Source organism: Empedobacter sp. UBA6745 (assembly GCF_002453775.1).
In the GTDB taxonomy this organism is placed as follows: Bacteria; Bacteroidota; Bacteroidia; order Flavobacteriales; family Weeksellaceae; genus Empedobacter; species Empedobacter falsenii_C.
Genome location: NZ_DKHL01000004.1, coordinates 72,995 through 174,921, shown reverse-complemented (window position 1 = coordinate 174,921; position 101,927 = coordinate 72,995). Strand labels below are relative to the sequence as shown.

92 protein-coding genes and 2 tRNA genes are annotated in these 101,927 nt (G+C 31.0%); 35 read left to right on the top strand and 59 right to left on the bottom strand.

Features of this window, described 5'->3' with window-relative positions:
• Positions 1 to 352 precede the first annotated feature (352 nt).
• Complete coding sequence (locus B4H69_RS02310; RefSeq protein ID WP_221856736.1) at positions 353 to 1,282, top strand: glutaminase; 930 nt, start codon at positions 353 to 355, stop codon at positions 1,280 to 1,282.
• On the opposite strand, the gene cmk is transcribed toward B4H69_RS02310, so the two are convergent.
• Complete coding sequence (cmk, locus tag B4H69_RS02305) at positions 1,272 to 1,958, bottom strand: (d)CMP kinase (protein WP_280046535.1); 687 nt, start codon at positions 1,956 to 1,958, stop codon at positions 1,272 to 1,274. The genes B4H69_RS02310 and cmk overlap by 11 nt on opposite strands.
• Positions 1,959 to 2,009: 51 nt before the next feature.
• The gene (porQ, locus tag B4H69_RS02300) at positions 2,010 to 3,035 is read right to left on the bottom strand and encodes a type IX secretion system protein PorQ (RefSeq protein ID WP_291092583.1); all 1,026 of its coding nucleotides are present in this window, start codon (positions 3,033 to 3,035) and stop codon (positions 2,010 to 2,012) included.
• A gap of 117 nt (positions 3,036 to 3,152) precedes the next feature.
• Between porQ and B4H69_RS02295 the strand changes: the two genes are divergently transcribed.
• Positions 3,153 to 5,423 carry a DUF2339 domain-containing protein gene (locus tag B4H69_RS02295; protein WP_291092581.1) on the top strand — a complete coding sequence of 757 codons (2,271 nt, stop codon included), beginning with the start codon at positions 3,153 to 3,155 and terminating at the stop codon, positions 5,421 to 5,423.
• Between the two features lie 15 nt (positions 5,424 to 5,438).
• On the opposite strand, the gene B4H69_RS02290 is transcribed toward B4H69_RS02295, so the two are convergent.
• The gene (locus tag B4H69_RS02290; RefSeq protein ID WP_038333147.1) at positions 5,439 to 6,734 is read right to left on the bottom strand and encodes a mechanosensitive ion channel family protein; all 1,296 of its coding nucleotides are present in this window, start codon (positions 6,732 to 6,734) and stop codon (positions 5,439 to 5,441) included.
• Positions 6,735 to 6,893: 159 nt separating this feature from the next.
• On the opposite strand from B4H69_RS02290, the gene zupT reads away from it, so the two are divergent.
• The gene (gene zupT, locus B4H69_RS02285; RefSeq protein ID WP_291092578.1) at positions 6,894 to 7,676 is read left to right on the top strand and encodes a zinc transporter ZupT; all 783 of its coding nucleotides are present in this window, start codon (positions 6,894 to 6,896) and stop codon (positions 7,674 to 7,676) included.
• A 55-nt stretch (positions 7,677 to 7,731) separates the two neighbouring features.
• Here zupT and B4H69_RS02280 read toward each other — a convergent pair whose 3' ends face one another.
• A complete protein-coding gene (locus B4H69_RS02280; protein WP_280046529.1) occupies positions 7,732 to 9,210 on the bottom strand; it encodes a glycosyltransferase family 2 protein in 1,479 nt (492 codons plus the stop codon).
• A gap of 356 nt (positions 9,211 to 9,566) precedes the next feature.
• Here B4H69_RS02280 and B4H69_RS02275 point away from each other — a divergent pair, with 356 nt between their 5' ends.
• Positions 9,567 to 9,833 carry a hypothetical protein gene (locus B4H69_RS02275; RefSeq protein ID WP_280046528.1) on the top strand — a complete coding sequence of 89 codons (267 nt, stop codon included), beginning with the start codon at positions 9,567 to 9,569 and terminating at the stop codon, positions 9,831 to 9,833.
• A 97-nt stretch (positions 9,834 to 9,930) separates the two neighbouring features.
• Positions 9,931 to 10,407 (top strand): DUF6046 domain-containing protein, encoded by a 477-nt coding sequence (locus B4H69_RS02270; protein WP_291092575.1) that lies wholly within the window; start codon positions 9,931 to 9,933, stop codon positions 10,405 to 10,407.
• Between the two features lie 274 nt (positions 10,408 to 10,681).
• Here the strand turns inward: B4H69_RS02270 and B4H69_RS02265 are convergent, their stop codons facing one another.
• Entirely contained in the window at positions 10,682 to 11,086 is a 405-nt protein-coding gene (locus tag B4H69_RS02265; RefSeq protein ID WP_280046498.1) for a hypothetical protein, read from the bottom strand.
• 124 nt (positions 11,087 to 11,210) lie between these two features.
• Here B4H69_RS02265 and B4H69_RS02260 point away from each other — a divergent pair, with 124 nt between their 5' ends.
• The 6 genes from B4H69_RS02260 to B4H69_RS02235 all read left to right on the top strand — a co-directional run bounded on the left by B4H69_RS02260 (position 11,211) and on the right by B4H69_RS02235 (position 16,817).
• Positions 11,211 to 11,990, top strand: coding sequence for a site-specific integrase (locus tag B4H69_RS02260; RefSeq protein WP_280046497.1), 780 nt, complete (start codon positions 11,211 to 11,213; stop codon positions 11,988 to 11,990).
• A 2-nt stretch (positions 11,991 to 11,992) separates the two neighbouring features.
• Positions 11,993 to 13,165 carry a hypothetical protein gene (locus tag B4H69_RS02255; RefSeq protein ID WP_280046495.1) on the top strand — a complete coding sequence of 391 codons (1,173 nt, stop codon included), beginning with the start codon at positions 11,993 to 11,995 and terminating at the stop codon, positions 13,163 to 13,165.
• 105 nt (positions 13,166 to 13,270) lie between these two features.
• Positions 13,271 to 13,564: a helix-turn-helix domain-containing protein gene (locus B4H69_RS02250; RefSeq protein WP_280046494.1), complete on the top strand. Its 294-nt coding sequence runs from the start codon at positions 13,271 to 13,273 to the stop codon at positions 13,562 to 13,564.
• Between the two features lie 131 nt (positions 13,565 to 13,695).
• Positions 13,696 to 14,949 (top strand): primase-helicase family protein, encoded by a 1,254-nt coding sequence (locus B4H69_RS02245; protein WP_280046492.1) that lies wholly within the window; start codon positions 13,696 to 13,698, stop codon positions 14,947 to 14,949.
• Between the two features lie 197 nt (positions 14,950 to 15,146).
• Positions 15,147 to 15,992 (top strand): toprim domain-containing protein, encoded by an 846-nt coding sequence (locus tag B4H69_RS02240; protein WP_280046491.1) that lies wholly within the window; start codon positions 15,147 to 15,149, stop codon positions 15,990 to 15,992.
• Positions 15,993 to 16,241: 249 nt separating this feature from the next.
• Positions 16,242 to 16,817 (top strand): BfmA/BtgA family mobilization protein, encoded by a 576-nt coding sequence (locus B4H69_RS02235; RefSeq protein ID WP_280046489.1) that lies wholly within the window; start codon positions 16,242 to 16,244, stop codon positions 16,815 to 16,817.
• Here the strand turns inward: B4H69_RS02235 and B4H69_RS02230 are convergent.
• The 12 genes from B4H69_RS02230 to B4H69_RS02175 form a co-directional block, all read right to left on the bottom strand.
• The gene (locus B4H69_RS02230) at positions 16,814 to 17,308 is read right to left on the bottom strand and encodes a hypothetical protein (RefSeq protein WP_280046488.1); all 495 of its coding nucleotides are present in this window, start codon (positions 17,306 to 17,308) and stop codon (positions 16,814 to 16,816) included. The two genes, B4H69_RS02235 and B4H69_RS02230, sit on opposite strands and share 4 nt — an antisense overlap.
• A 598-nt stretch (positions 17,309 to 17,906) precedes the next feature.
• Positions 17,907 to 18,947 carry a phospholipase D-like domain-containing protein gene (locus B4H69_RS02225; protein ID WP_280046487.1) on the bottom strand — a complete coding sequence of 347 codons (1,041 nt, stop codon included), beginning with the start codon at positions 18,945 to 18,947 and terminating at the stop codon, positions 17,907 to 17,909.
• 194 nt (positions 18,948 to 19,141) lie between these two features.
• A complete protein-coding gene (locus tag B4H69_RS02220; RefSeq protein ID WP_280046486.1) occupies positions 19,142 to 20,431 on the bottom strand; it encodes an McrC family protein in 1,290 nt (429 codons plus the stop codon).
• Positions 20,428 to 20,814: a hypothetical protein gene (locus B4H69_RS02215; RefSeq protein WP_291092568.1), complete on the bottom strand. Its 387-nt coding sequence runs from the start codon at positions 20,812 to 20,814 to the stop codon at positions 20,428 to 20,430. Before B4H69_RS02215 ends, B4H69_RS02220 begins: the two co-directional genes overlap by 4 nt.
• 17 nt (positions 20,815 to 20,831) lie before the next feature.
• Positions 20,832 to 23,120 (bottom strand): McrB family protein, encoded by a 2,289-nt coding sequence (locus B4H69_RS02210; RefSeq protein WP_291092566.1) that lies wholly within the window; start codon positions 23,118 to 23,120, stop codon positions 20,832 to 20,834.
• 245 nt (positions 23,121 to 23,365) lie between these two features.
• Positions 23,366 to 23,791, bottom strand: coding sequence for a hypothetical protein (locus B4H69_RS02205; RefSeq protein ID WP_280046484.1), 426 nt, complete (start codon positions 23,789 to 23,791; stop codon positions 23,366 to 23,368).
• A gap of 1 nt (position 23,792) precedes the next feature.
• On the bottom strand, positions 23,793 to 24,497 hold the full coding sequence (locus B4H69_RS02200) for a hypothetical protein (protein ID WP_280046481.1): 705 nt from the start codon (positions 24,495 to 24,497) through the stop codon (positions 23,793 to 23,795).
• A 249-nt stretch (positions 24,498 to 24,746) separates the two neighbouring features.
• Positions 24,747 to 25,586, bottom strand: a complete 840-nt coding sequence (locus B4H69_RS02195; protein WP_291092562.1) for a hypothetical protein — start codon at positions 25,584 to 25,586, stop codon at positions 24,747 to 24,749.
• A gap of 144 nt (positions 25,587 to 25,730) precedes the next feature.
• Positions 25,731 to 26,459, bottom strand: coding sequence for a hypothetical protein (locus B4H69_RS02190; protein WP_280046174.1), 729 nt, complete (start codon positions 26,457 to 26,459; stop codon positions 25,731 to 25,733).
• A 141-nt stretch (positions 26,460 to 26,600) separates the two neighbouring features.
• Complete coding sequence (locus B4H69_RS02185) at positions 26,601 to 27,227, bottom strand: hypothetical protein (RefSeq protein WP_280046175.1); 627 nt, start codon at positions 27,225 to 27,227, stop codon at positions 26,601 to 26,603.
• 130 nt (positions 27,228 to 27,357) lie between these two features.
• Positions 27,358 to 27,438, bottom strand: a tRNA-Leu gene (locus B4H69_RS02180).
• Positions 27,439 to 27,513: 75 nt separating this feature from the next.
• Entirely contained in the window at positions 27,514 to 28,281 is a 768-nt protein-coding gene (locus B4H69_RS02175; RefSeq protein ID WP_291092559.1) for an MBL fold metallo-hydrolase, read from the bottom strand.
• A gap of 42 nt (positions 28,282 to 28,323) precedes the next feature.
• Between B4H69_RS02175 and B4H69_RS02170 the strand changes: the two genes are divergently transcribed.
• Positions 28,324 to 29,766 carry a TonB-dependent receptor gene (locus B4H69_RS02170; protein WP_291092558.1) on the top strand — a complete coding sequence of 481 codons (1,443 nt, stop codon included), beginning with the start codon at positions 28,324 to 28,326 and terminating at the stop codon, positions 29,764 to 29,766.
• A 120-nt stretch (positions 29,767 to 29,886) separates the two neighbouring features.
• Here the strand turns inward: B4H69_RS02170 and B4H69_RS02165 are convergent, their stop codons facing one another.
• The 4 genes from B4H69_RS02165 to B4H69_RS02150 all read right to left on the bottom strand — a co-directional run bounded on the left by B4H69_RS02165 (position 29,887) and on the right by B4H69_RS02150 (position 34,006).
• Entirely contained in the window at positions 29,887 to 30,471 is a 585-nt protein-coding gene (locus tag B4H69_RS02165) for a hypothetical protein (RefSeq protein ID WP_180905424.1), read from the bottom strand.
• A gap of 87 nt (positions 30,472 to 30,558) precedes the next feature.
• The gene (gene recA / locus B4H69_RS02160) at positions 30,559 to 31,620 is read right to left on the bottom strand and encodes a recombinase RecA (RefSeq protein WP_180905425.1); all 1,062 of its coding nucleotides are present in this window, start codon (positions 31,618 to 31,620) and stop codon (positions 30,559 to 30,561) included.
• An 11-nt stretch (positions 31,621 to 31,631) separates the two neighbouring features.
• Positions 31,632 to 32,087: a thioredoxin-dependent thiol peroxidase gene (gene bcp / locus B4H69_RS02155; protein ID WP_115002189.1), complete on the bottom strand. Its 456-nt coding sequence runs from the start codon at positions 32,085 to 32,087 to the stop codon at positions 31,632 to 31,634.
• 146 nt (positions 32,088 to 32,233) lie between these two features.
• The gene (locus B4H69_RS02150) at positions 32,234 to 34,006 is read right to left on the bottom strand and encodes a mechanosensitive ion channel family protein (protein WP_180905426.1); all 1,773 of its coding nucleotides are present in this window, start codon (positions 34,004 to 34,006) and stop codon (positions 32,234 to 32,236) included.
• Positions 34,007 to 34,121: 115 nt separating this feature from the next.
• On the opposite strand from B4H69_RS02150, the gene nth reads away from it, so the two are divergent.
• Positions 34,122 to 34,742, top strand: a complete 621-nt coding sequence (gene nth / locus B4H69_RS02145; RefSeq protein WP_180906877.1) for an endonuclease III — start codon at positions 34,122 to 34,124, stop codon at positions 34,740 to 34,742.
• Positions 34,743 to 34,778: 36 nt separating this feature from the next.
• Here nth and B4H69_RS02140 read toward each other — a convergent pair whose 3' ends face one another.
• Both B4H69_RS02140 and B4H69_RS02135 read right to left on the bottom strand, forming a co-directional pair.
• The gene (locus tag B4H69_RS02140; RefSeq protein WP_180905427.1) at positions 34,779 to 35,231 is read right to left on the bottom strand and encodes a lipocalin family protein; all 453 of its coding nucleotides are present in this window, start codon (positions 35,229 to 35,231) and stop codon (positions 34,779 to 34,781) included.
• 88 nt (positions 35,232 to 35,319) lie between these two features.
• Positions 35,320 to 35,766, bottom strand: a complete 447-nt coding sequence (locus tag B4H69_RS02135) for a lipocalin family protein (RefSeq protein ID WP_180905428.1) — start codon at positions 35,764 to 35,766, stop codon at positions 35,320 to 35,322.
• A gap of 51 nt (positions 35,767 to 35,817) precedes the next feature.
• Here B4H69_RS02135 and B4H69_RS02130 point away from each other — a divergent pair, with 51 nt between their 5' ends.
• Positions 35,818 to 36,663, top strand: coding sequence for an alpha/beta fold hydrolase (locus tag B4H69_RS02130; protein ID WP_180905429.1), 846 nt, complete (start codon positions 35,818 to 35,820; stop codon positions 36,661 to 36,663).
• Between the two features lie 34 nt (positions 36,664 to 36,697).
• Here B4H69_RS02130 and B4H69_RS02125 read toward each other — a convergent pair whose 3' ends face one another.
• The gene (locus B4H69_RS02125) at positions 36,698 to 38,836 is read right to left on the bottom strand and encodes a TonB-dependent receptor (RefSeq protein ID WP_180905430.1); all 2,139 of its coding nucleotides are present in this window, start codon (positions 38,834 to 38,836) and stop codon (positions 36,698 to 36,700) included.
• A 520-nt stretch (positions 38,837 to 39,356) separates the two neighbouring features.
• Here B4H69_RS02125 and B4H69_RS02120 point away from each other — a divergent pair.
• Together B4H69_RS02120 and B4H69_RS02115 are read left to right on the top strand one after the other, a co-directional pair.
• Positions 39,357 to 41,177, top strand: coding sequence for a hypothetical protein (locus B4H69_RS02120; protein ID WP_180905431.1), 1,821 nt, complete (start codon positions 39,357 to 39,359; stop codon positions 41,175 to 41,177).
• 24 nt (positions 41,178 to 41,201) lie between these two features.
• Positions 41,202 to 42,980: a tetratricopeptide repeat protein gene (locus B4H69_RS02115; protein ID WP_180905432.1), complete on the top strand. Its 1,779-nt coding sequence runs from the start codon at positions 41,202 to 41,204 to the stop codon at positions 42,978 to 42,980.
• A 38-nt stretch (positions 42,981 to 43,018) separates the two neighbouring features.
• On the opposite strand, the gene B4H69_RS02110 is transcribed toward B4H69_RS02115, so the two are convergent.
• Complete coding sequence (locus B4H69_RS02110; protein ID WP_180905433.1) at positions 43,019 to 43,960, bottom strand: endonuclease/exonuclease/phosphatase family protein; 942 nt, start codon at positions 43,958 to 43,960, stop codon at positions 43,019 to 43,021.
• A 62-nt stretch (positions 43,961 to 44,022) separates the two neighbouring features.
• On the opposite strand from B4H69_RS02110, the gene B4H69_RS02105 reads away from it, so the two are divergent.
• The 3 genes from B4H69_RS02105 to B4H69_RS02095 are packed head-to-tail and all read left to right on the top strand — an operon-like array spanning position 44,023 to position 45,964.
• Positions 44,023 to 45,153: a 5-(carboxyamino)imidazole ribonucleotide synthase gene (locus B4H69_RS02105; RefSeq protein ID WP_180905434.1), complete on the top strand. Its 1,131-nt coding sequence runs from the start codon at positions 44,023 to 44,025 to the stop codon at positions 45,151 to 45,153.
• 5 nt (positions 45,154 to 45,158) lie between these two features.
• On the top strand, positions 45,159 to 45,662 hold the full coding sequence (gene purE, locus B4H69_RS02100) for a 5-(carboxyamino)imidazole ribonucleotide mutase (RefSeq protein ID WP_180905435.1): 504 nt from the start codon (positions 45,159 to 45,161) through the stop codon (positions 45,660 to 45,662).
• Between the two features lie 14 nt (positions 45,663 to 45,676).
• Positions 45,677 to 45,964, top strand: a complete 288-nt coding sequence (locus B4H69_RS02095; RefSeq protein WP_180905436.1) for a hypothetical protein — start codon at positions 45,677 to 45,679, stop codon at positions 45,962 to 45,964.
• Between the two features lie 176 nt (positions 45,965 to 46,140).
• Here the strand turns inward: B4H69_RS02095 and B4H69_RS02090 are convergent, their stop codons facing one another.
• The 4 genes from B4H69_RS02090 to B4H69_RS02075 form a co-directional block, all read right to left on the bottom strand.
• Positions 46,141 to 46,914 (bottom strand): hypothetical protein, encoded by a 774-nt coding sequence (locus B4H69_RS02090; protein WP_180905437.1) that lies wholly within the window; start codon positions 46,912 to 46,914, stop codon positions 46,141 to 46,143.
• Between the two features lie 90 nt (positions 46,915 to 47,004).
• On the bottom strand, positions 47,005 to 49,164 hold the full coding sequence (locus B4H69_RS02085) for a SurA N-terminal domain-containing protein (RefSeq protein ID WP_180905438.1): 2,160 nt from the start codon (positions 49,162 to 49,164) through the stop codon (positions 47,005 to 47,007).
• 114 nt (positions 49,165 to 49,278) lie between these two features.
• On the bottom strand, positions 49,279 to 49,863 hold the full coding sequence (gene lptC, locus B4H69_RS02080; protein WP_280046180.1) for an LPS export ABC transporter periplasmic protein LptC: 585 nt from the start codon (positions 49,861 to 49,863) through the stop codon (positions 49,279 to 49,281).
• Between the two features lie 17 nt (positions 49,864 to 49,880).
• Positions 49,881 to 51,164: an OmpP1/FadL family transporter gene (locus B4H69_RS02075; RefSeq protein WP_221627921.1), complete on the bottom strand. Its 1,284-nt coding sequence runs from the start codon at positions 51,162 to 51,164 to the stop codon at positions 49,881 to 49,883.
• A 247-nt stretch (positions 51,165 to 51,411) separates the two neighbouring features.
• Here B4H69_RS02075 and B4H69_RS02070 point away from each other — a divergent pair.
• Positions 51,412 to 51,484 (top strand) — tRNA-Phe (locus tag B4H69_RS02070).
• Between the two features lie 134 nt (positions 51,485 to 51,618).
• Here the strand turns inward: B4H69_RS02070 and B4H69_RS02065 are convergent.
• Together B4H69_RS02065 and B4H69_RS02060 are read right to left on the bottom strand one after the other, a co-directional pair.
• Positions 51,619 to 53,454 (bottom strand): ABC transporter ATP-binding protein, encoded by a 1,836-nt coding sequence (locus B4H69_RS02065; protein WP_280046181.1) that lies wholly within the window; start codon positions 53,452 to 53,454, stop codon positions 51,619 to 51,621.
• A 151-nt stretch (positions 53,455 to 53,605) separates the two neighbouring features.
• Complete coding sequence (locus tag B4H69_RS02060; protein WP_038333244.1) at positions 53,606 to 54,031, bottom strand: DUF2147 domain-containing protein; 426 nt, start codon at positions 54,029 to 54,031, stop codon at positions 53,606 to 53,608.
• Between the two features lie 332 nt (positions 54,032 to 54,363).
• Between B4H69_RS02060 and epsC the strand changes: the two genes are divergently transcribed.
• The 3 genes from epsC (at position 54,364) to clpB (ending at position 58,828) form a co-directional block, all read left to right on the top strand.
• Positions 54,364 to 55,137 (top strand): serine O-acetyltransferase EpsC, encoded by a 774-nt coding sequence (epsC, locus tag B4H69_RS02055; RefSeq protein ID WP_125348924.1) that lies wholly within the window; start codon positions 54,364 to 54,366, stop codon positions 55,135 to 55,137.
• A 12-nt stretch (positions 55,138 to 55,149) separates the two neighbouring features.
• Positions 55,150 to 56,058, top strand: a complete 909-nt coding sequence (gene cysK / locus B4H69_RS02050; RefSeq protein WP_291092546.1) for a cysteine synthase A — start codon at positions 55,150 to 55,152, stop codon at positions 56,056 to 56,058.
• A 157-nt stretch (positions 56,059 to 56,215) separates the two neighbouring features.
• Positions 56,216 to 58,828, top strand: coding sequence for an ATP-dependent chaperone ClpB (gene clpB, locus B4H69_RS02045; protein ID WP_291092544.1), 2,613 nt, complete (start codon positions 56,216 to 56,218; stop codon positions 58,826 to 58,828).
• A 55-nt stretch (positions 58,829 to 58,883) separates the two neighbouring features.
• On the opposite strand, the gene B4H69_RS02040 is transcribed toward clpB, so the two are convergent.
• Positions 58,884 to 59,393 carry a DUF2480 family protein gene (locus B4H69_RS02040; protein ID WP_038333255.1) on the bottom strand — a complete coding sequence of 170 codons (510 nt, stop codon included), beginning with the start codon at positions 59,391 to 59,393 and terminating at the stop codon, positions 58,884 to 58,886.
• Between the two features lie 100 nt (positions 59,394 to 59,493).
• Between B4H69_RS02040 and lpxB the strand changes: the two genes are divergently transcribed.
• The 4 genes from lpxB to B4H69_RS02020 all read left to right on the top strand — a co-directional run bounded on the left by lpxB (position 59,494) and on the right by B4H69_RS02020 (position 63,200).
• On the top strand, positions 59,494 to 60,606 hold the full coding sequence (lpxB, locus tag B4H69_RS02035; protein WP_180905442.1) for a lipid-A-disaccharide synthase: 1,113 nt from the start codon (positions 59,494 to 59,496) through the stop codon (positions 60,604 to 60,606).
• A 246-nt stretch (positions 60,607 to 60,852) separates the two neighbouring features.
• A complete protein-coding gene (locus tag B4H69_RS02030; protein WP_125348920.1) occupies positions 60,853 to 61,293 on the top strand; it encodes a hypothetical protein in 441 nt (146 codons plus the stop codon).
• Between the two features lie 13 nt (positions 61,294 to 61,306).
• Positions 61,307 to 61,864: an RNA polymerase sigma factor gene (locus B4H69_RS02025; RefSeq protein ID WP_038333274.1), complete on the top strand. Its 558-nt coding sequence runs from the start codon at positions 61,307 to 61,309 to the stop codon at positions 61,862 to 61,864.
• Positions 61,851 to 63,200 carry a hypothetical protein gene (locus B4H69_RS02020; RefSeq protein ID WP_291092542.1) on the top strand — a complete coding sequence of 450 codons (1,350 nt, stop codon included), beginning with the start codon at positions 61,851 to 61,853 and terminating at the stop codon, positions 63,198 to 63,200. Before B4H69_RS02025 ends, B4H69_RS02020 begins: the two co-directional genes overlap by 14 nt.
• Before the next feature lie 16 nt (positions 63,201 to 63,216).
• On the opposite strand, the gene B4H69_RS02015 is transcribed toward B4H69_RS02020, so the two are convergent.
• Positions 63,217 to 63,654 (bottom strand): DUF2141 domain-containing protein, encoded by a 438-nt coding sequence (locus tag B4H69_RS02015; protein WP_260391932.1) that lies wholly within the window; start codon positions 63,652 to 63,654, stop codon positions 63,217 to 63,219.
• Positions 63,655 to 63,730: 76 nt separating this feature from the next.
• Between B4H69_RS02015 and B4H69_RS02010 the strand changes: the two genes are divergently transcribed.
• A complete protein-coding gene (locus B4H69_RS02010; RefSeq protein WP_291092541.1) occupies positions 63,731 to 65,695 on the top strand; it encodes a ComEC/Rec2 family competence protein in 1,965 nt (654 codons plus the stop codon).
• Here B4H69_RS02010 and B4H69_RS02005 read toward each other — a convergent pair.
• The 4 genes from B4H69_RS02005 to B4H69_RS01990 form a co-directional block, all read right to left on the bottom strand.
• Positions 65,685 to 66,128: a thioredoxin family protein gene (locus B4H69_RS02005; RefSeq protein WP_125348917.1), complete on the bottom strand. Its 444-nt coding sequence runs from the start codon at positions 66,126 to 66,128 to the stop codon at positions 65,685 to 65,687. The two genes, B4H69_RS02010 and B4H69_RS02005, sit on opposite strands and share 11 nt — an antisense overlap.
• A 15-nt stretch (positions 66,129 to 66,143) precedes the next feature.
• Entirely contained in the window at positions 66,144 to 68,228 is a 2,085-nt protein-coding gene (locus B4H69_RS02000) for a peptide MFS transporter (protein WP_180905446.1), read from the bottom strand.
• 29 nt (positions 68,229 to 68,257) lie between these two features.
• Positions 68,258 to 69,742 carry a peptide MFS transporter gene (locus B4H69_RS01995; protein WP_180905447.1) on the bottom strand — a complete coding sequence of 495 codons (1,485 nt, stop codon included), beginning with the start codon at positions 69,740 to 69,742 and terminating at the stop codon, positions 68,258 to 68,260.
• Positions 69,743 to 69,913: 171 nt separating this feature from the next.
• The gene (locus B4H69_RS01990; RefSeq protein WP_291092540.1) at positions 69,914 to 72,073 is read right to left on the bottom strand and encodes a S9 family peptidase; all 2,160 of its coding nucleotides are present in this window, start codon (positions 72,071 to 72,073) and stop codon (positions 69,914 to 69,916) included.
• A gap of 177 nt (positions 72,074 to 72,250) precedes the next feature.
• Here B4H69_RS01990 and B4H69_RS01985 point away from each other — a divergent pair, with 177 nt between their 5' ends.
• The 4 genes from B4H69_RS01985 to B4H69_RS01970 are packed head-to-tail and all read left to right on the top strand — an operon-like array spanning position 72,251 to position 74,813.
• On the top strand, positions 72,251 to 73,606 hold the full coding sequence (locus B4H69_RS01985; protein ID WP_180905449.1) for a hydroxymethylglutaryl-CoA reductase: 1,356 nt from the start codon (positions 72,251 to 72,253) through the stop codon (positions 73,604 to 73,606).
• Positions 73,607 to 73,614: 8 nt separating this feature from the next.
• The gene (locus tag B4H69_RS01980) at positions 73,615 to 74,046 is read left to right on the top strand and encodes a pyrimidine dimer DNA glycosylase/endonuclease V (RefSeq protein WP_180905450.1); all 432 of its coding nucleotides are present in this window, start codon (positions 73,615 to 73,617) and stop codon (positions 74,044 to 74,046) included.
• Entirely contained in the window at positions 74,028 to 74,525 is a 498-nt protein-coding gene (locus tag B4H69_RS01975; protein WP_180905451.1) for a YkgJ family cysteine cluster protein, read from the top strand. The genes B4H69_RS01980 and B4H69_RS01975 overlap by 19 nt, the downstream gene beginning before the upstream one ends.
• Positions 74,526 to 74,813 carry a hypothetical protein gene (locus tag B4H69_RS01970; protein ID WP_125348911.1) on the top strand — a complete coding sequence of 96 codons (288 nt, stop codon included), beginning with the start codon at positions 74,526 to 74,528 and terminating at the stop codon, positions 74,811 to 74,813.
• A 34-nt stretch (positions 74,814 to 74,847) separates the two neighbouring features.
• Here the strand turns inward: B4H69_RS01970 and B4H69_RS01965 are convergent, their stop codons facing one another.
• From B4H69_RS01965 to mfd, 22 genes are all read right to left on the bottom strand, one after another.
• Positions 74,848 to 75,297, bottom strand: coding sequence for a hypothetical protein (locus B4H69_RS01965; protein ID WP_147280029.1), 450 nt, complete (start codon positions 75,295 to 75,297; stop codon positions 74,848 to 74,850).
• Positions 75,298 to 75,451: 154 nt separating this feature from the next.
• Entirely contained in the window at positions 75,452 to 76,492 is a 1,041-nt protein-coding gene (locus tag B4H69_RS01960; RefSeq protein ID WP_115002306.1) for a PorT family protein, read from the bottom strand.
• 29 nt (positions 76,493 to 76,521) lie between these two features.
• Entirely contained in the window at positions 76,522 to 77,184 is a 663-nt protein-coding gene (locus B4H69_RS01955; RefSeq protein ID WP_115002304.1) for a hypothetical protein, read from the bottom strand.
• Positions 77,168 to 77,743 carry an RNA polymerase sigma factor gene (locus B4H69_RS01950; protein WP_180905452.1) on the bottom strand — a complete coding sequence of 192 codons (576 nt, stop codon included), beginning with the start codon at positions 77,741 to 77,743 and terminating at the stop codon, positions 77,168 to 77,170. The genes B4H69_RS01955 and B4H69_RS01950 overlap by 17 nt, the downstream gene beginning before the upstream one ends.
• A 144-nt stretch (positions 77,744 to 77,887) precedes the next feature.
• Complete coding sequence (locus B4H69_RS01945) at positions 77,888 to 78,661, bottom strand: type III pantothenate kinase (RefSeq protein ID WP_180905453.1); 774 nt, start codon at positions 78,659 to 78,661, stop codon at positions 77,888 to 77,890.
• Positions 78,661 to 80,514: a M1 family metallopeptidase gene (locus tag B4H69_RS01940; RefSeq protein WP_180905454.1), complete on the bottom strand. Its 1,854-nt coding sequence runs from the start codon at positions 80,512 to 80,514 to the stop codon at positions 78,661 to 78,663. Before B4H69_RS01940 ends, B4H69_RS01945 begins: the two co-directional genes overlap by 1 nt.
• Positions 80,515 to 80,593: 79 nt before the next feature.
• On the bottom strand, positions 80,594 to 81,193 hold the full coding sequence (locus B4H69_RS01935; RefSeq protein WP_180905455.1) for a hypothetical protein: 600 nt from the start codon (positions 81,191 to 81,193) through the stop codon (positions 80,594 to 80,596).
• Between the two features lie 113 nt (positions 81,194 to 81,306).
• Complete coding sequence (locus B4H69_RS01930) at positions 81,307 to 82,695, bottom strand: NADH-quinone oxidoreductase subunit N (protein ID WP_180905456.1); 1,389 nt, start codon at positions 82,693 to 82,695, stop codon at positions 81,307 to 81,309.
• A 20-nt stretch (positions 82,696 to 82,715) separates the two neighbouring features.
• A complete protein-coding gene (locus B4H69_RS01925) occupies positions 82,716 to 84,134 on the bottom strand; it encodes a complex I subunit 4 family protein (protein WP_038333343.1) in 1,419 nt (472 codons plus the stop codon).
• 7 nt (positions 84,135 to 84,141) lie between these two features.
• The gene (nuoL, locus tag B4H69_RS01920; RefSeq protein ID WP_180905457.1) at positions 84,142 to 86,034 is read right to left on the bottom strand and encodes an NADH-quinone oxidoreductase subunit L; all 1,893 of its coding nucleotides are present in this window, start codon (positions 86,032 to 86,034) and stop codon (positions 84,142 to 84,144) included.
• A 2-nt stretch (positions 86,035 to 86,036) separates the two neighbouring features.
• Positions 86,037 to 86,363, bottom strand: a complete 327-nt coding sequence (nuoK, locus tag B4H69_RS01915) for an NADH-quinone oxidoreductase subunit NuoK (protein WP_026357457.1) — start codon at positions 86,361 to 86,363, stop codon at positions 86,037 to 86,039.
• Positions 86,364 to 86,379: 16 nt separating this feature from the next.
• Positions 86,380 to 86,898, bottom strand: a complete 519-nt coding sequence (locus B4H69_RS01910) for an NADH-quinone oxidoreductase subunit J (protein ID WP_180905458.1) — start codon at positions 86,896 to 86,898, stop codon at positions 86,380 to 86,382.
• A complete protein-coding gene (gene nuoI, locus B4H69_RS01905) occupies positions 86,898 to 87,398 on the bottom strand; it encodes an NADH-quinone oxidoreductase subunit NuoI (RefSeq protein ID WP_038333352.1) in 501 nt (166 codons plus the stop codon). Before nuoI ends, B4H69_RS01910 begins: the two co-directional genes overlap by 1 nt.
• A 22-nt stretch (positions 87,399 to 87,420) precedes the next feature.
• Positions 87,421 to 88,470 carry an NADH-quinone oxidoreductase subunit NuoH gene (gene nuoH / locus B4H69_RS01900; protein ID WP_038333358.1) on the bottom strand — a complete coding sequence of 350 codons (1,050 nt, stop codon included), beginning with the start codon at positions 88,468 to 88,470 and terminating at the stop codon, positions 87,421 to 87,423.
• A 24-nt stretch (positions 88,471 to 88,494) separates the two neighbouring features.
• Entirely contained in the window at positions 88,495 to 89,577 is a 1,083-nt protein-coding gene (locus B4H69_RS01895) for a 2Fe-2S iron-sulfur cluster-binding protein (protein ID WP_038333449.1), read from the bottom strand.
• 7 nt (positions 89,578 to 89,584) lie between these two features.
• Positions 89,585 to 90,943 (bottom strand): NADH-quinone oxidoreductase subunit NuoF, encoded by a 1,359-nt coding sequence (nuoF, locus tag B4H69_RS01890; RefSeq protein ID WP_180905459.1) that lies wholly within the window; start codon positions 90,941 to 90,943, stop codon positions 89,585 to 89,587.
• Complete coding sequence (gene nuoE / locus B4H69_RS01885) at positions 90,943 to 91,434, bottom strand: complex I 24 kDa subunit family protein (RefSeq protein ID WP_038333366.1); 492 nt, start codon at positions 91,432 to 91,434, stop codon at positions 90,943 to 90,945. Before nuoE ends, nuoF begins: the two co-directional genes overlap by 1 nt.
• 15 nt (positions 91,435 to 91,449) lie before the next feature.
• The gene (locus tag B4H69_RS01880) at positions 91,450 to 92,691 is read right to left on the bottom strand and encodes an NADH-quinone oxidoreductase subunit D (RefSeq protein ID WP_038333370.1); all 1,242 of its coding nucleotides are present in this window, start codon (positions 92,689 to 92,691) and stop codon (positions 91,450 to 91,452) included.
• A gap of 2 nt (positions 92,692 to 92,693) precedes the next feature.
• Entirely contained in the window at positions 92,694 to 93,233 is a 540-nt protein-coding gene (locus tag B4H69_RS01875; protein WP_180905460.1) for an NADH-quinone oxidoreductase subunit C, read from the bottom strand.
• Between the two features lie 9 nt (positions 93,234 to 93,242).
• Complete coding sequence (locus B4H69_RS01870; RefSeq protein ID WP_038333376.1) at positions 93,243 to 93,815, bottom strand: NADH-quinone oxidoreductase subunit B; 573 nt, start codon at positions 93,813 to 93,815, stop codon at positions 93,243 to 93,245.
• A 29-nt stretch (positions 93,816 to 93,844) separates the two neighbouring features.
• A complete protein-coding gene (locus tag B4H69_RS01865) occupies positions 93,845 to 94,210 on the bottom strand; it encodes an NADH-quinone oxidoreductase subunit A (RefSeq protein ID WP_038333379.1) in 366 nt (121 codons plus the stop codon).
• Between the two features lie 227 nt (positions 94,211 to 94,437).
• Positions 94,438 to 97,806, bottom strand: a complete 3,369-nt coding sequence (gene mfd, locus B4H69_RS01860; protein ID WP_291092533.1) for a transcription-repair coupling factor — start codon at positions 97,804 to 97,806, stop codon at positions 94,438 to 94,440.
• A gap of 482 nt (positions 97,807 to 98,288) precedes the next feature.
• Between mfd and ilvD the strand changes: the two genes are divergently transcribed.
• From ilvD to ilvN, 3 genes are all read left to right on the top strand, one after another.
• The gene (gene ilvD / locus B4H69_RS01855) at positions 98,289 to 99,980 is read left to right on the top strand and encodes a dihydroxy-acid dehydratase (RefSeq protein WP_180905462.1); all 1,692 of its coding nucleotides are present in this window, start codon (positions 98,289 to 98,291) and stop codon (positions 99,978 to 99,980) included.
• The gene (ilvB, locus tag B4H69_RS01850) at positions 99,913 to 101,673 is read left to right on the top strand and encodes a biosynthetic-type acetolactate synthase large subunit (protein WP_180905463.1); all 1,761 of its coding nucleotides are present in this window, start codon (positions 99,913 to 99,915) and stop codon (positions 101,671 to 101,673) included. Before ilvD ends, ilvB begins: the two co-directional genes overlap by 68 nt.
• 6 nt (positions 101,674 to 101,679) lie before the next feature.
• A partial coding sequence (ilvN, locus tag B4H69_RS01845) for an acetolactate synthase small subunit (RefSeq protein ID WP_291092530.1) occupies positions 101,680 to 101,927 on the top strand: 248 nt, incomplete at its 3' end.

The window sequence follows — 101,927 nt, the reverse complement described above, 5'->3', positions numbered from 1 at the left end:
TATTGAGGTTGCAAATATACGTACCCTTTTTCTGCTTTTCCAAACATAATTTACATTTATTTTACATTCTTCTCTTAAGTTACTGGTATGATGAGAAATATTTTTTGATTTTTTTAGGTTTAAAACGAGAGATCGATAATTTTAGACGGGAAAAGCCCGTTTTTACCGCAGAAAATGATTAGACGTTTTGCTTTTCTTGAACAAAAGAAAAGTAAAAAGGACACTTTAGAAGGAGTGACTCGGGAGAAATTCCGTGAAACGGGATACATTTAATTAAAAAAATAAATAAACTTCTAATTTTGTTTAACGTGTAAAATAGATTTACATTCATACTATATATATAATATGCGCGATGATTTCGAAAGAAAAAGAATATTTTGAGATAATAAATAAGATTTACCTAAAAGTAATTGAAGAAGAGAATTTAGGTGAAACGGCTAACTATATACCAGAATTATCTAAAATAGATGGCGAGAAATTTGGAGTTTCTTTATTGTTTACGGATCAACTTCAATTTGGATTTGGTGATTGTGAAGAAAAATTCTCGATTCAAAGTATTTCAAAAGTGTTGCTTTTGGCTTTAGTTTATAGAGAAATTGGCGAGAAAATTTGGGAAAGAGTTGATGTAGAACCTTCGGGAACGCCTTTTAACTCATTGTTGCAATTAGAAACTGACAAAGGAATTCCTAGAAATCCATTTATTAATTCAGGTGCTTTAGTAGTTTGCGACATCTTAATTGATATTTGTGATGATCCGAAAGCATATTTTTTGGATTTTATTAAAAAGGTTTCTGGTAATTATTCTATTCAATATTCTGATAAAATTGCAAAAAGTGAATTTTCTACCGCTTATCGCAATGCAGCTTTGACAAATTTTATCAAATCCTTGGGCAACATTCATAATTCTCCTGATGAAGTTCTGGATTTGTATGTTTATATCTGTTCGATTGAAATGTCGTGTATGGAATTGAGTAAAACTTTCTCTTTTTTAGCAAATAAAGGAAAAAACTTGTTTGATGATTATCAAGTTTTGAACATTAGTCAAACAAAACGAATCAACGCTATTATGCAAACTTGCGGTTTCTATGATGAATCTGGCGAATTTGCTTTTCGAGTTGGATTACCAGGAAAAAGTGGTGTTGGCGGAGGAATTGTTGCAATTATGCCTAAATATTACATTGTTTCAGTTTGGAGTCCTAAACTAAACTTAAAAGGAAACTCTTATCGAGGAATGAAATTTCTGGAAGAATTTACAACCGCAACAGAGGATTCTATTTTTTAGAATTAATAATCTCCATCACTTTATTCACCGTTTCTTCCAAATTCATGTCCGAATTATCAACTTCGATTGCGTCATCAGCTTTACGAAGTGGAGAATATGCGCGATGAGAATCGATATAATCTCTTTCGTTCACATTTTTCAACACTTCATCCAAAGGAATATTTTTCCCTTGTTGTTGATATTCTAAAAAGCGACGTTGTGCACGAACTTCCGGTGAAGCTGTGACAAAAATTTTGATATCTGCATTAGGAAAAACAGTTGTCCCAATATCTCGACCGTCCATCACAATACCTCCTTTTTCTCCCATTTGCTGCTGAAGCGCTACACAATAATCGCGAACAGCAGGAATTTCAGAAATTGGACTAACCATTTTAGAAACTTCCATCGTACGAATATCTGCTTCCACATTTTCTCCATTCAAAAAGGTAAGATTCTTTTGAGTCGTAAGATCTTGTTGAAATTCTATCTTGATATCAGATAAGTTGGTTATTAATGCTTGCTCATCAATTTTATTATCGACAATATACTGATGTTGAAACGCATACAAAGTCACAGCGCGATACATTGCACCACTATCAATATGTGTATAACCAAGATTTTTTGCAATAATTTTTGACATCGAACTTTTTCCTGTAGAAGAATATCCGTCGATTGCAATAATTAAATTTTCTTTCATCTATATAGAATTGAAGACAAAGATAAGATTTTATAGTTGTTTGAAAAGTTTTTATAACCAAGGATTACTTCTCCAATAATCTCGACCTTGAATAATTCGGTCTAAATTGAGAATCAAACCAAAGTGATTAGAACCTCCAGATTTGTGGTAATTCGCATGACTAAACTCAAATCGGAACGCATTTATACGAATTCCAAAACCATACGTTAAGCCAGATAGAGAACGAATTCCTTCGGCTGCTAATTCATTTCCACGTTTGAAATTATATCCTAAACGCATATTAAAATCAGATTCGGGAAATAACTCTGCTCCAACCGAAAGGTGATCAATCATTTTTCTTCCAGCAGAAACTTCTTGTCCGTTTTTATTATAAGGTTGGGAAATATCAAACTTCTGTAAATCGTGCAAAGAAAACGTAAATTCTAACGGAACATGTTCTAATCGATGAGAAATTCCCAAATTAACTTGCGTTGGCATGTCTTCTTTTTTGCCATTATACGTTTGAATTTGTTGACCGATATTACGCACTACCAGCGAAACATTGATATTTTTATCGAAATCGTGATACGAAAGACCTACATCTCCAGCAATTGCTGAGGATTTATATGATTCGATAGTAGAATTAATGTATTTTATATTTGCTCCAACTGTCCAATAATCGCCCAAAACACGTGCATAACCAACTGTAATTGCGGCATCATTTGCTTTGAAATTCCCTGTTACATTTCCATTTTCGTCAGTTCCAATTAATTTTCCATAATCAACATATTGACCATGAACAGAAACAAAATTTTCTTGATCGATTTCATAAACCGTCGAAAATGTTCCGAAATCAACATCCGCAATATAATTGACATAATTGATTCCGAATTGACCATGCATTTCTCGGTTCATCAACGCAGGATTCCACAAAGAAGAATTGGGATCAGCATCCCACGAAGTTGCTGCATTTCCTCCCAAAGCCGCTTGACGTGGAGAAGTTGTAATGTTCAAAAACTCGTAAACACGCGTTCCATCTTGCGCAAGAATCGAAGTCGATAGCGCGATAAACAATAATGTACTTAGCTTTTTAAACATTTAGCAAAAATAAAGATTTTGTAGAATAACGAAAACAGAATGATTTTGGTATATGCAAAACAAAATTTTAGGCTTTCTGAAAAAAAGCTTAACTTCAATTTACCTAAAAAACACTTTATGGAATTTTTTATTGCCATTATTATATTCATATTGATTGTGATTTTGTTTAATAAAGTTTCGCAACTGAAAAAACAACTTGATTATCAAGAAACTAAACTAAAACATTTGCAAGAGCAATTAGATGCGAAAGAAATTAAAACTGAATCAAAACCAATTGTTGAGCAACCAAAAATAGTTGAAGAGAAAAAAAATGAACCTCAACCAGAAGTTGTTTCCTATCATAAAGTCGAAACGCCAAAACGTATTTTTGACGAAATTCCACCAAGACAAACAACTGAAAGCAGTTTTGATAAAAATCTCAACAATGCAATTGCATTTATCAAAGACAATTTCTTGACGATTTTCGGAATTGTAACCTTAGTTCTAGGAATCGCTTATTTCGTAAAATATGCAATTGATCAAAATTGGATCAACGAAACTTTCCGCGTGATGATTGGAATTGGAGTTGGTTTAGGAATTATTGGAATTGCTCATTTTATTCGGAAAAATTTTGAAATCTTTTCTTCCATCTTAATTGGAGGTGGATTAACCGTTTTATATTTCACCTTAACCATCGCCTTCCGAGAATATCATTTACTTTCTCAGAATACCACTTTTGGATTATTAACAATTGTGACGATTTTTTCTATCGTGATGGCGATGTTATATAATCGACAAGTTTTAGCCATTTTCTCGATTATTGGTGGTTTTACCGCTCCATTGATGATTAGTACAGGCGAAAGCAATTTTGTATTTCTATTTGGTTATTTGACGATTTTGAATCTAAGTATGCTTTACATGGCTTGGCGAAAAAACTGGCAAATCATTTCATTTATCGCGTTTGCTTTTACCTTTATATATAGTATTGCGTGGATTGACGATTCCAAAACCTCAACGCAATATCTTTTCTTTGGCTTGCTTTACGTTATTTTTACGGCAACAAGTCTGTTGAATTATTTCAAAAAAGGAGAATTTTCGGTTTGGAATTGCCTTTTACTTATTTTCAATACCATTTTATCAACCGTTTTAATTTCTTCGGTTTATTATTTTATTATTGGAAATAATAATGGTTTGATGGCTTTCTTATTTGCATTGATAAATACTTTCGGTGCATTTTACATCTACAAAACATCTAAAAATAATTTATTACAAAATACCTTAATCGGTTTGAGTATTGCGCTTATCACAACTGCAATTGCCTTACAATTTAAAGCAAATGTCGTTTCGATTTGTTTCGCGATTGAATCAACTTTATTACTATTTCTTTGGAAAAAAAGTAAAGAAAACATTTTCAAAGTCTTTTTCATTGCGATGTTTCCATTTTTATTGATTGCTTTATGCGTCAATTGGTTTGATTATATTGATACTAAAAAACATTTAGCCGTAATTTTTAATCACGTTTTCATCACAAGTTTTATTGCATTAATTTGTTCTATTGCGAATATATATTTGATGAAAGATTTCGAAACCGAAGAACAATTTTTAGGTTTTAAGCTCAATCATTCCAAATTTATTTTCATCTCAACATCACTTTTATTGATGTACACAGGAATTTTGTTCGAATTAATTTACCAAATCGAACCTTATTTCAACTTTATGATGATTGTAAGTTATGTATTGATTTATACATTATTCTTTATTGCATTTGTTTTAGCGCTGCGCGAAAAACTAAATTTAGGAAATACCTTGCAACTTGTTTTACAAATTTCTGCAGCTTTCTGCATTCTATTTTTACCAATGTTTGCCGAAATTCCGTTGTTACCAAGCAAAATAAATTACAACATCGGTAGTTATTTTCTTTATTTGAGTTATCTCATTCCGACAGCTTACATTATTTATTTAGTTGTAAAAAGTAGCGATTTCCAAAGCTCCAAAGCAAAACAAATCATCAGCATGCTTGTCTTAGTTTATGTGATTAGTTTCGAGAAATACAATGGCTTTATGTTGATAACACTTGACGAAACTTCTTCTAATTTTTCGCATCAAGCTGATATTTTCCGAATGATATTATTACCAATTATTTGGGCAGTTTTAGGATTTGTATTGATTTATTTCGGATTGAGAAAACAACTGAAAGGTTTTCCTATTGTTGGAATTATATTATTTGGATTGATTATTCTAAAATTATATTTTGTTGATGTTTGGGAAATGAGCAATATTTTCAGAATAATATCTTTTATTGTTTTAGGAATTTTAACCTTATTAACTTCTTTTATGTATCAAAAACTAAAAAATTTGATGGTTAATTTGATGGAAAAACCGAGCGAAAACAAAGAAGCTGAACAATAATGTTCAGCTTCTTTGTTAATTATTTCTTTGCAATGCTTCAGCAATTACACGCATATCATCCGAAGAAGGCGACTCGAAAATCTCTAAATGGAAATATGGAACAACCGCAATAATATGATCGAAAATATCAGCCATAATCACTTCATATTCGTTCCAAACTGTTGTATTTGTAAACATAAATAACTCAATTGGCAAACCGTGTTCGGTTGGTTGAAGTTGCCGAACCTCGAACATCAAATCTGTTCTAATTTTTGGACTATTATAGGTATATGTCTTGATATATTGTCGAAAAAGACCAATATTCGTCATTCGTCTTCCATTCGCCAAAATCGTTGGATCAACTTTATTCGAGACATTATATTGATTGATTTCATTCGTTCTATCTACAATAAAATCGTGTAACATTCGAATTTTTTTCAATTCTTCAATTTCTTCTTCTGTCAAAAATCGAATCGAATTCATTTTAATATTTATCGAACGTTTTATTCGTCGTCCACCAGCATTTTGCATACCGCGATAATTACGAAACGAATCTGAAACTAAGGCATACGTCGGAATTGTTGTAATTGTTTTATCAAAATTCTGAACTTTTACCGTTCCTAAATTAATTTCGGTAACCGTTCCATCAGCGCCATATTTCGTCATTTCAATCCAATCTCCCACGCGCACCATATCATTCATTGAAACCTGAATACTCGCCACAAAACCTAATATCGAATCTTTAAAAACCAACATCAAAACCGCCGAAGCCGCTCCCAAAGAAACCAAAAAGGTAATAGGCGATTTCCCTGTCGCAATCGAAAAAATTAGGATTCCGCAAACAAAGAAAACCAAAATATTCATCACTTGCAGATAACTATCAATTGGTTTATCCGAAAAAGATTTATTACCTCGAAGAAAATCTCTGAACGATTTAAAAATTGCATTAAACAACAACCCAACAGCAATTACCAATGCAACATCTGTAATTTGCATCGCAATTTTGATCCAATTCGGAAATCCTTTGAAGATAAGTGGAATCGCTTCTTTGGCGACAATTACAGGAACAATGTGTGTTGCGAATTGTAAAACCCTGTTCTTAATCAATAAATCGTCAATCTTGGTTTTACTTTTTGCAATAAAGTTGGTTAAAACGAGTAGTAACACTTTTCGTAATAAAAAATCGATCGCATACAATATAATAACTAACAAAATTGATAGAATAATTGTTGTCATTATTGTAGTAGAATAACTCGATAATCCCAATTTGGCAATCATTTCGAGCATTGAGCGATACACATCGCTTTGAATATTTTCGTCTAAAAGTTCCATTTGAATAAAAACTAATGCAACAAAAATAAGTTTATCCTTTTCATAATTTACAACAACTGATAAATTACATTGAAATTTGTTGGTTTCTTAATTTATCTTGGTTCAAAACAATGAAAAGATTATATTTGTTAGATTAATCTAACTTATTTATTAAAATTAATGTTTTCAAACCCGTTGATATTTGCTTTTAGTTTAACCTTTCTTGCCGGAATTAGCACTGGAATTGGAAGTCTTTTGTGTTTATTATACAAAAAATTCAATCCAAAATTCTTAGGTTTAATGTTAGGAATTTCTGCTGGCGTAATGCTTTATGTCTCATTTGTAGAAATTCTGACCAAAGCAAAATTTTCTTTATCAACAGTTTTTGGAGAAAAATTAGGTTACACATATTCTTTATTGGGATTTTTTGCTGGAATTTTAATCATTATTTTGATCGATAAACTATTACCTCATCATCATTGCGAAGAAAATAAAACAGAAACAAACGATCAGAAATTATTACGTTTGGGATTATTTTCAGCTTTAGCTTTATCAATTCATAATTTTCCTGAAGGATTAGCAACTTTTTTGTCCGCTTTAGAAAATCCAACTTACGGAATTTCTATTGCATCAGCTATTGCTATTCATAATATTCCAGAAGGAATTGCCGTTGCTATTCCAATCTATTACGCTACAAAGAATAGAAAAAAAGCATTTCTATACTCTTTTTTATCAGGATTAACAGAACCTATTGGCGCATTAATTGGCTATTTTGTATTGTTACAATTTTTTGATGAATCAATTTTCGGAGCAATCTTCGCGAGTGTCGCAGGTATGATGGTTTATATTTCGATTAATGAATTAATTCCGACCGCTAATGAATACGCTGGAAAAAAATTATCAACTTACGGAATTGTAATCGGAATGTTTGTAATGGCGGTTAGTCTTGTACTTTTTATGTAAAAACAAAAAAACTTCCCAATGAGAGAAGTTTTTGTATGAATTAATATTTAAAATTTTAAGTTGTCTGAGGTAATTCTCTCGTTAGCCAACCACTTCTTCCTGCTGTTACAATAGCATAAGGCGTAATCCAAAAAAGCGTGAACATATAGAAAATACTGTAAACGTATGCTAATAAAGCTTCGTTAAAATTATATTTTTTCGCATAAAAAATCATCTGAATACTTGAAAAAACTAAAACACCAGACAATGTACTTGTGATGAATAAAATTGGATGTGTTGCAACAAAAAAGATTAAAATTAAAAATAATGGAATTGCCATGATTAATTTTATCCATTGCATCATCAGAATTATACGAGTTCCTGCTGTAGAACCTTCTCTAAAGTTGGTGAAAGCAAATTTTGTCATCATAATATTCTCACGAACATTACTTCTCTCCCAACGAATAAACATTTTGTATAAATTCTTATAACGCTCTGGAGTATTGGTATAAACCATTGCATTTTTCTGAAAATAGACATGTTTACCTTGCTTCAAAATCATATTTGTCAAAGCTCTATCCTCACCGATTGTACTTGGTTGCCCTAAAAAAGATTGATTTATCCATTCTTCCAAACAATTATGTACAACATCTTTTCTGTAAGCCGCTAACGCTCCAGGTGTACAAAACACAGAACCTAACGCACTTTGAGCAGATCGAACAAACTCAAAACTGAATGTAAAACTAACACTCAACATTTTTGGAATCAAACCTTTTTCTTTATTCAATACACGAACATTACCAGCGACAGCACCACAATTTTCGTTCACTACAAAAGGACTTACCAAGTTTCTAAGCGTAGATTCATCAACAATAGAATCACTATCAACCGTCACAAAAACATCACCTTTTCCAATTTTGAAACCTTTATATAATGCATGACGTTTTCCCATATTTTTTAGCTGTTGAAAAAGTGTAACGCGATCGCCTAAAACTTTCTTCGCTTCAAGAAGCCATTTCCATGTATCATCTTTACTCCCATCATCAACGGCTAAAATCTCTAATTTTTCGGGTGGATAATTACTATCAGCCAAACTCAACAAAGTATCATATACTAATTTTCCTTCATTATATGCCGGAACAATAATGGTACAAGTTGGTAAATCTGCATCAGCAACATTTTTGACCGGTTTATATTTTATGAATAAATAGCCTAAATAAAAAAGAAAGGAAGTTTTAACAATAAGAAGTGCCAATCCAAGGCTATAAATAATAACACCCCACCAGGTAGATAATTTTGTGCTGTGCCATTGTAGAAATTCATTTTGGTAAATAAACAAAAAAAGAATAGAAGTTAGCATAATCACAAAAGTTGTAGCAATAACTAGATAATCTTTCTTTGTAAGGCAGTTTTTAGAAATTCTCTCTATGAATTTATTTCGTAAAGACTTTTTTTCTTGTTCATCCGATCGAATAACCTTTAACACTGTCTTATGCTCCGTGGTGGATAACAAAGTCGTGTTTGCCAGATTGTTTTTTGAATCTATAGTAGTCATCTGAGTAATTTTAAAGTTTTAATTAAAAACTGAGTAAAATGACAACTACTATGCCACCTAACGTTAATATAAAACTCAAGAAGTTAAATCTTTATTAAAAATTAAATACTTATAAACGACTGATTCTTAATAAAATTTCAATATGTATTCTAATTAAAAATTAGACGTATAGTATGTTACATTTTAATCTGATTTCTTAATAAAAACAAAAAAACTTCCCGAAAAGAGAAGTAATTTTGAGAAATGATATAAATTAACACATGAGGATTTTGTTACTGCAAATGTATGCAGCAAATAAAACTCAAAGCTTAACAGAATATCAATAGATTGTTAAGCGAAGATTAAATAGAAAGATTATGAAAAATATAGTTTTACTTTTTTGCTTTACTATAATTTATAGTTGTTCGTCGTCTTCAGATTTTCACAACATAAATGATCTTATTGAAGATGGAAAGTATTGTGCAAATATCAAGGTTAAAACGAATAAGTCAACAAAGACATATCAATTAACCATAACAACGAAGAATAATTATTTGCATAAAATTGATTGGTCAAATGGTGGATGGCTGGATAATACACATTACAAACTTCCTGAGTTTTATGAAAACGAAGCTACTTTTTAACAAAATTAATCAACTCAATTTTAATTAAATTATGGAATTTCCAATAAAAATACAGACATCAAACAGCGAACAATTCGCCCGTACTAATGCCGTAAATATGGCATTCCGATTTGGTGTAAATACAAATAAGCCCCTTTCTGTTTCCGAAGTTGTAGGACAAAACGGAAACCCCGATTTTAATTCTAAAGCCTATTACGGAACTCCTATAAGAGATAATATATTATTAAAATGCACCGAAACGCAAAAAGATAAATCTAATAAAACAATCGAGTTTGAACTAAAGGACTGTATTTTGACAGTAAACCGCCCTAAAGTAATTGTAACAACCCCTATTACTGGAATGGACGGCACAGTAAAAGAAATGGTTTCACACGATGATTTTCAAATTACTTTAGATGTTGGTTTAGATAATTATTTAGGGAATGAAGATAATGAGAGTAGATTTGTTTACCCTAAAGATAAAGTAGAAAAATTTATAGAACTTTTAGAAATGAAAGAATCTATAAATATAGCGTCTGACTTTTTGCAAATGTTTAAAATTAGTTCAGTTGTTGTAAAAGAATACAGACGATAAAGAAAAGTTTATAGTACCTATTGAGTTTGATAGCTATTCCGATTTAAGTTGGACAATTAAAAACATTACAAATGTTTGTATGAATTACCTTTATGCAAAAGAGGAAAATATGTTATTAACAGATGATTTATTCGATGTTATTAAATTACTGGAAATCCAAAGACAATTAATACCAGTTGCAGAAATGGAACTATTAGACAAATTGCGAGAAAAAATATAATTTCAAAAACAAACCTCATCTTTCAAATCGAAATGATGAGGTTTATTTTAGTTTTTAATCTTTTATCGAAATATCATTGCCGTATTTTTCAACTACTTTATTAACTGAATCTTCATTAAGGTTTCCGTTTTCGTCAACAATATTGTTTATATAAAATATTTTAACTAAATCTTTTCTTGATTCCCTACTTTCAATTGTTTTATCAAATCCTAAAAATTTAACCTTATCATAGGTATACCTCGTGTCTCTTGGGACTTTATAAACAGTAATAAAAATAATTTCCTCATTATTCAAATTTTTTATTGAACAAGTATCACTAAACGCACCGCAATTCTCGAATTTCAAATATTCTTTATCATTAACATAGGCTATATCTTTTTTAATTTTTACATTTTGTCCATATGAGTTTATAGAAATGATTAAGAAAAAAAAGATTGTTTTAATTAAATTATTATTCATATTAAAAGTTTTATTATTAACTCAAGTTTTATTAAAATATTATTTAAATAAATTTATTTATCAAAAATAATAAAATTTAAAATTGTTTGATGTTTAAACCTTTTTTTAAAAAACGGTTTAAAATATGAGTTTTGAAACTATTGATATTCATTTTTTCGAACGAATTAGGGATTATGCTTTTGAAATAAAGAAAAGTCTAAACAATACTTTCAGTAAACATATTGATATTTTCAAAACCTTTATGCGTTGGGCAGAAGAAAGAGATTATCATAAAAATACCTCTTTCAAAAAGTTCAAAACAACAGAAAATGAAATCGAGGTAATTTATCTAACGAAAGACGAACTATTTCATTTATTAAATTTCGAATTTGAAAAAACAAAGCATTCTCATGTAAGAGATGTTTATTGTTTTTCTTGCTTCACAGGTTTGAGATTCTCTGATGCTTATAATTTAAATAGGGCTAACATTCTTGAAGACCATATTAAATTGAACATTCAAAAAACAAAAACAATCGATCACATTGTTCCATTGAATCAATTTGCAAAACAAATTTTAGAGCGATACGAAAACACCATTTATTACCCGTTACCTGTAATATCATCTCAAAAATTCAATGAATACATTAAGGAAGCTTGTGAAATTGCACAAATTAACACACCTGTTTCTATTACAAGATATTCTGGTCAAAAAAGGATTGATGATATTGTCCCAAAACATAAATTAATCACAAGTCATACTGCACGAAAAACCTTTGTTACCAATTCTGTAATTATGGGAATGAACATTTCTGTATTGAAAAAAATAACAGGACATAAAAAAGAAGAAAGCTTTAGAAAATATGTAAATATTTCTGAGGAATTAAAGAAAAACGAAATGGAGAACACTTGGGATAAAATAAAATAATTATGGCTACATTTTACTACAAACTAATCACAAACTCCCTTTTCTGCAATAAGAAAAGATTAATCATTGCATATATTTTATTTTTCATAGCATTCTTGATTTTGCTATTTATTGGCGGAAAAGAGATAGAGAACAAAATTGTTTTACTAATTTTTATGTCCACTTGCATATTTGGGGCTTATAAAACATATAAAATAAATGATTTTAATTATTTGACTTACAATTTAGATTCAAAATCATATGATTACTATTCGTTGGAGAAGAATAAAATCTGTTATCACGAAACGTTTAACAAACTAATATCAGACAAAATCAATAGCAATGAATTAGAAATCGAATCAAATAAAAAAATTGATAACTTTCTATTGAGCTTCAATAATGAATTCATTTCAAAATTAAAAGAGAACATTACTTTTGAAAGGTTTAATGATTATTTTATTAACTCGAAAGGGAACAGAACTACAGGACAATTATTCTATACAATATATAGAAGTAGTTTAATTAAAATCGTAAAAGATTTCCTTATCAACACTAATAAACTTGAAGATGTTTCAAATGAAACTATATCAAGATTCATTCACGAACTTACAAACCTAGAGAACTTAAATTTTGATTCAGATAAAGGCTTACATTATGACGATAAATTTGTTATTAATTTTTTAGAAGATATTAAAAAACAAGAGTCAATAAATGAAATAGAACATCAAAAATCAATATTAAAGGAGATAAAACAAATTGAATTAAAACGTATTTCAAAAACTCAGTTTTATGAGATTTTAGAAAATATCTCTATTAAAGTTTTAAACGTTAAATTAACTAATGATAACAAAGAAGAACTTAAGTCATTTGTAGGAAATTTATTTACAACAAATATTGAATGTGATTTTAGTTATAATTCAAATATTACTAAATTAAATTTTATTAATTCCGAAAACTCAAAGCTTTTCATTATGTCTATGAGATACTTACAAGACAAAACAATGATTAATTTATTTAATATTGATTTGATAAGGACTCTAGATTTAATTATAAAAAATGATTCAATAGTCACTGATTCTAACAAAAGAATAAGTACTATAAAATCAATCACTTACCAAAAACTCACACCAAAACTAACTAAAAACGTTGATAACATCTTAACGAAATTCAAAAAACAAACACACGTAAATAACTAAACAACAATTCTTTATATTTACGAAATTAATTAGTAAAAACGTGAACAACAATTAGTTTTAAGTTTGACATATCGAAATCAAAGTATAATTTAAATACGATTAAATATGTCAAACTTATTGTACACACATTCAAAGAAAGATTTAGAAGCTATTGTAGAAATAGTTATTGAACGATTAAGAAAAATAGATATTTCTGAAACCACAAAGGACATTCCAGATGATGACAGACTTACTCAAAAAGAAGCTGCAAGACTACTTAATATTAGTGTTGTTACGCTTATTGATTGGAAAAAGAAAGGACTTGTTCCGTTTTATCAAGTTCAACGATCAATTTTTTACAGCAAAAAAGAATTAATTGAAATTGCTCAGAAGAATAGAAATCTATTTAATAAAAAATGAAACTCAAATGCTTTGAAATAAAAAAGAGTTTAATCCCACATTAAACTCTCATTTATACAAATAACCTACGTTATGTTTTGCTATAATCCTATGGCAAAAATAAGACATAACATTTAATCAAACAATTTATTATGAACTTAGATTCTGCCGAATTTATTCGAGTGGGCACGTCATATTTTGCTATAATTGAACGTCCTACAATCTCAAAAGACACTGAGAAAATCATGATTTCTTGGAACAAAGAAACCATTGTAAATGATCTTGGTAAAGATTATATATCCACGATCAAAAAGTATTACGGATTTTGCTGTATTCCTCAACACATCAATTATGAGCGTGAAATTGGAGATTTCTATAATATTTACCATCCTTTAGATTATGATATCGAAATTGAATCAGAAATCGATTTACAAGAATTACAATCAAAGATTCCTTATACTTTTCAATATATCAAACATATATTCGGAGAGCAATATTTATTAGGTTTAGACTATCTGAAAATCTTACTAGAGAATCCAACACAAATTCTTCCTGTTCTTGTATTAGTTTCCTCAGAGCGTGAGACAGGAAAAAGTACATTTCTGAAATGGCTTCGAAAAATTTTCTCTTTCAATGCCACTTTTATTAATGCAGATTCGTTTATAAACAACTTCAATTCGGATTTAAATGGTAAACTTTTAGTTTTGGTTGATGAAATTATTACAGATAATCAACAAGTAACAGAACGTATTAAATTCCTTAGTACAGCAGATCGAAACAAGATTGAAAGCAAAGGAAAAGATAAAGAAGAAGTCGAATCATTCTACAAATTTGTAATGACTTCCAACTTTGAAAAGAACTTTATCAAAATCGATAAGAAAGAAACTCGATTTTGGGTTCGAAAAATCCCTTCAATTATTAAAAATCCTGAGTTTGATAAACATTTATACAAGGAAATTCCTTTCTTTTTAAACTATTTGATTCGAATTTCATATTCAACTCCGAAACAAACTCGTATGTGGTTTACTCCAGAGCAAATTCGTACAAAAGCATTGGCAAGATTAATGGATTTTGAAAATGAAGAAGCTAAAAGTAAAGTATATGATGTTTTATATGAAATTCAAGAAAACTTCAATACAGATGAAATATTAATTGCTCCTATGGATTTTCAGTCAATTTCAAAAAAGATCCATGGACGAAATGCAATAGCTCCAAAAGAAGCTCGAAACATTCTAAAAGGTTTTGGTTTAACTCCTACCGATAATACATATAAATATGAAGGATTTGAACTTTTACCACATGGTGAATTCGTAAAAATTGACCGATTAGGAAGATACTATAAAATTATTTTCAGCGAAATACGTCATTTTTTTGATGAGAGTGATGAGAGTCTTATAATTAATTAAATATCAATAAAATACTCTCATCAAACTTCTCATCAACCCGTCATCAAATTTTAGTTTGATGAGAGGTTTTTTTAAACGATGACAAAATTTGATGAATGATGACAAGTTGATGACAACATAAGTAATTGTATATCTTATAAATAAATTATATTCTCATCAAATATCAAAAATTTTGTAAAATCTTAACTGCACAGGAAATGAATTGTAAAACTATAAATGAAAAAATAAGAATGATTGATTATTTAGCTCAAAAAGACATTTATCCAATAAGTAGTAAACAGAATATTTTTTGGTTTTTAAGTCCATTCAGAAATGAAAAAACAGCTTCATTTAAAGTTGATAATTCAACTAATCGTTTTTATGATTTTGGAGAAGGTTCTGGAGGAACTTTAATTGATTTAATTTCCAAACTTGAAAAACTTTCTATTAAAGAAATCATTCAAAAATTCAACGATAATTCTTTTTCTTTTCAAAAGCAAAATGATTTTCAATTTGAAAAAGATCAAACAAAAAATGAATATGAAATTTTAGAATTGAAAGAAATTTCATCGTTTCCTTTGATTCAGTATTTGGAAGAAAGAAAATTGCCTTTGGAAATTGTAAAACGATATTGTAAAGAAATTCATTACAAATTAAAAGATAAAAAATATTACGCAATAGCCTTTCCAAATAATCAAAATGGATTCGAAATTCGAAACAAATATGTAAAAATGTGTTTGGTTAAAAAAGATATTTCTTTGATTAAAAATAATCAAAATCAACTTAAAATTTTTGAAAGTTGGAGCGATTTTATCAGTTATCTTTTTTTATTTCCAGAGCAAATAAATTCTGATTTTCTAATTCTAAATTCTATCGCTTTACTTCGAAAGAATATAGAATTGATAAATAAATATGAAACTATTCAGACTTATTTAGATCATGATAACGCGGGAAAATCTGCAACAAAATTTTTAGAAACGGAATTAAAAAATAAAGTAAAAGATGATTCAAATTTCTATAAAACCTATAAAGATTTGAATGAATTCATTATAAAATCGTATTGAAAGAAGTTTATTAATAATTGCTTATGAATATAAGCAAGAGGGTACTGCGACAAATCGCAATACTTATATAAACTCCTGTAATATAGCATTTTAAAAATGAATTATTTCTTACGGAATGGATAATAAATTATTTAAAACAATAATAATCAACATATTATAATTAATTATAATGGATAACTACTAATTACTTTTATGGATAATAGTTATCAAAATTTACATACTTAACCTTTTTATATAAAGACTTTAGAAATGGATAATAAGAAAAATGCTCCAAAATCGTATAAGAATCTTAAAATTTCAGAAAATGTAAAAGTTCTTTTAGAAAGAACAAAAAGAAGATTTAATACAAATACTTATGATGAGTTAATTGTATCAATGTGTGAGTTTTTTAAACAAAACAACATAACTCCTTCAACAAAAATTGAAAAAAATTTGAATGATAATATTATTAAATTAACTTCAAAATTTGAAGCAAGAGATAAATCTTTAAGAAGTTTTATAGGACGAATAGAAAGTGAATTCTTAAAAAAAATGAATTTAAATCTTCATAAATTATTGCTCTTACATGAAGAAGAATTTAAACAAAAAATTCTTGAAGAAAGTAGTGAAACAAATTCAAAAAACGATGATAAGAAACTCGAAGCTTTACAAAATCAAATAAAAAGATTGAACGTGATAATCTCAGAAAAAACTACCGAAATACAAGATTCTAATAATAAATATCATTCACTATATAAACGATTTCAGATTAAAAAATCAACCTTTGGAGAAGCTAAATATATCATCGAATTATCAAAATCGGAATATGAAAATTTAACAAATTAATGTAACACCATTTTTTTGAATTGACTTATCAACGTTTTTTCGTACCAATCTTTCGTAATATATTGCATTTGGTAGACTTGGAATTCTTCAAAGTCTAATAGGTCTAGAAGAAATATCTCAAATAAAGGATGAGTTTGTTTATCAGTATAGACATTTTTATATAATTCAGAAATAACTGTGTTATGTGATTCTTGATTAATTTTAAAATTCATCAACATTGCTAAGTTGAACTCGTATTTCAAAGGTATAAATTGTAAGATAGAGAATTTTTCATCTTCGGACAATTCATTCAAAAGCCTATTATTTAAGTAGTCAAAAAACGGATTAGTATCTTCTACTTGAAAGAACTCTATTAACCTATCAGAAATAGAAGTCATCATAAAACCTTCTATAATTTCAAATTTAGGAGTGTCAAATTTATCAAACAGAAATAAATTGATTATTGACCTTAAAGCTTTATTCTTTGCAAGTTTTGTTGAATCGTTTTCCATGCTAATGAAGATAAAAAAGCGCGAAACTACAATCAATCCGTTACAGAGGTACTCGGATACCCTAAACCCAGAAAGACCTTCGCCCGCGCCATATATAGACATGGGCGTAAGCCTATCGAAGATTTTAGGTTTAAAGAAGATTCCGAGTTTTCTGTAACCAAATTCCGACAGCTTACGCGTACGTAATTATTATTTTAATGATGTAAATATAACTATTTAGAAAATTATGATATACGAGAATATAAAAATTGATCAAAAAAAAAAGAGAAACTTTCAATTCCCTCTTAATCCGCTGTTTTTTTTCAAGCCGTTATAATAGAACCAGTTTTAGGAACGTTGATTAATTTATTTAACCTAAAACGAATCAATAACAGAAAAATATCACAAGCAAATAAACATGTAGTGATGTCAAGTTTACCCTACAACTTGAAGAAATACCTGCGCTTTACTAAAACAAATTCATTTTGGACTTAAAATATTTATTTTAAGCTATCCAAATTTTATAGTTCAATAGTAATTTAAAATAATAAACCTCCTTAAAATCGCTTTTAAAGAGGCTGTTTTTTTATACTATTTATATTATTGTTCGTTACCCTTGTTATCTGCAATTTAGATTATAAATTTTTTCTACAATGCTATCATTAATAAATGGCTCAAAATTATTAATCCAAATGTAATCTTCAATTATTAGATTAATATCTGAACTTATTATTTTTTCTAATTGTTTTTTAGTAAATGTTGTTTCAAATTTATTTGTATAATATTTTTTTAATGCATTTTCATTCTTATCTGCTAAATCCATTAATGAATCAAAGTCTATTTCATCAATGGATTTAACTTCTTTACGTTCAGTTTGATAATTAAAGTTCTTTATTTCATTTAGTATAAAAGATGTGATAAGTTCTTTATTAATTGGAAGTTCAAATTCTTGGTTATATTCAGAATTTTGATCTTCAATTGTAATTTTATTATTTTTCTTTCGCTTAATGTAATTATTTAATTTTTTGTGATATTTAAAGGTAGGATTAAAAATTATTCCTGGTTGATATATAATTTCATCATACAAACCATTTGGATAAGTAAAACAATGTCCTATTAGAATCTTATCTTCAATTTTGTTTAATAATTGTTTTGAGAAACGGTAGTAAGTAGAAATTATTCTATTAGCAAAATCAAAGTTTTTAATGAGTAGTTGTATATTTTCATCAACGTAGTTTTCATTAGTTAAAAATGAAAATGTTCGAAGATAAAATTTGGCCATCTTTTTATTTTGAGCTACTACAATATTTTCAAGATTTCTTTTTGCTTTATTCGTAAAATTATAAGAACCAGTTATAATAATAGACTTATCAATTATAGCTACCTTGTTATGGTTAAATTTTTTTATTTTAAGTTTTTCAATAATAATTCCTATTTCTGAAAATATTGATTTATAAGTGTCAAAAAAATATTTCTGATTGATCTCATTATCATCTACGAGAATTTTAATTTCTATTGAATTGTTTATTCTTTTAATTCTAATTAATTCTTCAATGATATTTTTATTGGTAAACCAAGCAACTGAAATGAAAATTGATTTCTTTGCTTTTAAAATATTGTCAATAATAACTTTTTCTATGTTTGTCAGGTATGCTTGCATAAATTGCAGATAACTTTTCTGTACTTTGCGAAAAATCGAAGACTAAAGTTTCGATTCAGACGGCACGTAGCAAAAGCAAATTTTATTGGCTTTTGCGGATTACGAAGCCTAAAATTTTCTATTTAGACTTAACCTCGCCATTTTACAAAACCTTTGTTAGGGGTTCGGGATTTTTCTGTCTATCGTTTTACTTTTCATATTGTCGAAGTCGTTGTTTTTTCAATTTCAAGCCATTCGTTAAATGCGTCATAAATATTCTTTTGCCAAATTCTAATTTTTGGTTCAACTGCAAGAGATAAAACACTACATTCTTTGTCTAATTCTTTATTTGTGGTCGGATCTAAAAATATTCCTGATGATTTTGAATTGTCTGTACTTGGATAAATTAAAGCAACTCGTTTAGCTAAAAAATATTCGTGATAAACATACATTTGTCTCAAATCGTCTGACGAAGGATTGTAACCATTCAAGTTTTTCCATTTCGTGTCTAAAACAATACAGTTGTCCGTATTTTTATTGATTACAATGTCAGGTTTTATTTTTGAACGATTACCTGTCTCTGGTTTCCAAAAATATTTAGATATCTGAGCTGTGATTGTTGTGTCAATAGATTTGTGCTTTCTCAAACTTACAAATACAAATTGTTCCCAAAGTTTGTTCATATCAAACATTAATGCCAAAATATTATTTCTGCCATTTCTAACATCAGGATGATATTGAAGTAATAATAATTTTGATACTTCTATTGCATTTTTGTATGTCTGTATTTTTCTATTGAAAGTTATTTTTTCAAAAGTCGTTTCACTTACTTTAATGTCTGGCATTTCAGGAAAATGTAACAACAACGCACCAATACGACTATGCAATTGGTTATTTGTGTTTATCTGTTTGAGAAGTTTTAATGTCTTGAAAATGATAAAATGTAATTTATGTTCAACATCGTATGTCGTGTAGCTTACATAAAATCTTTCTTGATGTATTATATTTTGCTGAATGTGTTTGCCAAATTGGATACTACCTTTCAAAGCCGAAACGTTTCCTTCTTTTTTGCGATACTGTTTTACAAGTCCATTATGCAGAAGATATTCAACTTCTTTAATTAAAATCTCAAAATATAAATCTAATATAGAGTTATGTTTTACTTTAAGAGAACTGCTACTTGGGGCGTGGATTTCAAAAATTCCAACAGCAAAAAGCATATCAATTAAAATATCACGCCATTTCTTTTTCTCATCTGCACCTTTTTGAGAATTGTCAGCTTTTGGCAATACTTCAATTATAGTTTCGCCAATTTGAATTACTCCAACATATTCATTAAACCTAACGCCATTATGAATTAATGAATAATAGGGAACTCCATTTTCACCAAAATATGATTGCAATACCTTTAGCATTGAACCATTAAACTCAATGCCGTCAATTACTTGATTAAGTTTAACGGATTGATGTTCAAATACGGTTATGTGTTTGTTTTTGAAGCTCATTTATTCAATAAAGCATTAAGAGCATTTGCAAAAACTATTTCGTCCATTTTACCGATGTCTTTAATTCTAAAAATATTTCTTTCTGTAAAATCTGAAGCATCATATTCGGAAAAGTCAGCGAAAATATTTTCGTCATTTTCTATTGGATCGAAGAACCCTTTACCAATGATTAAACCGATTTTTCCATAATCGCCAAAGAAATATTCTTGCAACAACGGAACGATTTTATTTTTAAATACAGATTTTAAATCTGTAAAGTTTGCAACTGATATAAAATAACTATGACCAATTTGGTGGTCTTTATCCAGCAATTTTTCAATTCGTCTGTTGATAGTGTTTAGCAAGAAATCCAATTCAATGTTTTCTAAAACGCCATTTTCCAATTTACCTTCTTGTTTAATTAATTCGGGTTTGGTGGCATTTCTTCAAAACTAAAACGCCTTCTTAAAGCTGTGTCTAACGCTTCCACGCTTCGGTCTGCTGTGTTCATTGTGCCGATAATAAAGAGGTTTGGCGGAACGCCAAATTTTTCTTTACTATATGGCAATGTAACTTCTAACGCTTCATCTTTCCCTAATCGTTTATCATCTTCAATCAACGTAATCAACTCTCCGAAAATTTGAGAAACGTTACCACGATTAATTTCATCAATGATTAAAACAAACGGTTTACCGTTTTTATTGACATAATCAGATTTAGTAAGTGAAGAAACAACTTCTTTTTTGTCGCTGAATGTGTATGTTCTTGTTTCTTTATTTGTTGACTGTGTACGTTTTTCTTTTCTTATTGCATTCAAAACTGACCAATAAGCCGAAGAATTACTTCCTCCAATTACTTCACGAAATTGGTCATTTATGTTACTTACATCGTCAAGGTTTTTAATTGCCGATTGTAATTTTGTCAATCTTGCTTTAGAAACGGTGTAAGTCCTTGTTCCATCGTGGTGTTTTATTACAAAATTTCCTTTTTGAGAAATGCTGTCAACTAATACAGTTCCACCCGTTTTTGTGTCTAATTCTACTTGTTCTCCTTTTAATAATTTTTCTTCAACACTTTCTGCAAATGTGTCGTAAAGAATAGAAAAGTCTAAAACTTCTTCGGTCGTTTTGTTTTCTCTTAATTGGGCAATCGCAAAAGAAGCCTCAATACAGAGATTTCTAAAAATTCCGTATTCTATTTGATAACTAATTGGGTCGCCTTCTTTTTCGGGTTCTATGGGTTTTATACCTTCAATAAAATCTTCATAATTCATACTTTGATGAAAAGTAGTAAACACAATTTGTTCTTCTTTCATCAATCGGTCAAATTCCTTTTTTATTTCACTCCGTGACTGACTTAAATCAAAAGAAGGATTAGCTATTCCAATCGCTTTATTGATTGTGTTGTACGTTTTGCCCGTACCTGGTGGACCAAACAGAATTTGATTTAAGGTTGAAGCCATATTGGTGTTTGATATTATTTCTGTGATGTTTTCTGGATTTATTTTTTCGTATTCAAATTCTGTTTGAAAAAACGGAATGAATATCTTTTTGTTTGCATTAGCAATTTCGTTTTTAGGGATTACAATACAAGTAGAGTTGTCATTTGGTGTCCACCATTTTTTTTCGTCTTGATATGAACCTTCTTTTTCAGCTTCTGCGACAATTTCATATGAACGTTGCAACCAACCATCATCACCTAAATCGCCAAACTCACACTCTTCTATATTGCTTGTTATTCTTCCAATTACTTCAAGATTACTATTTCCTCTGCATAGATAAAAATAGTCGCCTATTTTCATTTGATTGGCAAATGTATCGCCTTGTGTTTGATAAGAAGTTCCTTTGGCTGGTGTATCCCTGTGAACAATTACCAAATTGTTTTCAATTAGATAGTTGAATGCTTCTTCATTAATATCCTTACCACTCATTGAAACCTTAAAAACGGTTTCATTTGTATTTAATTTGATTTTAGAGTTTGAGATTGTTGGTGAATTTTTATAAACCAACTTATTGTATAGAAAATCATAGTACGAAAAGAATGTTTTGAATTTGTAAACGCCATTTTCAGAGGTTGTTTTAATAACTTCTTGAACTCTGGTAACGTTGTTAGACCTTTTACTTTTTCTTTTTACAGCTTGATTTAGTTCTAAAACTTCTTGAAGCGAAAGTCCTTGAACGCTAATTGAAACATTTTGAAAAGGAATTAAACCCGTTGTTGATTGTAGTTGTATATTGTCAAATGTATCGTTTGAATTGATTAGAACAATTCTGTCGTTCGGTTTAAGAATAGGTTTTAATTCTTCATACTTTTCAGTATTTGCAAGAATGTAATAACTAACAAAACGCTTTGCGTTGGCATCGCTTATAAGTTTTGAAATGTCTATTTGTTGTGGGTGAATAAAGGGCTGAAAGTTAGCTTTTACTCTTGAAATTTGTTCGGGATAAATTTCGTGTAATTGTAAAAATTGGTCATTAGAGCAAAATACTTCCTGAATATTTGAACAAAGAATGCTTTGTCTTGGGTTGATTTGTGTAACAGTTCCAATTAATAATTTGTTTGCTGCGATAAAAATTGCATTGTCGTTAAGTTGTAATTGTCCGTAAACATTAGTCCACCTACTTTCTATTCCATCTTCCCAAAGAACTGTCTTGTTTATTGAGTTGTATTGTTCAAGTTTACTAATTCTTGTCAGAAAGGTATTTGCCATTTTTCTTTTTCTTTATTTGTTGAATTGTCTTTGGTGTGCTGTCTTTTAGCCTGACCGCTAACGTTTCGGGTCTTGGCGTCTGTGGCGGAAATTGAAGCGAAAAATTTCAATTTTAGCGACACTGTAAGCAAAAAGCCAATTCATTGAATAAATTTAAGAAAAAAAGTCAATGTAATTGGCTTTTTGCGATATAGAAAGCCGAAACTTTCAATTATCACTTAACCCGCAATTGCGCCAAACTTTTGTTAGGCAATTTTATTGACCAAAATGAGATATGTTGAAATCCAAATAATGACAGACAAAAGCTGATAATAACCATTACTTGAATATCTTTTAGATACCCATAATTCGTGCAAAATTATTAATAATATTAAAATGAAAGTAACTGAAACATTAAGGAAATTTGAATTTTCTATAAGATTTGTAATTGATACAATAAATAAAGGTTGCAGATTCCATTCAGTCATCAATTGAAAAAAATTAGATTGTTTATATTCATAAGAATCATTTAGCCATTGGTCAATATTACCAACAGTGTTATTTTTTTCTAACTCTGCTCTCTTTTCTTGTCTTTTATGCCCTTGTTTACCTATTATCAAAACAACAGGTAGAAGTATTGAAAAAATAGCACCTATAAACAAAAAAAAGATTTCTTTGTTATAATATTCCATTTTAAAATCTATTATTTATCCAGTTACTAATTCTTGTATCTCTGTCTTTTAAAATTGATTTCCATAAAGAATATGAACTTCTAATGACACCATTAGAATCTTTAAAATCAAATAACGCCTTAGAAACCCCTGGTTGATTTAAAGGAATAAAAAAAGCTAACAATTGCTGACCTATATATGGTTCAATCCTAAATTCGGATAATAAATTAATTTTTTTTAAATGATTAAGGTATTCAAAATTGTCAGATTTTATATATTCTTTCTTAATTAAGTAAATATCTTTTTGAGATTCAGGTCTGAAAGTCCAATCTATTACGAAATCATTATAAAGTGTTTTATCAATGTCAGATTCATTTTGATTAATTAAAGGAATTTCTAACCAATGGTACAAAAGGAAAATAGATTTAAAAGTATTAAGAGAGACTTCATTAAAATTCTCGATGGTCTTAATTAAATTATTAGATTTTTCTATATTATTTTTTAAAATATAATAAAGTATCTCTTCTTTAGATTTTCCTCTTATTTCTTCACAAAAAGAATGTAGCTGATTTAATTGTTTAAAAAATATTTTTGACTCTTGATCAATTGTAACGGATATATTATTCTCTGAATTATAAATTAAAGTTCCATTTAATTCGATTTTAAACTTTTTGTATTCAGAATTTTTATAATATAAAAAATTGTTTGATTCTACTATTAGCTTCATTTTATTGGTTATATTTTTTATATAATATCGCCTATCACAAATCCTATGATGTACGTAATTCGAGTGATGTAGCTCAATTCTTCGCTCCGCTTCGAATTGAGCTACATCTTATTTTTTACAAAGTAAATTATTATATAGTTTAGTAAAAAATCTATTTATCTGTATTTCGTATAATTAAAAAGTTAAAGTTAATTATTTCTTTTTAATCTCTAGATTTTCGTCATTTTAGAAATTATATTAACATTCATATTAAAGATTTGATTTATCAAAATATACTTTATAAAATTCTCTTATAGATTCATTCTTTTGAATATAATCAATCAATTTAAATATATAATTTTCATTATTAATATTTATTGATTCAACTTTATCTTTAAATAAAATTATTGATTTTTTATTTTCAATATCATATAAAAATATATTTGTAGAAGTTTCTCCTAAATAATTAATACACCCCGATTCTTTATTCGTTAAGTAAAAACTATTTTCATATACTATCATTAAATTGGAATCATCTTTATGAATTCTTTTATCAATTGTATCAAACAGGTTACTAATAAATGTAGATATAAATATTATTACATACACAAATGCTATAAAAAAATTGATCATTTTTTGATCGTTATCATATTTGTTTAATATATACATTATGTATATAAAGAATGCTGGTAGAGTAATTGATTTAGAAGGTAAAAATCCTATTAAAAAAATCCCTACAAATAGAATTGTCATTACAAAATTTGGATAATATTCTTTAAATTTTTTATTAAATAAATATTTAATATGCTTATTGTTTTTATAATAAAAATATTTTTTCCTTATTAATAGAGTTGTTTTTTCATATAAGATAAATAAAATTGTATATACAATAAGTAAAACTGAGTTAACTACTATAATTGTAGAAAAAACTAAGAATACATATTCTAATGTATAAAATAGGAAATCATTGATATTTATATATGAAAATATAGGTATATTAAAACTTTTGTAAAAAATAAAAAAGTTAGTAAAACTAATTAAATATATAGATATTAGAATTACACTTAAATTTTCTTTAAAAATTTTTAAAATATTATCTTTTTTTCTCAAAGTATATTTTATTTAAAGTTTCTAATAGGATATTTATGGTAGTTACATGTCAAGAAAACTTAACTCTTTTTCTTATCTAAACTGATACTGAAAATGAAGGATATAAAACTCCCTCCATTAATACCAATTTTTGTTAACTTAAAATCATAAAGAATTTTTGAATTCGTTATTCCATTTAGATTTTGTCCTTAGATATTTATCAACAATACTATCAGAAATAAAAAAAACCTTATGTAAATATCTAGTAATTGTGTAAATAAGATATATGATTATCACGTTTATCAAAGCTCTTGAAACAACTTTATCATAGTCTTCTAAAATAAACATGGAAATTAACGGAATAACAGCCATAGATATTAAAGAATAGACAACTAATATAAAATTTAAAATTAACCAACTTTTAGTTTCTGTATTTAAAAATTTTCCGGTTTCAGATATACGACCTTTTACTTTAATATCTCCAATATGCTGAAATTCTATTACAAAAAAATCATTAGCATCTAAATAATCTAATTTCAATTGTAATTTACTATTGGTAATTCTATAATCTATTTTTTTTATGCCAATAAATTTAAATGCGTTAATATTTTTACCTATAATTTTAATATTTTTTAATTCATTAGAAGTTATTGTTTTTCTTCCATTATTTTTAAAAATGATACGAGTTCTTTTTAAGTTAGATATATTCTCCCAATCTTCAGTTTTAAAACATGTTTCACACACTGATTGACATGAATAAACCAATCTATAAAAAGATTTAAAATACGTATAAATTGTAAAAACTGTACCTAATAGGAATGTAATTATAGAAAAAAAATTCCAAACCCCTATTACTTTTATTAAATCTAAAACTTCATTAAAGTTTAAATACATTTGATATTAAAATTTTTAATTTTACATAAAATCTACTAATATAGACTAGAAAGTAAGATTTTCTGACTTTTATTAATTATATTACAAATAAAAGAAATACAAAAAGGTATTACAATGGAAACTTTAATTTTTGATTATTAACTAAGTTGATGATAGTTTATATTTAATCAATCTTTTTTCCATTGCTATAGCCATAATTAAAGGCGATATTACTTTAAGTAAATAATATCCGCAAGCTAATGGCATAAATACAAGTATAAATAATTTAAAAAAATCTTTCATTGAAAAATATTGAAATTCACTTGTAAAATAAAAGATAATCGTAAAAGCTATTAGAAAAAATAATATTGAAATAATTGAAGTAAATATTGCAAAATATTTTAAAATTGGTTTTATATTTATTGTAATTAGCTCATTCTCAAATTTAAAATATGGCATTGCTAATTTGATTTTCTTCCAAGTATAATTGCCTTTTAAATTATCCTTTAATTTGATAAAACTATCTATAGATTTTTCATTTGTTTCAATTCCTGTTTGTAGAAAAAAGTAATTTTCTTTAAAATCTTTTAATACAAAATTATTTTTAAAATTATCATCAAGTTTATCAAGTAGAAATTCTATTTCTTTTGTATTATCAATTTTTCTAGATCTTCTATTATTAAAAGTCTTTGCTACATTACTAATTGGAGCAATTATTAATGAAGACAAAACCAAAGTTATTATAGGAGATAATTTAGAAATAAGTTCAATTTTATTCTGCAAATCCATATTACAATAATAGTTATTAAACACTAATATACATATTATTGTTTAATAACTATTATTTTTGTTTGCCACCTTTTTCGCCACCCATAAAAAAATAAATCCCTTAAGTACAATTACTTAAGGGATTTTTCAGTACTCGGAGTGGGAATCGAACCCACACTCCAAAGGAACACGAGTTTGAGTCGTGCGCGTCTACCAATTCCGCCATCCGAGCCTTTATGGACTGCAAATATAATGTTAGTTTATTTATTTTTCCAACTATTTTTTAAACTTTTTACAGAATTATTTCTTACGTATCGTAAGCCAAATGTTTACCTTTTGGTAATTTTTCCTCTACTTCATCATGAAATCCCAAATGATGCGAAATATGTGTAAAATAAGTCTGCTTTGCACCTATCAAATCCGAGTATCGTATTGCTTCATCTAATAATATATGCGAAAAATGTTCTTGTTCTACTCGTAGCGCACTAATGATTAAAACATCTACTCCTCTTAATTTTTCTAGCGATTCTGTTGGGATCGTTTTTACATCCGTTAAATAAGCAACTTTATCATCAATCAAATAGCCTAAAATAGGCAAAGGTCCATGCAAAATTTTTATTGGTTCAATCGTAAATCCAGCAACCGAAAATTTATCTTCTTCTATAACATTCTCAATCACCGTTGGCACTCCAGGATATTTATGTTCAGCAAACATATATGGAAATCGATTATGTAATTCATCCAAAACTCTCTTCAACCCATAGACATTCATATCTTCTCCCGATTTGAAAACCAATGGTCGAATATCATCCAATCCTAAAACATGATCATTATGCTCGTGTGTATACAGGATTCCATCTAACCTTTGCGCATTATAACGCAACATTTGTTGTCTAAAATCTGGTCCACTATCTATCGTAACAACCTTTCCATCTTTTTCTAACAACAAAGAAGAACGCAAACGTTTATCTTTTTGATTTGTTGACAAACACACTGGATGATCGCTACCAATAATCGGAATTCCTTGCGAAGTCCCAGTTCCTAAAAAATGTATTTTTATATTTGATTTAGCCATAATGATTTGGTAAATTTACCACAAACTATTTGAAATTAAAATATGGCATTAGAACAAGTTCTTACTCCTAAACAAAAAGCTTTAGAGATCAATTTGAATCCGAAAATATACGGTTCTTTTGCAGAAATTGGAGCAGGTCAAGAGACCGTTCGTTTTTTTTATCGCGCAGGTGCTGCTTCGGGTACTGTTGCAAAAGCGATGAGTGCTTATGACAAAGAAATGTCCGATTCGATATATGGTGTAGAAGAAAATCGTCGTTATGTGACACAAGCTCGCCTTAAAAAAATGCTGGATCATGAGATGGAATTGATGAAAGAGCGTCTAATACACGATCACTACAAAGAAAAAGCATTTTTTACGTATGCAAATACAGTGACAACAATTGATTATTCGAAGAAAAATGAAGGTCAAGGTTGGATTGGTTTACGTTTCAAATTGAATGCAGAAGAAGAAAAAGCAAACGAAATTATTTTTCACGTAAAATTCAAAGAAAATACAGCTCAATTGCAACAAGAAACTTTAGGTGTTTTGGGTGTTAATTTGATTTACGGTGCTTATTATTACTACGATAATCCTCGAAAATTAATCAAATCTTTGTACGATACATTGGATAAAGATCAGTTAGAAATTGACATGATTAACTTTCGTGGTCCACAATTCAAATATGTTGATAATCGTTTGATGTCGCTTCAATTGGTTAAAAATGGAATGACTGATGTTGCGGTTTTCAATCCACAAGGAAAAAATATTTTACCTGCCGATTTATTATACAAGAAAAATATCTTCGCTGTTCGTGGCTCTTTCCGTCCTTTTATGAATGTAAATATGGATATGTTCAAAGGTGGTTTAGAAATTTTCAAACAGGAAGATGATGTTCGAACAGATAATACCGAAATTTTATTTGAGATTACACTTTCTAACTTGATTGCTTCTGGTTTTGAAGGGGAATTGAATGAACGTGATTTCTTAGATCGCGCTGATATTATTGGTAGTTTAGGTTACAATGTTATCATTTCTAATTTTTCTGAATATTATAAATTGGTTGATTATTTCTCGAAATTCACCCGAAATCAAACCAAAGTTGGTTTAGCAATGGGTGTTAATAATTTGGTCGAAATTTTCAATGAGCAATACTATGCCGATTTACCAGGCGGAATTATGGAAGCTTTCGGAAAATTATTCAAGAAAAATGTAAAAGTTTATCTGTATCCATATTTAGACAAAGAAAAAGATATTTTGTTGACGTCGAAAAATCTACAAGTAAGTGATAGCGTGCACGAATTGTACAAATATTTCTTGTATAACGGAAGAGTTCAAGATATTTTGAATTACAACAGAGGTTATTTAGATTCTTATTCGCGCCGAATTTTAGAAAAAATTGCCAATGCCGAACAAGATTGGGAAAACGAATGTCCAGAAGGTGTTGCAGATATGATCAAAGACCGTGGAATGTTTGGCTACAAATTGAAATATATTTTGGAGTAAATTCTAGTATGTCAATCTGAACTCGTTTCAGATTCTCATCATAAACAATATGCGATGTTGAAATAAATTCAACATAAAAAACCACTTCTGCAGAAGTGGTTTTTTATTTTAATAACCTCATTATTTATTGATAAAATTTTTAAAATCATTAAATAAAAGCTGAAAAGTCTTTTCCAATTGAACATCTGAAGTAGTAGAAGCCGAAACTCCTTCATGTTTAAACTCTAAAATTGATCCTGATTCTTTCGCATAAATCTTTTCTAAATTTTGTAAATCATAAGCTTCAAGAATAATATGATACTCTCTTTTCACCTGATTATTATTCATTGAATTATCTTTTTTACCATTTTTATAAGCAGGCTTTAATAATGTTTTCAACAGTAATAAATAATCTTTATTTGTCTGTTCTTTTATTAAAATTAATTCATCTTCCGTCAATTGATATTTAAAATCATTTACATCAAAATCTATAAAATTTTGTTGAAGATATAATTGAGAACCAAAAAGAGATTTGAAATCATTATCAACCTTTTCATTAAATTTTACAGCATTAAATGGAAAATTATTTTTAACCAATAAAAAGGTTTTGTCAAGATGAACTAATTTCTTATCTGGATTTAATAATACATCTGTTAATGCATATTTTGGTGAGTAACAAGAATTAAAAAAGCATAAAATACAACCAAATAAAAATATTTTTCTCATACATAAATATTAGTGAATTTTAAAGATAACAAAAAAGCTCTGAGTTTCCTCAGAGCTTAAAAATCATTATATAAAAATTCTTTCGAATTAATCTTCAGCAAATAATTCTGCTTCGTCAGCTGGATTATCAATAGAAGGTTTTCCATCTACTGGCTCACCTTTGATTAATGCGACAATTTTAGCTTCAATTTCTTCTGCCAATTCAGGATTATCTTTCAATACTTCTTTTACAGCATCTCGACCTTGTCCTAATTTGCTATCGTTGTATGAATACCAAGAACCAGATTTGTTTACAATTCCTTTCTCAACACCCATATCCAAAATTTCTCCAACTTTAGAAATTCCTTCACCGTACATAATATCAAATTCTGCTTGACGGAATGGAGGTGCAACTTTATTTTTAACCACTTTTACTTTCGAATGATTTCCGATTACCTCATCTCCATTTTTGATTTGAGTAGAACGACGGATATCCAAACGTACAGATGCGTAGAATTTTAAGGCATTACCACCAGTTGTTGTTTCTGGATTACCGAACATTACCCCAATTTTTTCACGTAATTGATTAATAAAAATTGCTGTACATTTCGTTTTATTGATTGTTCCTGTCAATTTACGTAAAGCTTGCGACATCAAACGCGCTTGTAATCCCATACGAGAATCTCCCATTTCACCTTCAATCTCCGCTTTTGGAGTAAGAGCCGCAACAGAGTCAATTACGATAATATCTATCGCTCCCGAACGAATTAAGTTATCTGCAATTTCTAACGCTTGCTCACCATTATCTGGTTGAGAAATAATTAAGTTTTCTACATCGACACCTAATTTTGCAGCATAATAACGGTCAAAAGCATGTTCTGCATCAATAAAAGCAGCGATACCACCAGCTTTTTGGGCTTCAGCAATAGCATGTAAAGTCAATGTTGTTTTACCAGAAGATTCTGGTCCGTAGATTTCTATAACACGTCCGCGAGGATAACCTCCTACTCCTAACGCTAAATCTAATCCTAAAGATCCAGAAGGAATTACTTCTATTTTATCATCAACAGCCGAATCTCCCATACGCATTACAGTTCCTTTCCCGTAAGCTTTGTCCATCTTATCTAAGATCAGCTGTAACGCTTTCTTTTTATTGTCTAAATCGCTCATTATATTATTTTTTATTTTTCTAAAATTTGTTTTGCGTGTTCTTTTGTTTTCACTTTTTCGATTACATCTGTAATCACTCCTTTTTCATCAATGATGAAAGTTGTACGATGAATTCCATCAAATTCGCGTCCCATAAATTTCTTTGGTCCCCAAACCCCAAAAGCATTCAAAATTTCGTGATTTTCATCTGCAAGCAAAGGAAAAGGTAAATTATTTTTCTCTGCAAAATTCTTTTGTCTTTTCACAGAATCTGCACTTACTCCAACCAAATGATAACCTTGAGCTTTCAACGCATTTTCGTTATCGCGCAAATCACATGCTTCGGCTGTACAACCTGGTGTACTTGCTTTTGGATAAAAGAAAACGACTAATTTTTTTCCTGCAAAATCTTGGTATGAAACTTCGTTTCCATCTTGATCAATTCCTTTAAAATCTGGAACTTTATCTCCTATTTTTAACATCTTGATTTATCTTTAGAACTTCTCGTAAAAATAATGATTAAATCTTGAATCATAACTGATTTAACTAATTAATCTTTTATTTATACTACAAATGTAATGCTATACAACGCCAAAATAAGTCGCTTAAAAATTCTTCTTTATTTATTCCTATTTTATATATCTTTTTTGATAAATTGAGGTTCTGTTCCATCTCGATAAGCCATAAAATGTGGCGATAATACTTCAATTCCTGCTTCGTTTAGTTCTAAAACTAAAGCTTTTCTTAGATTAGAATAAATGACTTCTTGATTATGTGCATTTGTAATAAACGCATTTATTTGATAAGTGATATAAAAATCATCTAAACGTAATTGAAACACGAAAGGAGCTGGATCTTTCTTAATTTCAGGTATTTTTAACGCTGCTTTTTTAGCGACTTCATGAACTTTTTCAATTGGAATATTATAACCTAATGCGAATTCTGTATAAATAATTAAACCTTTATTCGAAGAATCTGTACTATAATTTGTTGTATGACTATTCATCACTGTAGAGTTCGGGACAGAAACTATCTCATTTTTAATGGTACGTATTCTGGTTACTAATAAATTTCTTTCTATGATTTCTCCTGTAACGTCACCAATCTTGACATAATCTCCATTAGAAAAAGCACGAGTATATGTTAACATCAAACCCGACATGATATTTCCTAATGCACCAGCCGAACCAAATGTCACTAAAATACCAACAAACACAGATACACCTTGAAAAATAGGAGATTTAGCTCCTGGTAAGTATGGAAAAATAACAATCATTATAAATATCAAAAGAAGTACTTTAAATATTTGATAGGTTGGTTTTGTCCATTCTTTATAAAATCCATTAATTGTCAATCTACCAGAATCCAATTCTTCAGAAATGAAATCTAAAAATTTAAAAATCAATCTAAATATTATAATAATAATTGTGATTGTTAATAGATTTGGTAAATAATCAATGACTGCTCTTGCTATTTTTTTAAGCGGTGTAAGCAGATTTTCTAGAAAAACAGCTGAATAACCTTGAGTAGAAGGAAAAAAATTGAATAAAATAGGAATTGCTAAATATATTAAAATCAAAATTATAAGCCAGCGGATTATTCCTACTAAAAACCACAAGTACTCTATTTGTTTATTTTCGTTAAAGAACTTAAACTTCTTTTTAGTAAATGGAGATAAAATATTTCTTTTATTTCTAAATAGTTTTAGTTTTAGCCAATATGTACCTTTATTTATTAAAAAAATTAAAAAACTTACAACAGAAATTAACAATATTGCATATAAAGTTCCTTTAGCCAAAGTTGGTAAACTAACATCTGAACGGTGTTTTTCTATAGAATCCGCTATTACATTAGCATACTTATCAGATAATTTATCTAAAGAAGTATTCTCCCATAAAGCATCTTGCAAACCAACACTTGCTATTATATCTTCATCAGAATAGATTAAATATTGATTTTCATCGCTTGATACTTTTATTGAGTCTTTGTTAAAATCATATGATTTTGCTAATTCTATAATTTTTTCTTCAATAGAACGAGCGCGTTCTTTCATTGTAAAACCTCCAACCCCTCTATATACAATAAACAACGTATCGTGAAAAGGTACAACTGGAACTCCTTTATTAATTAATCTTAAAGAATCAATTTTGTCTTTATATCGTTTTGTAACAATAGAATCCCTACTTTTTAGGAATTTCAACTCTTTTAATAGTGATTCCTTTTCTTTAGAAGTTATTTGTATTCCTGCAAATTTATTCTCTAATTCAATTCTTTTTATCGAATCCTCTTTACGTTGATTTGAAAATTCTACTAATCGTTTTTCTAATGACTTTTGCAAAGAATCTTGTCCTTTCGAAAAACAAAAAAAGAAGAATGAGAAAAGAACAATAAATATATTTTTTAACACTTTTGTTATATCTAAAAATCTTCGATAAATTTATGAACAAAAGTGTTAAAATTGATTCTTAGTTTTTAAATAAATTTGATTTTCTATTTTTACACAAAAAGTCTCAGAACTTATGATGTTAAAGAAAGAACGTATCCAATTTGTGATTGATGAATTGGAAAAATTATATCCAGTTCCACCAATTCCATTAGACCATCAAGATGCTTTTACATTATTGATCGCCGTTTTATTATCTGCCCAAACAACAGATAAAAAAGTGAATCAAGTAACACCCGAATTATTTGCGAAAGCTTCTAATGCAAAAGCAATGTCGTTATTAGAAGTAGATGAAATAAAATATTATATCCGTGAGATTGGTTTATCAAACACAAAAGCCAAAAATATCAAACGATTATCCGAAATTTTAATCGAAAAATACGATGGAGAAGTTCCCGAAGGTTTTGAAGAATTAGAAGAATTACCTGGCGTTGGACACAAAACTGCTTCGGTTGTGATGTCGCAATGGTTTGGTCATCCAGCTTTTCCTGTCGACACACATATTCATCGTTTGATGAAGTTATGGAAATTGACAAAAGGAAAAAATGTTGAGGAAACAGAAAAAGATGCAAAAAAAATATTTCCAAAAGAGTTGTGGAACAAATTACATATTCAAATCATTTATTATGGACGTGAATATTCTCCCGCACGCGCTTGGAGTTTAGATAAAGATTTTATTACTCGAAAAATGTTCGAATAAAAAAATACCTTCCAAAATGGAAGGTATTTTTCTTTATTATTTTACAATTTCAAAAACTTGCAAACGAAGCTTTATCGTATCAACTTTGCTCAACGTATCTTGCAAAACCAAATATTTTGGATCTAACTGCTTCACATAATAATTGTACGTTGTATCTTTTGTTTCCATTGTCAACAAACGTTTTGTTTTAGACGTATTATACACATACGTTCCTGTCGTTTGTTCTTGCACACAATTCCCTTTTTCGGTTTTATACATGTTAGAATTATAATTCTTAACATCCGAAAAATCTAATATAGATTGACGTTCACAAGCCAATAGTTTGTCTGTTGTCGTTATATTTCCTTTCGTTTCTCTAATTTCTTTCAATTGCCATTTTCCAGATCGCAATAATTGATCTTGCGATATTGCCAATGAATCGTCTTCTTTGCACGAAAAAATTGAAAGAAATAAAATTGATACTAAAAATAGGCTGAATATATTTTTCATTCGGTTCAATAATTATCTGGTAAAAATAAAGATTTTGAATGACGTAAAGTGAATATAAAAAATAAACCTGAAAACTTATTTTCCTTATTTATTGTTTACGTAAAATATCATAACTGATTGTGTTTGCTATTTTCTCGAATTCTTTATCTGAATCTACAATTTTTTTATCAATATATGTTTCAAAAGTTATCGTATTATCTTGATTAATTTTCACAATTCTATCTTCAAAAATATAATCATCAATGTAAAATTGAATTCTATTATCAACAATTCGCCACAATGTTAATCGAGGCTCACTAGGAAAACAATTGCCATTATTTCCTTCTACATAATTATAAATAGCATATCCATTATCCCAAATTGTATAATTTCTCATTAACCGACAATCATCAAATTCTTTAGACACTTTTTTGCCATTTTCATAAAAGCCAGATTCTTGTAATTTCCAAAAACCAATCACATTATCAGGTTTTAATTGTTGAGAAAAAATTTTTGAAGAGAATAAGATTAATAGAATTAAAATAATTTTTTTCATAAGATTGATTTACCTTGTAAAGGTATATTTTTATCTTATCAAATAAAAAGAATGAAAAAATTCATACTAGAAACTTCCGACAAATATCCAATTGCCGTAACCTCTTTTGGCGAAAACAATGCAACCAAAAAAATCATTGTCATTTCGTCTGCAATTGGTGTTAAACAAACTTTTTATGCTAAATACGCAACGTATTTAGCTAATAAGGGATATTTGGTTTTCACGTATGATTATCGCGGAATCGGCGACTCTAAACCAAAAAAATTAAAAGATTTTGAAGCGCATTTTACAGATTGGGCAGATAAAGATTTTCTAGGTTTGACACAATATATCGAAGAATTTTATCCCTATCACGAAAAGTTTTTAATTGGTCATAGTATCGGTGGAATTATGATTGGTTTGACACGCGCTTACAAAGTTTATGATAAAATTGTAACGATTGGTTCTCAATATGGTTATATCAAAAATTTTCATCAAAAAGATAAACCAAAAGTAAATTTCTTTTTTCGTATTGCAATTCCTATTTTATCTGCTTTTTACGGATTTTTTCCTTCTCAAAAGGTTGGAATGGGTGAACCAATTCCAATTGGAATTGCGAAAGATTGGCGAAAGTTAATTCTGAATGAAACTTCGATTTTAGGTTATGCAGATGAAACGCATAATTTGTATGATGAAATTACAAAACCTGTTTTAATCATTAGTTTGGATGATGATTTTATGGCAACGCCAAAATCTGTAGATTTATTTGCACAATTAGTTTTGAAGAATGCGAAGAAAAAACGTTTGAATATCATTCCTAAAGAATATGGATTGGATGAAATTGGACATTTAGATTTCTTTCGAGAAAAAAATAAAAATGAAATTTGGCATATTCCTCTTGATTATATTGAAGAATAAAAAAGCTCGAGAAGTATCTCGAGCTTTTAACTTTTTATAAACGAATTCCAACTCCGCCCAAAACATTAATTCCGGCTTGAGGGAAATAATATCCACCTTCGTAATAATAACCATTCGATTCGTATTTAACATCAAATAAATTATTAATCAAAAACGAAAATTCAAGGTTTTTAATTCCTTTTACTTTTGGCGAATATCGAATCAAAAGATCCGAAACTAAATAACTATCTAATTTTCCATCTGCTGGTTCTGTATTTGATAAATATTGTTCACCAACATATTTATTCGTCAAATTAATCAATACATTTTTGAAAGGAACAGCTTCAAAACCGAAAGCAGAAATCACATCTGGCGAAAGCGCAATTTTTGTCTTTCCGTACTCTTTCACAGAAGAACTTCCGTCAACATTCCAAACTTCCTCTTTGTAATTATCATGTTTGTTTTCGCTAAACGTAATATTTCCAAAAACATTCAAACGATTCGGAATAATCTTATAGTTTGCATCAAATTCGACTCCTCGTCTATAACTTTTTCCTGAATTTTCGCGAATCGGCGTTCCTACATCATTCAATTTCCCAGTTGGGACCAATTGATTTTTGTACGCCATATAATATACATTTACGCTCAATGATAACTGTCCTGACTTTTTATAACCCAATTCATAATCTTGTAAAAATTCAGCCGTCGGACGCTTGCCATTATTCTCATAATCTACACGAAGTGGCTCACGATGCGAAATTCCATAAGAAGCATACATCACATTTGAAGAATTAATTTTAAAATTTAACCCAGCTTTTGGATTCACAAAATTGAATTTATCCGAAAATGGTCTAAAATCTTCGTCATAATTTTCTCCATTTGGCAAATACTTCGCATCATAATCAACATAACGATATTGCAAATCACCAAACAATTCAAACTTATTCAATTGATACAATACTTTCGCATATGCAGCCAATTGTTTTTTTACAGAACGATTGTTGTAATATTTGAAATCCTTATCCTTAAAATCTGTTCCTTTTACCCATAAGACATTTCCATAATGATCGCCATCATATTCGTTTGCAGATAATCCGAAAAACACTTTGAAATTGTTTAATTTTTGATTTTCAACTTCAAGATTAAAACCATAAAAATCATTATCAAGATATTCTCGATTGATTAAATTTCTTTTATCTGAAGTTAAATAATCCAATTTATAGCGTTTCAAACCGCGATTATTTTTATAGCTCTCGTAATAACCTTTACCTTTTGTATAATGAACTGTTAAATTTGATTTCCAATTATTCCCAAAATCTTGTAACCACGAAAGAAAATAATGATTTTGACGATAATTATCAGTGTGATTTTTATAAAAACCTTCAACTTTTCCATTTTCGTCTAAAATCTCTCCTTCAGAATTATATGTTCTATCATTTTTCAAAGTTTCGGCATCTACACCACTCCATGCTTGATACGTTTGTTCTTTTCCAAACATATTCTGAAATCTAAACTTTGTTTTTTCATTCAATTCATATAGAGCTGTAAAATCATAAGAGATTAAATCTGACCAAGATCTGTCTACATATCCATCCGAATTTATCTTAGAAAAACGTCCATCAATACTCAATTTATTGTTTAGTATTTTTCCCGTACCAGCCTGAACTGTATATTTTTGCGTTTTATAATTTCCGAAAGAAACATTTGTTTCTGCAAAAGGAACGGTAGACGGATTTTGAGATTCGATGTTAACACTTGCTCCAAAAGAAGCCATTCCATTTGATGAAGTTCCAACTCCTCTCTGAATCATCATAGAACTTGTTGACGAAGCCAAATCTGGCATATTCACCCAAAAAACACCTTGAGATTCAGGATTATTAAGCGGAATTCCATTTAATGTAACGTTGATAGATTGTTCATTAAGTCCACGAATTTTGATAGACGAATAACCAATTCCCGTTCCTGTATCGGAAGTTATAGAAACAGACGTAGCAGAATTTAACAAAGTTGGAACATCTTGCCCCAAATTCTTCTTTTGTAACATTTTATCAGTTACCTTTTCAACTGTAATCGGAAGTTTTTCGACAATTGAAACTTCTCCTAATTGAATTTCTTCTTTTTGAATAGAATCTTTTTCTTGTGCATAAAGAATAGATGCACCAAATAATGACAATAAAAAAATCGACCTTTTCATAATTAATTTTAAAAAATATTATGAAAGGAGCCATCTTACACTTTTATAATTTACGCGCGAATGTAATTTGGTGAAGTACCAGTTCCCTTAGCAGCATTACCTGCCCAGGTTCTTTGGGTATAATCTCAGCCTCTTGTAAAGAAGCACCCCTTTCGATTGAATTTCAAAGGTAATCTTTTTTTTGAAATTTAAAAATTTCTTCATTTTTGATTATCTTTAGAAACTTTCGGGCATAAAAAAACCTTCTGGTTGGTATGCCGAAGGTTTTTTTGGGTTTAGTAATAGAAGATAGATTGATTGACTTTTAATAAAAATCAACTGGTCTAGTTGGTATGAATTAGATTTATTGGTTATTAAATCTGAAGCAAAGAAACAGTAGAAATTAGTTTTCACAAAAAAATCGACGCCTCATAATGTCTACAGACAAAAAAAAAGCGTCTACGAATTGTCTACAAACTATTTTATTGTATCTTTACTCATTAATTTTAAACTCTTTACCTAAAACCAAAACTGCAAATTTATGAATCATAAACTGCAAATTTTAAAACCTTTTTTATCCTTTTTTATCCTTTTCATTGGAATTTTTCCCGTTTTTGCTCAAAATGATATTCAAAAAAGCATTAATAACATTGAAAAAAACACTATTGATGGAAAATTTAATGATGCTGAAGAAGAATTAAATATTTTACTAAAACGAAATAATGATAATCAACTAAATAAAGTAATTATCTATATAAACTTTGTTAATCTTTATGCAAATAAAGATGATTACGACAATGCTTTAAAATATGCTAATTTAGCTAAAGAAATAGCTGATAAAACAGTTGATAAGTTAGATGACTCATATACATCTTATGCTTTTGCAAAATTGTATTTATTGAATAGTATGTATGATAAAACAATCTATTATTCGAATAATGCTTTAAAATCACTTACAAATTATCCTAACGAAAACATATTACGATCAAAGATCTATCTTTTGATGTCTATGACTCATTCTAGGACAGGCGTCTTCTCTGAAGAATATAATAATTATATTACTAAAGCACTTTTTTATGCAAGAAAAAGTAAATCTCTTTTAGAATTATTATCTGCTTATTCAGCAACTACATTAATGTATTATCATAAATATCAGAAAAGTAATAACCCTAAGGATTTAGAGAAAATTTTTCAGAATGCTGAAATAAATTTAAGTTACATTAATGAAAATAATATTGATATAGTTCCTATTAAAGCCGCTTCTATTACCTATAATAATTTAGCTTCTTTAATAAACACATACCCTTATAGAAATTTAGACAAAAATGAGCGGTATAATTTAGCCGAAAAATATGTTAAAATAGCTTTAGATTATTCAAGTAAAATTAATAATCCTGATTTAAAATCTACTTGTTATTCAACATATGCTGAAATCAGTGAAAATAATGGAAACAATAAACAAGCTGAAGAATATTATTTGAAAGCTTATGAAATTGTCAAATCTGTACGTAATTTAAGAGACATCAGTACAATTAATACAATTGTAAAACTAATTTCAAATTTTTATGAAAAAAATAATGAACCTACAAAAGCTCTAAAATTCAATAAAGAATCATTGATTTATACACAAAAAGCGTATGAAAAAGCGTATGAAAATAAACGTAATGTACTAGAGGCTTTTTATAATTTTGAGCGCAAAAATGAAGAAATTAAACAACTAAAAGAAAAAAATCAAATCTTTTCAAAACAACGCATTTTGTATTTATCTCTTATTGGTATTTCAATAATTGGAATTGTGCTAATGGTTTATATGTTCATTTACAAACAAAAATTAAACAAACAAAAAACCAATTTATTAGAAGCTGAAAAACAAGAAACAGCTTTAACTTTAAAATTAGAGTTGGAAGAAAAAGCTCGTTTAACAGCTGAACGAAAATTACTTGATATACAACAAGAACAATTACAAAAGAAAGCATTAGCAACATCATTGCAATTAAATCATAAAAATTCTTTCATCAGTGAATTAAAAGAAAAAATAAAAGATGATCAAAATTTCAATATCAATAAAGTTTTAAAAGACGAACGTCTTACTGATAATAATTTCAATGGATTACAAACCATTGTACAAGATATTCATCCTAATTTTTTCAAGAAAATGAACGAAATATCTAAAAATAAACTCTCTGCTCAAGATTTAAATTATGCAGCTTACATCTATTTAAATATGGATAATCAACAAATTTCTAACTTATTGAAAGTTGAGAACAAGACCGTTCGTATGACAAAATATCGTTTAAAACAAAAGATTGGTTTATCAAAAGATGTTGATTTGCAAAAATTTATTCAATCCTTAGAATTATAATAAAAAGTTGATCATTTAGAAAAAATGAAGAGAAAGATATGGATATTATTCCTTGTATTACTTACTCAATATACCAAGGCACAAAGTGATTTTAACAAAGATCAACAATTGGTTTACACCTATTTGTATAGCAAAGATTATGAAAATGCAAAATCAATTATTGATAATAATTTATTAAAAAGCGATGATATACATAATAAGATTATAGGTTATGTATTGCTTGCAGATTATTATAGAAGTATAAAAAAAGAAGTTGAAAGTATTGAAGCTTTAGAAAAAGCTAAAGCATTAGCTAGGAAAAACAAAAATAAGGTGGATATTGCCTTTGTTGAATATGGTTATGCTCAATATTATGATAAAATTAATCAACAAGAATTATTTTTAAAATCCATTAATAAAAGTATTAATGAAATGAGTAAACATAAAAATGAAAATTTTATACTTACTCAAATGTATTTCCTTAGGTTTAGTAATAAACTACGTAAATCACTAGAATCTGGATTTAGATCTGACGTTATTAATGCAAACAAGCATGCTTTATTAGGAAAAAATAATCTTCAAATTAATTTTACATTTAATAATCTGGGATACTATTATCAGAAACAATTTGAAGATACTAATAACAAAAAGTTTCTAGATTCTTCTGTTACCAGCTATAATAACGCTTACAAATATGCATTATTAATAAAGGAAGAAAGTGTAAGAAATCGTTGTTTGGTTGTACATTATCTTAATAAAAGTAGTAGTATAATTAAAACTTCTAAAGAATATCCTCATGAAGAGAGTTTAAAATACTCGATGCAAGCGCTGAACATTGGTAAAAACTCTCCAAATTGTAGTGATATAGTTGCTTTAATTTACATAAATATTGGAGATAGTTATTTTAAAAGAGAGGAATTTGAAACTGCAAAAAACTACTTTCTAAAAGCAGAAAAATTAGCAATGAATGATAACAAAATTTTTCCTGCTCATAAAATCATCATTCTTAATAATTTATCAATCACATATGAACATCTAGATCAATTAGATAAAGCCTTAGAATACGAACGAAAAGTAAAAGAATTTATTCAGCAAAATGATCAAGAACAATTTGATAACAATACAAAGTCTTTAGAAATTTTTTATAATACTGAGCAAAAAAATCAGCAAATAAAACAATTAGAAGAAAAGAATCAAATTTATTCTAAACAGAAATTTCTTTATATAGGTATTATTTTGCTTGCGATTGCTGGTGTGATTTTCTTAATGTATATGTTGTATTATAAGCTAAAATCAAACAAACAGAAAACAGATTTACTAAAAGCCGAACGATACGAAGCCGAACTAAATTTAGAACTTGAAAAACAAGAAAAGGCTCGTATTAAAGCCGAACAAGAGTTACTAGCTTTACAACAAGAACAATTGAACAAGCAAGCTTTAGCAACTTCTTTGCAATTAAAACAGAAGAATTCTTTCTTGAATGAACTGAAAGAAAAAATAAAAGACAAAGAAGCCTTAAATCTTGATCGAATCTTGAAAGACGAGCGTCTAATGGATGATGATTTTAATGAAATACAAAATATTATAAAAGAAGTTCATCCAAACTTTTTCAATAAACTAAGCGAAGTTTCTAAAAGTAAATTAACTAATCAAGACATGAAATATGCCGCATATTTGTATCTAAATATGGATAATGTACAAATCGCAAATGTGATGAAAGTAGAAACGAAAACGGTACGTATGGCAAAATATCGTTTAAAACAGAAAATTGGTTTAGAAAAAGAAGCTGATTTACAAACATTTATTCAAAGTTTATTTTCATAAAAAAAATCTGTAGACACTTGTCTACAGATTTTTTGTTCTTATTCTATCTTAAGTTCTGCAACAATCGGAAAATGATCCGATTTTATATCATCTCCACGATAAAAATTGGTAACTTTTATGTTCTTTGAAACCCAACATTGGTCAATATTTGTGCGGAAAATTGGGATGAAAGCATTCCAAGAATTATTCAATCCAAAACCAGAACGAGCATCTTTCATTTTATCTGATTGCACCAATTTGAAATTCGGTGAATAAACCGTAGAATTCAAATCTCCAACTAAAATGATATTTTCATTCGATAAAGCATCAATTTCCTGCTTCATCAATTCGTATTGTTTATTTCGTCTTTCAAAACGAGCCTGATTTGGTAAAGGCGGAACAGGATGCGTTGCCAAAATGCTTAATGGTTTAGCGTCTACAATAATTTCCGCTAAAATAGACGGATGCATCTCATCAATATAATTTTTTGTAGACACTTTTGTAAACGGTATTTTAGAATAAATCGCAATTCCAAAATTGTTATTTCTTACCTCTTCTTTATAATATGGATATTCTTTTCGGATAAACTCTACATGTTTTTGCCAAGCTGGCGTTAATTCTTGTAAAACAAGTACATCACTTTTTTCTTTAGCCAAATAATCTTTTAGATGTTGAAATTCTTCATTCTGAGAAAAAATATTAATTGAAGTAATTTTAAAATTCGATTTTTCTCCTTTTGCATTATCTCCAAAATAAAAATTCCCAAGATTCTTGTACGTAATAATTGGAATTGCAACCAAAGGAATCAACCAAAAAATATTCTTTTTCTCCTCTTTTCTGATAGCATAATTATGAATCAAACACAAGAAAAAAGCAATAATCAGCGCATAAATAGAGTAATGCGACAACATATCAAACACAAAATATTGATAAAAACTCTTGCTCGTTAAATAAATTCCAGCAAATACAAAAAATAAAATTCTACTCCATTTTGTTAACATCTCGTCAATACTTTTTTAATTCTCGTAAAAATAGAAATTATATTATTCATTAACTTCGCAATATGATAAAAATCGGAATTTTAGGAGGAGGACAATTGGGATACATGTTTTTGCAAAATGCATTGCAATATCCTTGCGAGATTAGTATTTTAGATCCAGCTGCTGATGCACCTTGCGCACTACATGCACATCATTTTGTACAAGGCGATTTCAAAGATTATGAAACGGTTGTTGCATTTGGAAAAGATTTAGATGCTATCGGAATTGAAATTGAACACGTAAATGTTGAAGCGTTGCGTTATCTAAAATCAATTGGAAAACGCGTTGTTCCAGATCCTGAAGCTTTAGCTATTATTCAAGACAAAGGAATTCAAAAAGAATTTTATGTCAATAATAATATTCCGACTGCGCCTTATTTTGGATTAGATAATTGGGAAGATTTAAAATCGAAACAAGACATCAATTATCCGATTTTTCAAAAATCTCGAAAAGATGGTTATGATGGAAAAGGTGTTCAATTCCTAAAATCTGAAGCTGATTTAGACAAAATGCTACAAGCTCCTTCAATTTTCGAAACGCCAGCTGATTTAGATCGCGAAATCGCGGTTGTTACCGTTGCCGATCATTTAGGAAATATTGTCACTTATCCAACCGTAGAATTTGTCATCAACGAAGAATATAATTTGTTAGATTATTTATTGATGCCTTCTACACTTCCGAAAGAAATCACTGATCGTGCTGAACAAATTGCGCGTGATGTGGTAAAAGCATTGAAATCTCCAGGAGTTTTCGCAGTCGAATTATTCTTGAATAAAGATCAATCGATTTGGGTAAACGAAACCGCTTCTCGCGTTCACAATTCTGGACATTCAACAATAGAAGCAGCTTATTCATCACAATTCGATCAAATGTTAAGAACCTTAATGCAATTGCCTCTTGGTTCTACAAAATTGTTTACAACTTCTGCAATGGTCAATTTGATTGGCGCTGAAGGACAAACTGGACAAGCCGAAATCGAAAATATTGAAGAATTATTGACGATTCCAGGAACATTTTTACATTGGTATGCAAAAACTATCACAAAACCAGGTCGAAAAATGGGACACGTTACCTTAGTGAACGATGATTTAGAACAATTAAAACAAAACATAAAACAAGTAAATGCAACGGTGAAAGTCGTGGCAAAAAAGTAACAACTATGGTAGGAATTATAATGGGAAGTGATAGCGATTTGCCTATCATGAAACAAGCTGCTGATCTATTAACAGAACTAAATATCCCTTTCGAATTAACAATTGTTTCAGCGCATCGTACGCCACAACGTATGTTTGATTATGCGAAAACGGCACACGAACGTGGAATAAATGTCATTATAGCTGGAGCTGGTGGTGCTGCGCATTTACCAGGAATGGTTGCATCTATTACGCCGCTTCCTGTGGTTGGTGTTCCAATTAAATCGTCAAATTCTATTGATGCTTGGGATTCGATTTTATCTATTTTGCAAATGCCAAATGGAATTCCAGTTGCAACAGTTGCTGTAAATGCGGCGAAGAATGCAGGAATTTTGGCAGCGCGTATTTTAGGAGCGACTAATCCAACTTTGCAAGAAAGATTAATCCAATATCAAGAAGATTTACAAAAAGCTGTAGAGGCGAAAATAGAGCTTGTAAAAAGCGAATATCCGAATGGGTTTGATAGGTAAGATAATCTATTAGTATGGAAGAAAATAATTTTTGGATATATTCAACTTATTTTAATGAATTTATCAAACTCCTTAAACAAGAATTTAGTTTTCAAAAGGATTTAGATTTAATCAAATATAATCTTTTTCAAACTAATTTTGATAAAGATATATGGTTTGAATTATCCGAAGCAGATTCTTATCATAAAATTGAAATTTCTAAAGACAATGATGATCGTGATATTATTTTCTTCAAAATCATAACAACTAAAGATAAAATGGATTCCATTCAATCTTTTTTATCAGAAATTGAAAAAGAATAAATAATCAATCTCCATAAACCAAAAACTTCCAAACTTTACAGCTTGGGAGTTTTTTATTATAAGAAATTTTTTAAATCTTAACGTAAAGCTCTATCGCGGTTATCAACCACATCAGCAGCTTGAATCAATGATTGTAACAATGTTTGTTGGAAACGTCCTTGTAATTGACGATTTTATTATTTATTTCTCTTTACCTGATAATACTCAAAATACATACCTCCCTTTTTAAATTTTCCATTTGGTTTCTGTTCGATTAGAATTGTATTTTTATTTAACATCAAATATTTTTGATTTCTTATCATTGCATTCTCATAAATATTTTGATAAACATTTAAAACAAAACTATTCGAATTGGGATTATTAATTATATATTCTTCAGTTTTCTTTAATTCATAACTTCCAATATAAATCTTATGAATTAAACTATCTTTTTTATCAAATTCAAAAATTCGTTTATCTGTTATTAATTCTTTAGGTATATATCCAGCAAAAGCACATGTAGTTGTTGGACGATTAGAAATTCTTAGTCTATTCTTTTTATCATTATTATTAATTGCTAAATCTAACTTTTCTATTTGTAATGTATCAATAGATAAAATTTCATCATTTTTATTATATTTTGTTCTGATAAGATTAAATTTAAAATACACTTTACCTTTTTCGTCAATCTCATCTTCTATAAAATCATAATGTCCATAACTTTTTTCAGCTAAATCTTGATTTAGTATAATTGTATCTCCTCTTGAAATCCATTTTCCAGATTCAGTATATTTATCTTGAAGAATATTTCCAATCGGATCTTGAAAATACTTACTTGTATAGTTGAATGTATTATCATCATTAAATTTAATTTTGAACTGATTATTTTCAAACTCTCCTACAGGATTCTTATTTTGTCCAAAACCTATCAAACAAATGATAAAAAAAGTTAGTCTTATTATTATTTTCATAAATCAAATTTATCCTTAAATATAAAACAAAAACCGCCCGAAGAATTCTTCGAGCGGTTTTTTTATTTATTATAAGAAATTTTTTAAATCTTAACGTAAAGCCCTATCGCGGTTATCAACCACATCAGCAGCTTGAATCAATGATTGTAACAATGTTTGTTGGAAACGTCCTCGTAATTGACGGTTTAAATTATCCAAAATCATTGAACCTTTTTGATTCTTTTGAATTTGTTGAGTTGAAGGAATTACGTAGAAAATACCTGCATTACCAATAATTGCTTTAGAAGATTGATTTGGTTTTACACCAAACGCAGCTCCTACAACTTTAGGCTCTAAACCAATTCCAGTTAAATTAGAATTAGAGAAGTTAACCGTAGCATTTCCTTTTTTCGCTCCAAATTTAGATGCAAAAGCATTCAATCCACCGTTTGCAACTTGCTCGTCTACTAATTTACCAACTTTTTCGTGCATCAAAACTGGCTCTACATATTGACGAACAACACTTGGATGCGCCAAACCTTTGTCAAATTTTTCAACTAAATGAACAACGATATAATCTCCTGTAGAAGATGTAAACAAGTTTGTTGCTCCTTTTTCTGTTTTCTTGTCAAAAGCCCATTTTAAGATATCTCCATCCTGATCGTTTGGAATATCTTGACCAATCGCAGCATAACGCTCGATTCCTTCAGTTGTATTATTTAAATAACCACCTTTTTTCGCGATATTTTTGAAATCATTCAATGATTTTTTCTCAACATTCTGAACATATGTTCTTGCATTTGTAAATGCTTTTTCTGTTGTCGCTTTAGAAGGCTCGATTGTTTTTACAATATTCGCAACTTGATAAGCTGTTTTGTTTTTCGCTTCATCAACTTTGATGATATGGAACCCAAATTGAGATTCAACCAAATCAACTGTTCCAACTGGTTTAGAGAAAATAAATCCGTTATAAGTTTGGTCTAATTGATTGTTTTTTCCAACCCAACCAATGCTTCCTTTTTGTACAGCAGATGATTTATCATCCGATTTTGTTGAAGCAACTTCTCCAAAAGAAGCTGGATTTGCTTTTACTTCAGCTAAAATTTGTTCAGCTAATTTTTTTGCTTCGTCTTTTGTACGTTTTACTCCGTTTCCAGCAGCGCTTCCTGTGTAAGAAACTAAGATATGACTAGATTTTACAGAATCTTTTACTTCTTTCGATTTCGAAAGCTTGTATAATTGGTATGTATTTCCAATTTTGAAAGGTCCACCAATTTGTCCAACTGTTGCAGTTTTCAAGAAGTTTGTTGCTTCTGGCCCTAATTGAGCTTGTTCTAATTCTGCTTTTGTAAAATAATTTGGAATAAATGGTTTCTCAGAATTTTGAGTAACATAAACCGAATCACTTTTTGCAGAACCAAACGCCGCAATTGTATCTGTAACATTGTTCACTTCGTCATGAACAATTTGAGTTGATAAATATTTTTTGATATTTGCTAAAGCAACAGCGTCATCAGCAGTCGAAGCTCCAGCAGGGAAATAAGTATAACTTAATTTTACTAGACCTTCTGCTTTGAACAATTTTGGATATTTCGCTTCGTAAGCAGAAATTTCTTCGTCTGTTACTTTTACATTTAATTTTTTAGCCAAAGTTGCGTAATCTACAAATGCATACTGAATATTTGCATTCGAAATATTGTATCCTTGTTGAATATCCGCTTCTTTACCTGTAACCGCTGTACCAGCCATTACATAACCAAAATATTTTTGAGATAAAATCTGTAATTTTATTTGTTCAGCAGTTTGCAACCAACCTCTATATTGTTGTTGCGCCTCTGGACTTGATGCCGCATTTGCTTCTAATTGCGCAATCTGTTGTTGTGCTTCTGCACCAGACGCCATTCCGAAGTTTTGAGCTGTATAGCTCCAAAATTCATCATCAGAAACTTTTAAACCTAATTTTTCAGCATGTTGTTTCAACACTTTCTGACTAACTAAGCTGTTCCAAGTTTGTTGAGCAATTTGATTTGGAGTTGCAGTTTGACCTTGATTTTCGTACATCTTTTGTGTTTGATCGTACGCACTCTGATATTCTGCAATACCAATAGGTTCTCCGTTCACTGTACCAACTACAGACGGATCTCCAGTAAATAATTGTTTTATTTTTGAATTCTCTCCGAATAAATCTCCTGCAACGAAAGCTAACATTGCAACTCCGATTACCACGAAGATCAGCCAAGTTTTTTTACGAATTTCTCCTAAAACTGCCATTGTTTTATTTTAATGTTATTTCTATAATAGGTGGCGAAAATACGACAATACATTGAATAATAAAATAGAAGAAGCGACAAGTATGCGCTTTTTTGTTAATTTTTTTAACGCTCTTTAGAATTTTTGATTATCATCAACATACTTAAATCCTTGATTATTGAATAAAGTATAGGTTTCTAAATCGTCAGTAGCTTGCAAACCGTTTTTCGCTGTTAACGAATCGCCTTCCTTGCTAATTAAGTAAACTTCTTTCGATGTATAAACTGTTTTATTTTTTTTATTCCAAAATAATTGTTCGCTTTTCAACGAATCACCTTTCTCATTTACGATAATTACGTTTCCTCTACCTTCGTACAATCCCGTTACATCACTCAACTTTGCCCAATCTGCTTGAAAATAACCTGGTTTTACGCTTCCTTTTTGATAAAAATCAAGGTTTAAACCTTTTCTAAAAATCGTGTAAGGAGAATCTACCGTTGTATATTCTTCGATTAGTGGCGAACGCAAATTACCAGAAATTCTTCCCGAATCTTTGTTAATAATATTTGCATTGATAAGTGTGCGTGTTGGGAATTCTACCTTCTTTTTACTGATAGGAGGAAGTTCTTTTTTACAAGAAAAAAGCAAAACGAAAACGCTAATCAGACCAAATACAAGAGTTGGTTTAATTAAAACTTTTTCGTTTGCTTTTTTATACAATTTTTGTTTGTCCAAAATTAGTCAATAACTCTTTTTCTAAACCAAATATCGTTAATATCAAATCCAACTTTAACTCCGAAATAATTTTCTTTAATTAAGTTGTTTGCTGTTTTTCCTTTTTGTCCGTACTCTAACGAAATATTCATCATAGAACCATCATTTTGTTTTCCGATTGGAAATCCAAAACCTAAAGTTGCTCCATAAGCGTCAATATCTGTTCCGTGAATAGAGTATTGAGCTGATTGATAATACATACCAGCACGGTACGTTACACGATTAAAATAACTTTTGTAACTGTTATAATCTGGAATCCAATATCCTCCAACAGCAAAACGTACATTATTTTTGTAATCTACCGCAGAAGACATTGTTGTGTTTTGACCTTCTAATGGTTGAGAGAAATCTTTCCAATTATTATATTTTGCTTCTATAGCTAACGACCACGTATTATCTTTAGAATAAGATGCTCCTAAAGTAAATTGTTGTGGAATCTTAGTTTTTCCATTATCAATTCTAATAATAGAAATTGTGTCTACAGAAGATTGTGTAGTTCCAATATATGTATAAGAAGTTGTAAGATCTGTAACATCAGTTCTTAACTTAGTTCCTAATGTATAAGTAGCTCCAATGTTTAAATTGTTATTTTTTCCAATTTTCTTTGTATACATAGATCCTAAAGTAAATTGAGCACCACGATAGTTCGATTTATCGCTGTAATCTACAGCTAAACTTGCTCCATCTACAGCTAAAATTTCGTTACGTTGCAACTCTCCGAAAAGATAATTAACACGCAAACCTAAAGAAAATTCTTTTGAAAGATTTCTTGAATAAAAAGCATGAAGACTATTTAACCCTCCATCACCTTTCATTTGTACAGTTTGTTTGATATTATTTTTCTCAGAAGTATTCAAAATATCATATCCCAACGCTGTGTAAGGTTGAAAACCAACTCCAAAACTTCCTTTTTCACCAACTGGAAAAGCCAATGAGATATTAGAAACATTGAAACGACCAGCGTTTTCCTTATCTGTTCCAGATTTGAAATTATAATTAGTTCCACTTCCACTTGCATTGAAAGTTGTCATACGCAAGTTTCGGTTTGCTGCCGGATTCGAGAAGTTCGCACTTTGTCCAAAAGGATTCGTAGGAACCGTTGAGATACCGCCCATACCAGCTTGTTCAGTATTATTATCAAACAATTGCTCCCCTACTCCGTATGCCGAATAAGGTGAAACTGATATTGACTGAGCTTTTATTGTTACCACGCTAAATAGTGATAAACTACAAATAATCCACTTCATTATGAATGTATAATAGAATTCTAAGACGCAAATATGATGATTTGTTGCGAATTGTAAAAATTAGATTGCAAAAATGAGTTGTTAAATCTCTATTAAAATATTAAAACCGCTCTTTTTTTGCAAAGATAAAAATATTTTAAAATTTATTTCTCGGTAAATGAACAAGATAGCTTTTTCATCTAAAAAATATTTTAAATAATGTTTGGTAGAACGGATTTTCGCTCTATATTTGCATCACAATTAAGGCGGTGCCTTAGCTCAGTTGGTAGAGCAAAGGACTGAAAATCCTTGTGTCCCTGGTTCGATTCCTGGAGGCACCACTGCTTAAAACCTCAATCAAATGATTGAGGTTTTTTTTGTTTTAATATTTAAATGTTAATAATATCTTAAAAAAATATTTTTAACTAAAAAATCCGCTTAATAAGCGGATTTTTTAATTATATAAAGTTAAGATTTATTCAAAATTCTGCATATTTACCAAATTAGCGTAAACGCCTTTTTTCTCGATAAGTGAATGATGATTTCCTTCTTCTATTATTTTTCCAGCCTCCATTACCACTATTTTATCAGCATTCTGAATGGTTGATAAACGGTGCGCTATAACCAAAGAAGTGCGATTTTGCATCATATTATTTAAAGCAACTTGAACCAATTTTTCAGATTTCGTATCCAAAGCAGATGTTGCCTCATCCAACACCATAATTGGCGGATTTTTATAAACGGCACGCGCAATACTCACGCGTTGTTTTTGCCCTCCAGAAAGTTTGCTACCTCCCTCTCCTACTGATTCTTGATACTTTTCTGCCATTTTTACAATAAACTCTTCCGCATTTGCAATTTGCGCTGCATGTTCTACTTTTTCTAAATTTGGAGATTTATCACCTAATGAAATATTATTAAAAATTGTATCATTAAACAAAATCGAATCTTGCGTTACCAAACCAAATAACAAGCGATAATCGTGTAATTTTATATGTTTGATATCGATTCCATCAATCAAAATCTGACCAGATTTCACATCCCAAAAACGTGTAATCAAATTAGCCAAAGTCGATTTACCTGAACCAGATTGCCCAACCAAAGCAACCGTTTCTCCTTTATTAATCGTTAAATTAAAATCAGTTATCACATCGTGCTCACCATAAGCAAACGTTACGTTTTTGAACTCAATTTTATCTTCAAACGCTTCTATTCCTTTTGCATTTGGTACATCTTTTATCGATACATCAGCATCCAAAACATCAAAAATTCTTTTTGCAGAAACTTCTCCTTTTTGCACATCTGATAATGCTTTCGAAAAACGTTTGATAGGGTCTAATAATGTGTAAAAAGTTGCGATATAAAAAATAAATTCAGAACCTGTTAATCCATTTCCTTCCAAAGACAATTTCCCTCCAAAAAATACAATTAGACCAATTGTTATTGCTCCTAAAAACTCACTTGTTGGTGACGCCAAGGCACGTTTTTTCATTACTTTTTGAAGATATTTTCGATAACGATTAATTGATGTATCGAATCGTCCTTTTACCTGATCTTCTGCATTAAAAATCTTAATAATTTTAAGCGAAGTCAAGGTTTCGTCAACATAAGTAATAATATTTGACAATTCGTCTTGTGCATTTTCTGCAGCCTTTTTCAAGCTTTTTCCAATCAAAGAAATAATTGTTCCCATAATTGGAAAAACCAAAATTGCAAAAATCGTTAATTGATAACTTACTGTAAATAAGAATATCACAAAAACAATAATCATAATTGGAGATCTAACAAGCTCAACAAAAGAGTTCAAAATATTAGATTCTACTTCGTTGACATCACTCGAAATACGATTAATCATATCTCCTTTTCTTTTTTCAGTAAAATATGCAACTGGTAAATCAATAATTTTATTGTGAATATCCACTCGTAAATCACGTGTAACGCCCGAACGTAAATCAACTAAACAAGTTTCGGATAGAAAACTGAAAATATTTCGGAACAAAAATGCTACAATAAATACAACACACGAAATGGCTAATACATAAACTGGACCTTCTGTCTGCGAAAGTTGATTCATATAATATCCAGAATATTCTGAAAAAAACTGTTTCAAATCAACCAAATGACCTGAATAAATAGGTTTACTTGTTATATGTTTTTTATCTTCTCCGAAAAGTACACTCAATATAGGCATCATAAATGCTAATGCAACAATATTAAATATTGCATACAATAAATTGAAAATAATTGCTGATACAAATGAAGATTTGTAAGGTTTTATATAAGCAAACGCTCTGTTTTTATATGAACTCATTAATTTATTTTAGAAATAATCAAACTAAAGTTTTGAAGCTACAAATTTAAGCAAAAAAAATAATGACTATTCTTTTTAAAAATAGTCATTATAGAGTAAAATTTTGTGGGTTTGATTACTCAGAGTAACCTTTTCGTTTTTGTTTTGATTTTTATTTAACTCGTTGCCAAGTTTGCGTTCTTCCTACAAGAGAAATCCCGATAAAACCTCTTACGTCTAATTTATCATTTCCGTTAAGAGACATTTTTGCTTTGTATTCCTTTCCACTATTAGGATCAATGATTTTTCCACCATTCCATTCTTTTCCATCTTTTTTAAGACCAGAAAGAATTTGCATTCCTAAAATTGGTTTATTTTTTAATGCTCCTGAACAATCTGTACATTTTGCATCTTCTTTTCCTTTCGTTAAAATCTTAGTGACTTTACCATAAAGTTTTCCATCTTTCTCGAAAATCTCTACGTAAGACTTCGCCTGTTTTGTCTCATCATCAATTGTTTTCCAAGTTCCAATTGGTGATTGCGCATACATTAAAGATGTCAACATAAAGAATAATCCGAATAAAATTGATTTTTTCATATTTTTATCCTTTAAAATTTATTTCACTAAAATAACTATTTTTTAGTGTAAATAAAACACTACGCTTTATTTTTTATAAAAATAATCTCTTTTAAACATAAAAATTCATTTATAACATTAATTATCAATCATTTAATTCAATAAATATTTTTAAATAAATAATTATAAATTTTATTCATAAAAGTCAAAATAGTGTATTATTATGCTTACATAGCAATAATAAAAACGAAGGCATTTTTATGGTTTTTGTCATTTTTATGACAATTTCTTCTTCAAGAATAAAAAAATGAATACATTTGTCTACTATTTTTATAGAGTTTATAGATTGAAGAATGAATCAGCTTACGAAATACAGTTTACCATTTAGAAAACAAGAAGTAGAACCTTTGATAGAATCCATTATTTATGATGAGATTTTTCAACAACCAAATCCTTTGTACAAGAAAGAAGATTTACTCAATCAATTCAATTCTATTTTGTTAAAAATTGTTCCTGAGGAGAAATCGAATCAAATTAGTTTATATTTTTTTGAACAATTTGCACAACTTAGACAAGAATTAGAGGAACTAATTTTTGTTTTTTATGCAAATGATCCTGCATCTAAATCGGAAATTGAAATCATTTTAGCCTATCCTGGTTTTTTTGCAATTGCAATTCATCGTTTAGCACATATTCTCTACAATTTAAATACGCCTATTCTTCCTCGTTTTTTTTCCGAATATGCACATTCTAAAACTGGAATTGATATTCATCCTGGTGCTTCAATTGGAAAAAACTTTTATATCGATCATGGTACAGGAATTGTCATTGGAGAAACAACATTGATTGGTGATAATGTGAAAATTTACCAAGGCGTAACATTAGGAGCGTTTTATGTTTCGAAGAATTTGGCTAATAAAAAACGTCATCCAACAATAGAAAATAATGTCACAATTTATGCTGGAGCAACTATTTTGGGAGGAACAACAATTATTGGAAAAAATTCTGTAGTCGGCGGAAATGTTTGGATTACAGAAAGTATAGAAGAAGATTCTGTTGTCTATCAAGAGAATCAACCACAAATAAAAAAACAAAAAAAAGAACAACATATCAATTATATCATCTAAAACCTTACAACAATGATTTACAATAATGTATTAGAAACCATAGGAAATACACCAATTATTAAACTGAATAAATTATTTCCTAACCATAACGTTTATATTAAAGTAGAAAAACAAAATCCGGGTGGATCAATAAAAGATCGTATTGCTTTGGCAATGATTGAAGATGCTGAAAAAGCTGGAATTTTAAAACCTGGAGGAACAATTATAGAACCTACTTCGGGTAATACAGGAATTGGCTTATCATTTGTTGCGGCTGTAAAAGGTTACAAAATGATTATCACAATGCCAGAATCGATGTCAATTGAACGTCGTAAAATTATGGAAGCTTATGGTGCTGAATTTGTTTTAACTCCAAAAGAATTAGGAATGAAAGGCGCTATTGCAAAAGCACAAGAATTAGCCGAAACAATAGAAGGCGCTTGGGTTCCGCAACAATTTGAGAATAATTCGAATCCGACAGTCCATTACAATACAACAGCAAAAGAAATCCTTGAAGATTTTCCACAAGGAGTTGATTATTTAATTACAGGAGTTGGAACAGGCGGACATCTTTCTGGAATTGGAAAAGCATTAAAAGAAGTTAACTCTTCAACAAAAGTTATCGCTGTAGAACCAACAGATTCTCCTGTCATTTCAGGAGGAAATCCTGGTCCACACGCGATTCAAGGAATTGGAGCAGGATTTATTCCTACTAATTTAGATACTTCAATCGTTGATTCTTCTACTCAGATTACAAAAGAAGAAGCATTTGAATTTGCAAAAAAAGTGGCTAAAGTAGAAGGTATATTTGTCGGAATTTCTACAGGTGCTTCATTGGCTGCAGTTGCTAAAACTTTGAATGAAGTAGACAAAAACACGAAAATATTAACTTTCAACTACGATACTGGCGAACGCTATTTATCAGTAGAAGGTTTATTTTAAATACTATAAAAATTTTTAAACGAAAGGAGATATTGACAAAATGTCTCCTTTTTTTATTCAACAAAGTCAAAAAGTCAGTTTTTAGGTTTTATTTCTACTTTGGAATTTTTTTTGATGAAATACACCAAACAAAACCAATATAAAAAACTAAAAACCAATGGATTTTAATCAATTTACAATAAAGGGTCGTGAAGCGATTCAAGCAGCGCAGCAAATTGCAGTTGCACAAAAAAATCAAGCAATAGAACCAGCTCATATTTTAGGTGGAATGATAGATGTTGATGAAAACGTGTTATCATTAATCTTAGAAAAACAAGGTGTAAAAATGGATATGTTGAAACCTGAGTTGGATTTAGAAATCAATAAATATCCAAAAATAGAAGGTCAACAAGGAAATCATCTTTCCAATTCATCTAACCAAATTTTGCAATCTGCACAAGAAATTGCAAAAGAGATGAACGATGATTTTATCACCTTAGAGCATTTATTATTAGGTATAATTAAGAATGGTTCACCTGTTAGTCAGTTATTAAAAAATAGAGGTGTAACATTCGAGAACACAAAAAAATTAGTAACAGAATTGAGAAACGGAGAAAGAGTAACTTCTGAAAATGCAGAAGGAACATATAATTCATTAAATAAATACGCTAAAAACTTAACAGATTTAGCAAAAGAAGGAAAATTAGATCCTGTAATTGGACGTGATGAAGAAATTCGTCGTGTCTTACAAATTCTATCTCGTCGTACAAAAAATAATCCTATCCTTATTGGTGAGCCAGGTGTTGGTAAGACCGCTATTGCAGAAGGATTAGCACATCGTATTATTGACGGTGATGTTCCTGAAAATCTATTGAATAAACAAATTTTTTCATTGGATATGGGAGCTTTGGTGGCTGGAGCAAAATACAAAGGTGAGTTCGAAGAAAGATTAAAAGCAGTTGTTAAAGAAGTCACTTCTTCTAATGGTGAAATCATTTTATTTATCGACGAAATTCACACACTTGTTGGTGCTGGTGGTGGCGGAGAAGGCGCAATGGATGCTGCAAATATCCTAAAACCTGCCTTGGCTCGTGGAGAGTTACGCTCTATTGGTGCTACAACTTTGAATGAATATCAAAAATATTTTGAAAAAGATAAAGCTTTAGAGCGTCGTTTCCAGAAAGTAATGGTAGAAGAACCAGATGAAGAATCGGCTATTTCTATTTTGCGTGGAATCAAAGATAAATACGAGCAACACCATAAAATTGGAATTAAAGACGAAGCAATTATTGCGGCTGTAAAATTATCAACACGTTATATTACAGATCGTTTTTTACCAGATAAAGCCATCGATTTGATGGACGAAGCAGCTTCTAAGTTGAGAATGGAAATGAATTCTAAACCAGAAGATTTAGATAAATTAGATCGTAGAATTATTCAATTAGAAATCGAAATTGAAGCGATAAAACGCGAAAATGACGAGAAAAAATTGAATCTTTTAAAAGAAGAATTATCTAATCTTCAAGATGAAAGAAATCAATTGAATTCGAAATGGGAAGCGGAAAGAAATCGTGCCGATGAAGTTCAAGATTTAAGAAAATCTATCGAAAATATCAAATTCGAAATTGAGCGTGCAAAACGAGATTACGACTATGCAAAAGCCTCAAAATTAGAGTTTGAAGATTTAGTAAATGCAAAAAATAATTTAGAAGAAGCTGAACATAATCTAGAAGAAAATAAACAAAATAAACTGGTAAAAGAGTTTGTTGATGCGGATGATATTGCAGAAGTTGTATCGAAATGGACAGGAGTTCCGGCTCAGAAAATGATGCAATCTGATCGCGAAAAATTATTGAATTTAGAAAACGAATTACACAAACGTGTTTTAGGTCAAGAAGAAGCAATTATAGCAGTTTCTGATGCCATTCGTCGTTCTCGTGCAGGTCTTAGTGACGAAGGAAAACCAATCGGTTCGTTCTTATTCTTAGGTTCAACTGGTGTTGGGAAAACTGAGTTGGCAAAAGCCTTAGCCGAGTTCTTATTCGATGATGAAAATGCAATGACTCGTATCGACATGTCCGAATATCAGGAGCGTCATGCAGTTTCTCGCTTGGTTGGGGCACCTCCGGGTTACGTTGGTTACGACGAAGGTGGTCAGTTAACAGAAGCGGTTCGTCGCCGTCCTTATTCAGTTATTTTGTTGGACGAAATTGAGAAGGCACATCCAGATGTTTTCAATATTTTGTTACAAGTTTTGGATGACGGACGTTTGACAGACAACAAAGGTCGTGTGGTTAACTTTAAAAATACGATTATCATTATGACATCGAATTTTGGTTCTCATACGATTTTGGATAAATTCTCAAACATTGACGAAAATAATGTGGCACAAGTTTATGATGAAACAAAAGATGTCGTTTTTGAGGAATTGAAACAAAACTTTAGACCAGAATTTTTGAATCGTATTGATGAAATTATTTTGTTCCGTCCGTTGAGCGAAAACCAAATTTCCGGAATCGTGAATATCTATTTAAGCGGAGTTGCGAAGAAATTAGCACAACGCGATATTACATTAGATATTACGCCAGAAGCTGTCGATTATTTAGCAAGAAAAGGTTACGATCCACAATTTGGAGCACGACCATTGAAACGAGTTATTCAACAAGATGTATTAAATGAACTTTCAAAAGAAATTTTAAAAGGAACAATAAATGATAATGATGCGGTTTTAATCGATTATTTCGAAGAAAAATCTGGAGATAATAAATTAGTTTTCAGAACTAATCAATAAGTATATTACGATTTTATTCATGTGTAAAAAATCCGCTCGTTGAGCGGATTTTTTTTTATTTCTTCTTTTTATAAAGCGGAACAGTGCTACATGCTTCACCAAACATCAACGAACTTACAATTGGTTGTAAACGTTCAATTAATTGAATATAAGCCGAATCGGGAACTGGCTTGTGCGAGCAACCTTTCACAATTATTTTTCCATCAACATAATCTTCATAAGGCAAATGATCTACAATTTCGGTGTACAAAATCGTATCCAAATCTTGTAAACTTCCATGTACAATTCGTTTCGCGATTGGCGACAAATAGGTTGCGACCAACAAATAAGCCCAAGACGGAACAATCGCATCCGCAGTACACGTTAACGCTACATATTTATCTTGATATTGTGTCCAATCATGATTTTTCAGATTTTCTCTAAAATCCTTTTCTCTAAGAATCAATTCTTCATATAACCAATCTTTCAAGTCAAAAACAACACGATCTCCATCAGGATAATAATCTTGTAAATCAATTGTTACTAAACTACTATTGGCAACTTTATTTATAATTTCGTCTGACATTTTTCTTTGTTTGAAAGAGTAAATTTACGCAATAAAAAACATTGAAATCTACTCCACTTATAGATTTCTCCTATCTTTGTAAGAAGAAAAATGATTTCCATTGAAATACTATATCATTGCAGGTGAAGCTTCGGGCGATTTGCACGCATCGAACTTAATGAAAGAATTAAAATTAAAAGATCCACAAGCTAAATTCAGATTTTGGGGAGGAGATTTGATGCAAACGCAAGGCGGAACTTTAGTCAAACATTACAGAGATTTGGCGTTTATGGGTTTTGCTGAAGTTGTAATGAATTTGAGAACGATTTTAGGAAATATTTCGGTTGCTAAAAAAGACATCGAAACTTATCAGCCAGATGCAGTTATTTTAGTTGATTATCCTGGTTTTAATCTCAGAATTGCTGAATTTGTAAAAAGTCTTGGAATTAAAGTTTACTATTATATTTCGCCACAAATTTGGGCTTGGAAAACTGGTCGAGTTCATAAAATCAAAAAAGTTGTCGACAAAATGTTTGTGATTCTTCCGTTCGAAGAAGAATTTTATCAACGTTACGATTACAAAGTAAATTTTGTTGGAAATCCATTATTAGATTCGTTGAATAATCTTCCGCCAATTGATGAACAACAATTTAGAAAAGATCATAATTTAGACGAAAGACCAATTATTGCTTTACTTCCTGGAAGCCGAACTCAAGAAATTAAAGTCAAATTACCTTTGATGCTTTCAGTGGAAAAAGATTTTCCCGATTATCAATTTGTTGTGGCTGGTGCACCATCTCAACCAATCGAAAATTATAAAAAAATTGCAGGCAACAACTTGAAAATTGTTGAGAATAGAACCTATGATTTATTACGAGTTTCTCATGCAGCCTTGGTTACATCAGGAACAGCAACATTAGAAACTGCTTTACTGAAAGTTCCAGAAGTTGTTTGTTACAAAGGAAATGCTATTTCGTACGAAATCGGAAAACGTGTTGTAAAAAACATTCGTTTTATTTCGTTGGTAAACTTGATTATGGACGAAGAAGTAGTGAAAGAGTTAATTCAATATGATTTAACTTACGAAAATATCAAACGAGAATTAGATTTAATTTTAAATTCTCCTAAACGTGAAAAAATCATGAAAAGCTACGAAGAATTGTATCATAAACTTGGTGGAATTGGCGCTTCAGAAAGAACCGCTTCACTAATTACTGAGGACTTAAAAAAATAATTAAAAAAAAGTAAAAGTTTGACGCAACCTTTTATTGTTTTTTTAATCTTGTAAGCTATAGATGTCATTCAGATCTAATTATTAAAATGTTTCAGGATTGACTTAATTAAAGTTTACACCTATTCTAACAAAGTAATCCTCTTGATTTTCAAGGGGTTTTCTTATTCTATATATTAATTTCTTATTCTTTCACGCAACCTTTTCTAAAATCTATATCTTATTTTTATAACGATTAAAACTCATACAATGAAATTAATGAAAAGATTAAGCATGTTTGCTTTGGTAGGAATTTTAGGTTTATCAACATTTAGTTGTTTAAATAATGATGACTCAGATTATATGAATTATGGTTTTTTAGCAACAACGGCAATTAATGTTCATGAAGACTCTATTCAGCCAGTAGGAAAAACTACAAATATTCGAGTAACGTACGAAAAAACAAATTCTTGTCAAAATTTTATTCAATTTAGCTCTTTACAAGGAAGTACAACTTTTAAACACAACATTGGTGTTTATGCAAGTCAAAGTAATGGAAACTGCACGCAAAATACTTCGTACGAAACAAAAACTTTGAAGTTTACACCTAAAGAAGCTGGTGAGTACACATTAAGATTTTGGACGGGAAATAAACCAAATTCAACTGAACCAATTTATGAATCAATTGTGTTAAATATCAAAGAAAAATAAAGTCCAATAAGTTTTGAATAGTGACTCTCTTGAAATTTTAATCAAGCAATGTCAAGAACAAAATAGAAAAGCTCAAGAAGAAATTTATGTTGAGTTTTCGCCTGTTTTGTTCTCGATCTGTCTTCGTTATGCCGAAAATTACGAAGATGCGCAAGATATTTTTCAAGAGGGTTTTATTCATATCTTCAATAAAATAAATCAATTCAAGTTCGAAGGATCTTTTGAAGGTTGGATGAAACGGATAATGGTAAATCTTAATTTAGAAAAACTAAAAAAGAAGAATAATTTACCTTTTGAAGATTTCGAAAATCTCATTATCACACAGGAAGATGACGACGAAGTTGAAGAAGATTTTGATTATCAACAGTTGTTAGAAGCCGTTCATAATCTTCCACCACAATATAGGCAAGTTTTTAACCTCTACGTTTTTGAAGAATATTCGCACCAAGAAATTGCAGAAATGCTGACCATTTCGGTTGGAACTTCAAAATCAAACTTATCAAGAGCACGAAATTTATTAAAACAAAAACTCAATCAATTAAAAACTGTCACAGAAGATGAACAAATTTGATCAACATATTAAAGATAAACTCTCGCAACCACAACTTCCTCCTTTGGATGCTTGGAAAAATATTCAAGAGAAATTAGACGAGAAAGAAAAGAAAAAACGCATCATTCCTTTATTTTATTGGATTGGTTCTACAGCAGCGTGTTTAGTTACGGGAATTTCTATTTATTATTTTAATCAAAATGATGCGGTTAACGTTAATCATACTCCGACTAATGAAGTTGTAAAAACGAAATCGACTTCTAAAGAATCTATCAAAAAAGATTGGAATAATATTGAACATACAAATGAAAAGTCTTTTGATAATAAGATTGTTTCTTCTGTAAAAAAATCTTCTAAATCAAATCAAAAAACAATTCAAAGTTCAAGTTCATATTTTGAAAATATAATTGGAGAATCAACTTTATTTTCGAATACAATTCCAAATCAAAAAGAAGATAAAACACTAGAATTATCTCAAAAGAATTCAACTCAAAAAGATAATTTTGTACAAAATAATTCTTCAATCAATCCAAAAAATGAAGTTTCTGAAAAAGAAACTAATCCTAAAATTTTAGAAGAAAAACCATTAGAATTAGTTCTTCAAGAAGAGGAAAAAAAGAAAGAGAAAGTAGAAATCAAACAGAAATCTCCACTTCTGACGATTTCTTCGTACATCAATCCAACAAAAGTGTTAGAATCAAAATCTATTTTAGCAAATGAATTTAATGATTACAACATCAAAAATAACATTACAGTTGCTTATGGCGCAAAAGTTTCTGTTCGATTAAATGATAAGATAAATGTTCGTTCGGGAATTGCAAAAGTTGAGTTGGAACAAAATACAACCAATATAAATTCGGGAATCAATACAGGTGTTTATGCACTTTCTGCAAGCATGCCAAAATCATCTAACAATATCACATATCATTCGAATATTCGAGTTGTAGGTGATAATACATCACATACGACAATGACCATGTTGTCTTCTGAAACCAATACTATGGAACAAAAAGTTCATTACATCGAAGTTCCATTAGAAATTGAATATAAACTGGCAAGTTTTGATAAATTCAATATTCTAGCAATAGCGGGAGGAAGTTATTTTGCTGTAACGAAAAATTCTATTTCATTAGCTGATACTAATACAAGATCAAATTATAAATTAGGCGAAGCAAATAACTTAAATAATTCGAGTTATAGCGCTAACGCTGGAGTTAAGTTAGAGTATAATTTATCAAATAAATCAAGTATAAATTTGGAACCAAATTATAGATATATGCTAAATCCATTGAAAAATGTAGATGCTAAAAATCCTTCTTTATTAGGATTGAATATAGGTTTTTCAATTAAATTTTAACAAAAAAAGACGAAGATTATTCTTCGCCTTTGTTATTGTTTAATTTGATTACAATTGTATTATTTTCTTCAGTCATATCCACTTTGGCTTCCTCAAAAGTTGGCTCACGCAAAATAGGATCTAAATTCTTAGAAAAACCATACGGTTCTTTACGCACACCCAAAAAACTTTTATCAAGCTGTTTATTATTGTTCGTATCCAAATACACTTTTACCGCATAAAATGTTGGCTCAATATCTTTAAAAACCGTTTCATACTTGTCTATATCAGCAACTGGAACGTACAATTTTTTGAATGCATTTTGACCTTTTGTATAATTTTCTACATTTCTATAAAACTCTATAGCCAAATTTCCTTTCATTTTCTTAAGGTTTGTGATTGATAGTTTTACATCAATTTGAGCCATTGCCATTTGAGTAAAAAATAACACAATTAATATAAGAATCTTCTTCATTTTTTTATTTTTTTAATCAATTCATTTACAAATAATTAAAACCTACTATTTGTAAAAAAATTTATAAATTATTAGGATGAAAAAGTATCTCTTTTTTACCCTAACAATTTGTTTCTCAATCGGAATAATTTTATCCGAATTATTAATTCCTGCTACAAATTTACGAATTATATTTTTTTCATTAATTATTCTACTTTTTATCTCTTTGTTAAAAAATAATAATCGTCAAAATATAATCACTTTTTTAGGCATTTCGATGATTTTAGGCTATTATATTCATCAAAATTATAATAGACATTCAAAAATTGATTTCGAATCTGTTTCGAGAATTCATTTACTAAAAGTCGTTTATAGTTCTAATTCTACCGAAAAATATACCAATTACGTTGTAAAAGATATTGAAACGAATGAGCAAATTTTACTTCATATCAAACCTCAACAACAAATTTTATATCCCAATGATGAAATCATAATTTTAGGAGAAAAAAGAGAAATCCAAAAACCGTTAAATCCATATCAATTTGATTATAAACGTTTCTTAAACAGAAAACGAATTTATTCTCAAATCTTTACAAATGAAATTATTTCTATTCACAAAGAAGGAAATGGATTTCGAAATTGGGTTGCCAAATCGAAAGTCAAGATTCGAAAAGAACTAACAGAACAAGGTTATTCCCTTGAAAGTAGAGCGATTATTTCGTCTATGCTTTTGGGTGATAGAACGGAGCTTTCGCAAGAACTCAATCAAAGTTATGTAGCAACAGGAGTTGTGCATATTTTATCCATTTCTGGTTTACATGTGATGATGATTTACATCATTTTACAATTCATTTTACAACCATTATTAAAGCTAAAACAAGGTCGGAAAATTAGAATAATTATTAGCTTAATATTTATCTGGATCTTTGCTTTTTATGTCGAATTACAACCGCCAGTTTTTCGTTCTGCGTTGATGATTACCATTTATTATATTAGCGAATTACTCAACCGACCAAAAAATATTTTCCACACACTTTCACTTTCTGCTTTTATCATTCTAGTTTTTCAACCTAATTATTTGTTTGATGTTGGCTTTCAATTGAGTTTTTCAGCGGTCTTTTTCATTGTTTGGCTCAATCCAATTTTTGAGTATTATTGGAAAGTTAAAAATAGTTTCCTGAAGAAAATCAAGATTATGATTGAAACAAGTTTATCTGCTCAATTAGGAACTTTACCAATTTCGGTCTTGTATTTTAATCAATTTTCAGGATTGTTTTTATTTGGAAATTTAGTCTTGATTCCTGCTTCCTTTTTTATGATTTGTGGCGGTATAATTAGCATTCTTCTCATCATTTTTGATCTTAATATTCCAATCTATACGTGGATTTTCAATCATTTTATCTATTACTCAAATCAATATATTTATTGGTTAGCGAACTTCAAGTTTATTGCAAAAGATGTTTACATCAGTTTATTTACCGCGATTTTGATTGGCGTTATTTTATATGCATCAAAACCATTATTCCTAAAAAAATCTAAACTAGCATTATTTGTTTGTTTAATTTCTTTATTTCTAATTGAATCTGAACGATATTATCAAGTTTATCAACTCAATCATTCGAATGAATTGATCGTTTTTAATCAATATAAAAATAGTATTATCGGAATAAGAAATCAACGAAGTTTAGCAATTTTAAGTGAAAATCCTTTGGATGAAAAAACATATAATTTTACTATTAAACCTTATAAAATTCACGAAAGAATAAAAGATGTTAGTTTCTACTCTTATGATTCAGACTTTAAACATCAACATTTTATCAAACATCCAAATTCTATTGAAACGAAGTCATTTAAGCTCTTATTAAATGAAGAACATTCTGATATTCCTTTTTATGTGTTAATTCATCAATCAAGGCTTTATCCTTTCGAAAATAATGAAAATTTAAAAAGGGTAATTGCTGATGCCAGCAACTACCCTTCTATTGTTACAGAACTCGAAAAAACTTCTGATTCTGTTTTATGGAAAACCTCTCAACAAGGTTATTTCTCGATTAAATTTTGATATCGTTTATGAAATCTGTTGAACTACGATAACCCAAAACGACTTTGTTGATATCTCCTTTTCCGTTCATCAAAACAGTTGCAGGATAACTCAATTGTCCGTTTGTAAAGGCATATGCCATATAATTCGCTTTAGCAGGCGCAATATATGTATACTGAATTCCCATAAATTTTACCATATCCTTTGTTTCTGCATCAAATTTTACCGCAATATAATTTTTGTTTACATAATCTGCGACTTTATTATCTGTAAAAGTTTCTTTGTCCAAACGCTTACAGAATCCACACCAAGTTGTATAAAAATTAATCAATACAGGTTTTTCTGGATGTGCTTTTATTTCCTTTGTTGCTTCGTCTAATGATAACCATTTAATTTCTTGTCCGAAAAGAAATGATGATAAAATTAGGGCAGCGATTGCTAAGCTTGATTTCATAAATTTCAATCTTTATTATTTAACTCCGTGCATCAATTTCTTCATAACTGGATTTAATGCGATAACGATTAAACCTGCTACAATTGGTACAATTGTAAAAATTAAGAAGAAAGTTGATAACGAATATTCTTTTGTAATATTTTCGATTTGACCTCCTAAAATGGCTGCCAATTTGTTACCAATTGCAATTGCAAGGTACCACATTCCGAACATAAATGCAATCATACGTGCTGGAACTAATTTTGATACGTACGAAAGTCCAACTGGAGATAAACAGAGCTCGCCCAATGTATGGAACAAATAAGCTAATACTAACCAGATGATAGAAACGCGAACGCCTTCTGAAATTCCGTAAGAACCGAAAGCTAAGAATCCGAATCCGATTGCCATAATGATTAATCCTAAACCATATTTTACAGAAGCTGATGGGTTGTATTTAGAATCCCAAACACGAGAAACTAATGAAGCTAATGCAATGATGAAGAAAGAGTTTAATGTAGAGAACCAAGAAACGGTAATTTCTACTTGAGAATCTTTAATCTCTGCTACTTTCGCAGGAACAACTTCAGATGGTTTGTTTTGATTTTTATATTCAGTATCTAATTTCACTAAACTTTCTGGAGAAACTAATACAAATTTATCTCCTTCTTTGTGAATGCTAATATCTGAACCTTTTGTTAAAGCGTCTTGAGAAGCTAAATTAATTGTTTCAGTAACAATTTTATCTGTAGAATTTGCAACATAAGAAGCCGTAACTGGTGTTTTATCAAAAACAGGTTGACCTTCTTCGTTCATCACTTGTTTACCAGAGTCGTCTAATTTAGCCGTTTCAATTGCTTGGTAAGAAACATCGTAAGAGTGAGAAGTCCAGTTATAGTTTAACATCCAAATTGCAGCAGCCCAAATTCCTAAGAAAGTAAACGCTAAAACAACATTAGATAAAGCCGCTTTTTTAAATGTTTGTTTTGCTAATAAAATCAATACATACGAGATGAACAATAATGGAACAACTGTTAATAATGTATTGAAAACGTTGAATGCCATTGCAGCACCTCCAATTAAGTTACGTTCTGTATTATCACGCGCAAAGATTACTAATGATGTAGCTCCTTGTTCGAAAGACATCCAGAAGAAGATAACGAAGAAAGCAAAAATAATTACCGCAATCATACGATCACGAACCACTTTTGTATAATTTGCCAAACGACGAATTACCACAAAGAAGAACAAGAATAATGCTACTAAAATAACGACATTTTGTCCTGATAAACCTCCGATAGAGAATGGGAATAAGTTAATTCCACCAATTGCATTTAACGGATCATTGAACGCATAGCCTAATCCTAAAAGCGTCATAATAACGATTAAGATTTGATCTAAAACTGTAAAAGGATTTGGTTTTTCTCCTGGCTCATATTTTGGTGTATCATCATCAGCAGTAATTTGATTTCCTGTTTTTGAAGGAACTTCACCGATATGCCCAAATAATGGTTTTGCTAACCAGAACTGTAATGTACCCAATAACATGAAGATTCCAGCTAAACCGAATCCCCAGTGCCATCCAACTTTTTCTGCTAAGAATCCACACAACATCATTCCGAAGAATGCACCAGCGTTAACTCCCATGTAGAAAATTGTATAAGCACCATCCTTTTTCTCAGGAAAGTCTTTGTACATTTCTGATAAGATAGATGTCATATTTGGTTTAAAGAATCCTGTTCCGATAACCAAACACGCCAATCCTAAATATAAAAAGATAGGTGTATCAAAAGCCATAAATGCATGACCAAGAGTCATAATAATCGCACCAATTACAACTGCCCAACGATAACCTATGTATTTATCGGCAATAATCCCTCCAAAGATGGGCGTAATGTAAAGTAACATTGCGTATGTTCCATATAAAGCGGTTGCTTTTTCTATAGACCATTCCCAACCTGGATTTAACCCAATAACTGCAGCTGTTAAAAACTGAATTAATAAAACGCGCATTCCGTAGAATGAAAAACGCTCCCACATCTCTGTAAAGAAAAGCACGAACAATCCCGACGGATGTCCTAGTACTTTTGAATCAAAGAAATTTTCCGATTTTGAACTCATGTTTGTTTGTTAAAAGTATATCTTAAAAGTTATTTTACGTCTTGCATTAATTTGCGAATAAATGGAGACAATACGATGACAATAACACCTGCAACTAAAGAGTAAATTGCCAATTGTTGATAACCATCTGTGTAAGCCATTAATTTATCTGTTAAAGATGCTGTTGGACTAGGATCTGACATTCCAGCTCCTAAAATACCTGCTAAATATTGCCCGTAAGCAGATGCTAAGAACCATAATCCCATCATCATTCCTCCTAAGTGTTTTGGAGATAATTTTGTTACCATAGATAATCCAATTGGTGATAAACACAACTCTGCAATTGTAACTGCAAAATATGCTAATGCAAATATTTCTAATGATGATAATCCATTTTCGTCAGCAAAGAATTTTAATGAATAGAAGATATAATAAGCCCCTGCTAACATCAAGAAAGCTAAACCAAATTTTACAACTGTGTTTGGCTCAATTTTCTTTTTCGCCATCCATAACCAAACTAATCCCAATAAAGGTGAGAAAATAATAACATACAATGAGTTTGCACTATTATTTACAATGTTTGGATCTAATGGAACGCTAAATAAAGTTGAATGTAAGTTTTTGTTTGCAAACAATGCCAAAGAACCTCCAGCTTGCTCAAAAATTGCAAAGAATAAAATAGAGAACGTAATCATGATAAAAGCAGCAATAAACTTACTTTTTTCTTTAGAACTTGGTATTTTATATAATTGAATTAAATAATAAATAATAGCCAATGGTCCTACAGTAAACATAAACATATCTGTGTATGCTGTATTATGAATCATGATAAAAATTAAAGGAATACAAACCAATGCTCCTACATATACTGCGACTTCTCTAATTAATCTTTTCTTAGGATCCATCTTTTCTAATGGAGAATCTCCGATTGGCCCTAACTCGTTACGGATAAATAAGAATAAAACAACTCCAATTATCATTACGATACCAGCTGCTAAGAAAGCATAATTCCAACCAACTTGTTTACCTAAATAAACACAAACTATACCTCCTAAAAATGCACCTATGTTAATCCCTGAATAAAATAAACCGAATCCGGCATCACGTCTTGGATCATCTGCTTTGTACAGTTCTCCAACCATCGAAGAAATATTTGGTTTGAAAAAACCTGTTCCAATAATACTTAATGTAATTCCGTAATAGAAAAATTGATGAGGATCTGTTGCAATTAATAAGTTTCCTGCAACCATTACCAACCCTCCGAAGACTAATGATTTTTTGAACCCTAAGATTCTATCTGCAAAAATACCTCCGATAAAAGTAAATGCGTAAACAAAAGCTTGGATTGCTCCATATTTTAAATTTGATTCTGCATCCGTTAATCCCAACATATCTACCATAAAAATGGCAAGAACTCCTCTCATTCCATAGAAGCAGAAACGCTCCCACATTTCTACCATAAACAAATGCCAAAGCTGTTTTGGGTATTTCCCTTCAAAGTTTTGAATTTGCTCTAAAGTTAATTTTTGACTCATAATTTCTTTAACTAAGCGCTAATATATCATTTAGATTTTATTAGCAATCAACGAAAATAAAAAAAACCTCCGACAATGCAGAGGTTTTTTTTGTTTAATGTATGATTTTTGTCAATTTGAATAATGTTTCATCTTATTCATTGGCGTATTCTAATAAATACAGCTTTTTTCTTACAAATTCTTCTTGATAAAGTTTGTCATTTTACGGTAAAGCTGAATACGCGTGTTTCCACCATAAATCCCGTGATCTTTATCGGTATAAATTGCCATATCAAAATCTTTGTTCGCTTGTACCAACGCTTCCGATAATTCGAATGTGTTTTGTGGATGTACATTATCATCAGCAGAACCAGAAATTAATAAGAAATTACCTTTCAACTCGTTTGCATAATTAATTGGTGAATTGTCATCATAACCAGCTGCATTTTCTTCTGGTGTACGCATAAAACGTTCTGTATAAACAGAATCATAATAACGCCAGTTTGTTACAGGAGCAACAGCAATTGCCGCTTTGAACACATCATTCCCTTTGAATAATACATTCGAAGCCATGAATCCTCCGTAAGACCAACCCCAAATTCCGATACGAGATTTATCTACATAAGGTAAATTACCAATTTCTTTTGCCGCAGCAATTTGATCTTCTACCTCATATTTCCCTAATTGCAAATATGTTTGTTTCTTGAAAGCTTCTCCTTTGTATCCCGTTCCACGACCGTCAACACAGAAAACGATGTAACCTTCTTGCGCCAACATCATGTGCCAATAATCATTTGAGTTGAAATAAGCATTGTTTACATTCTGAGAACCTGGTCCAGAATATTGATACATCAAAACTGGGTATTTTTTGTTTGGATCAAAGTTTTTTGGTTTGATAACATAGGCATTCAACTCGTTTCCTGCCGCAGTTTTCAACACAAACAATTCTTTTGTACCAATATTATCTGTAGTCAATTTATCTTTTAAAGAAGTATTGTCAACAATAACACCCAAATCTTTTCCAGATTTAGACTCTACTAAACTAATTGTTTTTGGAGTTGTTATATTCGAAAAAGTATTAATGAAATATGTGAAATTCTTACTGAAAGCAGCCGAATTTGTTCCATTATTTTTCGTCAACATTGTTGTTTTCTTACCATCTAAACTAACTGATGAAATTTGTCTTTCTGTCGAAATACGTTTTCCGTTATTCGAGTTAGATTGATAATAAAGTGTTTTATTTCCAGGATTATATCCATAGTAATTCGTTACTTCCCAATCTCCTTTTGTTACTTGATTGATTAACTTTCCGCTATCTGCATAATGGTAAATATGGTTATTTCCATCCCGCTCAGAAGTCCATAAGAACGAATTATCTGCTAAAAATTCTAACGTTAAATTATCCGTTTCTATCCACGCTTTATTTGTTTCTGTAAATAATTTATTTATTTTTTTCGCGTTGATATCATAAAACGAAACATCTATATTATTTTGATGACGGTTAGACGTTACAACCGTTAATAAATTCGCTTTTGTAGAGAACTTAATTTTCGGAATGTAATAATTCTGAACTCCTCCTAAATTAACATTTGCAGTTGAGTTATTCTTCGTATCAAAGACATGTAACGAAACTTCTGAATTGTCTTGCCCTGCTTTTGGGTATTTGTAACGTAATTCTTGTGGATAAAGATTGTTGTGGTAAATCGGAATATTAATTTCTTTCACTTTCGATTCGTCAAAACGAACATAAGCCAACGAAGTTCCATCTGCATTCCAATCAAAATTTCTTACGAAACCAAACTCTTCTTCGTAAACCCAATCGTTAATCCCGTTAATAATATTATTCTTTTTACCATCAGTCGTAACTTGCGTTACTTTGTTCGACTTAAGATCTTGAATATATAAATTATTCTCAAAAGCAAAAGCTACTTTAGACGCATCTGGAGAAAACAAAGGCTCTTGAATTCCTTTTCCATCAAATAACAATACTTTCGATTTTGTTTGCGTATCATATACTTCAAACTTTGCTGTGAACGAATGGCGATAAATTTGGTGCGAATTAGTTTGTAATAAAACGTAACGCTCATCAGAACTAAATTCATAGCCTTCAAACTTCCCTGGAACGACAACTACATCAGAAGTCTGACCTTTTTTCAATGTCAATTCGTACGAACGTTTTACCAATCCGTCTTTTGTCAGAATAGTATAATTCTCTCCATCGTTCAATGAGTTCACACCGTACAATGAATTTTCGCGGTATTTTCCGCCATATATCCCTTCAATGGTTATTTGTTGTGCATAAGAATAAGCGCCCATCGCAAGGACAGCTAAACTTAAAATAAATTTTTTCATATTAATTTTCTAATCATGTGAGTTCAAACAATCAAATATAAACAATTATATTTTTTAGAAAACCCCTTTCAACCGAATAATGAACATAAATAGAAGATGTACAAAAAGTTTTAAGTATTTTTATACATTCTATCAATCAAAACGTTTGTAATTTTGTCTTATAAAAAAGTATCCAATATGAAGCATCAAGTAGTAGAAGGTTTTTCGAAATTATCGAAAGAAGGAAAAATTGAATGGGTTGTCAATGAATATTTGAATGGTGATGAATCTGCCATCAAAGTATTGAAACAATATTGGAATGATGATGCAGATTTACAAAAACTGCACGACGAATTTTCAGAAAATACAGTTTCTAATTTCTATATGCCGTTTGGTTTAGCGCCAAACTTTTTAATCAACGACGAATTATACGCTATTCCAATGGCGGTTGAAGAGTCTTCTGTTGTTGCTGCTGCTTCTAAAGCTGCCAAGTTTTGGCAAACACGTGGAGGTTTCAAAACAACTATTTTATCAACAACAAAATTAGGTCACGTGCATTTTATGTACGAAGGTGACAAAGAAAAGTTGCAAAATGCATTTGAAACGACGATTAAAAATCAATTAATCAAAACGACAAATGATATCACAAAAAACATGCGTGCGCGCGGTGGTGGTATTTTGGCTTTGGAATTAATTGATAAAACAGCTGATTTAGAAAACTATTATCAAATAAAAGCTTCTTTCGAAACAATGGATTCGATGGGTGCAAACTTCATCAATTCATGTTTAGAGCAATTTGCCAAAACATTACGAAACGAAATCGAAGCTGATTCTACTTTTACAGATGATGAAAAAGATTCAGTTCAAATCGTGATGTGTATTTTATCGAATTATACGCCAGATTGTATTGTTCGTGCAGAAGTTTCTTGTCCTGTTGAGCAATTAGCAGAAGGGAATGTAACCTCAGAAGAATTTGTCGAGAAGTTTTCTCGTGCGGTTCGAATTGCAGAAATAGAGCCTTATCGCGCAACAACGCATAACAAAGGAATTATGAACGGAATTGATGCGGTTGTGATTGCAACAGGTAACGATTTCCGTGCTGTAGAGGCTTGTGCGCATACATATGCCGCAAAAGATGGTCAATATTCTTCATTAACACATTGCGAAGTAAAAGATGGAATTTTCCGTTTTTGGATTGATTTACCAACTGCTCTTGGAACAATTGGTGGATTGACAGCTTTGCATCCTTTAGTAAAATTAGCGATGGGAATTCTTGGAAAACCAAATGCTAAAGAATTGATGGGGTTTGTTGCTGTTGCTGGATTAGCGCAAAACTTTGGTGCGTTGCGTTCTTTGGTTACAACTGGAATTCAGAAAGGTCACATGAAAATGCACTTGATGAATATCTTGAATCAATTGGAAGCAACAGAAGAAGAAAAGAAATATTTTGTCAATTATTTTAAAGATAAAACGGTTTCTCATCACAATGTCATCGAAGAGTTTTGCAGATTACGTGGTGTAGAAAATGTAGAAGACATCAAAAAAGATAAATAATCTAACAAATGCGAATTTGGTCTGTTCATCCGAAATATCTCGATGCAAAAGGAATTGTAGCACTATGGCGCGAAACGCTTTTGGCAAAAAATGTTTTGGAAGGCAATACAAAAGGTTATAAAAATCATCCGCAATTAATTCGCTTCAAAGCTGTCGAAAAACCGCTTGAAGCGATTAATCAATATTTAGCAGAAGTTTGGGACGAAGCCACAAGACGAGGCTATAACTTTGACCGAAATAAAATTGATTTTGATTTCAAAAAGATTAAAATTGACGTCACAATAGGTCAAATGCAATATGAATTCAACCATTTATTAAAGAAGTTAGAACAAAGAGATCCTGAGCGATTCAAACAAGTTGAAAACCTCAAAATGGTTGATTGCGCTGAGATTTTCGAAGTAAAAGAAGGAGAAATAGAAAAATGGGAGATCATTTCTTAGAAGAATATTTTGCGAAAGCAAAAGAAAAACAACGCGAACACAAAAAGTTTTTGGAGAAGTTGAAGAAAAAACCACCTAAAAACTTGGATCAAAAAATGGAAGAAATTCATGAAGATGTTTTCAGTCGCATCGATTGTCTTTCTTGTGCGAATTGTTGCAAAACAACTGGTCCGCTTTTTACACAAAAAGATATTGAGCGTTTAGCGCATGTTTTTCGTATCAAACCAAGTCAATTTATTGATAAATATTTACGAATTGATGAGGATAACGACTACGTTTTGCAGCAAGTTCCTTGTCCGTTTTTGGATAGTGAAAATTATTGTTTGGTTTACGAAGATCGCCCAAAAGCTTGCCGTGAATATCCGCATACAGATCGCAAAAAGTTTTATCAAATTAATCATCTTACCCTAAAAAACACGCTAATTTGTCCTGCAACCTACGAAGTTGTGGAACAAATGCAGAAAGAAATAAAAGTATAAATGGAAACACCTCTAAAAATAATCGCATTTATTATGTTGATATTTCCGACAATTTATCAAGGAATTGCTGGATTTAGAACCAAAGATGCTACTGTTGTAAAAAAAATTGCTTGGCGCGCCGTTTTGATGCAAATCATGGGAACGCTTTTGGCTTATTTTATCTTCATAAAAATTGGTCAAGACAAACAAGTTGCCATTTATGTTGGCTTTATGTTTTTTACGTCGCTTGCAATTTTAGTGCTGATTCAAAACATTTTGATTTACTTAAAAAATAATAGTAATAATTAAAACGTCGTCTATGAGCGACGTTTTTTTAATATCATTAAGCTAATAAATTAACGTATTGTTCTGCTTTTTCGGTTAGTTTAGTTTTTACTTGATCATAATTTGAATCAAAAAAACTTCGTAATCTGAACTTTGATTTTTTGGTTTGAATAGTTAGAATTTGATTGCGATTCAAGCGAAAAATGTCTTCTTCTTCGTACAAATAATAAATTGCTCGATATGGAATTTCATCTTTTTTGAAAATTGTTCTGATTTCGAACGTTTCTTCTTTTAACGTAAATAAGGTCAAATTAAACGTTAAATCGTATAAAATAGACATCGATGCAAGTAAAGAAATCATGAAAACGCCAATGCGTAAAAAAGGTTCGTCTATCCAAAAATTTCCTCCAAACCAAAAAGCTTTGACAAACGTGAAGTTAACCATCATTAATAATAGAAAAATGATGACGAGAAGAAGTGTTTGCCAACTAAGTTTAGATTTTACCATCTCTCATTGGATTTGTACTAATTTACAATTTTTTTGAACAGGTTTAGAAAATTTTTCTACAAATAAGAAACCTCAGATAAATCTGAGGTTCATTATATTAAAAAAAATGTTATGTTATAAAATTTCAATACTAAAACTATGATTGAGATAATTGTTATAATCCAAGATTTATGCCAAACTGAATCATTTTACGATTATCAAATGTGTTATCTTTAAAATAATTGTTCAAATCTTTTCTTACAAAAACATCAATCAATCCTAAACCAATTGTTATTTCAGCTCCGTAGATAAAATTATTCACATTATAATTTCCACGTTCTTTGTTGCGAACACCATCTCCTTTGTAAATATTATTCGATGATAACAACGTTCCTCCATACATATACGCTGCGATATAGTGTTTTCCTTGCGGACGATATGCAAAATCATCGGTAATATTTTTGACTTTCGAAAAGTTGTATTTAAATCCAACCGGAACCATAAAATAGGCCGAACGCAATTTCGATTTATCTAACGATTTATCACTTTTTACCAAGCCAACATTTCCATTTTCATCACGATTAAAGCGCATATCATCGTCGATGCGATACGTTCTCCACGAAAATAATCCTCCTGCCAAAAAGTTAACAGGACTTGTTAACGATAATTGTCTTTCGTACATTAAACCTACTGTAATGTTGCTCGAAAACTTCTCGTGTTTGTTCAATTCCTCATCTTTTTTTCCTGTAAACGCCATGTATCCAAAAGAAGCATAACCATTAATTTGATTCGCAATTCGGTAACGTTTCGTCACATCTTGTTTCGTTTTTGGCGTAATTGGATCTTCGCCGTTCATAATCGAAAATGCAACTTGTTGTTTGATGATATCATCTAAATTGAAATTTACCTCCTGAATACGATCATTTATCGTTCCCGAATACACGCTCGCAATCGCTTCTTTCTTCGCTGTAGCCTCAGAAGCATTCAGTTTTCCTTCTGTTAATTCTTTGTCAACTGCCGCAATTTTCTTTTCCATTGCAGATTTTTCTTCCTGAACAATTTGACGAATCACTAACGTAAATTCGCTGATGCGATCTTTTACAATTGGACTGATTTTTTCTTCATTTTTATCATTCAAATCAAATGTAAATTTTTGAGCATATAGTGATGTAGCTGATAAGCATAATAATCCTGCTACGATAAGTTTTTTTATCATAATCTTGCTAATTTAGGGATATTAATGTTTTATTTGAAGCCGATAGAAACCACGCGCGATTGGTTTGACTCCTTTAGATTTTCTTTATTTTCGATCGAATACAACAACATATTTGGATCTACAAAATTCTTATTCTTTTTGTTCACTTTTACAGAATCTAATGTTGTGTTAGCTGCAATATTTTTCTTTGGTTGAGCTTCTGATTTTAAATCTTCTTTCTTCTCTACAATAGCTTCTTTCTTCGTTGGAAAAGCCATTTCAACTTGTTGAGATTCTTCGTTTATTGCCACTTGAACTTTACCATGTTGAATTGGTTTCTTCTCTTCTTGTGTCTGAATTTCAACTTCTTTTTTAGAAGAATCAATCTTTTCATTATTCGCTAAAATCGATTCTGAAGAATGAACTGTATTAGAGTCTGATTGAATTTGTTGCGGATTATTTTGTTCCTGATGATTTACAAATTCTTTTGGTTGATCATCTTTCGATTGATTCGAGAATAAATAAATTGATGTAGAAACCGTAAATAACGCCACAACCGCAGCAGACAACCACCATTTAAAATTTGATTTTTGTGGTGATGGAGCGACATCCATACGAGCTTGAATTCTGTCCCACGCATCATGAGAAGGATTCAATTCACGATTTTCTAAATCGTCTTTTATATAGTTTGATATTTTATCGTTGTTTTTCATTTGTCATTTTCTTTTTACTTAGAACAATTTCTTTCAGTTTTGCCTTTGCTCGAAACAATTGCGTTTTGCTGGTCGAAACCGAAATATTCAGCATTTCTGAAATTTCTTGATGCGAATAATCTTCGAGAATATGAAGATTAAACACCAATCGATAAGGTTCTGAAAGTTGATCTAACATGTCTTGCACATTAAAATTTAACCACGTTTCCTCTACTTCTTCATCCGCTTCATCATAATTAGAAACTCTTACATCATCAACATAAATCAATGTTTTATTTGCACGTAAAAAAGTTAAACATTCGTTGACCATAATTCGACGCATCCAACCTTCGAAACTTCCTTTATTTTGAAATTTCTCGATATGATTAAAGACTTTACAAAAACCATTAATCATACAATCTTCTGCATAATGCATGTCTTCGATGTAGCTTCTACAAACGCTCAGCATCTTTTTGGAGCTTTGTTCGTAGAGTTCTTTTTGCGCCAAAGCATCGTTCTTTTTTAGTCGTTCGACTAAAATTTCTTCTTTACTTTTTCGATTTAGTACAAATAATTTCACGTGTGTTAATTGCTTTCTTACTTAATAGACTCAAGGTTTGTAAAAAGGTTACAGAAAATTAAACATTTTTTTTGAAATGATTTGATATAGAACGAAAAAAGCTCGCAATTAGCGAGCTTTTTAATCATATTTATCTAAAATAAATTATTTCTGAAACGAATCTTTATTCAATTCGTATAATATTTTAAGACCTTTTATCGTGTGTAAACGATCATCAATATCAATTTTATCTGTCAACGATTTGTAAACGCCGCCAACTCCACCTGTCGAAATCACATAACATTGTTCTCCTTCTTCGGCATTGATACGATCGATCATTCCTTCGACCATACTCAAAAAACCATAAACCATTCCTGATTGCATACAAGATTCTGTATCAGATCCCAAAACAGTTTTAGGTGCTTTCAGTTCTACTGTTGGTAATTGAGCTGTTTCTCCTACCAACGAATTTAAGGCAGTAATAATTCCGGGAGCAATCACTACTCCACCGACATTTGCCGATTCGTCAATCCCTAAAAAAGTTAGCGCAGTTCCAAAATCAATGATAATTTTTTTACCTTGATAATTTTGATAATGTGCAGCTACCGCATTCGCATATAAATCTGTTCCCATTTGGTTTGACTTATGCTTGATTGCAGATGGCGTATTACGATCCACAACCATTGGTTTGAACTTGTGAATCTTTTGTAAAGCAATCTTAACGCTTGCTGTAAGTGGTGGCACAACCGAACCAATCACAATATCTGTAATATCGTCTTTCTCAATTCCGAAAGGCTCGTACATGTTCGAGAATTTTGCAAAAAATTCGTATTCGGTACGATAAGGTTTTGAATTGATTGTCCATGTAATAATCTCCGTTTCACTTTTGAAAACCGCGAAACGAAGATTAGTATTTCCAATATTTACTGCTAATAACATTATTTTGTAAATACATTATTTTTATCATTTACATCTGCCAAACGTTTTGTTGGATCGATGGTAACTTGTTTAACTTCTTTTGAAACTTTAACGTCATATGTAGGTTTTGTCCAGAACCAATCTTCTAAAATTGTTCTTTTTGCACCTTGATATTCCACTAAATTTTCTGCTGGTTTTTCTCCACGCATTTCACGTAAAGGAATGTAAAATAATTCTTTCGAACCATCTGTATATTCAACCAATAAATCAATCGGCATTGCAAAATCAGATTTATTAGCGATTGTAATTGTATTTCCGTTTACAGCTTCTACAGCGTAATCAATTTTGCGTGTTGTATTGATAAATAAGTTGAAATACCATTTAAGATTAATTCCAGAAACTTCTTCTGCTACACGTTTGAAATCATTCCCTGATGGATGTTTGAATTTCCATTGTTTATAGAATTCTAGGAATGTTTTGTTTAAATTATCATTTCCAATAATATATCCCAATTGAATTGCTAAAACTTGACCTTTGTAATACGCTTCTAAAGAGTATGCATAATTTGTATTATAATAGTCTGCTAATAAACTTGCAGGTTCTTCTTTACCAGAAAGTGCTAAATTAATATATCCTTTGTAGGCATCTGGATTTGGATTTGAAGGCATTACTTTTAATTTATCTACAACATTAAGGTGCGCCATTTGCTCTACATACGATGTAAAACCTTCGTCGAACCACTCGTTGTATGTTTCATTGATACCAAATAATTGTTGGTACCAAGAGTGAGCTGCTTCGTGGAAAATAGTTCCGATTAAGCTATTTAAATTACTTCCTCCAGCAATTAAAGTTGCAGTACCATATTCCATACCACCGTCACCACCTTGAATAATTGAATATGTTTTCCAAGGATATTCACCAAAATGTTCAGAATTATAATCGAAGAAACCTAATGCATAAGGCATCGCTTGTCTCCACGCAGAAGATTTATCATTATCTTGGTAAACTAAATAAACATCTACGCCATGTTTAGATTTTTCGTGCTCCACAATAAATTCTTTATCTGCAGCCCAAACAAAATCGTGAATATTTTCAGCTTTGAAATTCCAAGCTACTTTACCATTTTTTGCTTTGATTGTAGGATTTTTCACATAACCTTTTACATTGTTTGGATTTTGTAATTCTCCCGAAGCTCCCACAACATAATCTTTATCGATGTTGATTGTAACATCAAAATTACCAAAAGGAGCAAAAAATTCGCGACCAACATATTCATCTAAATGCCAACCTTCAGGATCGAATTCTGCCATTTTTGGATACCATTGCGCCATAGAAAATTCTACACCATCTTTCGAATTACGTCCAGAACGACGAATTTGTTCAGGAACTTGCGCATTCCAAATCATATCGAAAGTAGAAGTTTGTCCTTCTGCAATTGGTTTTGCTAAAGTAACTTCTAAGATTGTTCCATCAACTTTATACGAAACGGCTTTACCGTCTTGCTTAAGAGAAGTCACTTTTTGATAACCGATTTGATCTGGTTTTAATTCAGAAATACGGCTAACATATTTTGGATTTTCTTTTGTTCCGACATTCGTTGCCATTCGTTTATCAGGATCTGGAATGTTTTGCAAACGATTATCCATCATACTTCCTGGTTGAAAAGCATTAAAATACAAATGAAAATAAACTTTATTCAGGCTTTGTCCTGAATTGTTCGTGTATTTCAATTGCATTTTTCCATCGTATTGATATGCTTTTTCTTTCATATCAACATCAATCTTATAATCTACCTTTTGTTGCCAATATCCTTTGCGTTGCGCAAAAGCAAATTGTACCAAACAAAGGCAAATTAGTAAAGTAAATTTTCTCATTTCTAACTAATCATTAAACTTTAATCTCTCAAAAATACGAAAAAGCTTGAAACAAGTCAGTTTTGTTTCAAGCTTTTGATTACTTTAAACAACCAAACTCTAATCTTATCAAATCTAATAATTCTTTTATCGATATTAATTCATCAACATTTGGATAATATTCGAGATAGTTCTCTGGATTATAATAATGAATCGTATTTTTTTTATTGTTACTATTAATCAAAATGTAATAACTTACTCCATCAAGAATCGATGTTTTCTTTTTCGTGTTTACGATACTTCCTTCTTCTATAGAATATTGATTTGATTTATTTTTTAGCTTATAGCTTATTTTATCAAAATCTGGCAAGTATAAAATATCTGTATCTAAAATTTTAAACCAAATTAATTCAAGATTACTCAAAGAGTTTAATTTCTCTTTAACAATTCTAATTTTAGTTACATTATCAATTGTTCCTGCTTTTGTTTGATACAGTTCTGCTTTCCAATAATCATCTTTAACATTATAAAGACGAAACATTTCTAAACCTGTCGATGTAGCGTATTTTTTATAAATTCTAATTTCATTTTCATGCAATTTCAATGAATCAATTTTCAATATTCGATTTAATTCTTCAATTTGTTGAGAGAATAATATTGAATGCAAACAAAATACTATAATCGATAAAGTTATCTTCATAAAATTAGTTGAACATTTTAGAATGTTAATATACTAAAAAAGCTCGTGTCAAGTACTTGACACGAGCTTTTAAATAATAAATAATAAAAAACTATATAATAATCATTCTACAATTACCACATTGGCGTTTGCAAAAATGAAGATAATATTCCTGGAAAAATTCCCATCACAATTAAGATAACCATTCCAATGATTAAAAGGAAATTCGTTAATCCGTCTTGTGTTTTTAATTTGTTTTTTCCTTTTTTGAAATACATATAGTTGATGATTTTGAAGTAATAATACATACTCAAAACTGCCATAACCAATGCAATTACAATCAAAAATAGGTTTTTATCGTTTGTTCCTCCAATACTTAATGCCATAAATTTAGCGAAGAAACCTCCTGTTAATGGAATACCTGCTAACGAAATCAAAGAAATTGTCATCGCTGCAGCCAGAACTGGATTTGCTTTTCCTAAACCAATGAAACTTTCAAATTTTGGATTTTTGAATTGATCAATCGTATAGAAAATAATGAAATTCGCAACCGAATAAGCAATCGTATAGAACATCAAAGCCTCTTTAGATGATGAATTGATGTTAAACAAAACAAATAACATGAAACCTGCTTGCGCGATTGATGAATAAGCCATCAAACGTTTGACAGATTTTTGAGAAATTGCTCCGAAGTTTCCGATAAATAACGTCAAAATGATGATTGACGCAAATAATAAACGGTAATATTCGGCATATTCTACATTTGTTGGGAATGATTTTAAGACTAAAATAAATCCTAAAAATGATCCTCCTTTGATGATTGTCGACATAAACGATGTAAACACAGTTGGTGTTCCGTCGTAAACGTCTGGTGTCCATGCATGGAAAGGAGCTGCAGAAACTTTGAAACAAAATGCAAAGATGATTAAACACCATCCTGCGTAATAAATTGTTTCGAAATCTTTGTTATAGTTCACCAATTGATCAACCATAAAAGTTCCTGTTGCGCCATACAAAAATGTTACACCCAACATCAAAATCCCTGTTGAGAAAGCTCCCATCAAGAAATATTTTACAGAAGCTTCTGTACTTCTAAGACTTTCTTTGTTTGTTCCTGCAATAATGTACATTGGAATTGACATTAATTCGATTCCTAAGAACATAATTACTAAGTTGTGGAATTGTGCTAAAACGGCGATTCCTGTAAAAGAGAAGAAAATTAAGGCATAATATTCTGCCACATGTTTTCCTACTTTTCCAAACGAATCTTTGTTCAACAATAAGTAAAAAATTGCCAATCCCGCCAATGCGATAAAGAACGAAACGCCGTAAAGCGACTGTCCAATCATATTATCGAATTTTCCTGCGAACATTGAGCAACCTTTCAAATCGAAAATTCCTCCTACAATCATTCCGAAAAACAGAACAACAGAAAGTATATTTAAGGCACGATTATTTTTGATGTAGAATCCACTAAACATCAAAATAATACCTGAAAGTGCTGATAAAATAATCGTATTCATATCTATTTATTCAAAAATGATTAATGTGCTAATAAATTAAAAATTGGTGTTGGATAAACTCCTAAAATAATCACTATGATTGCGATTACTGATAAAACTGCAATTGGTCCAAAACCTCCTTTTTGAGCATCTTTTTGTTTGATGTTTTTTACTTCTCCAAACAATAATGCGCTTGATAATCTCAACGTATAAACGGCAGATAAAATAACACCTAAACAAGCCACAACACATAAAACTGGATTGTGTGTAAACAATGCTGAAAGCATCATAAACTCTCCGATGAATGAACTTGTCAATGGTAATGCTACGTTTGCTAAACCGAATATCATGAATAAGATAGATAATGTTGGATCAACTTTCGCTAAACCACCAATCGATTTGATATCTGTCAAATCATATTTTCTTTCCATAATATCAACACATAACCATAATCCTAAAACAACTAAACCATGTGAAAACATTTGAAAATAAGCTCCTGTTACACCATTTGCTAATTCTGAAAATATTGAAACGAAGATTAAAGCCAAGTGAGCAATCGAGCTATATGCAATAATCTTCTTTACATTTTTTGCACTCAATGCGATTAACGAAGCGTAAACTAATCCGAAAATTGCGATATACGTAATGTATTTGAACAATTCTGAAATTGTTGGGAACATTCCCAAATACCAAGTAACCACTGCAAATAATCCCATTTTCGCCATCAAAGCTGAAAGTACAACTGTTAATGGAGTTGGAGATGTTTTGTAGATGGTTGGTTGCCATGTGTGAAATGGAAAGATTGGAATTTTAATCACAAAAGCGATTAAGAATAACAATGCCAACGCTGTATTTGTTGAATAATGCGGTCCTGTAACTTGTACAACATCTGTTAATAAAAATGATGCTGGTTGTAAGAAAAATCCGATGTAAATAATTCCTCCTAACATAAACATCGATCCTAAAATCGTGTATAAGAAGAATGTCATATTTGCGCGAATTTTGTCTTTTCCAATTCCGAATAATCCGATTAAGAAATAAACTGGAATTAAAACAACTTCCCAGAAGAAATAGAATAAAATTAAATCTTCTGCTAAGAAAACTCCGTTTAATCCTGCTAAAGTGATTAGCAATAACCCATAGAATGTATTGCTATATTTTTGTTTTGTTGTTGATAAATAAACAAAAAGAGCTAAGTAAGTAAGGTTAGTTAATAAAATCATTAATCCTCCCAAACCTTGAGCATTTAACGCGAAATAAGTTTTAACGCTGTTGAAATTGAACCATTGTGTTTGAAACGTTAACTCGTTGTTTCCTCCTTTGCAAGTGATAAACAAGTACAACGCCAACAACGCTCCACCAACGAATGCTCCTAACCATCTTTGTGGTTTTTGACCTTGCATTAATAGCATAAAAACTCCTACTATTAATGGTAAAATGATAAATAAAGATAAAAGCATTACTAACCTATTTTGAAATTAAATACCCCATAAAAAAGATTGCGATACCTGCCACGATTCCAACAACCATTAGCATAATATAGAATCCTACATTTCCGTTTTGTAGCTGACGTACATTTTTTGATGCGCGACCAGAAACAGTTCCAACTCCTAAAACAAAAGCTGCAATTCCTGCTTTTTCTACATATTTTTTCAAGACATCACCTAACTCGAACAATGGTTTTACAATTGCATTGTCGTATAATTCGTCGATGTACCATTTATCCTCAAAGAATTTTGCAATTCCAGTTGCTTCACCATCTACATGATTTGTGTATTTCTTGATGGCATAATAAATTGCGCCAAGCACACAAAGTAATAAAGCTCCCATCATCATCCATTCTGTTGCATGAGAAACATGATGAGCTTCTCCGATTGATACAACTCCACTTAAGAAAGTTTGAAGTTTGTGTCCGTCTTGCATAAACAACGCTGGAATTCCTACATAACCTGCAAAAACAGAAAGAACTGCTAAGATGATTAATGGAATTGTCATTGCTGCTGGACTTTCGTGCGGATGAGCATCTTTATCTCTTAAATCTCCTAAGAAAGTCATCGCGTATAAACGGAACATGTAGAATGCTGTCATCACAGAAACGATAAATCCGATTCCGTAAACAACTGGATTAGAAACAAACATTCCTAATAACATTTCGTCTTTCGAGAAGAAACCTGATAATCCTGGAATACCAGCGATTGCCAAACATCCAATCAAGAAAGTGATATGTGTAATTTTCATGTATTTCTTCAATCCCCCCATTTTGCGCATATCTTGCTCGTGGTGCATTCCGTGAATCACAGAACCTGCTCCTAAGAATAATAATGCTTTGAAAAATGCGTGCGTCATTACGTGGAAAACTGCTGCGATATACGCTCCAGAACCAATTGCTGCGAACATTAATCCTAATTGAGAAACTGTAGAATAAGCCAATACTTTTTTGATATCGTTTTGGCGCATTGCAATAGTTGCAGTAACAAAAGCTGTTGCAATTCCTACGTACTGAATAACTTGTAATGTGATCGGTGCTGCCGAAAATAATTCGTTGCAACGTGTAATCATAAAAATACCTGCCGTTACCATTGTTGCAGCGTGAATAAGTGCTGAAACTGGCGTTGGTCCTGCCATCGCATCTGGTAACCAAGTGAACAATGGTAATTGAGCCGATTTACCCGTTGCTGCTAAGAATAACAATAATGTGATTCCTGTTAATACAAAACCTGTAAATGCAGATGAATCAATTGCTAATTGGCTGAATACTTTTACATATTCTAACGTTCCAAATTCTTTGAAAATCCAAAACATCGCCAATAAAAATCCAACATCTCCGATACGGTTCATGATGAAGGCTTTCTTCGCTGCTTTGATATATTCTGGATTTGTAAACCAAAAACCAATTAACAAGAATGAACATAATCCTACTCCTTCCCATCCAATAAACATCATTACAAAATTGTTTCCCATAACAAGAATCAACATGAAGAAGATGAATAAATTTAGGTAAGAAAAGAATTTTGCAAATCCTTTGTCTTCGCTCATGTAAGCCGAGCTATACACGTGAATTAAAAATCCAACTCCTGTAATAATTAACAAGAACAAACTCGTTAATGCATCAATTTGAAATGCAAACGGAACTTGTAAAGTTGGAATATTGATAATATCAAATGCCTTAAAAATTAATGGTTGTGCATCTGCTCCTGATGGAACTGACATAAAAACCATGATTGATAAAATGAAACTTGCCAAAACTGCTCCACTTCCAATGAAAGTCACTAAGCTTTTAGAAAGTACATTTCGTCCTAAACCGTTAATTAAAAATCCGATGAATGGAATCAAAGGAATTAACCATATATACTGCTCCATTCTTAACCTTTTAAACGATTTAACACATTAATATCTACCGAGTATACTTTGCGGAACAATAAAATTATCACTGATAATCCTACAGCAACCTCAGCCGCAGCCACAACCATAATAAAGAATACTAAAAGTTGTGCATCTGTTCCTTTTTCTAATGCTGGATTTGCGTGATAGTGCATTTTTGAGAACGCTACTAACAACAAATTCACAGAATTTAACATCAATTCTATACACATAAAAATGACAATTGCGTTACGACGAATCATTACGCCAGCCATTCCTATTCCGAATAGGATTAATGATAAAGTAATATAATAACTGATTGGTAACATCTTTTACTTTTTATATTTAATCCAATAATTCTTCGTCCTTTTTCGATAACATCACCGCTCCAATCATTGCAGAAATAAACAAAATACTGCTCAACTCGAATGGTAAAACATATTCTGAATACAACAATGATCCTAAATTGTGAATCAATCCTAAATCACCTGTTCCCATTTCTACAGCTGTGTTTGCAGAAGCTTGATTTTGTGAGAAAATACTAATTGTCAAGGCAATAAATAATAAAGAGATTAAACTCGCTGCTAATATTTTTGCTGGTCGACCAAATGATTTCTTTTCACTATTCAAGTTCATCAACATCACCACGAATAAGAACAATACCATAATTGCTCCGGCATAGACAATGACGTTTACAATTGCCAAAAACTGTGCGTTTAGCAATACATAATGTCCGCTGATGCAGAAGAATGTTACGATTAAATATAAAATGGAATGTACAGGATTCTTACTGAACACCATTAGTAGCGCACTTAACACCGTTAAGCTCGACAAAACATAGAATAAAATGATAGGTAATTCCATTAATTTGTAGCTTTTTTCGGGATTAATAAATCTTCTTTCGAATAGATAAAGTTTTGACGTTTGAAACTTGCTGGTGGAACTGTTTGCGATAAATAAACAGCATCTTTTGGACAAGCTTCTTCACAGAATCCACAGAAAATACAACGTAACATGTTAATTTCATATTTCGCTGCATATTTTTCTTCGCGGTAAAGATTTTCTTCACCAGGAAGTCTTTCTGCTGCTTCCATTGTAATTGCTTCTGCTGGACAAGCCAAAGCACAAAGTCCACAAGCCGTACAATTTTCACGATCTTCTTCGTCTCTATTCAAAACGTGTAATCCTCTAAATACAGGACTAAACGGTCTTTGTTTTTCTGGATAACTAATTGTTGCTTTCTTCGAAAAGAAATGCTTCAATGTAATCATCAACCCTTTTGCGATAGAAATCAAATAGATACTTTCCCAAAAAGTAAGGGGTTTACGTTCTACTTGTTTTACTCTATTTGTAATTGGTTTCATACTTTTAATGATTTTGATGATTCTACTTGTTTAATAATAAAATCACTAAGCCTGTAATTAACATATTGATTAATGCTAAAGGCAATAATTTTTTCCAACCTAAATCCATTAATTGGTCATATCTGAAACGAGGAATCGTCCAACGCACCCACATATAGAAGAAGATGAAGAAACAAGCTTTACCGAATAATGAAAGGAAATTAAGAATTGCCGTTCCATTCACTCCGATAGAGTTTACTAATGTTGCATCGTCTACAAATGGGATATCGTATCCACCAAAATATAAGGTAGAAATTACTACAGAACTGATAAACATGTTGATGTATTCTGCGAATAAGAAGAATCCCATCTTCATCGAAGAATATTCTGAGTGATAACCTCCAATTAACTCATTTTCTGCTTCTGGTAAATCGAACGGAGTACGGTTAGTTTCTGCGAACGAACAAACCAAGAAAATAATAAATCCTAATGGTTGTAATAAGATAAACCACGCATGCTCTTGTTGATAATGTACAATATCACTCAATTTTAAAGAACCTGTCATCATCAAAATTGTGATTAACACTATTCCCATCGGTAATTCGTACGAAATAATCTGCGAAGCTGCACGCAAACCTCCCATTAAAGAGTATTTGTTGTTCGATGCCCAAGCACCAATCATAATTCCATAAACACCTAAACTTAATACACCTAAAATGTATAAAAATCCGATGTTAACATCTGCAATTTGAGGAACAACTACACGATCTCCAATCTCGAAAGCTGTCGACCATGGAATAACTGCACCTGTCATACAAGCTACAATCATTGCCAAAGATGGACCTAAGATGAATAAAAATTTATTCGAATCTTTTGGTGTAATTTCCTCTTTCGAGAATAATTTTAAACCATCGGCAAGCGGTTGTAATAAACCAAAAATACCTGCACGGTTTGGTCCGATACGATCTTGTAAGAATGCTGCAACTTTACGCTCAGCCCAAGTAGAATACATGGCAACAACTAATGCAAAACCAATCATTACGCCTACTAAAGCTAACTTTTCTAATGCATCAGCAATAAATTCTTCTGTCATTTTGTTAATTTTATTTACGAATGATTAATCTTTAAAATCTTTACTTGTTGCTGGTCCATCAATTTTTGATAAATCACGATTTGGTTCATTTACTTCAGAAACCGAGTGAATATCTAATAAAATTTTTGGATCGCGTTTGATCACTTTCGGAAGTGTTTCTTTTGGCTCCACTTTATTCTCAAAGTAATGACCTTGACGAACAACAGAATCTTTAGAAATTTCTGATGGTTTTTCTAACGTCCAATCGTTGATATCTTTTTTATCGAAACGACATGTGTTACAAATCCAATCTTTTACTTCGTTAAATTCATCTTTGCGAGCTGTTACACGGAAAACTTCATTTCCACGGAACCACACTTGTGCTTTACCTGAACAAGTAGGACAATCGCGATGAGCATCAACTGGTTTCAAGAACCAAACACGGTTTTTGAAACGGAACGTTTTATCTGTTAAAGCTCCAACTGGACAAACATCAATAATATTTCCGATGAATTCATTATCTAAACTTTTGTTGATATGAGTTGAAATTTCAGCGTGATCTCCACGATTCATTACACCATGCTCACGACAACCTGTGATTTGATCCGCAGTTTTTACACAACGATAACATAAAATGCATCGGTTCATGTTCAACTGAATATTTGGACCTAAATCTTCTTTTGGGAATGTACGACGATCAAATTCGTAACGCGTTGCTTCTGCTCCGTGCTCGTAACTTAAATCTTGTAATTTACATTCTCCTGCCTGATCACATACTGGACAATCTAAAGGGTGATTGATTAATAATAATTCAACAATCCCTTTACGTGCCTCAACTGTACGCTCAGATGTTTTATTGCCTACAACCATTCCGTCCATAACTGTTGTACGACAAGACGGAACCAATTTTGGCATTGGACGAGGATCTGCTTCACTACCTTTTGATACTTCTACCAAACACGTTCTACAGTTTCCTCCTGTATTTTCTAATTTACCGTAGTAACACATCGCTGGAGGTGCTACTTCTTTACCAATCATACGAGCGGCTTGAAGGATCGTTGTTCCCGCAGGTACTTCAATCGTTTCGTTATCGATGGTAACTTTAAATAATGGTGTTTCTTCTGCCATCTTCGTATTAATTTGCGGTTTCTTTAATTTCGATTGGATCAGCATAATGTGCTAAACCAAAATTACGCGTCAAACATTCTTCTGGATTATTAATATGCCATTCGAACTCATCACGGAAGTGACGAATTGCCGCTGCAACTGGCCAAGCCGCTGCATCTCCTAATGGACAAATTGTATTTCCTTCGATTTTACGTTGTACATCCCATAACAATTCGATATCAGACATTTTTCCTTTTCCTTCATCGATTCTTTTCAAGATTTTCTCCATCCAACCAGTTCCTTCGCGACATGGTGAACATTGTCCACACGATTCGTGACGATAGAAACGAGCTAATGTATAGGTATGATAAACAACGTCTTGATCTTCGTCTAACACGATAAATCCTCCAGACCCCATCATTGTTCCTGTTTGGAAACCTCCTTCTGATAAACTTTCGTAATTCATATAACGAGGTTTACCTTCAGCAGTTTTTAACAATAAGTTTGCTGGAACAATTGGCACAGAGCTTCCTCCAGGAATACATGCTTTAAGACGTTTTCCATTTGGAATTCCTCCACAATATTCATCTGAATAAATAAATTCTTCAACCGTAATGGTCATATCAATTTCATAAACGCCTGGTTTATTAATATTACCACAAGCTGAAATTAATTTTGTTCCTGTAGAACGCCCAACTCCAATTTTAGAATATGCTTCTCCTCCAATCTCAATAATTGGAACAATTGCAGCAATAGTTTCTACATTATTTACAACTGTTGGTCTTCCCCATAAACCTTTAACAGCTGGGAAAGGTGGTTTTAGACGTGGATTTCCACGTTTACCTTCTAAAGATTCTAACAATGCCGTTTCCTCACCACAGATATAAGCTCCACCTCCACGTTGAACATAAATTTCGCAATCGAATCCAGTTCCTTGGATGTTTTTACCTAACCAACCTGCAGTTTTTGCTTCGTCGATTGCTTCTTCTAAAATTTCTGCAACCCACGCATATTCTCCACGGATATAAATAAATGATGTATTAGATCCTAAACAGAATGATGAAATCAAAACTCCTTCAATTAATAAATGAGGAATATATTCCATCAAGAAACGGTCTTTGAACGTTCCTGGTTCTGATTCGTCTGCGTTTACCACTAAGTGTCTTGGAACACCTTCTGGCTTTGCCAAAAAGCTCCATTTCATTCCAGTTGGGAAACCTGCTCCACCACGACCTCTTAAACCAGAAGTTTTTACTTCTTCTAAGATTTCATCCGTTGTCATTTTAAATGCTTTCTCAGCATTTGCATAACCACCATTTTCGCGGTAAGCTTGGTAATGACGAATACCTGGAACATCAATATTTTTTAACAGTAATTTTTGTCCCATTATGCTAATTTTTTCAATTCCTCGATTAATTCGTCTACTTTCTCGATCGTTAAATTCTCACGATACGTTTTTCCTAACTGTAACATTGGCGCGTAACCACATGCTCCTAAACATTCGGCTGGTTTTAATGTAAATAAACCATCTGCCGAAGTTCCACCAGCTTCGATATTTAATTTTGTTTTGATGTGCTCGATAATTTTGTCCGAACCTCTTAACATACAAGGTCCTGTTTGACAAACTTCTAACACAAATTTCCCTACAGGATTTAAGTTAAACATCGAATAAAATGAAGCTACTTCGTAAACTTCTACTGGTAAAATATTCAATACTTCTGCAACATAATCTAAATGAGGTGTGTCTAACCAACCACCAAACTCAGCTTGTGCCACATGAAGCAAAGGAATCAATGCACTTTGTTTTTTATCCTCTGGATAACGTGCAATGATTTTATCTACTTTTTGTTGTGTCTCTTCTGAAAATTGAATTGCCATTTTTAATAATTTTTATTAAGCATCTAATTCTCCAGCGATCAAATTCAAACTACTCATTGTAATAATGGCATCTGAAATCATTGATCCTTCGATCAATTCTGGATAAGCTTGATAATAAATGAAACAAGGTCTACGGAAATGTAAACGGTATGGCGAACGTCCACCATCAGAAACAAAATAATAACCCAACTCGCCATTTGCAGCTTCTATTGAATTATAAATTTCTCCTTTTGGCATATCTACCTCTCCCATAATAATTTTGAAGTGATAGATTAACGCTTCCATTTTTGTGTAAACATCTTTCTTTAGTGGTAAATAGAAGTCTGGAGCATCGGCATGATATTGCGTAGCTTCTTCTCCTTCTAATGCATCAATCTTTGCAATTGCTTGTTTGATGATGCTTAAACTTTGCCACATTTCTTGACCACGAACTAAGAATCTATCGTAACAATCCCCCGTTGTACCAACTGGAATATCGAATTCGAATTCTTCGTAACGAGAATATGGTTTCGCTACACGAACATCATAATCTACACCAGCCGCACGTAAATTTGGTCCTGTGAAACCATAATTTAATGCACGCTCAGCCGAAATTCCTCCAACTCCTTGTGTACGATCCATAAAAATACGGTTACGTAAAAATAAGTTTTCAAACTCTGTTAAGACATCTGGAAACTCTCTCACGAAACGATGGATTTTTGTCCATGCAACTTCAGAAAAATCACGTTCGAAACCTCCGATACGACCAATATTTGTTGTTAAACGAGAACCACAAATTTCTTCGTAAATCTCATAAATCAACTCACGATATTTCATCATATAAAGGAATCCTGTAAATGCTCCTGTATCAACACCCATAATCGAATTACATACGATATGATCTGCCATACGAGCCAATTCCATAATGATAACACGCAAATAAGAAACACGTTTTGGAACTTCAATTCCAACGAATTTCTCAACTGTCATGTGCCAACCTAAGTTATTTAACGGAGCCGAACAATAATTCAAACGGTCTGTCAAAGGTGTAATTTGGTACAAAGGTTTGCGTTCAGCAATTTTCTCAAAAGCGCGGTGAATATACCCAACTGTAGGAACCGCAGATTTGATGATTTCACCATCAATCTCTAAAATATTTTGAAATACCCCATGTGTTGCAGGATGCGTAGGCCCTAAGTTTAAGGTAATTGTGCTTTTTTCTAACGAACCATCTGGAAGATCAAGATGCTTTAATTTTTTAGTTTTCTCTTTTCCCATGGTTAATTTGCTTTTACATTAAAACCTCCATAATTGAAATCACCACCACGACCAAACATATCGTCGTCTTTGTCTTTACGCGTTTGATCCTCTAATGGAAACTCTTTGCGTAATGGATGATAATCCATTTCTGGGACATTCATGACACGAATTAAATTTGGATGTCCTACAAAATCAACTCCATAGAAATCATACGCTTCGCGCTCTAACCAGTTAGCTGTTTCGAATAATTTAGTTGCTGTAAAAATCGAAGGTTTCTCGATTGGCAAAACAAATTTTAATCGAACTTCAACTCCTTCGTATAGATTATAAACTAAATAGGTTACAACCAATTCTTCTCCAACATTATTAGGATAATGAATGGCTGTTAAATCCTTCAAAAATTTGAAAGACAATTGCTCATCATCATATAAATATTGTAAAATCTTTAGATTGAAATCTTTGTTAGCGTATAAAGTCAATACACCGAAATGCTCTTCGTATCCGTATATATTTTCTTGAAACTTCTGAACCAAACGGTCTTTTATAAATGAATTGTCCATTATTTCAACTTATTTAATTCCATAACTTGCTAAAAGTTGTTGATATTCTTCGCTACTTCTACGACGAACACTTTCGCTCTCTACTAACTCCTGAATACGCATTACACCATCAATAATTGCTTCTGGACGAGGCGGACAACCTGGCACATAAACGTCGACTGGAATTACTTCATCAATTCCTTGTAAAACCGAATATGTATCAAAAATTCCTCCCGAACTTGCACAAGCTCCAACAGCAATTACCCAACGAGGTTCTGCCATTTGAATGTAAACTTGCTTCAGAACTGGCGCCATTTTTTTAGAAATTGTACCCATTACCATCAACAAATCGCACTGACGAGGCGTAAAAGCCAAACGTTCAGATCCAAAACGTGCCAAATCGTATGTCGAACCCATAGTCGCCATAAACTCGATTCCACAACAACTTGTCGCAAATGGTAAAGGCCAAATAGAGTTTTTACGCGCTAATCCAACCACTTTTGATAGTTGCATCGCCATAAAACCTTCACCTTCAAAACCACCTGGAGACTCTACAATCTTCACATTGGTATTGTGTGTTACTGGTCTTTTATTATGAATCATTATACTATTATTTTAGAATTTTAATCGCTCTATTTTTCCCAATTAAGAGCTCCTTTTTTGCGTACATACAAGTACATCACAAAGAATAATCCAACGAATGTTACAACTGCTGCAAAACCTTCCCAACCTAATTCTTTAAAATTCGCTGCATACGGATAAAAGAAGATCACCTCTACGTCGAATAACACGAATAAAATGGCTACTAGGAAGTATTTAATTGCAAATGGCTGTCTTGCATTTCCTACTTTCTCAATCCCAGACTCGAAATTCTCTAATTTTTCGTCTGTTTTTCTGGACGGCCCAAGCAAATGTGTCGCAACGATAGTACCCGCTACAAACGCAAAAGCAACCACAAAAAGGATGAGAATAGGAATATAACTTGATGCTGTTTCCATAACTACTTTACTATTTTTCCAACTAATATTTTATCGATAAAAATAATAATAAAATATCATATTATTTATGTAAATTAGTTTTCAGCTAGTTATAGTTCTTTATATGATAAATTATATATTATTTATCTATATCGGAAGTTTGATGATTGAATAAAAAAAGGAGAACTAACAACTTGGTCAATTCTCCCTATGTATTTTATTAGATTACTAATTAAAACTTAAAAAAGTTAATGAATTAATAAATTTTGTAGATTTTGCAGTGCTTCATGCACAGTTTTAATATGTTCAAATCGTACTAACAATGTTGGATACTCTTCTCCTTTTTTGGGTGATTTTTCCTTAAAACTGATGTTTTTAGGGTTATTTTGAACGTAATTTAAAATTAATCTAAATTCTTCTGACTGATAAAATTCGCTTTGTGGTTTATTAATAAAATAAGCCAACAAAATTCCATTTTTCATCACCAAGCGTTCGAAACCTAATTTTTTACTGATCCATTTCAATTGAATTGATTCCAATAAATTTTCGGCTTCAATTGGTAATTTTCCGAAGCGGTCAATCAAATTATTTTTAAACGTTTGTAAATCTGTTTCAGTTTCGATATCAGCTAATTCTTTGTATAACAACAAACGTTCTTCCGAACTTTCAATGTATTCATCTGGGAACATAATTTGTAAATCCGAATCAATCTGTACATCCGAAACATAGGATTTTACTTCTCCCGATTTTTGATCTTCGAACAAATCTTTGAAATCTGTTTCTTTCAATTCTTCAATCGCTTCATTCAAGATTTTTTGATACGTTTCGAAACCGATATCCATCATAAATCCTGTTTGCTCCGCACCTAAAAGATTTCCCGCTCCACGAATTTCTAAATCTTTCATGGCAATATTAAATCCTGATCCTAAATCAGAAAACTGCTCAATTGCTTGCAAACGTTTACGCGCTTCGTCCGTTAAAACCGAAAGTGGCGGCGCAACCAAATAACAGAACGCTTTGCGGTTACTACGACCAACACGCCCACGCATTTGATGCAAATCCGCCAAACCAAAATTCTGCGCATCATTAATTAAAATCGTATTCGCATTCGGAACATCCAAACCAGATTCGATAATTGTTGTTGACACAAAAACATCATATCGACCATCAATAAAATCGAGCAAAACAGCCTCTAATTCTTTCCCATCCATCTGTCCATGACCAATCGCCACACGCGCATCAGGAACTAATCGTTGCACCATTCCTGCAATATCTTTCAACGATTGCACACGATTGTGAATGATATAAACTTGTCCACCACGTTGCATTTCGTACATAATCGCATCACGGAAAATCTCTTCATTGAAACCAACCAATTGTGTATCGACAGGTTGTCTATTTGGTGGAGGAGTTTTGATAACCGACAAATCTCGAGCAGCCATCAACGAAAATTGAAGTGTACGCGGAATTGGCGTCGCTGTCAAGGTTAATGTATCAATATTTTCGCGAAGTGTTTTCAATTTATCTTTTACACCAACACCAAATTTATGCTCTTCATCCACAATTAATAATCCCAAATCTTTGTACTCAATTTTTGGATTAACCAATTGATGCGTCCCAATCACAATATCAACTTGACCAGATTTTAAACCATCTAAAACGGCCTTTTTCTTTGCTCCTGTTACAAATCGATTGAGATAAGCTACTTTCACAGGCAAATCTCGTAAACGCTCTGAAAATGTTTTGAAATGTTGAAAAGCCAAAATCGTTGTTGGAACCAAAACAGCAACTTGCTTTCCATCTACTGCAGCTTTCATCGCCGCACGAATCGCGACTTCCGTTTTCCCGAAACCTACATCACCACAAACCAGGCGATCCATAGGGCGTTCAGATTCCATATCAGCTTTCACATCTTGCGTCGCTTTGTACTGATCGGGCGTATCTTCATAAATAAAAGAAGCTTCCAACTCATTTTGTAAATATGTATCAGGAGAATACGCGAAGCCTTTTCTAGCACGACGTTTCGCATATAATTTAATCAAATCGAAGGCAATTTCTTTTACTTTAGCTTTGGTTTTATTCTTTAAATTTTTCCAAGCTGGTGAACCAAGTTTCGAGATTTTTGGCTCAGCGCCATCTTTTCCTCTAAACTTCGCAATTTTATGCAACGAATGAATATTAACGTACAGAATATCATTATTTTGATAAATCAATTTGATTGATTCTTGCGTTACGCCATTATTATTCAATCTTACCAAACCAGCAAATTTTCCAATTCCGTAATCGATATGCGTCACAAAATCTCCAACTTTCAACGAATTGATTTCCTTTAGCGTAATCGCTTCTTTTTTGGAAAATGAATTTCGAAGATTGAATTTATGATAACGTCCAAAAATCTGATGATCGGTATAACATGTTAATTTGATTTCTTCATCAATGAAACCTTGATAAATAGAACCCAAAACTGGAATGTAAGAAACTTCTTTTCCAATATCATCAAAAATTTCTTCAAAACGTTTGATTTGATTTTCATTGGAGCAAATCAGTGCATTTTTGAAACCTTCGTTTTTGTGTTCATTCAAATCATCAATTAGTAATTCGAATTGTTTGTTAAAACTTGGTTGAGGTTTGAATGGTGATTCTATTTCTTCAACTGTTTCAAAATAAGATTTCATCGAACATTCAATCACTCCAAAAGATGAAATTTGTTGAAGAAAAGCATTTTTATTCAAAAATAATTGATTCGGTTCTGCTTGTTTAATTTCTCCTTTTAATTCAGCAAAAGCATTTTCAGCTTGTTCAAAATTCTTGGTAATTTGTTTTGCTAAAACAGAAATATTTTTGGCGATAATTAAACTATCCTTCGAAATATATTCTAAAAAACTCTCTCGCTTTTCATTAATCGATTTACTTTCAAGATTCGGAATAATCGTAATTTCTTTGGTCGTTGCAATAGACAATTGATTCTCGATATCAAACGTTCTGATGGTTTCAACTTCATCTCCAAACAACGAAATTCGATAAGGGTGTTCATTCGAAAACGAAAAAACATCTATAATTCCTCCACGAATCGAGAATTCTCCCGGCTCAGAAACAAAATCAACACGATGAAAATTATAAGAGGATAAAACTTCCGTTAAGAAATCAATCCCCAAATCATTCCCAACCTTTACTTTAAGCGTATTCGTAGAAAGCGCTTTTTTTGTTACCACTTTTTCAGACAAGGCTTCTGCGTACGTCACCACAATTTTTGGTCGTTTCGAATGCGATAACACATTTAAAACCTCTGTTCTGATGACAACATTCGCATTATTTACTTCCTCAATTTCGTAAGGACGCTTGTAAGATGACGGGAAAAATAGAATTTGTTCTTTATCAAACAAAGTTTCCAAATCATTCAACACATAAGCCGCTTCTTCTTTGTCATCAAAAATTAGAATCGTTGGTCGCGCAACACGATCATATAAATGACCCGTTAAAATACTCAATCCTGAACCTAAAAAACCTTTGATATTGACTTTATGCTGTGGATTATTTTTAAAATTGACAATAAGCTTCTGTACGAAATCTGAAGAATCGTATAAGCTAAAAACGTTGTGAATAGTTTTCTGTTCCAAAGTTTTGCAAATATAAAATTTTATAAACTTATTTTTAAACAATCTTCAAAAAAAGCAATGTTAAAATGCGAATTTTTAATTAATGAAAATTTTTCGGAAAATTTATAAAAAAAGTTGAGCTAAGTTAAAAAAATTAATCCTAGCTTTGATTTATCAAAAAAAGAAAATGAAATTAGTTCACAACATTATCAACTTGATTATTTTAGTCATTCTTATTCCAAGGAGTGGTAATTAGTTGTGTACGTACAAAATAACAATTAAAGCCACTTCTTAACGAGGTGGCTTTTTTTATGGAGAAAAATTAATTAAACAATATTATGCAAAACAATTTCGTCATTATTATCATTATTATTTTAGTCTTGGTCTTACGATTAGGAAAGGTGGTTTTATGACGAATTTTTTGAACGATTTTTTATGAGCCACCTTTATTCAAGGTGGCTTTTTTTATGTTTTTAATACAAACAAATGTCAAATAAACAGTGATGAAAAACAACAACGAAGCACTAAACAAACACAGCCGAACCGTAACGCAAGATGACACTTTACCCGCGTCACAAGCGATGTTACATGGGATTGGCCTAACTAACGAAGACCTAAAAAAACCACTAATCGGAATTGCAAGTATGGGATACGATGGAAATACTTGCAATATGCACCTGAATCAATTTGCGCAGTTGGTACAAGACGGAATGAAAGCCGAAAACCTAATCGGATTGAAGTTCAATACTATCGGAATTAGCGATGGAATTACCAACGGAACTTCTGGAATGCGCTACTCTTTGGTAAGTAGAGAAATCATCGCAGATTCGATCGAAACTGTTTGTGCAGGCCACTTTTACGATGGCGTAATCACAATACCAGGTTGTGATAAAAACATGCCTGGATCGATTATGGCAATGGGACGTTTGAATCGTCCTTCAATCATGATTTATGGTGGAACAATTGCTCCTGGACATTACAAAGAAGAGGAATTAAACATTGTCTCTGCATTTGAAGCATTAGGTAAAAAATTAAACGGAAATCTTGATGACAAAGATTTTTGTGGAATCATTCAAAATGCATGTCCTGGTCCGGGCGCTTGCGGCGGAATGTACACAGCAAACACGATGGCAGCGGCGATTGAAGCTATGGGAATGAGTTTACCTTATTCTTCATCTTATCCTGCTCTTAGTCAAGAAAAGAAAAACGAATGTACTACTTCGGCGCATTACCTAAGAATTTTATTAGAAAAAGATATTAAACCAAGTGATATCATCACGAAGAATTCTTTAGAAAATGCCATCAAAACGATTGTTTTTTTAGGCGGAAGTACAAATGCTGTTTTGCACTTATTAGCAATTGCGGCTACAATGAACATCGAATTATCATTAGACGATATACAAGCAATAAACGATAAAACACCAGTAATAGCAGACTTAAAACCTAGTGGAAAATACTTGATGGAACATTTGAGTAAAGTTGGAGGAGTTCCTGCTGTTTTAAAATATATGTTACAAGAAGGATTAATCGATGGAAGCTGTTTAACGGTTACTGGAAAAACATTAGCAGAAAATTTAGCATCAGTTCCTGATTTAGATTTCTCTAAGCAAAATATTATTCGTCCATTATCTAATCCCATAAAAGAAACTGGACACTTACAAATGCTTTACGGAAACCTTGCTCCAGGCGGATCAGTGTCAAAAATATCTGGAAAAGAAGGTTTCTATTTCAAAGGAAAAGCACAAGTTTTTAATAGCGAAGTTGAAGTTCTGAAAGCAATTGAAGATTTACAAATCAAAGCTGGAAGTGTTATCGTCATCCGAAACGAAGGACCAAAAGGAGGTCCTGGAATGCCAGAAATGTTGAAACCAACCTCTGCCATTATCGGCGCTGGATTGGGAGATAAAGTCGCTTTAATTACTGATGGACGATTTAGTGGCGGAACACACGGATTTGTCGTCGGTCACATCACACCAGAAGCTTTTGAAGGAGGTCCAATCGCATTAGTCGAAAATGATGACCTCATCGAAATTGACATCAACAAGAATGAATTGAATCTTTTGGTTGATGAAAAAACATTAGAAAATCGAAAAAATAACTGGAAACAACCCGCATTAAAAGTAAAAAATGGAGTCTTATACAAATACGCAAAGCAAGTCGGAAACGCTTCAGAAGGATGTCTTACTGACCAATAAACCAACTCAAATTTCAGGTTCACAAGCAATTATTAATGCTTTATTATCCGAAGGAGTGACAACAGTTTTCGGATACCCTGGTGGCGCAATTATGCCTATTTATGATGCTTTGTATGATTACAAAGATAAATTAGAACACATTTTAGTTCGTCATGAACAAGGTGGTATTCATGCTGCGCAAGGTTATGCAAGAACTTCAGGAAAAGTAGGTGTAGCTTTTGCTACGAGTGGGCCAGGCGCAACGAATTTAGTAACCGGAATTGCTGATGCCATGATTGATAGTAATCCTATCGTATGTATCACAGGACAAGTTTTCGCTTCTCTTTTAGGAACGGATGCTTTTCAAGAAACTGATGTTATCAACATTACTAATCCCATCACGAAATGGAATTATCAAATTACTGATGCGGAAGAAATCAATGATGTTTTAGCAAAAGCTTTTCATATCGCGCGTTCTGGACGACCAGGACCTGTATTGATTGACATTACAAAAAATGCTCAAATACAGCTTATCGAAAAGAAAAAATATGAGAAATGCACTCATGTTCGCAGTTATAGACCAGAACCAGAAATAAGAACTGAATATGTAAAAGCTGCTGCTGAACTTATTAATCAAGCAAAAAAACCATTTGCGATTATTGGTCAAGGAATTCTGCTTGGAAAAGCAGAGCAAGAATTAAAAGATTTCTTAGAAAAATCTGGAATTCCAGTGGCTACAACTTTAATGGGATTAAGTTCTTTGGATACAGATCATCCACAATATGTTGGTTTATTAGGAATGCATGGAAATTATTCTCCGAATGTCAAAACAAATGATTGCGATATATTAATTGCTATTGGGATGAGGTTTGATGACCGCGTAACCGGACGTTTAGACAAATATGCAAAACAAGCGAAAGTCATTCATCTTGATATTGATCCTGCAGAAATTGGTAAAAATGTAAAAGTTGCAGTGCCAGTTTGGGGAGATTGTAAAAAAACACTTCCGTTATTAACAAATTTAATTGATCCTAATGATCACTCTCAATGGTTAAAAGAATTTAGAGATCTCGAAAAAGAAGAACGTACAGAAGTTATTGATAAAGAATTCCACCCAACAACTGATGTGATGTCTATGGCTGAGGTTATTAATACATTAAATGAGTTAACAAACGGAGAAGCAGTAATTGTGACAGACGTTGGGCAACATCAAATGGCAGCTTGTCGTTATGCGAAATTCAAAGATTCTAAGCTTTTGGTTACATCTGGTGGATTAGGAACGATGGGATTTGGTTTACCTGCTGCAATTGGAGCATGGTACGGAGCACCTGAAAAAGACATTGTCATGGTTTGTGGAGATGGTGGTTTCCAGATGACGTTACAAGAAATGGGAACGATTATGCAATTCGGAGCTAAAGTAAAAATGTTAATTCTAAACAATAGCTTCCTTGGAATGGTTCGTCAATGGCAAGAATTATTCAACGACAAACGCTATTCTTTCGTAGATATTACAAGTCCAGATTTTGTTGCGCTTGCAAAAGCGTATCAAATAGAAGGTCAAAAAATAGAGGCGAGAAATGACTTGAAAAATGCATTAAAAGAAATGTTAGAACATGATGGTTCATATCTTTTAGAAGTTATGGTAGGAAAAGAAAATAATGTATTTCCTATGGTAGAACAAGGTACAAGTGTTTCTGAAATTAGATTAAAATAAATTATTATGGACTCAAAACAAGAATATACAATTACGTTATATACAGAAAATTCCATAGGAATTTTAGGAAGAGTTGCAGGAATTTTTACTCGACGAAAAATTAATATTGAAAGTTTAAGCACTTCTCCATCAGAAATAGAAAATGTACACAGATTTACAATTGTTATTGAAGAATCTGAAGAAGTCGTTCGAAAACTTTGCATGCAAATTGAAAAACAAATCGATGTTCTTAAAGCTTATTTCAATAACTGGAT

What these genes read in the sequence shown, in the direction of transcription:
- B4H69_RS02310 (WP_221856736.1), top strand. Translation starts at nt 353, where the DNA reads ATGATTTCGAAAGAAAAAGAATATTTTGAGATAATAAATAAGATTTAC.
- cmk (WP_280046535.1), bottom strand. Translation starts at nt 1,958, where the DNA reads ATGAAAGAAAATTTAATTATTGCAATCGACGGATATTCTTCTACAGGA.
- porQ (WP_291092583.1), bottom strand. Translation starts at nt 3,035, where the DNA reads ATGTTTAAAAAGCTAAGTACATTATTGTTTATCGCGCTATCGACTTCG.
- B4H69_RS02295 (WP_291092581.1), top strand. Translation starts at nt 3,153, where the DNA reads ATGGAATTTTTTATTGCCATTATTATATTCATATTGATTGTGATTTTG.
- B4H69_RS02290 (WP_038333147.1), bottom strand. Translation starts at nt 6,734, where the DNA reads ATGGAACTTTTAGACGAAAATATTCAAAGCGATGTGTATCGCTCAATG.
- zupT (WP_291092578.1), top strand. Translation starts at nt 6,894, where the DNA reads ATGTTTTCAAACCCGTTGATATTTGCTTTTAGTTTAACCTTTCTTGCC.
- B4H69_RS02280 (WP_280046529.1), bottom strand. Translation starts at nt 9,210, where the DNA reads ATGACTACTATAGATTCAAAAAACAATCTGGCAAACACGACTTTGTTA.
- B4H69_RS02275 (WP_280046528.1), top strand. Translation starts at nt 9,567, where the DNA reads ATGAAAAATATAGTTTTACTTTTTTGCTTTACTATAATTTATAGTTGT.
- B4H69_RS02270 (WP_291092575.1), top strand. Translation starts at nt 9,931, where the DNA reads ATGGCATTCCGATTTGGTGTAAATACAAATAAGCCCCTTTCTGTTTCC.
- B4H69_RS02265 (WP_280046498.1), bottom strand. Translation starts at nt 11,086, where the DNA reads ATGAATAATAATTTAATTAAAACAATCTTTTTTTTCTTAATCATTTCT.
- B4H69_RS02260 (WP_280046497.1), top strand. Translation starts at nt 11,211, where the DNA reads ATGAGTTTTGAAACTATTGATATTCATTTTTTCGAACGAATTAGGGAT.
- B4H69_RS02255 (WP_280046495.1), top strand. Translation starts at nt 11,993, where the DNA reads ATGGCTACATTTTACTACAAACTAATCACAAACTCCCTTTTCTGCAAT.
- B4H69_RS02250 (WP_280046494.1), top strand. Translation starts at nt 13,271, where the DNA reads ATGTCAAACTTATTGTACACACATTCAAAGAAAGATTTAGAAGCTATT.
- B4H69_RS02245 (WP_280046492.1), top strand. Translation starts at nt 13,696, where the DNA reads ATGAACTTAGATTCTGCCGAATTTATTCGAGTGGGCACGTCATATTTT.
- B4H69_RS02240 (WP_280046491.1), top strand. Translation starts at nt 15,147, where the DNA reads ATGAATTGTAAAACTATAAATGAAAAAATAAGAATGATTGATTATTTA.
- B4H69_RS02235 (WP_280046489.1), top strand. Translation starts at nt 16,242, where the DNA reads ATGGATAATAAGAAAAATGCTCCAAAATCGTATAAGAATCTTAAAATT.
- B4H69_RS02230 (WP_280046488.1), bottom strand. Translation starts at nt 17,308, where the DNA reads ATGGAAAACGATTCAACAAAACTTGCAAAGAATAAAGCTTTAAGGTCA.
- B4H69_RS02225 (WP_280046487.1), bottom strand. Translation starts at nt 18,947, where the DNA reads ATGCAAGCATACCTGACAAACATAGAAAAAGTTATTATTGACAATATT.
- B4H69_RS02220 (WP_280046486.1), bottom strand. Translation starts at nt 20,431, where the DNA reads ATGAGCTTCAAAAACAAACACATAACCGTATTTGAACATCAATCCGTT.
- B4H69_RS02210 (WP_291092566.1), bottom strand. Translation starts at nt 23,120, where the DNA reads ATGGCAAATACCTTTCTGACAAGAATTAGTAAACTTGAACAATACAAC.
- B4H69_RS02205 (WP_280046484.1), bottom strand. Translation starts at nt 23,791, where the DNA reads ATGGAATATTATAACAAAGAAATCTTTTTTTTGTTTATAGGTGCTATT.
- B4H69_RS02200 (WP_280046481.1), bottom strand. Translation starts at nt 24,497, where the DNA reads ATGAAGCTAATAGTAGAATCAAACAATTTTTTATATTATAAAAATTCT.
- B4H69_RS02190 (WP_280046174.1), bottom strand. Translation starts at nt 26,459, where the DNA reads ATGTATTTAAACTTTAATGAAGTTTTAGATTTAATAAAAGTAATAGGG.
- B4H69_RS02185 (WP_280046175.1), bottom strand. Translation starts at nt 27,227, where the DNA reads ATGGATTTGCAGAATAAAATTGAACTTATTTCTAAATTATCTCCTATA.
- B4H69_RS02175 (WP_291092559.1), bottom strand. Translation starts at nt 28,281, where the DNA reads ATGGCTAAATCAAATATAAAAATACATTTTTTAGGAACTGGGACTTCG.
- B4H69_RS02170 (WP_291092558.1), top strand. Translation starts at nt 28,324, where the DNA reads ATGGCATTAGAACAAGTTCTTACTCCTAAACAAAAAGCTTTAGAGATC.
- B4H69_RS02165 (WP_180905424.1), bottom strand. Translation starts at nt 30,471, where the DNA reads ATGAGAAAAATATTTTTATTTGGTTGTATTTTATGCTTTTTTAATTCT.
- recA (WP_180905425.1), bottom strand. Translation starts at nt 31,620, where the DNA reads ATGAGCGATTTAGACAATAAAAAGAAAGCGTTACAGCTGATCTTAGAT.
- nth (WP_180906877.1), top strand. Translation starts at nt 34,122, where the DNA reads ATGTTAAAGAAAGAACGTATCCAATTTGTGATTGATGAATTGGAAAAA.
- B4H69_RS02140 (WP_180905427.1), bottom strand. Translation starts at nt 35,231, where the DNA reads ATGAAAAATATATTCAGCCTATTTTTAGTATCAATTTTATTTCTTTCA.
- B4H69_RS02135 (WP_180905428.1), bottom strand. Translation starts at nt 35,766, where the DNA reads ATGAAAAAAATTATTTTAATTCTATTAATCTTATTCTCTTCAAAAATT.
- B4H69_RS02130 (WP_180905429.1), top strand. Translation starts at nt 35,818, where the DNA reads ATGAAAAAATTCATACTAGAAACTTCCGACAAATATCCAATTGCCGTA.
- B4H69_RS02125 (WP_180905430.1), bottom strand. Translation starts at nt 38,836, where the DNA reads ATGAAAAGGTCGATTTTTTTATTGTCATTATTTGGTGCATCTATTCTT.
- B4H69_RS02120 (WP_180905431.1), top strand. Translation starts at nt 39,357, where the DNA reads ATGAATCATAAACTGCAAATTTTAAAACCTTTTTTATCCTTTTTTATC.
- B4H69_RS02115 (WP_180905432.1), top strand. Translation starts at nt 41,202, where the DNA reads ATGAAGAGAAAGATATGGATATTATTCCTTGTATTACTTACTCAATAT.
- B4H69_RS02110 (WP_180905433.1), bottom strand. Translation starts at nt 43,960, where the DNA reads ATGTTAACAAAATGGAGTAGAATTTTATTTTTTGTATTTGCTGGAATT.
- B4H69_RS02105 (WP_180905434.1), top strand. Translation starts at nt 44,023, where the DNA reads ATGATAAAAATCGGAATTTTAGGAGGAGGACAATTGGGATACATGTTT.
- purE (WP_180905435.1), top strand. Translation starts at nt 45,159, where the DNA reads ATGGTAGGAATTATAATGGGAAGTGATAGCGATTTGCCTATCATGAAA.
- B4H69_RS02095 (WP_180905436.1), top strand. Translation starts at nt 45,677, where the DNA reads ATGGAAGAAAATAATTTTTGGATATATTCAACTTATTTTAATGAATTT.
- B4H69_RS02090 (WP_180905437.1), bottom strand. Translation starts at nt 46,914, where the DNA reads ATGAAAATAATAATAAGACTAACTTTTTTTATCATTTGTTTGATAGGT.
- B4H69_RS02085 (WP_180905438.1), bottom strand. Translation starts at nt 49,164, where the DNA reads ATGGCAGTTTTAGGAGAAATTCGTAAAAAAACTTGGCTGATCTTCGTG.
- B4H69_RS02075 (WP_221627921.1), bottom strand. Translation starts at nt 51,164, where the DNA reads ATGAAGTGGATTATTTGTAGTTTATCACTATTTAGCGTGGTAACAATA.
- B4H69_RS02065 (WP_280046181.1), bottom strand. Translation starts at nt 53,454, where the DNA reads ATGAGTTCATATAAAAACAGAGCGTTTGCTTATATAAAACCTTACAAA.
- B4H69_RS02060 (WP_038333244.1), bottom strand. Translation starts at nt 54,031, where the DNA reads ATGAAAAAATCAATTTTATTCGGATTATTCTTTATGTTGACATCTTTA.
- epsC (WP_125348924.1), top strand. Translation starts at nt 54,364, where the DNA reads ATGAATCAGCTTACGAAATACAGTTTACCATTTAGAAAACAAGAAGTA.
- cysK (WP_291092546.1), top strand. Translation starts at nt 55,150, where the DNA reads ATGATTTACAATAATGTATTAGAAACCATAGGAAATACACCAATTATT.
- clpB (WP_291092544.1), top strand. Translation starts at nt 56,216, where the DNA reads ATGGATTTTAATCAATTTACAATAAAGGGTCGTGAAGCGATTCAAGCA.
- B4H69_RS02040 (WP_038333255.1), bottom strand. Translation starts at nt 59,393, where the DNA reads ATGTCAGACGAAATTATAAATAAAGTTGCCAATAGTAGTTTAGTAACA.
- B4H69_RS02030 (WP_125348920.1), top strand. Translation starts at nt 60,853, where the DNA reads ATGAAATTAATGAAAAGATTAAGCATGTTTGCTTTGGTAGGAATTTTA.
- B4H69_RS02020 (WP_291092542.1), top strand. Translation starts at nt 61,851, where the DNA reads ATGAACAAATTTGATCAACATATTAAAGATAAACTCTCGCAACCACAA.
- B4H69_RS02015 (WP_260391932.1), bottom strand. Translation starts at nt 63,654, where the DNA reads ATGAAGAAGATTCTTATATTAATTGTGTTATTTTTTACTCAAATGGCA.
- B4H69_RS02010 (WP_291092541.1), top strand. Translation starts at nt 63,731, where the DNA reads ATGAAAAAGTATCTCTTTTTTACCCTAACAATTTGTTTCTCAATCGGA.
- B4H69_RS02005 (WP_125348917.1), bottom strand. Translation starts at nt 66,128, where the DNA reads ATGAAATCAAGCTTAGCAATCGCTGCCCTAATTTTATCATCATTTCTT.
- B4H69_RS02000 (WP_180905446.1), bottom strand. Translation starts at nt 68,228, where the DNA reads ATGAGTTCAAAATCGGAAAATTTCTTTGATTCAAAAGTACTAGGACAT.
- B4H69_RS01995 (WP_180905447.1), bottom strand. Translation starts at nt 69,742, where the DNA reads ATGAGTCAAAAATTAACTTTAGAGCAAATTCAAAACTTTGAAGGGAAA.
- B4H69_RS01990 (WP_291092540.1), bottom strand. Translation starts at nt 72,073, where the DNA reads ATGAAAAAATTTATTTTAAGTTTAGCTGTCCTTGCGATGGGCGCTTAT.
- B4H69_RS01985 (WP_180905449.1), top strand. Translation starts at nt 72,251, where the DNA reads ATGAAGCATCAAGTAGTAGAAGGTTTTTCGAAATTATCGAAAGAAGGA.
- B4H69_RS01980 (WP_180905450.1), top strand. Translation starts at nt 73,615, where the DNA reads ATGCGAATTTGGTCTGTTCATCCGAAATATCTCGATGCAAAAGGAATT.
- B4H69_RS01975 (WP_180905451.1), top strand. Translation starts at nt 74,028, where the DNA reads ATGGGAGATCATTTCTTAGAAGAATATTTTGCGAAAGCAAAAGAAAAA.
- B4H69_RS01970 (WP_125348911.1), top strand. Translation starts at nt 74,526, where the DNA reads ATGGAAACACCTCTAAAAATAATCGCATTTATTATGTTGATATTTCCG.
- B4H69_RS01965 (WP_147280029.1), bottom strand. Translation starts at nt 75,297, where the DNA reads ATGGTAAAATCTAAACTTAGTTGGCAAACACTTCTTCTCGTCATCATT.
- B4H69_RS01960 (WP_115002306.1), bottom strand. Translation starts at nt 76,492, where the DNA reads ATGATAAAAAAACTTATCGTAGCAGGATTATTATGCTTATCAGCTACA.
- B4H69_RS01955 (WP_115002304.1), bottom strand. Translation starts at nt 77,184, where the DNA reads ATGAAAAACAACGATAAAATATCAAACTATATAAAAGACGATTTAGAA.
- B4H69_RS01945 (WP_180905453.1), bottom strand. Translation starts at nt 78,661, where the DNA reads ATGTTATTAGCAGTAAATATTGGAAATACTAATCTTCGTTTCGCGGTT.
- B4H69_RS01940 (WP_180905454.1), bottom strand. Translation starts at nt 80,514, where the DNA reads ATGAGAAAATTTACTTTACTAATTTGCCTTTGTTTGGTACAATTTGCT.
- B4H69_RS01935 (WP_180905455.1), bottom strand. Translation starts at nt 81,193, where the DNA reads ATGAAGATAACTTTATCGATTATAGTATTTTGTTTGCATTCAATATTA.
- B4H69_RS01930 (WP_180905456.1), bottom strand. Translation starts at nt 82,695, where the DNA reads ATGAATACGATTATTTTATCAGCACTTTCAGGTATTATTTTGATGTTT.
- B4H69_RS01925 (WP_038333343.1), bottom strand. Translation starts at nt 84,134, where the DNA reads ATGCTTTTATCTTTATTTATCATTTTACCATTAATAGTAGGAGTTTTT.
- nuoL (WP_180905457.1), bottom strand. Translation starts at nt 86,034, where the DNA reads ATGGAGCAGTATATATGGTTAATTCCTTTGATTCCATTCATCGGATTT.
- nuoK (WP_026357457.1), bottom strand. Translation starts at nt 86,363, where the DNA reads ATGTTACCAATCAGTTATTATATTACTTTATCATTAATCCTATTCGGA.
- B4H69_RS01910 (WP_180905458.1), bottom strand. Translation starts at nt 86,898, where the DNA reads ATGGAATTACCTATCATTTTATTCTATGTTTTGTCGAGCTTAACGGTG.
- nuoI (WP_038333352.1), bottom strand. Translation starts at nt 87,398, where the DNA reads ATGAAACCAATTACAAATAGAGTAAAACAAGTAGAACGTAAACCCCTT.
- nuoH (WP_038333358.1), bottom strand. Translation starts at nt 88,470, where the DNA reads ATGACAGAAGAATTTATTGCTGATGCATTAGAAAAGTTAGCTTTAGTA.
- B4H69_RS01895 (WP_038333449.1), bottom strand. Translation starts at nt 89,577, where the DNA reads ATGGCAGAAGAAACACCATTATTTAAAGTTACCATCGATAACGAAACG.
- nuoF (WP_180905459.1), bottom strand. Translation starts at nt 90,943, where the DNA reads ATGGGACAAAAATTACTGTTAAAAAATATTGATGTTCCAGGTATTCGT.
- nuoE (WP_038333366.1), bottom strand. Translation starts at nt 91,434, where the DNA reads ATGGCAATTCAATTTTCAGAAGAGACACAACAAAAAGTAGATAAAATC.
- B4H69_RS01880 (WP_038333370.1), bottom strand. Translation starts at nt 92,691, where the DNA reads ATGGGAAAAGAGAAAACTAAAAAATTAAAGCATCTTGATCTTCCAGAT.
- B4H69_RS01875 (WP_180905460.1), bottom strand. Translation starts at nt 93,233, where the DNA reads ATGGACAATTCATTTATAAAAGACCGTTTGGTTCAGAAGTTTCAAGAA.
- B4H69_RS01870 (WP_038333376.1), bottom strand. Translation starts at nt 93,815, where the DNA reads ATGATTCATAATAAAAGACCAGTAACACACAATACCAATGTGAAGATT.
- B4H69_RS01865 (WP_038333379.1), bottom strand. Translation starts at nt 94,210, where the DNA reads ATGGAAACAGCATCAAGTTATATTCCTATTCTCATCCTTTTTGTGGTT.
- ilvD (WP_180905462.1), top strand. Translation starts at nt 98,289, where the DNA reads ATGAAAAACAACAACGAAGCACTAAACAAACACAGCCGAACCGTAACG.
- ilvB (WP_180905463.1), top strand. Translation starts at nt 99,913, where the DNA reads ATGGAGTCTTATACAAATACGCAAAGCAAGTCGGAAACGCTTCAGAAG.